98 protein-coding genes, 2 tRNA genes, 2 other RNA genes and 12 pseudogenes (1 of these 114 cut by a window edge) are annotated in these 115,343 nt (G+C 34.8%); 62 read left to right on the forward strand and 52 right to left on the reverse strand.

Annotation, left to right across the window (positions count from 1 at the left end; translation table 11 throughout):
• Positions 1–66: the beginning of a lipoyl(octanoyl) transferase LipB gene (lipB, locus tag OPR39_RS05065; RefSeq protein ID WP_141456645.1), read on the reverse strand. Its footprint begins 552 nt before the window's first position; the window shows 66 of its 618 coding nt (coding positions 1–66); it begins with the start codon at positions 64–66; the stop codon falls past the left edge of the window.
• Positions 67–317: 251 nt separating this feature from the next.
• Between lipB and OPR39_RS05070 the strand changes: the two genes are divergently transcribed.
• The 3 genes from OPR39_RS05070 (at position 318) to OPR39_RS05080 (ending at position 2,218) form a co-directional block, all read left to right on the forward strand.
• On the forward strand, positions 318–551 hold the full coding sequence (locus OPR39_RS05070; protein ID WP_012673333.1) for a DUF6290 family protein: 234 nt from the start codon (positions 318–320) through the stop codon (positions 549–551).
• Between the two features lie 163 nt (positions 552–714).
• Positions 715–789 (forward strand): hypothetical protein, encoded by a 75-nt coding sequence (locus OPR39_RS07130; protein WP_320109782.1) that lies wholly within the window; start codon positions 715–717, stop codon positions 787–789.
• A gap of 235 nt (positions 790–1,024) precedes the next feature.
• Positions 1,025–2,218 (forward strand): phage portal protein, encoded by a 1,194-nt coding sequence (locus OPR39_RS05080; protein WP_265039294.1) that lies wholly within the window; start codon positions 1,025–1,027, stop codon positions 2,216–2,218.
• Between the two features lie 54 nt (positions 2,219–2,272).
• On the opposite strand, the gene OPR39_RS05085 is transcribed toward OPR39_RS05080, so the two are convergent.
• Both OPR39_RS05085 and murJ read right to left on the reverse strand, forming a co-directional pair.
• Positions 2,273–4,816, reverse strand: a complete 2,544-nt coding sequence (locus OPR39_RS05085) for an AsmA-like C-terminal region-containing protein (RefSeq protein ID WP_265039296.1) — start codon at positions 4,814–4,816, stop codon at positions 2,273–2,275.
• A 3-nt stretch (positions 4,817–4,819) separates the two neighbouring features.
• Positions 4,820–6,307: a murein biosynthesis integral membrane protein MurJ gene (gene murJ / locus OPR39_RS05090; protein ID WP_265039299.1), complete on the reverse strand. Its 1,488-nt coding sequence runs from the start codon at positions 6,305–6,307 to the stop codon at positions 4,820–4,822.
• A 150-nt stretch (positions 6,308–6,457) separates the two neighbouring features.
• Here murJ and OPR39_RS05095 point away from each other — a divergent pair.
• The 7 genes and pseudogenes from OPR39_RS05095 to OPR39_RS07475 all read left to right on the forward strand — a co-directional run bounded on the left by OPR39_RS05095 (position 6,458) and on the right by OPR39_RS07475 (position 13,983).
• Positions 6,458–6,533, forward strand: a tRNA-His gene (locus OPR39_RS05095).
• Positions 6,534–6,720: 187 nt separating this feature from the next.
• Positions 6,721–8,643: a tRNA uridine-5-carboxymethylaminomethyl(34) synthesis enzyme MnmG gene (gene mnmG, locus OPR39_RS05100; RefSeq protein ID WP_141456648.1), complete on the forward strand. Its 1,923-nt coding sequence runs from the start codon at positions 6,721–6,723 to the stop codon at positions 8,641–8,643.
• Between the two features lie 8 nt (positions 8,644–8,651).
• The gene (locus OPR39_RS05105) at positions 8,652–10,319 is read left to right on the forward strand and encodes an aminopeptidase P family protein (RefSeq protein ID WP_015589327.1); all 1,668 of its coding nucleotides are present in this window, start codon (positions 8,652–8,654) and stop codon (positions 10,317–10,319) included.
• A 121-nt stretch (positions 10,320–10,440) separates the two neighbouring features.
• The gene (locus OPR39_RS05110) at positions 10,441–10,806 is read left to right on the forward strand and encodes a hypothetical protein (protein ID WP_064125381.1); all 366 of its coding nucleotides are present in this window, start codon (positions 10,441–10,443) and stop codon (positions 10,804–10,806) included.
• Positions 10,807–11,203: 397 nt separating this feature from the next.
• Positions 11,204–11,848 carry an alpha/beta hydrolase gene (locus OPR39_RS05115; protein WP_015589325.1) on the forward strand — a complete coding sequence of 215 codons (645 nt, stop codon included), beginning with the start codon at positions 11,204–11,206 and terminating at the stop codon, positions 11,846–11,848.
• Between the two features lie 5 nt (positions 11,849–11,853).
• Positions 11,854–12,660 carry an SDR family oxidoreductase gene (locus OPR39_RS05120; protein WP_015589324.1) on the forward strand — a complete coding sequence of 269 codons (807 nt, stop codon included), beginning with the start codon at positions 11,854–11,856 and terminating at the stop codon, positions 12,658–12,660.
• 230 nt (positions 12,661–12,890) lie between these two features.
• Positions 12,891–13,983, forward strand: a pseudogene (locus tag OPR39_RS07475) (IS3 family transposase).
• A gap of 39 nt (positions 13,984–14,022) precedes the next feature.
• Here the strand turns inward: OPR39_RS07475 and OPR39_RS05140 are convergent.
• The 6 genes and pseudogenes from OPR39_RS05140 to OPR39_RS05165 form a co-directional block, all read right to left on the reverse strand.
• Positions 14,023–14,428: pseudogene (locus OPR39_RS05140) on the reverse strand (IS630 transposase-related protein); the annotation flags it as partial.
• Between the two features lie 185 nt (positions 14,429–14,613).
• The gene (locus tag OPR39_RS05145; protein ID WP_174516921.1) at positions 14,614–14,865 is read right to left on the reverse strand and encodes a hypothetical protein; all 252 of its coding nucleotides are present in this window, start codon (positions 14,863–14,865) and stop codon (positions 14,614–14,616) included.
• 93 nt (positions 14,866–14,958) lie between these two features.
• Entirely contained in the window at positions 14,959–17,346 is a 2,388-nt protein-coding gene (gene gyrB, locus OPR39_RS05150) for a DNA topoisomerase (ATP-hydrolyzing) subunit B (protein WP_141456810.1), read from the reverse strand.
• A gap of 216 nt (positions 17,347–17,562) precedes the next feature.
• Positions 17,563–18,171 (reverse strand): SCO family protein, encoded by a 609-nt coding sequence (locus tag OPR39_RS05155; protein WP_015588836.1) that lies wholly within the window; start codon positions 18,169–18,171, stop codon positions 17,563–17,565.
• Between the two features lie 44 nt (positions 18,172–18,215).
• On the reverse strand, positions 18,216–18,911 hold the full coding sequence (gene dnaQ, locus OPR39_RS05160; protein ID WP_015588837.1) for a DNA polymerase III subunit epsilon: 696 nt from the start codon (positions 18,909–18,911) through the stop codon (positions 18,216–18,218).
• A gap of 18 nt (positions 18,912–18,929) precedes the next feature.
• Positions 18,930–19,580: a Tim44/TimA family putative adaptor protein gene (locus OPR39_RS05165; protein WP_015588838.1), complete on the reverse strand. Its 651-nt coding sequence runs from the start codon at positions 19,578–19,580 to the stop codon at positions 18,930–18,932.
• 164 nt (positions 19,581–19,744) lie between these two features.
• Between OPR39_RS05165 and secB the strand changes: the two genes are divergently transcribed.
• The 3 genes from secB to putA all read left to right on the forward strand — a co-directional run bounded on the left by secB (position 19,745) and on the right by putA (position 26,123).
• A complete protein-coding gene (gene secB / locus OPR39_RS05170; protein WP_006279761.1) occupies positions 19,745–20,248 on the forward strand; it encodes a protein-export chaperone SecB in 504 nt (167 codons plus the stop codon).
• Between the two features lie 14 nt (positions 20,249–20,262).
• Positions 20,263–22,848, forward strand: a complete 2,586-nt coding sequence (gene acnA, locus OPR39_RS05175) for an aconitate hydratase AcnA (protein WP_141456811.1) — start codon at positions 20,263–20,265, stop codon at positions 22,846–22,848.
• A gap of 134 nt (positions 22,849–22,982) precedes the next feature.
• Entirely contained in the window at positions 22,983–26,123 is a 3,141-nt protein-coding gene (gene putA, locus OPR39_RS05180; protein ID WP_015588840.1) for a bifunctional proline dehydrogenase/L-glutamate gamma-semialdehyde dehydrogenase PutA, read from the forward strand.
• 141 nt (positions 26,124–26,264) lie between these two features.
• On the opposite strand, the pseudogene OPR39_RS05185 reads toward putA, so the two are convergent.
• Both OPR39_RS05185 and OPR39_RS05190 read right to left on the reverse strand, forming a co-directional pair.
• A pseudogene (locus tag OPR39_RS05185) lies at positions 26,265–27,408 on the reverse strand (transposase).
• A gap of 296 nt (positions 27,409–27,704) precedes the next feature.
• Positions 27,705–28,097, reverse strand: a complete 393-nt coding sequence (locus OPR39_RS05190; RefSeq protein ID WP_010963040.1) for a TraR/DksA family transcriptional regulator — start codon at positions 28,095–28,097, stop codon at positions 27,705–27,707.
• Positions 28,098–28,203: 106 nt separating this feature from the next.
• Here OPR39_RS05190 and OPR39_RS05195 point away from each other — a divergent pair, with 106 nt between their 5' ends.
• Positions 28,204–28,851, forward strand: coding sequence for a heme exporter protein CcmB (locus OPR39_RS05195; RefSeq protein WP_015589376.1), 648 nt, complete (start codon positions 28,204–28,206; stop codon positions 28,849–28,851).
• Positions 28,852–29,262: 411 nt separating this feature from the next.
• On the opposite strand, the gene trmB is transcribed toward OPR39_RS05195, so the two are convergent.
• Complete coding sequence (gene trmB, locus OPR39_RS05200; RefSeq protein WP_012673367.1) at positions 29,263–29,928, reverse strand: tRNA (guanosine(46)-N7)-methyltransferase TrmB; 666 nt, start codon at positions 29,926–29,928, stop codon at positions 29,263–29,265.
• A 139-nt stretch (positions 29,929–30,067) separates the two neighbouring features.
• Between trmB and OPR39_RS05205 the strand changes: the two genes are divergently transcribed.
• The 3 genes from OPR39_RS05205 (at position 30,068) to OPR39_RS05215 (ending at position 32,427) form a co-directional block, all read left to right on the forward strand.
• Positions 30,068–31,720 carry a 30S ribosomal protein S1 gene (locus OPR39_RS05205; protein WP_015589375.1) on the forward strand — a complete coding sequence of 551 codons (1,653 nt, stop codon included), beginning with the start codon at positions 30,068–30,070 and terminating at the stop codon, positions 31,718–31,720.
• 29 nt (positions 31,721–31,749) lie between these two features.
• Positions 31,750–32,028, forward strand: a complete 279-nt coding sequence (locus OPR39_RS05210) for an HU family DNA-binding protein (RefSeq protein WP_010963035.1) — start codon at positions 31,750–31,752, stop codon at positions 32,026–32,028.
• A 72-nt stretch (positions 32,029–32,100) separates the two neighbouring features.
• Complete coding sequence (locus tag OPR39_RS05215) at positions 32,101–32,427, forward strand: cell division protein ZapA (RefSeq protein ID WP_010082086.1); 327 nt, start codon at positions 32,101–32,103, stop codon at positions 32,425–32,427.
• Here the strand turns inward: OPR39_RS05215 and OPR39_RS05220 are convergent.
• Positions 32,402–32,680, reverse strand: a complete 279-nt coding sequence (locus OPR39_RS05220) for an FAD assembly factor SdhE (RefSeq protein ID WP_006279484.1) — start codon at positions 32,678–32,680, stop codon at positions 32,402–32,404. The two genes, OPR39_RS05215 and OPR39_RS05220, sit on opposite strands and share 26 nt — an antisense overlap.
• Before the next feature lie 99 nt (positions 32,681–32,779).
• Between OPR39_RS05220 and rseP the strand changes: the two genes are divergently transcribed.
• The 9 genes from rseP to surE all read left to right on the forward strand — a co-directional run bounded on the left by rseP (position 32,780) and on the right by surE (position 45,282).
• Positions 32,780–33,898 carry an RIP metalloprotease RseP gene (gene rseP, locus OPR39_RS05225; protein ID WP_012673365.1) on the forward strand — a complete coding sequence of 373 codons (1,119 nt, stop codon included), beginning with the start codon at positions 32,780–32,782 and terminating at the stop codon, positions 33,896–33,898.
• Between the two features lie 8 nt (positions 33,899–33,906).
• Positions 33,907–36,243 (forward strand): outer membrane protein assembly factor BamA, encoded by a 2,337-nt coding sequence (gene bamA / locus OPR39_RS05230; RefSeq protein WP_265039304.1) that lies wholly within the window; start codon positions 33,907–33,909, stop codon positions 36,241–36,243.
• Positions 36,244–36,795, forward strand: coding sequence for an OmpH family outer membrane protein (locus OPR39_RS05235; protein ID WP_265039306.1), 552 nt, complete (start codon positions 36,244–36,246; stop codon positions 36,793–36,795).
• A gap of 4 nt (positions 36,796–36,799) precedes the next feature.
• On the forward strand, positions 36,800–37,231 hold the full coding sequence (gene fabZ, locus OPR39_RS05240; protein WP_006279640.1) for a 3-hydroxyacyl-ACP dehydratase FabZ: 432 nt from the start codon (positions 36,800–36,802) through the stop codon (positions 37,229–37,231).
• Positions 37,232–37,276: 45 nt separating this feature from the next.
• Positions 37,277–40,159, forward strand: coding sequence for an FAD-dependent oxidoreductase (locus OPR39_RS05245; RefSeq protein ID WP_141457273.1), 2,883 nt, complete (start codon positions 37,277–37,279; stop codon positions 40,157–40,159).
• A 303-nt stretch (positions 40,160–40,462) separates the two neighbouring features.
• The gene (locus OPR39_RS05250) at positions 40,463–42,022 is read left to right on the forward strand and encodes a proton-conducting transporter transmembrane domain-containing protein (RefSeq protein ID WP_015589371.1); all 1,560 of its coding nucleotides are present in this window, start codon (positions 40,463–40,465) and stop codon (positions 42,020–42,022) included.
• Positions 42,007–43,350: a signal recognition particle protein gene (gene ffh, locus OPR39_RS05255; protein WP_141457276.1), complete on the forward strand. Its 1,344-nt coding sequence runs from the start codon at positions 42,007–42,009 to the stop codon at positions 43,348–43,350. Before OPR39_RS05250 ends, ffh begins: the two co-directional genes overlap by 16 nt.
• 487 nt (positions 43,351–43,837) lie before the next feature.
• The gene (locus tag OPR39_RS05260; protein WP_209452544.1) at positions 43,838–44,083 is read left to right on the forward strand and encodes a hypothetical protein; all 246 of its coding nucleotides are present in this window, start codon (positions 43,838–43,840) and stop codon (positions 44,081–44,083) included.
• A gap of 446 nt (positions 44,084–44,529) precedes the next feature.
• Positions 44,530–45,282 carry a 5'/3'-nucleotidase SurE gene (surE, locus tag OPR39_RS05265; protein ID WP_015589369.1) on the forward strand — a complete coding sequence of 251 codons (753 nt, stop codon included), beginning with the start codon at positions 44,530–44,532 and terminating at the stop codon, positions 45,280–45,282.
• Positions 45,283–45,306: 24 nt separating this feature from the next.
• Here the strand turns inward: surE and hisS are convergent, their stop codons facing one another.
• Together hisS and OPR39_RS05275 are read right to left on the reverse strand one after the other, a co-directional pair.
• Positions 45,307–46,530 carry a histidine--tRNA ligase gene (gene hisS, locus OPR39_RS05270; RefSeq protein ID WP_265039309.1) on the reverse strand — a complete coding sequence of 408 codons (1,224 nt, stop codon included), beginning with the start codon at positions 46,528–46,530 and terminating at the stop codon, positions 45,307–45,309.
• Positions 46,527–47,099 carry a NifU family protein gene (locus OPR39_RS05275; protein WP_015589367.1) on the reverse strand — a complete coding sequence of 191 codons (573 nt, stop codon included), beginning with the start codon at positions 47,097–47,099 and terminating at the stop codon, positions 46,527–46,529. Before OPR39_RS05275 ends, hisS begins: the two co-directional genes overlap by 4 nt.
• A gap of 160 nt (positions 47,100–47,259) precedes the next feature.
• Between OPR39_RS05275 and OPR39_RS05280 the strand changes: the two genes are divergently transcribed.
• A complete protein-coding gene (locus OPR39_RS05280; RefSeq protein ID WP_227738613.1) occupies positions 47,260–47,520 on the forward strand; it encodes a J domain-containing protein in 261 nt (86 codons plus the stop codon).
• A gap of 19 nt (positions 47,521–47,539) precedes the next feature.
• Here the strand turns inward: OPR39_RS05280 and OPR39_RS05285 are convergent, their stop codons facing one another.
• Entirely contained in the window at positions 47,540–49,069 is a 1,530-nt protein-coding gene (locus OPR39_RS05285) for an N-acetylmuramoyl-L-alanine amidase (RefSeq protein WP_223823148.1), read from the reverse strand.
• A 342-nt stretch (positions 49,070–49,411) separates the two neighbouring features.
• On the opposite strand from OPR39_RS05285, the gene OPR39_RS05290 reads away from it, so the two are divergent.
• Together OPR39_RS05290 and OPR39_RS05295 are read left to right on the forward strand one after the other, a co-directional pair.
• Entirely contained in the window at positions 49,412–50,641 is a 1,230-nt protein-coding gene (locus OPR39_RS05290) for a cytochrome b (RefSeq protein ID WP_265039312.1), read from the forward strand.
• A gap of 347 nt (positions 50,642–50,988) precedes the next feature.
• Positions 50,989–51,747 carry a cytochrome c1 gene (locus OPR39_RS05295; RefSeq protein ID WP_010963022.1) on the forward strand — a complete coding sequence of 253 codons (759 nt, stop codon included), beginning with the start codon at positions 50,989–50,991 and terminating at the stop codon, positions 51,745–51,747.
• A 138-nt stretch (positions 51,748–51,885) separates the two neighbouring features.
• Here the strand turns inward: OPR39_RS05295 and OPR39_RS07480 are convergent.
• Positions 51,886–51,984, reverse strand: a pseudogene (locus OPR39_RS07480) (IS5 family transposase); the annotation flags it as partial.
• Between the two features lie 47 nt (positions 51,985–52,031).
• Here OPR39_RS07480 and OPR39_RS05305 point away from each other — a divergent pair.
• Positions 52,032–52,154 (forward strand): annotated as a pseudogene (locus OPR39_RS05305) (IS630 transposase-related protein); the annotation flags it as partial.
• A 71-nt stretch (positions 52,155–52,225) separates the two neighbouring features.
• Positions 52,226–52,963 carry a tRNA pseudouridine(38-40) synthase TruA gene (truA, locus tag OPR39_RS05310; RefSeq protein ID WP_265039314.1) on the forward strand — a complete coding sequence of 246 codons (738 nt, stop codon included), beginning with the start codon at positions 52,226–52,228 and terminating at the stop codon, positions 52,961–52,963.
• Positions 52,964–53,051: 88 nt separating this feature from the next.
• Here truA and dnaN read toward each other — a convergent pair whose 3' ends face one another.
• From dnaN to ffs, 8 genes and pseudogenes are all read right to left on the reverse strand, one after another.
• Complete coding sequence (gene dnaN / locus OPR39_RS05315; RefSeq protein ID WP_041573541.1) at positions 53,052–54,209, reverse strand: DNA polymerase III subunit beta; 1,158 nt, start codon at positions 54,207–54,209, stop codon at positions 53,052–53,054.
• 115 nt (positions 54,210–54,324) lie between these two features.
• Positions 54,325–54,821: pseudogene (locus OPR39_RS07135) on the reverse strand (invasion associated locus B family protein).
• Entirely contained in the window at positions 54,814–55,707 is an 894-nt protein-coding gene (locus OPR39_RS05325; RefSeq protein ID WP_015589362.1) for an RNA polymerase factor sigma-32, read from the reverse strand. Before OPR39_RS05325 ends, OPR39_RS07135 begins: the two are co-directional and overlap by 8 nt.
• A 318-nt stretch (positions 55,708–56,025) precedes the next feature.
• Positions 56,026–56,727, reverse strand: a complete 702-nt coding sequence (locus OPR39_RS05330; RefSeq protein WP_141457284.1) for a P44/Msp2 family outer membrane protein — start codon at positions 56,725–56,727, stop codon at positions 56,026–56,028.
• Between the two features lie 380 nt (positions 56,728–57,107).
• Positions 57,108–58,048 (reverse strand): annotated as a pseudogene (locus tag OPR39_RS07485) (IS5 family transposase).
• A 350-nt stretch (positions 58,049–58,398) separates the two neighbouring features.
• On the reverse strand, positions 58,399–58,713 hold the full coding sequence (locus OPR39_RS05350; RefSeq protein WP_041573540.1) for a YbaB/EbfC family nucleoid-associated protein: 315 nt from the start codon (positions 58,711–58,713) through the stop codon (positions 58,399–58,401).
• Between the two features lie 21 nt (positions 58,714–58,734).
• Positions 58,735–60,336: a DNA polymerase III subunit gamma/tau gene (dnaX, locus tag OPR39_RS05355; protein ID WP_141457288.1), complete on the reverse strand. Its 1,602-nt coding sequence runs from the start codon at positions 60,334–60,336 to the stop codon at positions 58,735–58,737.
• A 15-nt stretch (positions 60,337–60,351) separates the two neighbouring features.
• Positions 60,352–60,451: signal recognition particle sRNA small type (ffs, locus tag OPR39_RS05360), an RNA gene on the reverse strand.
• 218 nt (positions 60,452–60,669) lie between these two features.
• On the opposite strand from ffs, the gene OPR39_RS05365 reads away from it, so the two are divergent.
• Positions 60,670–61,323: a glutathione S-transferase family protein gene (locus tag OPR39_RS05365; protein ID WP_141457290.1), complete on the forward strand. Its 654-nt coding sequence runs from the start codon at positions 60,670–60,672 to the stop codon at positions 61,321–61,323.
• 1 nt (position 61,324) lies between these two features.
• On the opposite strand, the gene OPR39_RS05370 is transcribed toward OPR39_RS05365, so the two are convergent.
• Positions 61,325–61,972, reverse strand: coding sequence for an O-methyltransferase (locus OPR39_RS05370; RefSeq protein ID WP_015589357.1), 648 nt, complete (start codon positions 61,970–61,972; stop codon positions 61,325–61,327).
• Positions 61,973–62,223: 251 nt separating this feature from the next.
• Here OPR39_RS05370 and OPR39_RS05375 point away from each other — a divergent pair, with 251 nt between their 5' ends.
• On the forward strand, positions 62,224–62,502 hold the full coding sequence (locus OPR39_RS05375) for a DUF2671 domain-containing protein (RefSeq protein ID WP_007551133.1): 279 nt from the start codon (positions 62,224–62,226) through the stop codon (positions 62,500–62,502).
• A 29-nt stretch (positions 62,503–62,531) separates the two neighbouring features.
• Here the strand turns inward: OPR39_RS05375 and OPR39_RS05380 are convergent, their stop codons facing one another.
• The 3 genes from OPR39_RS05380 to ssrS all read right to left on the reverse strand — a co-directional run bounded on the left by OPR39_RS05380 (position 62,532) and on the right by ssrS (position 63,914).
• Entirely contained in the window at positions 62,532–63,218 is a 687-nt protein-coding gene (locus OPR39_RS05380) for a DsbA family protein (RefSeq protein ID WP_015589356.1), read from the reverse strand.
• Between the two features lie 53 nt (positions 63,219–63,271).
• Positions 63,272–63,733 (reverse strand): type II toxin-antitoxin system RatA family toxin, encoded by a 462-nt coding sequence (locus OPR39_RS05385; RefSeq protein ID WP_041573611.1) that lies wholly within the window; start codon positions 63,731–63,733, stop codon positions 63,272–63,274.
• A gap of 19 nt (positions 63,734–63,752) precedes the next feature.
• Positions 63,753–63,914, reverse strand: a non-coding RNA gene (gene ssrS, locus OPR39_RS05390) — 6S RNA.
• A 101-nt stretch (positions 63,915–64,015) separates the two neighbouring features.
• On the opposite strand from ssrS, the gene OPR39_RS05395 reads away from it, so the two are divergent.
• On the forward strand, positions 64,016–64,606 hold the full coding sequence (locus OPR39_RS05395) for an MlaC/ttg2D family ABC transporter substrate-binding protein (protein ID WP_015589354.1): 591 nt from the start codon (positions 64,016–64,018) through the stop codon (positions 64,604–64,606).
• Positions 64,603–65,892 carry a bifunctional folylpolyglutamate synthase/dihydrofolate synthase gene (locus OPR39_RS05400; RefSeq protein WP_265039317.1) on the forward strand — a complete coding sequence of 430 codons (1,290 nt, stop codon included), beginning with the start codon at positions 64,603–64,605 and terminating at the stop codon, positions 65,890–65,892. Before OPR39_RS05395 ends, OPR39_RS05400 begins: the two co-directional genes overlap by 4 nt.
• Here OPR39_RS05400 and OPR39_RS05405 read toward each other — a convergent pair.
• Both OPR39_RS05405 and OPR39_RS07290 read right to left on the reverse strand, forming a co-directional pair.
• Positions 65,860–66,354, reverse strand: coding sequence for a hypothetical protein (locus tag OPR39_RS05405; RefSeq protein ID WP_231115854.1), 495 nt, complete (start codon positions 66,352–66,354; stop codon positions 65,860–65,862). The two genes, OPR39_RS05400 and OPR39_RS05405, sit on opposite strands and share 33 nt — an antisense overlap.
• Positions 66,355–66,692: 338 nt before the next feature.
• A pseudogene (locus OPR39_RS07290) lies at positions 66,693–66,821 on the reverse strand (DnaJ domain-containing protein); the annotation flags it as partial.
• Between the two features lie 624 nt (positions 66,822–67,445).
• On the opposite strand from OPR39_RS07290, the gene recA reads away from it, so the two are divergent.
• The 7 genes from recA to plsY all read left to right on the forward strand — a co-directional run bounded on the left by recA (position 67,446) and on the right by plsY (position 73,875).
• Positions 67,446–68,513, forward strand: coding sequence for a recombinase RecA (recA, locus tag OPR39_RS05415; protein ID WP_010963008.1), 1,068 nt, complete (start codon positions 67,446–67,448; stop codon positions 68,511–68,513).
• A 187-nt stretch (positions 68,514–68,700) separates the two neighbouring features.
• On the forward strand, positions 68,701–69,393 hold the full coding sequence (locus OPR39_RS05420) for a phosphatidylserine decarboxylase (protein ID WP_007548750.1): 693 nt from the start codon (positions 68,701–68,703) through the stop codon (positions 69,391–69,393).
• Entirely contained in the window at positions 69,390–70,160 is a 771-nt protein-coding gene (locus OPR39_RS05425) for a CDP-alcohol phosphatidyltransferase family protein (protein ID WP_015589351.1), read from the forward strand. Before OPR39_RS05420 ends, OPR39_RS05425 begins: the two co-directional genes overlap by 4 nt.
• Positions 70,161–70,182: 22 nt before the next feature.
• The gene (locus OPR39_RS05430) at positions 70,183–71,538 is read left to right on the forward strand and encodes an alanine/glycine:cation symporter family protein (RefSeq protein ID WP_265039322.1); all 1,356 of its coding nucleotides are present in this window, start codon (positions 70,183–70,185) and stop codon (positions 71,536–71,538) included.
• Positions 71,528–72,994 (forward strand): alanine/glycine:cation symporter family protein, encoded by a 1,467-nt coding sequence (locus OPR39_RS05435; protein ID WP_015589349.1) that lies wholly within the window; start codon positions 71,528–71,530, stop codon positions 72,992–72,994. Before OPR39_RS05430 ends, OPR39_RS05435 begins: the two co-directional genes overlap by 11 nt.
• A gap of 28 nt (positions 72,995–73,022) precedes the next feature.
• Entirely contained in the window at positions 73,023–73,229 is a 207-nt protein-coding gene (locus tag OPR39_RS05440) for a hypothetical protein (protein WP_081600804.1), read from the forward strand.
• A 73-nt stretch (positions 73,230–73,302) separates the two neighbouring features.
• Positions 73,303–73,875, forward strand: a complete 573-nt coding sequence (gene plsY / locus OPR39_RS05445) for a glycerol-3-phosphate 1-O-acyltransferase PlsY (RefSeq protein ID WP_015589348.1) — start codon at positions 73,303–73,305, stop codon at positions 73,873–73,875.
• Here plsY and OPR39_RS05450 read toward each other — a convergent pair.
• From OPR39_RS05450 to OPR39_RS05460, 3 genes are all read right to left on the reverse strand, one after another.
• The gene (locus OPR39_RS05450) at positions 73,870–75,666 is read right to left on the reverse strand and encodes a hypothetical protein (RefSeq protein ID WP_015589347.1); all 1,797 of its coding nucleotides are present in this window, start codon (positions 75,664–75,666) and stop codon (positions 73,870–73,872) included. The two genes, plsY and OPR39_RS05450, sit on opposite strands and share 6 nt — an antisense overlap.
• Positions 75,667–75,718: 52 nt before the next feature.
• Positions 75,719–76,615, reverse strand: coding sequence for a cation diffusion facilitator family transporter (locus OPR39_RS05455; RefSeq protein ID WP_015589346.1), 897 nt, complete (start codon positions 76,613–76,615; stop codon positions 75,719–75,721).
• A 26-nt stretch (positions 76,616–76,641) separates the two neighbouring features.
• Positions 76,642–76,714 (reverse strand) — tRNA-Val (locus tag OPR39_RS05460).
• Between the two features lie 251 nt (positions 76,715–76,965).
• On the opposite strand from OPR39_RS05460, the pseudogene OPR39_RS05465 reads away from it, so the two are divergent.
• From OPR39_RS05465 to OPR39_RS05480, 3 genes and pseudogenes are all read left to right on the forward strand, one after another.
• Positions 76,966–80,342, forward strand: a pseudogene (locus OPR39_RS05465) (peptidase M2).
• A 17-nt stretch (positions 80,343–80,359) separates the two neighbouring features.
• Positions 80,360–80,515 carry a hypothetical protein gene (locus OPR39_RS05475; protein WP_153296799.1) on the forward strand — a complete coding sequence of 52 codons (156 nt, stop codon included), beginning with the start codon at positions 80,360–80,362 and terminating at the stop codon, positions 80,513–80,515.
• Between the two features lie 514 nt (positions 80,516–81,029).
• Complete coding sequence (locus OPR39_RS05480) at positions 81,030–82,199, forward strand: collagen-like protein (RefSeq protein ID WP_265039328.1); 1,170 nt, start codon at positions 81,030–81,032, stop codon at positions 82,197–82,199.
• Positions 82,200–82,942: 743 nt separating this feature from the next.
• Here the strand turns inward: OPR39_RS05480 and glyA are convergent.
• The 4 genes and pseudogenes from glyA to OPR39_RS05500 all read right to left on the reverse strand — a co-directional run bounded on the left by glyA (position 82,943) and on the right by OPR39_RS05500 (position 87,109).
• Complete coding sequence (glyA, locus tag OPR39_RS05485; protein WP_015589344.1) at positions 82,943–84,220, reverse strand: serine hydroxymethyltransferase; 1,278 nt, start codon at positions 84,218–84,220, stop codon at positions 82,943–82,945.
• Positions 84,221–84,260: 40 nt separating this feature from the next.
• The gene (locus tag OPR39_RS05490) at positions 84,261–85,475 is read right to left on the reverse strand and encodes an MFS transporter (RefSeq protein ID WP_265039330.1); all 1,215 of its coding nucleotides are present in this window, start codon (positions 85,473–85,475) and stop codon (positions 84,261–84,263) included.
• A 75-nt stretch (positions 85,476–85,550) separates the two neighbouring features.
• Positions 85,551–86,764 (reverse strand): annotated as a pseudogene (locus tag OPR39_RS05495) (MFS transporter).
• A 183-nt stretch (positions 86,765–86,947) separates the two neighbouring features.
• Positions 86,948–87,109 (reverse strand): hypothetical protein, encoded by a 162-nt coding sequence (locus OPR39_RS05500; protein WP_006280042.1) that lies wholly within the window; start codon positions 87,107–87,109, stop codon positions 86,948–86,950.
• 142 nt (positions 87,110–87,251) lie between these two features.
• Here OPR39_RS05500 and OPR39_RS05505 point away from each other — a divergent pair, with 142 nt between their 5' ends.
• Complete coding sequence (locus tag OPR39_RS05505) at positions 87,252–87,740, forward strand: hypothetical protein (protein ID WP_015589341.1); 489 nt, start codon at positions 87,252–87,254, stop codon at positions 87,738–87,740.
• Positions 87,741–87,793: 53 nt separating this feature from the next.
• On the opposite strand, the gene OPR39_RS05510 is transcribed toward OPR39_RS05505, so the two are convergent.
• Positions 87,794–88,987, reverse strand: coding sequence for a pyridoxal phosphate-dependent aminotransferase (locus OPR39_RS05510; protein WP_015589340.1), 1,194 nt, complete (start codon positions 88,985–88,987; stop codon positions 87,794–87,796).
• A gap of 69 nt (positions 88,988–89,056) precedes the next feature.
• Positions 89,057–90,073 (reverse strand): uroporphyrinogen decarboxylase, encoded by a 1,017-nt coding sequence (gene hemE, locus OPR39_RS05515; RefSeq protein WP_265039444.1) that lies wholly within the window; start codon positions 90,071–90,073, stop codon positions 89,057–89,059.
• Between the two features lie 402 nt (positions 90,074–90,475).
• Here hemE and OPR39_RS05520 point away from each other — a divergent pair, with 402 nt between their 5' ends.
• Positions 90,476–91,294: a transporter associated domain-containing protein gene (locus OPR39_RS05520; RefSeq protein WP_007549273.1), complete on the forward strand. Its 819-nt coding sequence runs from the start codon at positions 90,476–90,478 to the stop codon at positions 91,292–91,294.
• A gap of 66 nt (positions 91,295–91,360) precedes the next feature.
• Here OPR39_RS05520 and OPR39_RS05525 read toward each other — a convergent pair whose 3' ends face one another.
• On the reverse strand, positions 91,361–91,735 hold the full coding sequence (locus OPR39_RS05525) for a histidine phosphotransferase family protein (RefSeq protein ID WP_158246746.1): 375 nt from the start codon (positions 91,733–91,735) through the stop codon (positions 91,361–91,363).
• A complete protein-coding gene (locus OPR39_RS05530; RefSeq protein ID WP_006280049.1) occupies positions 91,720–92,013 on the reverse strand; it encodes a hypothetical protein in 294 nt (97 codons plus the stop codon). The genes OPR39_RS05525 and OPR39_RS05530 overlap by 16 nt, the downstream gene beginning before the upstream one ends.
• Before the next feature lie 133 nt (positions 92,014–92,146).
• On the opposite strand from OPR39_RS05530, the gene purM reads away from it, so the two are divergent.
• The gene (gene purM / locus OPR39_RS05535) at positions 92,147–93,184 is read left to right on the forward strand and encodes a phosphoribosylformylglycinamidine cyclo-ligase (RefSeq protein WP_015589338.1); all 1,038 of its coding nucleotides are present in this window, start codon (positions 92,147–92,149) and stop codon (positions 93,182–93,184) included.
• On the opposite strand, the gene purC is transcribed toward purM, so the two are convergent.
• Positions 93,181–93,903, reverse strand: coding sequence for a phosphoribosylaminoimidazolesuccinocarboxamide synthase (gene purC / locus OPR39_RS05540; RefSeq protein WP_015589337.1), 723 nt, complete (start codon positions 93,901–93,903; stop codon positions 93,181–93,183). The genes purM and purC overlap by 4 nt on opposite strands.
• Positions 93,904–93,977: 74 nt before the next feature.
• Between purC and trmD the strand changes: the two genes are divergently transcribed.
• The 5 genes from trmD (at position 93,978) to terL (ending at position 99,485) form a co-directional block, all read left to right on the forward strand.
• Positions 93,978–94,688 (forward strand): tRNA (guanosine(37)-N1)-methyltransferase TrmD, encoded by a 711-nt coding sequence (gene trmD, locus OPR39_RS05545; RefSeq protein ID WP_265039331.1) that lies wholly within the window; start codon positions 93,978–93,980, stop codon positions 94,686–94,688.
• Positions 94,672–95,049, forward strand: a complete 378-nt coding sequence (gene rplS, locus OPR39_RS05550; RefSeq protein WP_006279489.1) for a 50S ribosomal protein L19 — start codon at positions 94,672–94,674, stop codon at positions 95,047–95,049. Before trmD ends, rplS begins: the two co-directional genes overlap by 17 nt.
• Positions 95,050–95,132: 83 nt before the next feature.
• Entirely contained in the window at positions 95,133–96,383 is a 1,251-nt protein-coding gene (gene pstA / locus OPR39_RS05555; protein ID WP_015589336.1) for a phosphate ABC transporter permease PstA, read from the forward strand.
• A 6-nt stretch (positions 96,384–96,389) separates the two neighbouring features.
• A complete protein-coding gene (locus OPR39_RS05560) occupies positions 96,390–97,187 on the forward strand; it encodes a phosphoribosylformylglycinamidine synthase subunit PurQ (protein ID WP_141456644.1) in 798 nt (265 codons plus the stop codon).
• Positions 97,188–98,033: 846 nt separating this feature from the next.
• Entirely contained in the window at positions 98,034–99,485 is a 1,452-nt protein-coding gene (gene terL, locus OPR39_RS05565; RefSeq protein ID WP_265038812.1) for a phage terminase large subunit, read from the forward strand.
• Between the two features lie 377 nt (positions 99,486–99,862).
• On the opposite strand, the gene OPR39_RS05570 is transcribed toward terL, so the two are convergent.
• The gene (locus OPR39_RS05570; protein ID WP_015589166.1) at positions 99,863–100,912 is read right to left on the reverse strand and encodes a class I SAM-dependent methyltransferase; all 1,050 of its coding nucleotides are present in this window, start codon (positions 100,910–100,912) and stop codon (positions 99,863–99,865) included.
• A gap of 101 nt (positions 100,913–101,013) precedes the next feature.
• Between OPR39_RS05570 and OPR39_RS05575 the strand changes: the two genes are divergently transcribed.
• Together OPR39_RS05575 and OPR39_RS05580 are read left to right on the forward strand one after the other, a co-directional pair.
• A complete protein-coding gene (locus tag OPR39_RS05575; RefSeq protein WP_041573529.1) occupies positions 101,014–101,385 on the forward strand; it encodes a hypothetical protein in 372 nt (123 codons plus the stop codon).
• Positions 101,386–101,670 carry a DUF2610 domain-containing protein gene (locus OPR39_RS05580; RefSeq protein ID WP_010962783.1) on the forward strand — a complete coding sequence of 95 codons (285 nt, stop codon included), beginning with the start codon at positions 101,386–101,388 and terminating at the stop codon, positions 101,668–101,670. It abuts the gene before it with no gap.
• Between the two features lie 6 nt (positions 101,671–101,676).
• Here OPR39_RS05580 and dapD read toward each other — a convergent pair whose 3' ends face one another.
• Positions 101,677–102,507, reverse strand: a complete 831-nt coding sequence (gene dapD, locus OPR39_RS05585; RefSeq protein ID WP_015589164.1) for a 2,3,4,5-tetrahydropyridine-2,6-dicarboxylate N-succinyltransferase — start codon at positions 102,505–102,507, stop codon at positions 101,677–101,679.
• Positions 102,508–102,580: 73 nt separating this feature from the next.
• On the opposite strand from dapD, the gene OPR39_RS05590 reads away from it, so the two are divergent.
• Both OPR39_RS05590 and rpe read left to right on the forward strand, forming a co-directional pair.
• Positions 102,581–103,009: a zinc-ribbon domain-containing protein gene (locus OPR39_RS05590; RefSeq protein WP_010962781.1), complete on the forward strand. Its 429-nt coding sequence runs from the start codon at positions 102,581–102,583 to the stop codon at positions 103,007–103,009.
• Positions 103,010–103,111: 102 nt separating this feature from the next.
• Positions 103,112–103,792 carry a ribulose-phosphate 3-epimerase gene (rpe, locus tag OPR39_RS05595; protein WP_015589163.1) on the forward strand — a complete coding sequence of 227 codons (681 nt, stop codon included), beginning with the start codon at positions 103,112–103,114 and terminating at the stop codon, positions 103,790–103,792.
• A gap of 143 nt (positions 103,793–103,935) precedes the next feature.
• On the opposite strand, the pseudogene tnpC reads toward rpe, so the two are convergent.
• The 3 genes and pseudogenes from tnpC to OPR39_RS05610 form a co-directional block, all read right to left on the reverse strand.
• A pseudogene (tnpC, locus tag OPR39_RS05600) lies at positions 103,936–105,290 on the reverse strand (IS66 family transposase).
• A 112-nt stretch (positions 105,291–105,402) separates the two neighbouring features.
• Complete coding sequence (ribD, locus tag OPR39_RS05605; RefSeq protein ID WP_265039332.1) at positions 105,403–106,485, reverse strand: bifunctional diaminohydroxyphosphoribosylaminopyrimidine deaminase/5-amino-6-(5-phosphoribosylamino)uracil reductase RibD; 1,083 nt, start codon at positions 106,483–106,485, stop codon at positions 105,403–105,405.
• The gene (locus tag OPR39_RS05610; RefSeq protein ID WP_065106726.1) at positions 106,485–107,684 is read right to left on the reverse strand and encodes a deoxyguanosinetriphosphate triphosphohydrolase; all 1,200 of its coding nucleotides are present in this window, start codon (positions 107,682–107,684) and stop codon (positions 106,485–106,487) included. The genes ribD and OPR39_RS05610 overlap by 1 nt, the downstream gene beginning before the upstream one ends.
• A gap of 47 nt (positions 107,685–107,731) precedes the next feature.
• Here OPR39_RS05610 and OPR39_RS05615 point away from each other — a divergent pair, with 47 nt between their 5' ends.
• Both OPR39_RS05615 and OPR39_RS05620 read left to right on the forward strand, forming a co-directional pair.
• Positions 107,732–108,160: a HesB/IscA family protein gene (locus OPR39_RS05615; RefSeq protein ID WP_015589160.1), complete on the forward strand. Its 429-nt coding sequence runs from the start codon at positions 107,732–107,734 to the stop codon at positions 108,158–108,160.
• Between the two features lie 39 nt (positions 108,161–108,199).
• A complete protein-coding gene (locus OPR39_RS05620; protein ID WP_015589159.1) occupies positions 108,200–108,874 on the forward strand; it encodes an ABC transporter ATP-binding protein in 675 nt (224 codons plus the stop codon).
• A 238-nt stretch (positions 108,875–109,112) separates the two neighbouring features.
• Here OPR39_RS05620 and OPR39_RS05625 read toward each other — a convergent pair whose 3' ends face one another.
• Complete coding sequence (locus OPR39_RS05625) at positions 109,113–109,811, reverse strand: alpha/beta hydrolase (protein ID WP_151808056.1); 699 nt, start codon at positions 109,809–109,811, stop codon at positions 109,113–109,115.
• Between the two features lie 155 nt (positions 109,812–109,966).
• Here OPR39_RS05625 and OPR39_RS05630 point away from each other — a divergent pair, with 155 nt between their 5' ends.
• A complete protein-coding gene (locus tag OPR39_RS05630) occupies positions 109,967–111,103 on the forward strand; it encodes a cysteine desulfurase family protein (RefSeq protein WP_151808057.1) in 1,137 nt (378 codons plus the stop codon).
• Positions 111,104–112,016: 913 nt separating this feature from the next.
• Positions 112,017–112,754 (forward strand): WD_0702 family putative metalloprotease, encoded by a 738-nt coding sequence (locus tag OPR39_RS05635; RefSeq protein ID WP_010081987.1) that lies wholly within the window; start codon positions 112,017–112,019, stop codon positions 112,752–112,754.
• A 39-nt stretch (positions 112,755–112,793) separates the two neighbouring features.
• On the opposite strand, the pseudogene OPR39_RS05640 reads toward OPR39_RS05635, so the two are convergent.
• A pseudogene (locus OPR39_RS05640) lies at positions 112,794–112,895 on the reverse strand (WPE palindromic element domain-containing protein); the annotation flags it as partial.
• A 298-nt stretch (positions 112,896–113,193) separates the two neighbouring features.
• On the opposite strand from OPR39_RS05640, the gene tsaD reads away from it, so the two are divergent.
• Positions 113,194–114,201, forward strand: coding sequence for a tRNA (adenosine(37)-N6)-threonylcarbamoyltransferase complex transferase subunit TsaD (gene tsaD / locus OPR39_RS05645; protein WP_015589155.1), 1,008 nt, complete (start codon positions 113,194–113,196; stop codon positions 114,199–114,201).
• A gap of 352 nt (positions 114,202–114,553) precedes the next feature.
• On the opposite strand, the gene OPR39_RS05650 is transcribed toward tsaD, so the two are convergent.
• Both OPR39_RS05650 and OPR39_RS05655 read right to left on the reverse strand, forming a co-directional pair.
• The gene (locus OPR39_RS05650; RefSeq protein ID WP_051062213.1) at positions 114,554–115,069 is read right to left on the reverse strand and encodes an IS110 family transposase; all 516 of its coding nucleotides are present in this window, start codon (positions 115,067–115,069) and stop codon (positions 114,554–114,556) included.
• Positions 115,059–115,322, reverse strand: coding sequence for an IS110 family transposase (locus tag OPR39_RS05655; RefSeq protein ID WP_144054592.1), 264 nt, complete (start codon positions 115,320–115,322; stop codon positions 115,059–115,061). Before OPR39_RS05655 ends, OPR39_RS05650 begins: the two co-directional genes overlap by 11 nt.
• Positions 115,323–115,343 lie beyond the last annotated feature (21 nt).

The following is a 115,343-nucleotide window of genomic DNA, read 5'->3' on the forward strand; positions in this document are numbered from 1 at the left end:
CTCTTCCATGGATTTTACAGCACAGTTATAATCAATAAGCTGATTAGATATTAGCCATTCTGTCATATTCTATTTCTTTTTTTTTAGTATAGCAGTTCGTTTTTTCCTGTTATTCCAGTGTGTGACACTGGGCGCAGCCTTTCTTATTCCTAATATACTTAATACTAACTTCTGTGCTATTTCTCCTTAACAAACATAGTACATGACAAATGTTTAATTATTTGTCAACACAGGTCCTCTTTACGTATAGGCAACTTTTTTTATTGAAAAATTCAGAAAAATGTTGTATAATTATTAGTAGATTTTAGGTAAAATATATGGCAAACTCAAAATTTAGCATAACTTTCAACAACGAAATTTCAGAGTGTCTTGCTGGACTGGCTAAAATAAGAAATAAGTCCATTAAAGAACTAGCAGAGAAGCTAATACAAGAAGCAATTGAAAATGAGGAAGATAAAATACTAATTGAGCGTGCTGCTAGACGTAATGTTTCAGGTGTGAAGAAAATTAGAAGTGAGGATGTAGACTGGAATACAATATTATCTTCATAGAAAGCGTTCTTGAGAAAGACCTTCCAGCTCTTCCAAAAACAATAAGATTAAGGATCATAAATGCGATAAATAAGCGCCTTACAGTTGATCCATTAACCTTGGTGAGCCATTATATTACAGATTTAAAGGACAAAGAAGATTAAGGGTAGGTGATTATCGCGTTATCTATTCCGTAAATATTATAAAATATGAAGTGGTTATCACAGAGATAGGACACAGAAAAGATATTTATAAGTAAGTACATCATATAAATATTAAATATATTTTTACTCCTTCCTGATTCATTTTCTACCTTAGGTGGCTTCGCTCAGCTCAAAAAAAAAGCTCATTCTTTTTGCTACCCCTTATTGTGCCTGCCATTTAACTACTGTGTAGAGATTGCTCTCAAACATAATGTTCGTACGTTAGTATATCCTTCCTGTGACACCAATTGATATAATTCTACCACAAATTCAATTTTTTAGGAGGCACATATGAATTTCAACATCTTTCAAAGAAAAAAAAGCGCAGTATTTACTAAATATTCTGCTTTGCAACTAATGATGGAGCCAAGTTGGAGTAAGCGTGATTATGTAAGTTTTGCTGAGGAAGGTTACATAAAAAATGTTATTGCCTTTCGAGCAATCAATATGATTGCAAGTGCTGCATCTTCGGTACCTCTTACTCTCTGCCAGCTTACTGAACAGGGAAAATCGCAACTAAAAGCCCATCCATTACTGAAATTACTTTATTCTCCTAATCCAATGACATCAAAATCGGAATTTATTGAGGGGATTGTAACTTATCGGTTAGTTAACGGCAATTCTTATATATTGATGGTTGAGTCGCAGAACAATAGAAAACTACCAACAGAGCTTTATCTTCTGCGCCCCGATAGGGTTGAAATTGTTCCAGGGAGAAATAACGTTCCTTATAACTATCGTTATGCCATAAATAACAACAGTTATGACTTTAAAGTTGATAAACTAACCGGACGTTCAGCAGTGTTGCACCTAAAGACCTTTAACCCTTTGAATGATTGGTATGGGTTATCACCAATTGAGGCGGCTGCATATAGTATAGATCAGCATAATCAGGCTGGTGCTTGGAATCAAGCGATGTTGCAAAACGGAGCAAGACCAAGTGGTGCAATAGTTGTAAAATCAGCAAAAGATGGAAGTGGTGGAAGTTTAAGTCAAGAGCAGTACCAACGCTTAAAAGCACAGATAAATGATCATTATTCAGGTCCTGTCAATGCTGGGAGGCCGATATTGCTTGAAGGAGGCTTGGAGTGGAAAGAAATGAGCTTATCACCAAGGGATATGGATTTTATTGAGTCCAAACACAGTTCAGCTCGTGATATTGCCCTGGCTTTTGGCGTTCCGCCGCAGTTGCTTGGCATACCAGGTGATAACACTTATAGCAATTTAGTCGAAGCACGCTTGTCCCTTTGGGAACAGACGGTTTTACCAACGCTAGAAAATATTATCTGTCACCTGAATTCTTGGCTAACACCAAAATTTGGTGAAGATCTGTGCTTGTCGTACGACAAAGATGCAATAGAGATTCTCATGGAAAAGAGACAAAAGTTGTGGAAATACGTAGAAAACGCAAGCTTCATGACGCTCAACGAAAAGAGAGAAGCATTTGGCTTGCCACCACTGCCAGGTGGTGATGAGTTAGGTTAAGTTTGTACCCGTTCAGATGAGTTCATTGTCTCCTAAACCGTACGCCTAAGTAAATCAACTATTTTTCTTGCCAACCAGAGCGGTGAAGATTTGGTCTACATCAAAACTCATCTTAGGACGCCAAATAGGGCCATCCAAATGCATATCGATATAGATTGGATTACTATAATTTGGTGGTATGAAAAAGAACCTGAATATAGAAGCTAAAGCGAAGTTAGATAAGGTTAAATTAGAAGAGATTGACCCTGATGCTTGATCAATCCCGAATTGTAAACTAGTTGAACATATACCACTCTTAATACTTGCTTTTCCGCTAATATTTTCAAAAGATGTTTTACCGTTATATATATCAACATAAGCAAGTGTGGAAATTTCAGATTTATTCTTACTGCTTAACAAATTAGTGATAAATGAATTGAAATCTACATTAGTAACTTCTATTCCTTGCGCTTGTAAGTTTACATCTCCTGATAAGTTACTAGCCCAATCATGAAAACTTTTTCCTTGAGTTTTGATTTCACCATTTAAGCTTACCTGACCATTTACATTGTCAATTCCTATAACCTTACCAATCTTTTTAGTGTCCAAATTTACAATAGAAAACCTTGTATTTATTGAGTCTGATCTTAAATAACCCTGAAAAAACACTTGCCCGTGTTCTAATACGTAACTTGCCTGCCTGATAGTGATAGTGTTGTTTCTCATTACCGCATCCAAATTAAAATCTTTTAAAACATTCTGCTCGGTTTTAAATTCTGCAGTATTGATTTGCACATTTGCATCAAAGCCTTCTTTATCATACAAAAAATCAAGCTGCTTTGTTGACCATTGAATTTGATCTATCTCATTTCTTGAATTTCTTTTCGTCTCTACTAAATTCGGTAATTTAAAGATATTTCCATTAAATTTACTGCCCGTAAGGTTAACATCTAATAAAGGTTTGGCGTATTTTTGATCTGCTAATATTTTTGCATTACCGGTAATATCGAAATCTTCTCCAGATAGTTTTATTTTATCTGCAACTAGCTTACCTTTTTCCATTTTCAGCAAAAAATCCAAATTTTTAATTTTCGTATCATTCAATGTAAGGTTATTAACACGGGCCTTTATATTTGCATCATACTGAAAATTTTTCAGCCATTGCATTTTAGGTAAACTGCTAAATAATGAATGATCATATTTATCTGCATCAAGATTATGCATGCTAAATTCACCATTGACCACATTGTGTTTTTTTGTATGGCTTACTCTAATTGACCCTTGCAAGGATTCCTTATTATTTAGCAGTCTAATGTCTGAGATAGATAATATTCTTGGTGCAAGGTGCAGTTTAGAACTTAGTGTAAATTGATTTTTCTGGTTTTCTTTCATCTTTATAGAAGGGAAAAAACATGAAATGAATGACTCAAAATCATTTCCTTCGACTAATAAATCACCGTTGAATTCAGATAGGACATTATTGTTTGAGATCTCTCCTGATAAGTAAGATATATTATTGATTCCAGGAAATTTAAGAAGCGTATTAACTTTTACTTTGCCATCAGTGGATTTTAGTACAGCACGGAAATTGTCCAATATTTTGTTTTGATATTGAATGTTAGAAGCTTCCATATTAAAATTTAAGCTCAAGTTCTTTGGCACAACTGCTCTAAAACATTCCAGAAGATCCTTCATATTCATTGTTCTTTGTGAATCATTTTGTATGGAATCTAAATCAACTTTACTGAAGCTAATATTGAAATTAGTGTGATTGCCTTTTCTATCATTTTGTATTGTACCTCTGGCTTGCATGCTTTTGGAATCAATTTTTAAGTCAGTTGCCGTAAACTCACTTTCATTAAGACTTATATTGGATGATATCTTGATATTTTCGCTAGGAATAACACAAGAGAGAAAGCTAAGATTAATGATTTTTGCTAAATCACTCACAGAACCGGAACTGTTATTAATTGTTAATGTTAAATTACCCTGGAGTTCTTCTTGATTTCTATTACCTGTAAATAGCAAATTTACAAAATTTGATTCAACACTAATGTGTACATTCCTTTTTGTGATATTAACCTTTCCTGAAAAATCGTAATTATTATCACCTACCTTTACTTTACCAAAAAACTGCTTATTTTTTTTTACAGCAACTTCCTTTATGTTAACAATATCAGCGAAATCATTCTTGAAACTTACTTGGCTGTCTTTTATTACTATATCGACTGTGTTACCACTGGCGTTTGTATTTATAATATTAAGTAAATTTTCTTTGTTGCTTTTCATGCCAAACAATGTGATTGACTTTGGTTGCAACGAAAATAAAAACAACGATAGGAACGATGGCCTTATTTCAATTTTTCTTACACTAATTAAATCTGACAACTTTTGCTCTTTATTTTCGTTGTATTGTACGTATACATTATAAATAGTGAGCTTTGGGGTAATCAACGAAACTTTAATTTTTCCCCCAATATGCACTTTAGCATCATACGTCTTCTCTAACTCTTTTATGATATATTTCCTGTAGCCACTCCAATCCTTAAAAGTTGCAGCAACATGCATGAGAATTAATAGCAGTGAGATTGATAATATAGCATATAAAGAAAGTCTCATAATTTACACATGCTTAAAGTTTCCCTTAAATATTAAATAGAGAATACCAAAATAAACAATAACACTCAAAGCTATTAAAGTCGTTAAATAAACAATACGAGCCAACATTTTATCAAAAAATAATCCTGCCAACAAAGAATTAAAAATATAAAGGGCTATTGACATGACTGCCGTTGCTACAAAAATTTTCATGACATTTAACAATAACGCTTGGCTAACCTTATACATTTTATTTATTGTTAAATAACTAATTAATAGAATAGAGTTTATCCAAGTGGAAACGGAAGTAGCAATAGCAATCCCCGTATGCTGATACTCGTTCATTAACAAAAGGTTTAGCACTACATTAATTCCAAGACACATTAGCGAAAATATGGTTGGTATTTTCAGATTGCCTTTAGCAAAAAATGTAGGTAGCAATACTTTATTTATAATAAATGCAGGTAAAGAAAGAGAAAATGCTATTAAAGTGGGAACAGTTTGCTGCACTGCATAATGATCAAACCGGCCGTAAGAAAAAAGCGTAAGTAAAATTATGTCGGGAATAATGATAAAGGCAGCAGTTGTTGGCATAATTAACATTAATCCTATGTTGAGAGCCTTGTTCTGTATTTTGACTATATTTTCAGTATTATCCACCTGTTTTGAAATTAAAGGAAGAAGCACTGTACCAATTGCAGTACCGATTATTCCCTGCGGTAGTTGATTTAGTCTATCGGCATAATATATATAGGACACCGCATTTGGTATAAAACTCGCCATGATTGTATCAATCCATAAGCTTATTTGAGTTACACAATTGTTGATAATTGCAGGTACCACACGCTTAAAAAACAACCTTACTTCATTGCTTAATTCAAGGCTAAAAGAAAAAGCTGCCTTTAACTTGTATGCACTAAATAGCATCAGCAACAATTGAAAAACTCCTCCTATCAGCACAGCTATAGAAAGGTTGTGCGCTGGAGTTTTTACGTAAGGCACAGATAAACTGATGATTAAACAGAGATTCAAAACAATTGGTGCAATAGCTGTTGAAGCAAAATGCTGCTTTACTTGCAGCATTCCACCAATAAGTGATGCAATTGAAACAAAGATTATGTAGGGCATCATAATTCTTGATAAAGTAACAGTAAGGGTAAACTTACTTTGGTCAAATCCAGGAGCAAAAATTTGAATCATATAAGGGGAGAAAGTTTGCATAATAAGGCAAAAAATTACTAAGATAATAAACGTAATGGATATTACACTACTTGCAAAATTAAATGCCTTTTTATTATCATATGATTCTGTCGAATATAACGGTATGAATGAGGTAGTGAACGCTCCTTCTGCAAAAAATGCTCGAAATAGATTGGCAAAGCGAAACGAAGAAAAAAATATGTCTGCAAGAGAGTTCGCACCAATAACCGTAGCAATTAATACATCCCTTATTAACCCTGAGATCCTTGAAATAGCCGTAAAAAAACTAAATGTGAAAATACTTTTAAACATACCACTACTTCATTAGTGTCAATACGATTAACTATAATGGTAAAAGTATCAATGAAAATATTTATTGGCTAAACTTAAAACCCTCTGCAAAAAGAGAGTTAAATAATCAATTGACTATTTGCGCTCTTATGTTAGAAATTTTATATCTTGGCGGGCGTAGCTCAGTTGGTAGAGCGTCAGTTTGTGGTACTGAATGTCGCCAGTTCGATCCTGGTCGCTCGCCCCACTAAAACCCGATAATTTGAAAAACCGTCATCCCGCTGCTTGTTAGCGGGATCTAGAGATACCGTGACGGTATGACGTGAGTTAGCTATACATTGGCCACTGATGATTGAAATAGTTAATTACTGTAAAATTTGACATTAACCGCTAATAGTTAGAATATTAGTAGAGTAAGAATTACTCAAGAAGGCATGCATAAATATGATGTAGTAGTAGTAGGTGGTGGTCATGCAGGGTGCGAAGCTGCTGCTGCTGCAGCTCGCCTTGGTGCAAACACGCTGCTTATAACTCATAAAATTTCAACTATAGGGGAAATGTCCTGCAATCCAGCAATCGGAGGAGTTGCAAAGGGTGTTGTAGTCAGGGAAGTTGACGCTCTTGATGGAATAATGGGAAGAGCAATCGATCAAGCAAGTATACACTCAGTCATTTTAAATAGCAGCAGAGGTGCAGCAGTATGGGGCCCGCGTGTACAGGCAGACCGAAAATTATACAAGCAAGCAATACAGGAAATTATTCTAAATTATAATAATTTGACGGTAAAAGAAGAGTCGGTTGACGATTTTCTTATAGAGAGTAATAACAATGGAGAATTGTGCATTAAAGCTGTAATAACAAGCTCAGGGGAGCATATACTGACAAGCAAAGTCGTTTTAACTACAGGAACTTTCCTGCAAGGTGTGATTCATATAGGAGAGCAAGCAACTCCTTCAGGGAGAATGGGAGATAAGTCTGCCGTAGAACTTGCAAATACGTTGAAGAAATATAATTTCAAATTAGGTAGACTGCGTACCGGAACTCCACCAAGGCTCGATCGTGGCACTATAAACTGGTCAATATTGCAAGAACAAGTGGGTGATAACCCACCTGTGCCGTTTTCTTACTTAACAGAAAAAATTAACCAACCTCAGGTATCATGCTTTATTACCCATACTAATGAAAACACGCATAAAATAATCAGAGAAAATCTCCACAGGTCAGCTTCTTCATATTTAGATGACGTTGTTGCACCAAGATACTGCCCATCAATTGAAGTTAAAGTTAAAAAATTTGCAGAAAAAAGTAGTCATCAAATATTTCTAGAGCCAGAAGGCCTGAATGATGATACTATATACCCGAACGGAATTTCAAATTCATTGCCTATTGAAGTGCAGTGTGAAATGATAAAGAGTATCAAGGGACTTGAAAATGCAGAAATACTAAGACCTGGATATGCAGTTGAGTATGACTATATTGATCCACGAGAACTAAGCCATACTCTTGAAACTAAGAAAATTAAAGGCCTATATTTTGCTGGCCAAATTAATGGCACTACTGGATATGAAGAAGCAGCAGGGCAAGGAATTATTGCCGGAATTAATGCAGCACTCTCTGCATCTGAAAAAAAAGAAAGCTTTGTTCTTCATCGCACAGACTCATATATCGGCGTAATGATAGATGATCTAGTCACCAAAGGGGTGATCGAACCTTATAGATTATTTACCTCACGTGCAGAATATAGGCTAGCTATCAGGTCAGACAATGCAGATAGAAGATTAACACAAAAAGGTTATGATATTTCCCTTGTTTCGCATGAGAGATACTCTGTTTTACAGAATAAACTTGAATCCATTAAGCAGCTTGAAGAGAAGTTAGGGAGTCTGACGATTACTCCTGAGCAGCTTAGGTCTTATGGTATCAAAATATCTTATGATGGGATAAGAAAAACGGCACTAGATTTACTTAGCTATCCAAACATCGACTGGAATAAATTACAAGAAATATGGCCGGAGTTAAGCAGCATCACGCGCTGGGATGGCACCGCAATGGGTAGCATAACTAAGAATGAAATATGCGAAGCGGTTGAAATTGAAGCAAAATACAAACCTTATCTAATAAGACAAGAAGCGGATATGAAGTTTTTACGAGAGGAAATTAACACTCAAATTCCAATTGATTTTAACTATTCACAAGTTAAAGGCCTGTCAAGTGAAGTAATAGAAAAGTTGCAGACGATAAAACCAGCGACGATTGGCATTGCAAAGCAAATACAAGGCATCACTCCTGCAGCGATAGTGAGCATATTAGTGTATTTGAGAAACAGGAAAACGAAAGTGGCTGCTAATTTTGTGTGAGGTGTTCTATGTCAAAAATCGAAGAATTTCGTTCTTTTATGCGTGCAATAAATGCTGAGGCGTTTATGTTGCACACCAAAGATGAATATTTAAATGAGTATTCAGAGGAGCTAACAAAGCTGTGTGGCTTCACAGGAACAAATGGGCTGCTCATTGTTACAAAAAACAACAAGTGCCCATTTTTTACGGATGGACGCTATATCACACAAGCTCACAATCAGCTCGATCAGGGCAATTTTCAAGTATATAATATACAAGAAGAGGATCCACGCGAATGGATAAAAGCAAACTTAACATCGACTGCCTCACTAGGTTATTATTTGCAATATTTTACCATAGAAGATATAAGAAAGTATGAGAATATCTGTAAATTAATACCCTGTTTAGCTGGAAAAAAAAGTGACTATCGAAAACAAGCAGTGGTTTTACATTCTATTGAACATGCTGGTGAAAGTAGTAAGGACAAATGTGAAAAAGTTGCCAAAAGCATAGATAAAGAAGCTGAAGCAGTGCTTTTAACTGATCCAAATTCAATTTCATGGTTATTAAATTTAAGAAATGAAAATGCTAAATACACTCCATGTATATTGGGCCGTGCTATATTGTATAAAAGCGGTAATGTTAATTTGTTTATTCAAGATAAAGAACATTCAACTATAGAAGCAAATTTAGGCAATCATATAAATATTTTTGATATTAGTGAGCTAGAAAATTCGCTGCACAAGCTAAATTCAATAGTCATGGATCCAAGCACAACTCCAATGAGTATCATGGCTGTAATAAAAGATAAACAGGTAGCTGAGAGAGAAGATCCTTGTCTAATTTATAAAGCAGCAAAAAACCAAACTGAAATAGCTGGGGCTATAAATGCGCATATCAGAGATGGAGTGGCAGTTACAAATTTTCTATCTTGGCTTGAAAATAATGTTGGTACAGAACTTGAAGCTGAAGAAAAGATTTTAGAATACAGAAAAGAGCAGAATTTGTTTAAACAATTGAGCTTTCCAACAATTTCCGCATTTAATGAAAATGGTGCAATAATTCACTATCGTGCAAGCAGTAAGACGAATAAGGTAATTCAGAAAAATGGACTATATTTGATTGACTCTGGTGGCCAATACCTTAGTGGCACAACTGATGTGACAAGAACTGTAGTAGTTGGTAATCCGACCAATGAGCAAATAATCCACTATACAATAGTGTTGAAAGCTCACATTGCTATAGCAAGTGTCATCTTTCCCCCCGGCACTACTGGTGGAGAATTGGATATATTGGCACGTACGCATTTATGGAAATTTGGAATGGACTATATGCATGGTACAGGGCATGGAGTAGGAAGTTACCTATCAGTACACGAAGGACCACAAGCAATATCAAAAAGTAATAAAGTGAAACTCACGCCAGGGATGATACTTTCCAACGAACCTGGCTATTACATTCCGGGAGAGTATGGAATAAGAATTGAAAATCTGATATATGTTGACAGGCAAGAGAATGGCTTCTTAAACTTTAAACAACTGACCTCTATTCCATATGATAGAAGACTAATAAATGTGCAAATGCTTACTAAGGATGAAATTGAATGGATAAATGGCTACCATCAATTTGTCTATAAAAACTTAGAAAATAGCGTAAAAGATAAGGAATGGTTAAAGAAGGTATGTGACCCTTTATAAGCAAAGGAGCATTTTTTATTATTTAAAAAGTATTAATGCAATTGTGACAGGTATTTTGTATTGTTTTTAATTTTAAAATAATATATAATAAAGAACACGTATTTTTAGGTAGGTTATAATTATGATAGACAAAGGGCAAGAAGATGAATTTATGAAGCAGTATATGGATACTTGCAAAGAGCAAATAGAAAAATTAGCCAAGGATCCTGAATTGCTTAATCAGACTTTAAAACCATTTATGCAAATGTCTCAGCAGCTTATGGCTGGCGGTATGTTAGAAGGGGCTATGCCTGGCATGATACCTGATTTGGGCAGTATGGATGTTAACAAGATGATTGCTCAGATGAAGGAAATGATTGACTACATAAGAGGTAACTATAAGGAACTAATGAAAGAGCATAGCTCGCAGATTCAAGAGCTTGATGAATCCAGTAAAAAGCTAAGAGGCTTAGTTAAAAAATTGATAGAAAAGATCGAAAGTAAATAAATAACATCTGGATTTCTGTCATTCTATATACAACTTTCTAGTTGGACGGTAAGTCGAGGTCAATTATTGATGCCATGCAAGTAGTGTAGCTACTTGCATAGCATTTATACCAGTTTTCGTAAATAAATAAGGTACGTTGCTTAAGGCTGCAGTTATAGTGAGGTATTTTTTCTAGTTTGTTTTCTTATTTCTGAGGTTTATAGCTAAGGTTTTCCCTACGTCATACCGCGATTCATTCGCGGTATCTCAGCCGCTAACGAGTAGCGGAATGACGGTTTTTCAAATCGTCGATGAACCTAAGTTACTTTATCTGTAGTATCGGGAACGTAATTGCACATTGGTTTTACAAATTTGAAAATTAGTGTTAAATAAAAATATAAACGCAAAAGGAAAAGAAATGATTGAACTTAAAGGCCCAGAAATTTGTGCAGGCGGAAATAAGAAAAATTTGATTATTTTTTTACATGGTTGGGGCTCAAGTGGCGATAATTTCATTCACCTTGCTAAAGTTATGAGCAAGTTTTTACTGGGTTCATATTTTGCAGTACCCAATGCTCCGTTTGAAAGAGAAATAGGTGATGGTTATCAGTGGTTCAGCTTGGAAGATCGTAGTGAGGAAGCGCTATATAATGGAGTAAAAAATGCTACATCAATTGTAAATCATTTCATTGATACAAAATTAAAGGAGCTTAATTTAAAAGATACGCAACTTTCTTTAGTTGGATTTTCTCAAGGAGCAATGCTTGCAATACATACAGCTCTCACCCGCTCTCAATCCTGTGCATCAGTTGTTGCATACTCTGGTAGATTTCTTTCACCTTCAAAAACTGCACCAGAGATCAAGTCAAAACCTAACATATGTGTTATCCATGGTGATGCTGACGACGTGGTACCTTTTTCGTCCCTCGACTTAGCGGTTAAAGCTCTGAAAGAAAATGGAGTAAATGTTGAAGGACACCCAATTCATGCATTAGGGCATATTATTAATGAAGAGGGAATAAAATTAGGAGTAGAATTTATCAAGAAGAATTTTAAAAATTAATTTTCATGCACTTGTTTTGCTTTGGTTATGGATATGTAGCTAAATTTTTATCGAAAAAACTACTGAACTTAGGTTGGAAAGTTAGTGGCACATCAAGAAGTAAAAATATACAAGATGTAATCCTCTTTAATTATGAGAAAGTTAGTCAAGATCTGCTTAAAAGCGCAACGCACGTTTTAATTTCTATTCCTCCAGATGGCGATGATGTTGTGGAGAGATACGGTGATTGCCTGCAAAATGTAAAATGGCTTGGTTATTTGTCTGCAACTAGCGTCTATGGTGATCACTCTGGTAATTGGGTGAATGAGGAATCTGAAACAAAACCTATAGAAATCAGAGGAGAAAAGCGCCTTAAATCTGAAAGGAAGTGGCTGAATAGCAGATTGCCTGTACATATTTTTCGTTTAGCTGGAATATACGGCCCTAGTAGGAACGTGTTAATTGACTTGCAGCTTGGCAAAGCAAGAAATGTGAAAAAAGAAGGGCATTTTTTTTCTCGTATTCACGTTGAAGATATATCAAATATTTTATTTTCTTCCATGCAAAACATAAAACCTGGTGAAATATACAATTGTGCAGACGATTTACCCACTACACAATCTGAAGTGGTAATATATGCAACCAAACTTCTCAATGTTAGCCCTCCAGAACCAATTGAGTTACCAGATTATGCACAGAGTTTTTATTTAGGATCAAAGAGAGTAAGTAATGTTAAAATTAAAAAAGATCTTAATGTCTCTCTAATTTATCCTAACTACAAGGTGGGATTAGAGAGTTTGCACGTAAACAAAACTGAAATCACATCAGAATGATAGATAGGCTTATTGTCACTGCCATTAAGTTAAGGAAAGAATGGTTAAAAACTGAACTAAAAAGTCAGAAATAATTAAGGATTTATGACAAATGCTGAAACAGAATAGAGTAAACTTTAAAGCAGATAAACTCTGAAGTGTAAATTACTTAACAAATAGTGACCTTACCCAGAAAAAGTAGAGAGAAAGTTAAGACGTTTTTGGAGTAAAATAAAACGTTTTTTCAAAATATGACAAATAGAAGAGAATATACAGCAGAATTCAAATTGGAAGCTGTTAAGCTGACAAATGAACAAAGAAAGGCAGGTCAAACAATTACAAAAATAGCAAGAGATTTAGGAATAAAGGGTGGTTTATTAGGAAAATGGATAAAGAAACACAACGAAAAAAAGTCGGCAGCAGATGCATTTCCAGGTAGAGGTAACATGGCTCCTTACGACAAAGAGAGGTTTGATTTACAAAGCAAAAGTAACAAGAGAAAGAGACATTTTAAAAAAAGCCCTGGCCAGTCAAAAAGAGTAAAATATTTTTTTATATAGTAACTGCTATAAAGTACAGGAATTATGTAGGATTTTCTGCTAGTGGCTACTATAAGTGGACTACAAGGAAAATAAGCAGTAGAGAATCAGCAAATAAAGAGTTATTAGCAGATATTCAAAAAATATATCAAGCTTCTAAATGTAGATATGGAGCTCCTAAAATTCATGCTGAATTAAAGGCTTTGGGTAAAAGTTGCAACTTAAAAACAGTGCAAAGTATTATGCAGAAAAATGGTATTCAGGCTATATTGAGAAGAAAATTTAAAATTAAGAAACAACAAACGGACAGTAGCTCCCAATATATTAGACCAAAACTTTATTGTCGATCAACCAAATAAAGTATGGGATTACTTATATAAAAACCAAAGAAGGATGGCTATATTTGGCAACAATAATCGATCTATATTCACGCATGGTAGTTAATGAGCAGTTCAATAAATAAACAATTGGTTATGGACTCTTTATTAATGGACGTTAACAAGCGTAAACCTGTTAAAAATCTACTGCTGCACAGTGACCAAGGTTCACAATATACTGCGCAAGGGTATCAATATCTCTTAGCTGTAAAGAATATAGATGAGTAATAAAGGCTGTTGTTACGACAATTCTGTTGCAGAAAGCTTCTTTAGCTCATTGAAAAGAGAAATACTTATTGATACTTCACAACACTCTGCTCAACAAACTAGAACTGCAATATTTGAATACATAGAAATTTTTTATAACAAACAACGTCACTATTAACTATTGCATTCCAGAACAATTTGATGCATCATTCTTTTTGTAAAAAACATTCCACACTTTCTCTCCACTTTTTCTGGGTAAGGTCAATATATACAAGATTATCACGATGTTTTGTCGCTATAACCCTTGCAAATTGAGCTCGCTTTTCTTCATTTCTTTCTTTATATCCGTAGGTCTTTTTTTCTTGTAAATCCAATATTTTTAAGTGCGCGGTGAATCATTTGTCGACTCCAGAGTTTAGCCATCTCTGACTGAGTCTTGCCACCATGGTTTTTGCAAATTCGGTGAAGACATTCCAGTCGGTAATTTTATGCTACGCTTCCAGGCTTTTTTGACTGAAAATCTCCCGTTTCCTCACGCCTTTTCTGCCACTCATATAAAGTCGTTTTTCCAATTTTAAATCTCTTGGCAACAGTTGCTCTACTTTCTCCTTCATCCAATGCTTCCATTGCTTTTTTCCTTAAGTCGTAACTATACGCTGCTGGCATACAAACCCCTCTACCATAAATCCATTCTTACCTTATTTGGATTATTATGAGAAGAGCTATAACTCTATGGGAGGGAAGCAAAATCTGGGATTCGGCCTTAATGGCATTAGCGTCGCATCAGCTTCACCCTCCCTGTGAGGTATTTTAGCTCTAATGCCTCACATCATAAAGATACAAGTGTCAAGCTACTTGGATGACAGGGGAGGGAGGCACTGGGATGACAGGAGAAGGTAGTGGGAGACACCCTGACAACCGTCATCCCGCTGCTTGTTAGCGGGATCTAGAGATACCGCGAATGAATCGCGGCATGACGTAGGACTGCTTTCATTCCAGTGCTTGACACTGGAATCCAGCCTTTCTGCAATCTCATCGAAAACGTTGTAACCACTTTCTATGCTAGTTTGCTTGTGAGCAACCTGGATTCCAGTGTCAAGCACTGGAATGACACCGTTATAAAGGAACCAGTGTCAGCTACTTGAATGACACAGTCTTTGCTTAAACCCGTAACGTTCGTACATTTTGCTAAAAGTTCAAATATCAACATCATGCACGTTGAGTGCATTGCTATTAATAAAATCACGGCGTGGTTCAACTATATCACCCATTAGTATTGAAAATATGGAATCAGCTTCTTCACAATCTTTTATTTCAACCTTCAGTAAAGTTCTAGCCTCAGGATTTAACGTAGTATCCCATAGCTGATCAGCATTCATTTCACCAAGACCTTTAAATCTCTGCAGAGTTAAACCCTTTTTACCATAGTCCATTATTATTTTTGCAAGCGTACTTGGAGAAGTGATTCTTATTTCAGTTTCTTGTGACTTTAAAAATGAATCACCATTAAATAAATTACTTATACCATCAAGCAAACTTAATATGCTTTGCATATCTTTGCCTTCAAGCATACTAAGTGCAAATATATATTTGTCTGCCAATCCTTGAAACAATTTAGAGATGTGAATTTCTTTTTCTTCATCTTTTATTTCTACTTCCCAAGTGTATTCGCTGTACATTAATTTTAAATACTTTAATATCTCATCAGCCGATGATAGAGCATTCTTTTTGCTTAAAATTAGCAATGACTCTAGGAGATTTTGTGGTATTTCTCTATCATAATTTTTGCTAATATTAGAAATGCTAACGCATTTATTCAAAATAAGGCGCAAGTCGTTAAATTCTGTAGCTGTACCACTTAGTGTTAATCTTTTAACTGCTGAGTTTATTATATACTCTTCAAAAGTTTCGTCATCTTTAATATAAGTGTCTTTGGCATTCTTTGTAACTTTATAGAGGGGTGGCTGTGCTATGTATAAGTAACCTTTTTCAATAACTTCACGCATATGTCTAAAAAAGAAAGTTAGAATCAAAGTTCTTATATGTGAACCATCAACATCTGCATCTGTCATGATGATAATTTTATGATATCTAGCTTTTTCAATATCGAAGTGTTCACTCCCTATTCCAGCACCAATTGCAGTGATTAAAGAGCCTATTTCTGCAGATGAAAAAATACGATCTAAACTTACACGTTCTACGTTTAGAATTTTTCCTCTTAAGGCAAGCACTGCTTGTGTTTTACGATTACGCCCCTGCTTTGCAGTACCACCTGCTGAATTACCCTCTACTATAAATAATTCCGATAACTCAGGAGCTTTTTCCTGACAATCAGCAAGCTTTCCTGGCAGAGTTGCAATATCAATATTGTTTTTGCTTTTAACTAGCTCGCGCGCTTTTCTTGCAGCTTCTCTTCCTTTTGCTGACCTGATTGCTCTTTCTACTATGCTTGCTGCCAATTTGGGATCAGTTTCAAGGATTGTGCTCAATTTATCAGAAACTATACTTTCTACAACTGCACGTGCTTCAGAACTAACTAGTTTATCTTTTGTTTGTGAAGAAAACTTAGGATCAGGCATCTTAAGAGATAAAACACAAGTTAAACCTTCTCTAACGTCCTCTCCAGTTAAATTTACTTTTGCTTTCTTTAAAAACCCTTCATTAGTTGCATAGGTATTGATACATCTAGTTAGTGCAGATCTAAATCCTGCCAAATGCGTACCACCATCTCGTTGCCGTATATTATTAGTGAAACACAACATATTCTCATAGTAGGAATCATTCCATTCCATCGATATTTCCAAGCTGATGCCAAGATCGTCTGCATCTCCTTTCATACTGGCAATTTTAGTTACATGTGTCTTATTCTTATCTAAATACTGCACAAAATTTGCTGTACCAAAATTGTCTTTAGATTGATTGCTCTGATTGAAATGAGATTCTGTATATGGTTCATTGCGCAGATCACGTAAAGTAATGTCGATATTTGAATTTAAAAATGCTAATTCTCTTATACGACTTTCAAGCGTTGAGTAACTGAAATTAATGCCATTAAAAGTCTCTGTTGATGGCATGAACGTGACTTTAGTTCCTCTTTTGTTTGTATTTTCGTTGACTACCTTTAAAGGTTCAATAGACTCACCATCTTCAAAACGCATAAAGTGTTCTTTCTTATTGCGCCAAATAGTTAATTCCAACCAGCTTGATAATGCATTCACAACTGAGATTCCAACACCATGTAATCCCCCAGAAACTTTATAGGTATTACTGTCAAATTTACCACCAGCATGGAGTTGAGTCATTATTACCTCTGCTGCTGATATTCCTTCTTCTTCATGAATGTCAGTTGGAATGCCACGACCATTGTCGGTTACTGATACTGAACCATCTTTATTTATGCTAACTTCAATTTTATCACAATATCCAGCTAAAGATTCATCTATTGCGTTGTCAACAACCTCATATACCATGTGATGCAAGCCAGATCCATCGTCAGTGTCACCAATGTACATACCTGGACGTTTCCTTACAGCATCAAGACCCCTTAAGATTTTTATTGCATCGGCATTATAACTATTTTCCATGGTATTGCTTCATTTATGAATGTTAATTAATATTACATTCATATATGCTGATTAGCAACATTTTTAAACTGATAACCCATATTAAAAGCACAATTTTACGAATGTTTATTTTTGAAAACAGCAAATAGTGTCATTCCAATGTGTCTTCCCGATGGAGATTAAATTATAACGCTCATGCAGTTGCGTGTTCGACTAATTAACAGAAAAATCTATAATTCAGTTTACGTATTTTCTGATCTCAGCCAAAATCTTATCAGATTGACTTTCGTCTGAATTTAAATCAGCTGCAAAGTGTGTAACATATTTTCCTCCAGGGCCAATAAGGTACATTATTGAAGAATGGTTGATTTCTTCTTCTCCACCAACTTTGCTAGCATATACTTTATACTTTGCAATTACTTCGTCTATTTTTTCTCTTTCACCAGTTAACATTTGTATTCTGTGGTCAAATTGCTGCTGAAATTCTTTAAGTCTTTCCGTGCTATCGCGCTCAGGATCAACTGTGATAAAAAATGTTTGTAGCTTGTTGTTAGTTTTCTCATCTAACCTTGCAAGTGTTTCTGAAATTATCCCAAGGTTCATAGGGCAAATTCTTTTGCATGAGGAAAACCCAAAGAAAATCATCATGTATTTATCTTTAAAATCACTACTGCGCAGGATCTGTCCGTCCTGATTAATTAAAGAAAAATCTCCGCCTATCTTAACTTCTGCGTTGTGAATCGCTGCTGGGGCAAATATGCCTTTTTTAGTGAAATAACAATAACCTAAAAAAACAACTGCTAATGCTGCTAGCACATTAGATAACAATCTTATAAACCTTACCATTAGGGTGCTCTCAGTAAAATTAAATTGTATCTTTATTAGTTGACCTATTCAATATATTTATTCCAAAGTGTATTGTTAATTTTGTCTAACAGTTTCTTATGTTCATCAATTTCTTCACTATTTGGTGAATGTTCTCTGGGAGTTAGATTACGCACTTTATGCTGAACGAATGTAGAGTTACTGTCCTGATTGCATTGATTATCAAACAGAAAGGTTTGTAACCCTCCTGTAAGTTCAACATATACCTTTGCAAGCAATTGAGCATCAACTAGTGCTCCGTGCAATTCTCTATTCTCTAGCGATATATCAAAACGCTTACATAATGCATTCAAAGAAGCAGGTGATCCTGCGAATTTTTTCCTCGCAAGAGGTAATGTATCTAGCACTCTATCTGAGGAAATTAACCCAGCATTCAGCTTGCTTAGCTCCATGTTAAGGAACTTAACATCGAATTCAGCGTTGTGAATTACCAAAATATCATTAGATATAAAGTCAAGAAATTCAAGTGCAACATTTGAAAATAATGGTTTATCTTCTAAAAATTCTTCACTAATACCGTGAATCTTAAACGAGTGATAAGGTATATCTCTTTCTGGGTTAAGGTACCGATGGAATACTTTACCTGTTGGAATGCGGTTAATTAATTCCACACACCCTATTTCAATAATTCGATGACCAGATTCAGTGTCAAGACCTGTCGTTTCAGTGTCAAGTACTATTTCGCGTAGCTTGCTTTCCATTTCAAAAAAAAACTCATCTTACTTGTCATTTGTCTTATCGTTACTTGTCTTTTTATAGTGAATAGAAACAAGCAACCAGCTTGGGTCTGATGAATTAACATTTTTTTTGAATTGCCATACATCCTCAACTTTATTAATGGTGGATGTACTACCTGATATGATATCCCCTTTATTATTCTTAACGAAGTTAATTTGCTCTGAAAGGAAATATACTGCAATAAACACTGCGTTTTTTACTAGCTTTATTTCTAAAATCTTTTGTGAAACAATAGAAACAATTATAGACTCGTGCACCTCTTTACGATGTTTAATCTTCTCTGCAAAATTATCATATAAGTCTTTATCGAGAAGTGGTTTTAACTGAGACAAATTTCCTTGATTGAAACATTTTATTATTAATTCAAAAGCTATGCTTGAACCTTCTATAAAGTGGGAAATAGAAAAATCTTTGTTTTTTTTTAATATTTGTTTATAAGTAAATTTTATTGAATTTTCATCATTGCTATCAATGTAACCCTCAATGTTTTCTACTACATCTTCTCTACTTCGGCTTACATCCAATACATTAGTTAGCTTTTTTAGGTTGAGGTTGGCTGACCTTCCTAAAGAATTATACAAACGTGAAAAAATGAACGCCGCTAATAAAGCATATATTACAAGCTCTATCATAGTAACTCAACTCCTTGGCATATAAAGTATCCGAACATTATTAATTATTAATGAAAATATGTTTTTCATATCAACTTATAATCAGGTTTGCTATTCGTTTGTAAATGAATATATTATATAAGAAAGTATTAAATATCTCAACTTAATTAAAGGAGACGTAAGAAATGCCACAACAAAAAATGAGAATTCACGGTCAATATGTTAAAGATCTATCATTTGAGAATCCGAATTCGCCATTCCTTTCTTCTAGTAAAGCTCCAGATATTAATGTAATGGTTAATATCAATTCAGCAAAATTAGAAGGGACGAAAAACAAAGAAGAAGTGAATGAAGAAAAATCTTTTCATGAAATTACTTTGCATATAGAAGTCAAAGCAACGGTAAAAGATGAAGGCATAAAAGATGGTGTAGCTTTCATTTGTGAGACGAAATATTGTGGCATTTTTTCAATAGAAAATTTAAAAGAGTTGAGTGAGGAAGAGGTAAGACAAGCTTTGTTTATTGGCGGACCTACTTTTCTTTTCCCTTTTGCAAGAGAAATAATTGCAAGAGTTACAAGTAGTGGTGGATTTCCCCCACTGATGCTAGATCCTATAGATTTTGAAACTATGTATGAGCAGCAAGGTCAACAACAAAAAAGTAACGGTAGTAATTCCAATTTTAACTAATATAGTGTGATAGGATGAACAATTCTTTAAACGCAAAAACGACTTTAAACATTGACGGGAAGTCATATAACTATTTTAGCCTAAGTAGTGCTAGTGAATTTTTAGGGACAGATGTAACTAAATTGCCCTGCTCACTTAAGGTGCTGCTTGAAAATTTATTGCGTAATGAAGATGGAGTAAACGTAAAGCTGGATGACATAAGAGTACTAGCAGACTGCGTTAATAAACACACTAATCACGAAATTAGCTATAAACCAGCAAGGGTGTTGATGCAAGATTTTACAGGGGTTCCTGCTGTTGTTGATTTAGCTTCAATGCGGAGTTATGTCAAGAAAAATGGAGGAAGCCCGAGCAACATAAATCCTTCTGTACCGGTTGATCTTGTGATTGACCATTCTGTTCAAGTAGATAGTTATGGAAGTGTTTCCGCATTCAGTAAGAATGTTGAGTTAGAAGTAAAAAGAAATTTGGAGAGATATCAATTTTTAAAGTGGGGAGAATCGTCCTTCACAAATTTTAGAGTAGTGCCGCCTGGCACAGGGATTTGCCACCAAGTGAATCTTGAATATTTAGCGCAAGTTGTGTGTAATAATGATGGAGTCATATATCCTGATACTTTAGTTGGTACTGACAGCCATACTACAATGATTAACGGGTTATCAGTCCTTGGTTGGGGTGTTGGAGGCATAGAAGCTGAGTCTGTGATGCTTGGTCAACCAATTAGTATGGTGATTCCAGAAGTAGTTGGATTTAAATTAATTGGCAGATTGTCGGAAGGAGTAACTGCGACCGATTTAGTGCTGACGGTTACCAATATCCTAAGAACAAAAGGCGTTGTTGGTAAGTTTGTAGAATTTTATGGTGATGGTTTAGATTATTTATCTTTGGCAGATAGAGCCACTATAGCAAACATGGCCCCGGAGTATGGCGCAACTTGTGGATTTTTTCCAATTGATCAAAAAACGCTAGATTATTTAAGCTTAACCGGAAGGCCAGAAAAGCTGATTAAGCTAGTTGAGGCTTATGCGAAAGAGCAAGGACTGTGGCGTAGCAATAATGAGTTAGCATTTTTTGACACACTAGAACTTGATTTATCAAGCGTGAAGCCAGTAATGGCTGGTCCCAAAAGACCACAAGATAAAGTTTTTCTTTCACAAGTGGCAGAGTCTTTTTCTAAATCATTTTCAGTTAATGAGTCAAAGGAAAACGATAAACTCCAAGATGGAAGTGTAGTTATTGCAGCAATAACAAGCTGCACTAATACCTCAAATCCAAGTGTGATGATTGCTGCAGGTCTTGTAGCTCGTAATGCAATTAAACTTGGATTAAAATCAAAGCCTTGGGTTAAAACTTCTCTTGCTCCAGGGTCACAAGTTGTAACAGAATATTTAGAAAAGTCTGGATTGCAGGTAGATCTAAATGCTCTGGGCTTTAATTTAGTTGGATATGGTTGCACAACTTGCATTGGGAATTCTGGTCCACTTAATAAAGATATAGAAGATGGCATTAAAAACAAAAACTTAACCGTTGCTGCAGTTTTATCTGGTAATCGTAACTTTGAAGGAAGAATTCATCCGTTAGTCAAAGCTAATTACTTGGCATCTCCGCCACTTGTTGTTGCATATGCACTTGCTGGTACTGTGCAAATTGATCTGACAAAAGATTCAATATGCAAAGATAAGAATGGAAATGATGTCTATCTCAAAGATATATGGCCAACAAACAATGAAATCGAAGATTGTGTTAAAAGTGTGGTAACACGTGAGATGTTCATACAAAAGTATAAGGATGTTTTTTCTGGTGATGAACATTGGCGAAAGATAAAGTGTGAAAAAAGTGAAATCTATAATTGGGATGCAAATAGCACTTACATACAAAATCCGCCCTATTTTGATAATTTATCACCTAAAAATAATAAAATCGATATAAAAGGTGCACAAATATTGGCAATGTTTGGCGATAGCGTAACCACTGACCACATTTCCCCTGCTGGAAATATTGCCTCAAGTAGTCCTGCAGGTATATATTTAAAAAATCTTGGAATTGAGCCACAGGACTTTAATTCGTATGGGTCTCGTCGTGGTAACCACAATGTAATGATGCGTGGGACTTTTGCTAACATTAGAATAAAAAATGAAATGGTAAGCATCGAAGGCGGCTATACAAAATATATTCCTTCTCAAGAAACTATGTCGATTTTTGATGCAGCAATGCGCTACAAGGAAGCTCTCATCATTGTGGCAGGAAAGGAGTATGGCACAGGTTCAAGTAGGGATTGGGCAGCAAAGGGTACTTTATTGTTGGGGGTTAAAGTTGTCATTGCAGAAAGCTTTGAGCGTATACATAGGTCCAACTTGGTCGGCATGGGTGTTCTTCCACTTATATTCCAAAATGGAATAACCAGAAAGATATTTGATGGTAGCGAGGTAATAAGCATAAAAGGTGAAATAGTGCCAGGTGGAAATCTAGAATGCATCATCAAAAGAAAGGATAATTCAAAGCAATCAATTCAACTCAAATGCTGTGTACAAACCGCAACTGAGACTAAATACTTGATGTGTGGTGGAGTGTTGAGCTACATACTTGCACAATCTTTTTGATTTAGTGAAGTTATTGCATGGACTTCTTTTAGCCAGCCCTGATCCCTTTGTAAATAGCAATTTGCTCTGCGCAAAGTTATGATATAATTTCACCATACATATGGTGTCGGAGTATTTTTTGGAGATAATTATATATGATAAGCTCTATACAAGAACCTAACGAATTGAGAAAACGTTTACAAGGATTTTATCGTACTGATGAAAAGAGTTATATACGTTATCTTGTAGAAAAAGCAGAGCTTTCGGCTGATTCAAAAAATAGAATTTATAATATTGCAAAACAAGTTATTGAAAAAATCAAACACAATAAATTAAGTATTGTAGATTCCTTTATGCAGCAATACTCGCTTTCCAATGATGAAGGAATAGCATTGATGTGCCTTGCTGAATCGCTACTTAGAATACCAGATGATTATACAATAGACGAGCTAATCAAAGATAAAATTGCCAATCAAGAATGGAGTAAATATTTAGGATATTCTTCTTCATTGTTCGTCAATGCTTCCACGTGGAGTTTAATGATAGGTAGCAGTATATTGAGAGACAATGAAGGCGATTCGAAGTTCTATTACGCAATTTCTAAGTTACTTAAGAATTTAGGAGAACCGATCATTCGCAAAGCAGTAAAACAAGCAATGTCTATGCTTGGTAATCATTTTGTTGTTGGAGAAACCATAGAAGAAGCTTTAAGGTACGCAAAACTAGATGACAATAGTAAGTTTTTATACTCTTTTGATATGCTTGGTGAAGCTGCTCACACAGCTGAGGATGCAGAAGAGTATTTTAATTCATATATGCATTCAATAAAAGCTATAGGTGAATCCACTGAAATAAATGATTGTTTTAAATCCCATGGAATTTCAATCAAACTTTCTGCTTTACACCCATGTTATGAATTCAGCCAATTTGACCGAATTGCTGGTGAGATATTCACTAAGGTTTTAGAGCTCTGCCGCGAGGCAAAAAAATACAACATTTCATTATGCATAGATGCAGAAGAATCAGAAAGGCTTGAAATTTCCTTAATCTTGTTTGAACAATTACGGCTTGATGAATCACTTTCTGAGTGGGAAGGGCTTGGCTTGGCTGTGCAAGCATATCAAAAGAGCGCTTTATCTGTTCTTGACTTTGTTGAAGATGTTGCTATCCGATCAAAGCACAAAATTATGTTGAGGCTTGTAAAAGGTGCATATTGGGATTCAGAAATCAAGCGTACGCAAGAATTGGGATTAAATGATTACTCAGTATTTACAAGAAAAAGCTATACTGACGTATCTTACCTCGTGTGCGCACAGAAACTTTTGAGTAAACCAAACAGCTTTTACCCATGCTTTGGAACTCATAACGTCTATACTTTTGCTTCTATCATGGAACTTGCTGATAAAAACCACCCTGGATTTGAATTTCAACGCTTACATGGAATGGCAAAAGACTTATATGATTATGCAATGTCAGAGCTTGCAACAAATGTTAGCTGTCGTGTCTACGCACCCGTTGGGGAACATAGTGACTTGTTGCCTTATCTTATAAGACGTCTTCTTGAAAATGGAGCTAATAGTTCGTTTGTTAATCAAATAAGTGATCCTAACGTTAAAATCGATGAGTTAATTTCAGATCCACTGGAAAAAGCTATAAATTTTAATTATGAGCCTCATCCAGGCATTCCATTACCACAAGATATTTTGGGACCAGAAAGAAAAAATTCTTTGGGAATGGATATTAGTGATTCTGTGATAGTCTCACAATTTGCAGATGATATAAAGGGTTTTAGTGAAAAAAAGTGGCAAGTTGGACCAATAATTGATGGAAAAGCACTATTTGATAGTGCTGAATTTATCGAAGTAGTGAATCCTGCACATTTAGAAAATGTAATTGGAGAAGTGTCAAATACAACAAGTGTTCAAGCTTTAAACGCTCTTGAAATAGCACATAATGCTTTTACTGAATGGCAGAATGTTTCAGCAGTAGAGCGCGCTAAATGCCTTGAAAAAGCTGCAGATTTGCTTGAAGAAAGGATGAAAGAGTTGATTTACATTCTGATCGTAGAAGCAGGAAAAATTTTATCTGATGCAATAGCGGAAGTAAGAGAGGCAGTGGATTTCTTACGTTACTACGCAACGATAGCAAAAAATGAACTGAGCGACTGGAGAAAATTGCCAGGGCCAACAGGTGAAGATAACTTCATCTTTTTTGAAGGCAGAGGAGTTTTCTTATGCATATCACCGTGGAATTTTCCGCTCGCTATCTTCATTGGGCAGGTTTCAGCTGCACTTGCAGCAGGTAATGCAGTGCTGGCAAAACCGGCAGAGCAAACGCCGATTATTGCCTATGAAGCTGTTAAGATACTACATGAAGCTGGGATATCAAAAAATGTGTTGCACCTCATTCCTGGGGATGGTGGATATTTAGGCAAAATATTAGTTCCAGACAATAGAATTTCCGGTGTAGCTTTTACTGGTTCAACACAAACCGCTCAAATAATTAATAGAATGCTTGCAAATAGGGATGGTCCTATTGTGCCATTTATTGCTGAAACTGGTGGATTAAATGCTATGATTGTTGATAGCTCTGCTCTCTTAGAGCAAGTGACTACGGATGTTTTGCTTTCTGCGTTTCGCAGCGCTGGCCAACGCTGTTCTGCGCTTAGAGTGCTGTTTATTCAAGAGGACATAGCAGAGAAGCAGATAAAAATGATATGCGGTGCAGCGCAAGAACTCAAGATTGGTGACCCAATACAACTTAGTACTGATATTGGTCCAATAATTGATAAAGCATCTATCGATATGCTCACTCAACATACGCAAAAAATGTCAGAGGATAAAGATTCAAATCTGTTATTTAAAGTACCCATGGATACAAATTCTCATAATGGTTATTTCTTTCCTCCATATATTTATGAGATACAAAAAATTTCGCAATTAAAGCAAGAAGTATTTGGTCCTATTTTACATATCATACGTTTTAACAAGTCACAATTAAATGAAGTTATAAGTGATATAAATAGTACTGGATATGGGCTTACGTTTTCTTTGCAGAGTCGTATACAAAGTCAAATTGACACTATAAGTAAAAAAATATCAGTTGGAAATGTCTACATCAACCGTAACCAGATAGGTGCAGCAGTTGGGATACAACCATTTGGTGGTAGAGGACTATCTGGCACTGGGCCAAAAGCTGGTGGTCCTCATTATTTACAGCGTTTTTCTACAGAAAAAGTTGTAAGTGTTAACACTACAGCATTTGGTGGTAACACTACACTTATGTGTTTGGATTAATTTGCGGGCCCTAATTTTTCTTACCCCTAAACTAGACGTTCGTGCAGTTATGTACACAGCGCTAAAATCCGAAAAGGACCAGCTCATGCACTGAAATAAATCGTATCCGTTCAGCCAATGGCGTCAACTTAAGAACTTTCATTAGCAAACTCTCCTAAAGACATGATGGCGTTTAGGCTTATCTACTTTATTGCGGCTGTCCCGGTCGGATTTTAACTTTAGCGCGTATACTTAAAAAGGGCTTGAAAGTTTTTTGGCGCAATAAGTACCTGATAGAGTTTCTGCCTCATTACACCAAATAAAACTGAAAAATTTAAACGATACTCAGTAATTTGATCTGGGTTCCAAGGCCCTTGTGCATCACACATATGAAGCGATAATATATTGCACATGACCAAGTTTGCCCAAAATTCTTGTAATACAGCCTCTCCAGAAAAATTCTCTAACTCTGCTCCTACTTTGAGTCGTTTATAGCACTCCTCTATGTGCCACCTTAACACATAAGCTTTGCTCCAAAGTCTCGGTCAAAAACTCTGTTTCTCAGTTGGCTAATGTCAGCACTATAACTCTTACTTTCTGTCCTTTCATTTTATTTTTTAGCTTTTCATTTTCTAATATAAAATCAAAATCTAATTCGCCAGCGTTCCCATAGCTTACTATAATTTCTTTTTTGCAAGCGAAAAATAAAATCTACTTCCAAATCATAATGCTGCTGAATGAATTTTACTGAAGACGATCATAGATAAATAATAATTTCTCTTGATTTAATAAACGCATTTGAGTGATAACTTCGGGTAATTGCTCTGCCGCCAACGTTTGTTCACCTATATTCCAAGCTGCAAGACGAGCACTACAAATTAGCGAAGTACACAAATCAACAAACAAATTGCCAATGGTGCCTGTTGTTCCATTTGGTTCAAACTCGGATACAATTTCCCCAGAGCTGGGTAATCTCATACCAGAACCATCTGCTGCAATAAGTCTATAGCCTCTCCAACTCAGGTTCATCCTGATAGGCTGTTTGGATGCTTAAATTCTTGAAAGCCTGTATGGCAAATCTTATACCTTGCTTTAGAAAAAGCTTGCTTTGAGGGTACATGTCAATGGCTCCATAAGTTCACATTCTATTCCCAAACTTTTTTTAACTAACTTTAAAATCATAGAAAATACTGTCGAAAAAGGAAGTTTTCTTGTTCGTGTAAAACTCAACACAATGGATTTTCTGAAAAGTTTTCGAGTATATTATATTTTTAATTTGTAGAATAAGGTTTTTTCCTTTTTGCATATTTCACCTAAAAAGGACACATTTTAGACTTCTTTGTTGAAATAAAACAGAAACAAAAGTGCTGTCCCTTGCACTCTTTGGATAATTTAATGATAAAAAATTTAGAGAGAAATTTTATACACTATCGCTGATATTTTTCCTTAAGTTGACGCCATTGTGTGAACGGATACAACTTAATTTTTAATCTGCAGGAGTCAAGTTGAGAATGTCCAATTTTCCACTTTCTTTATAGCATAACATACTTCAGCGCCTCTTGCTCCTCTTGAAGTCCAATGGGCTCACCACTTATGTGTAAATTAATCGTTAATGTTGTACACGTTCTTTTCTTTTTCTACTCTCTCTTGCTCTTCAATACAATATATAGCAAGCGGATTAGCTTTAAGTCTTTCGACTCCTATTTCTTCTCCTGTTCCATCGCAGTAACCATAAGTGCCTAATTTTATTTTTTCTAACGCCTCCTTAATTTTTTCTTTTCTATCTTTTCGACGCTTGATTAATTCCTCGTTTCCACTATCTTCATCAGAATAGTATGTATCAATACTATTATCTTCTAGTTCTTGTTTCTCTAACTCAGCGAGTATTGATTGTAACTTTAAGCTGAAGTATTCCAGTTGTTTTACGCTCATATATTCTTCATCTTCTGAAGGAGTGTAATCTTCTGGTGACTTTATTTTTGGTAACTTTTCCATAATTGCATTATCAAAAAAATAATAAAACCTATATAATTTATGAACAAAAAATTATACTACCTCAAAGTAAACACTATAATTTATAATAAACATTTAAAAGCCTAGTATGATCGACTCAGTAAAAAAATTAGTAATAGATGATAAGAACTTTACCTATATAGTATGTATTTTTATCATAATGTTAAGTTTATCTTCATTTACACTTAAAAACAACAATAAACAAGAAGTTATGTTAACATTAACATGGATATGTGCTACATTTGTTTTGCAGATTTCTACAAATAATTTGTTTACATCTGATTATCATGATGGAATATTAGAGCAAATCTTTGTACAGCCACTCTCTTCTAGGCTTATAGTTGCTTATAAAATTTTCGCTCACTGGTTATTATTTGGGTTACCGATTTCAGTAATTTCTTCCATATTCAGCTTTGCAATTCTAGGCAATAGTATTGAACACTCAATAGCAGTTGGAGTGTCTTTATTATTTAATACGCTGATAATCACTAATATTTCAGCTACTGGAAATGCATTGATGATTGGTCAAAACAACTTAGCATCAGGAGTATCGCAAATTCTTGTTTTGCCAATGATAATGCCAACCTTTGTGTATTTTAAAATGCTAACTCAATTTGAAAATTTATCCTTGAATATTTATACACTACTAATCACCATCTTAGTTTTTGTTATTTTGATTGTTAACAGCACTGTAACTACTCACATGGCACTAAAATTTGCTGTGGAACAGGATTGAAAAATCTTACTGTTATTCAGTAGACTTCTTGCATAACCTAGAAAAAAGGCAAATAGTTATTATAGATTTAGGTTTATCGACAATTTGAAAAACCTTCATTTCAGCATCCTTCCCTGTCATCCAAGTAGCCCTTCGTTGTCATCCCAGTGTCAAAAACTGGGATAACAGCTAACCTGACAACCGTCATCCCGCTACTTGTTAGCGGCTAAGAGATACCGTGACGGTATGACGGTTCGCGGTGGCATGACGAGAAAGGGGCTACTTGGATGATACCTTTTTTCTACTTAGTTTGGGTTATGCAAGAAGTCTATTCCTTCATAAGGAGAAGTAGTTAAAGGAATTTACTCTATTTCTCCCTCTTTTTTTATTATTTTTAATCTATAGTTAACGTAAAAGAGATATGCAAAAACTCTATTGATCCATAGTCTGCAAATTATTAATAACACTTACTTTAAAGAACCTCACTTTACGCTGATCTTTGAGCGCTCTTCTGTGGTATTTTGTAAGAGTATAACTTGTGAAATCGTCTTCCCTATAGATTAAAGAGTTACACTGCTTTATATGTGATGCTATCCACTCTGCATAGTCCTGATGATCGGTTGCAATGAATATTTCCCCTGTTATAAGTATTTTTTTTGCTAATAAATTTAAAAATTCCGTATTAATTAATCGTCTTTTATTGTGACTTCTTTTTGGCCATGGATCTGGAAAGAGAATAAAGAATCTTTCAACACTGTTATCAGGAAAATTTGCAATCAATTCTCTTGCATCTTCTGTCCACATTAAAATATTTTTTATGTTCTGTATTTCTATGTTTGTCAGCAAGCGAGAAACCCCCTTTAAGTAGGGCTCACATCCTATAAATAATAGATCAGGTTCATTGAGCACCTGGTAAAGCATATTTTCACCGTTGCCAAAGCCTATTTCTACCCATATTCTTTTTTGTGAATTTACAATTTTCTCTATAGATTCCTTGCTGTTTTGAATAGAATATTTTTCCAATATTTCATCAACATCAGGTTTTAGCCTGGACCTTCTGGAGAACGATCTAATCCACTTGCTATTCTTAAATAGCATATTCTTGATACATATATAATTTTCTCACTATATTTTATATAGCTTAAACAATTCTCGAAATGAGTTAATGAAAAATTACTTGTCAATAATTGTTAATATTATATAATATATGAGTTCTAATAAAGTTTAAGTTAAAGGTATGAATAATAATAATCCAGTCGTAAATCTACCGGTTACTATCAGAAAGCTATCATCAAACAAATTTATAGAAGAGATATGTCAAGGCCAATTTGAGGATCAAGATAATACCTTGTTTGAAGATTCTTTTGTTAACAAAATTAAAGAAGGAGATGTGGTAGAAGGTGTAATTACAAGAATAAACCCTAACGACGTTGTGGTTGATATTGGTTTAAAATCTGACGGGAGAATTCTGATCAAGGAACTCGGTTGTAATGATGAGGTCATTATTGGCTCGAAAATCAGAGTTTATGTGGAAAGAATTGAAGATTATCATGGTAATGTTGTTCTTAGTCGTGAAAAAGCAATTAGGGACGAAAAATGGAATAAGTTGGAAGAAGATACAGTTACAAGGGCTGAAGTAAGCGGAGTTATTAAACGCTCAATTAAATGTGGCTTTATTGTTGATCTTGGTGACGGAATAAGCGCTTTTTTACCGCTGAGTCATGTGGATTTGAAGCAAGTAAAAGATGCGAAGCACCTTATTGAAACTGAACAAAAGTTCATCGTGCTTAAAATGGATAAGAAGCAGGGCAATATTGTAGTATCAAGAAAGCTGGTGTTAGAAAAATTGCACGCTGGTGAAAAAATTAAATTTTTAGAATCTTTAAATGAAGGCGATATAATAGAAGGGAAAATAAAAAGTATCACTCATTACGGTGTATTTGTCGGTATTCATGAATCAGATGTAGTGGGAGTTATAGATGGATTGTTACATATTACAGATATCTCTTGGAGTAGGGTAAGTCATCCGTCTGCAGTTTTTACTTGTGGTCAGACTATAAAAGTTAAAATTATAAAAATAGATAAGGAAAATGCTAAAATTTCCTTGGGTGTGAAGCAGCTAGAAGATAGCCCTTGGCAAGATGCAGAGTCAAAATATCCAGTTGATAGTGTGAATAAGGGTTATGTAACAAGCATAGAAGATTATGGATTATTTGTTGAGCTTAGACCTGGAATTGAAGGTTTAGTGCACTCGTCAGAAATAACTTGGGTTAAGAGTAATTTACCAGTTAGTAGTCTCGTAACAAGGGGACAAGAAGTATATGTAAAAATTCTCAGTATTGACATTGCTAAGAGTAGGATGAGTTTAAGCATGAAAAGGTGTGTAGACAACCCTTGGCAAGTATTTATCAATAAATATCCTCCTGGTTCTATTGTTTCTGGTGAAGTGAAGAATAATACCGGCTCATATGTATCTGTTGCTTTCGGTGATTCTGAAATAGATGAGAACGTAGAAGGGACAATATATGTGAAAGATTTTAGTTGGTCTAAAAATGGTTCAGATGAGATAAAGAAGTATAATGTAGGTGATAAAATAGAAGCAAAAGTAATAAGGGCTAACGTGAATCGGGCAAGAACTTATCTTGGAATAAAACAAATAGAGTATGATCCTCTTGAAGAACTGATAAAGAAAGTTAAGGTAGGTGATAAAATACAGGTTATTGTAGGTAAGAGAGAAGATAATGGACTAGTCGTTGAAGTTGAGAACGATGTAACCCTTCTAATAGATCAAGAGCATTTACCAGAGAATAAAAAATTCTCTATATCAGAAAAAATAGAAGTTGAAGTATTGGGTGTTGAAGAATATAACATAGCATTATCTGCTAAGTGATAAGGTTTACTTATTTTGGCTTCATATAAATGGCAACAAAGTCTGATATAATAGCGAGGGTAGCAAAAAGACATCCTTTTTTAGATAAGATTGTTATAGCAGCTATAGTTGATAGATTTTTTGGGATACTTTCAAGCACATTGAAACATCATAATAGAGTTGAAATTAGGGGGTTTGGTTCTTTTTCAGTTAGAAGTTATAACTTGAAAGAAACAAGCCATTTAATGTTACAGAAGTTTACAAAGAATCAATACTTTAAAACATATTTTCGTAGCAGTAAAAAATTATCTGATTTGATAAATGAATAAAAATTTATACCATAAATAAGATGAAAGTAGAGGTTTGAGTTTATACTGTACGATAGAAATTTTTAGCACCATATGCAAGTAGTAGAAATAGTTATACGTAATAACACATATAAAATATCTTGCGAAAGTGGGAAGGGGAATCATTTATTACGCCTTGCTAATAGTTTTGACAAGTTAGTTAGTTCTGTATCTCAAAAAACTGGAGGTAAGGGTTCGGATGCATTAAATTTCTTACTTGCAGCACTAATTCTTGAGGATAAAATTTTAGAATTAACAAAGCGATTAGATGAAGTAAATCAAGAGCGCGAAAAGTATAGAAACGAGAAAAGAATAGAATATACTGAGGTACTAGATAAGGTAAATAAGATTATCACTAATCTTGAGTGCATAAAGGATTAGCTTCAATAAAGCAAGCAATTAAATTGACTATCTGACTATTCAAGCCAGGAGGGAGGTTTGTCTTACGAGTTATGTAACAATATAATTCGTAATCATCAAGATCAACTATTTTTTCGTATTCGATTAGTTCGCTTAAGGAAAATTTATCAAGATATTTCAATGCGAAATGCCCTAAAAGTATATCGGTTTCTTTGCAACCCCTATGCCAGCTTCTATATATTAATTTTCTTCTGAGTAGTGAGGTATCTGTCATTACAATTAAACTTTTTTTAATTTAAAAGTTAAACTAAATACTTGTCAAGCGAGGCGCATTTTAATATACTTAACATTTTGTTAAGATCTAAATATACAGGTGGAATTAATTTCTAATCTTATCCATCAATTTAGCGATGGAATATATTATTTTTTATCATTTTCTTTAATAATTTCTGTCATAGTATTCGTGCATGAATATGGGCATTATGTTGTTGCCAAAGCATGCAAAGTTAAAGTTGAATCTTTTTCCATAGGTTTTGGTCCTGAAATTTTTGGTTTTAACGATAAGTCTGGAACTAGATGGAAATTAAGCGCTGTTCCATTGGGTGGTTATGTTAAAATGCTAGGAGATACTAATGCAGCGAGTGTCCCAGCTGATCAACAAGAATTAACGGAAGAAGAAAAATTGTATTCATTTCATACAAAACCGCGTCATAAAAAAGCAGCAGTAGTTTTTGCAGGGCCTTTTGCAAACATGGTATTTGCTGTTATAGCTTTTACAATATTCTTTAGCATAGCAGGTTATTATCGCACTCCACCGGTGATTGAAAATGTAATCGAAGGTAGTGCAGCTAAGCAAGCTGGTTTGTTGCCAGGTGACACTATTACACAAATCAATGAGCATAAAATAAAATACTTTGAAGATATTTCACGTGTGATAATGTCGAATCCTAAAACAAGAATGGAGATTGAGTATAGCAGAAATAATGAGAAGCACAGGACCAGTTTAACTCCATTAATAATCAAGGACAAAGACGTTTTTGGCAACACAATAGAAAGAGAAACTATAGGGATTATTTCAGTCAATACATTAAAGCAGTCGTCTTTTCTTGGGGCTGTGAGCTTATCAGTAAGTGAAACTTACCACACTATGTGCTTAACGATCAAAGCTCTCTTTCACATTATTGTTGGTAAAAGGAGTATCAATGAAATAGGTGGACCAATAAAAATCGCAAAATATTCAGGACAATCAGCTAAAAAGGGATTTATTATGGTTCTATATTTTATGGCAATCATTTCAGCTAATTTAGCTGCAATTAACTTGCTGCCAATACCACTGCTAGATGGTGGGCATTTATTTCATTATATCATAGAAGCGGTTATACGTAGGGATTTAAGCTTGAAATGTCAAAAATATGCAGCTATTTTTGGTGCTTTAGTGTTGTTTTTGCTTATGGCAACTGGAATGTCAAATGATATTAGGGATCTTTTTTGAAATAAAATATGAAAAAGCTATTTTATATACTGGTAGTGGTTTTTATTTCTTTTCCTGCCCTGCTTGTTGCTTTAGGAACTGCGGAAAAAGTGCAGGTGAAAGATGTCAAATGTATTGGTAATGAGAGGGTAAGCAACCAGACAATAGGGTTCTATATAAAACTAAAATCTGGTGATTATATAAACGACGATGATATAGACTCAATTATAAAAGATCTATATAAAACAAAGTTATTTGCTAGTGTTAATGCTTACATAGATGATAAAAAAAATTTGGTAATAAAAATTCAAGAAAATCCACTAATTAACAAGATAATATTAAAGGGTAATAAGTTATTTAATAGCAAAGAGTTACTAAATAATGTGATTCAGTCAAAATCGCTAACTATTTTCACTGAAACAAAATTGCAAAACGATTTAATGAATTTAATCACTACTTATAGAAATAACGGTAAGGTTGGCGTTAAAATTGAATATGAGTTGGAGAAGCTCGATAGTAATAGGGTCAATCTAATTTTCAAAATAAAAGAAGGCAAAACCTCTAAAATTAAGGATATAAGATTTATAGGCAATAAAAACTTTTCTGAAAATGAGCTAGAGCAAGTTATTAAAAGACATAGTAATGACATATTTAGTAAGTTATTTAGAGCCATTTTTAAAGGCGAAAATCATTATTCACCGCAATATCTATTGATTAACACAGAATTGCTCGATCGTTTTTATTCGTCTAAGGGATATATTCAAAATAATATTCAACCAATTGTTGAGGTTGATAATAACAATCAAACAGAGTTAACTTTTTTGATTGACGAAGGACAGCAGTATTTGTTTGGAAATAATGAGGTTAATATTGAAACTGAAATTCAGGATTTGAGCCTAAAAGAAGAAATATTGGATTTTATAACAGAGGAAAACGATAAGATATTTAATAGAGTTAAAATTAATAATACAGTAGAAAAAATAAACAAATATTTAAATGAAAAAGGATATATATTTGCAAAAGTTAATCCAGAGTATGCACAACGTGACAACGTTGTAGATGTAACCTACAGAGTGCTGCCGGGTAAAAAGATTTATATAAATCAAATTACAATTGATGGTAACGATCGCACTTTAGATAAAGTGATCAGAAGTAAGCTAAGTGTAGCAGAAGGTGATGCGTACAATATATCTGAGATTCAAAAGTCACGTAAAAAACTAATGAGTAGTGATTTTTTTGAAACAGTGAAAGTAAATAGTTACGCAGTTAATGACAATACAGTAAATCTTGACTTAAATGTTAAAGAAAAAAACACTACTTCGTTGTATTTGGGAGGCGGTGTGTCTCTTCCTGGTGGAGCATTGATTAAAATTGACCTCAAAGACCGTAATTTATTTGGTACTGGAAAAGAGCTCTCTTTTGCTCTTGAAAAAAGTCAATACGTATTTTCTACTGATTTAGAGTTTGTTGAAAATAATTTTAATGATTCTGATACGTCACTAGGTGTAGACGTATTTTACGAAAAACAAGATAAGCCAAACACTACTTTTGATAGTTGCGATATGGGATTTTTTACAAAGTTATCATATAAAGTCACAGAGAACTTAACTAATTCCCTTCGCTATTCTTATAAGTATAATCATATACACATGGATAATAAGGGTGGACAAGACACCGATATCTCTGAAATAATACTGGACCGAAAAGGTGAACATCAGATTTCATCAGTGGGATACACGTTGGCACATAATAAACTGGATAACCTCTATACTCCAAAAGAAGGGTATTTACTGCGCTTAAGTCAGGATATTTCAGGATTGGGAGGAAACGTGAATTTCCTAAAATCTGAATTCTTATCTTTTTATACGCACCCTATATTAAGCAAAATTGACGATGATATAACTCTACGCTTTAAGATGGCGGCAGGTCATATTTTTTCTTATACTGATGAAAATCTAAACATTGGCCAGCACTTTTTTAAAGGGGGTAATGAGATTAGAGGGTTTGACCTTTCCGGTATTGGACCAAGAGCAGAAGACAAAAATAAAAGCTCATTAGGAGGCAAAACTTATTTTAATCTAACACAGCAAGTGGATTTTCCTCTACCAAAACTATATGACTATGCTGGTATCAAAGGCTCACTATTTGTTGACTATGCGACACTTTTTGGCTTAGATGATAAAAATAAGAAGTATGAAGGGAAATACTATGATAGCAAGCTTGTGAGAGTGTCACCAGGTTTTGGCTTTTCAATGCTTTCTCGTTTTGGTAGACTTAGATTGGATTTCGGGTTTCCTTTAGTAAAGGAATCTTATGATATAATACCATCACCAAATGTTAAATTTTCTATTGAAGCGGGGATTTGAATGAAATATATACAGTTATTTATATCAGTTATTGCCTTAATTATTTCCTTATTTGTGGGGTATAAGTTTGTAGGATATCAACCTCAGAACACAAAGGCTGCCATTATTGATAGTGATAAAGTTATCAATGAATCTCTTGCTCTGCAAAACATACAACAACAAATAAAGGAGCAGAATTCTAGATTACAACAAGAATTTGAAAGTGAGTTAGAAAAACTTAAGCCATCAAAAGAAGAATTTGAACTTTTGTCAGAAGAAGCAAAAAAAGAAAAGACAGAACAGTTTAATAAGCACACTGTAAATACTAGAGATAATTACGCTAAAAAAATGTTACATTTAGAAGAAAGCTATAGAGACGCAGTAGAGAATGTTTTTAACAAGATAAAAGAAGTCGCTAAAAAAACGGCAGAAAAAAACAACATAGATTTGGTACTATTTATTTCAAAAAAGAACCAAGTTTTATACTCCATGGATGAAGTTGATTTATCAGATGTGGTATTAAACAATATAAACAAGAAAATACCTGAATTTGCTTTGAAAGGCATTGAGTAGGCTTATGCAATTTAATATCAGTGATATTATAAAAATATTACCACATTCTTATCCGTTTCTCTTAGTAGATAGAGTTATAGAGTGTGATCCTGGTAAAAGTATAAAAGCAATCAAAAATGTGACTTTCAATGAGCCATTTTTTATTGGCCACTTCCCTGGTCATCCGATAATGCCAGGAGTCTTGATAATTGAATCTCTAGCTCAGGCATCTGCTATATGTGTTCTAGGTAAAGAAACAATAGAAAATAAAGTTGTTTACTTGAGATCCATTGAAAATGCAAAATTCAGAAAGCCAGTTACTCCAGGGGACACATTGATTCTTCAAGCTAACATTCAAAGTGTGTGTTTAGGTGTACACAAATTTAGGTGTATTGCATCTGTTAGCGAAGAAAAAGTTGCAGAAGCAACAATCTCAGCAGTATTGCAAAATAAATAAAATCTTCATCTGTAAGAAACAGCATGTACACTGTATAGTATAGCAATGAAGCTGAATTTCAAAATCTCATTTTCGAATCTATATACTCGCAATGGATTAATAAAATTAGATGAGACATTTTTGAATTATATCAAATCATGTGATGAGAGCTTGTTTTGTTCATTAATTGAAGCAAGAGAAAAAGCAGCTTCTTCTTCGATGTCATCCCAGTGTCACCTCCCATCATCCCAGTGTCACCCCCCGTCATCCCAGTGCTTGACACTGGGATCTAGAAAACAAGAAGGACGGTCGGCTACTTGGATGACAGATAGTCAGTTAATAGTAGACCTCTCATATTTACTTGATGAATTTATTGCAAAACTTTTCAATGTTGAAAAAGAAATAGAGGAGCTAAAGAAAAAGCACAACGACTTTGCTGTAATATATAAATGCAAAAGGTTATTTGTCCAACGCTATGCATTGAAGAAATACACTAATGTGGCGAATATAGATATTACTAACAAACTAAGTCATTTTCTCACTTTGCCAACAACAGAAAAAAATTTTGCTGAGCAGGTGATGCATTGGTTTGAAGATAAAGAAAATCACAAAGAAGAAATAGAACTTGCAGCACAATATGCAGTGTGGAGAGTAAAAAATAAACAGAGTATATTATTCAGTATTCATAAAAAAATCGACCACGAAAACCTCATACCATTTTCTAAAAAAGAAGTGGACAAAGTTGAAGTGCTGTATTCAAATGAAGTAAAAAGACGATACGGTTTTGATCTAACAAGCAAAAAGGTGAGTTTGAATAAAGCACTAGATAATGCTCACTACTGCATATTTTGTCATAAGCAAAGTAAGGACAGCTGCTCAAAGGGGCTAATTAATAACGACAATACTTTTAAACAATCTCCACTAAAAGTTGAACTGCACGGCTGCCCACTAGAGCAGAAAATATCAGAAATGAATCTGGTGAAAAGCGAAGGGTACAGCATAGCAAGTCTTGCAATTGTGATGATAGATAACCCATTATGCGCAGCCACTGGGCACAGAATATGCAATGACTGCATGAATTCGTGCATATATCAAAAACAAGAACCCGTAAATGTGCCAGCAATTGAAACAAGGATTCTGGATGATGTGCTCAGTTTACCGTACGGATTTGAAATATATTCTCTGCTCAGCCGTTGGAATCCTTTAAATTTTCAGCGTTCATTGCCAAGAGGAAACACTGGAAAAAACGTTCTAGTTGTAGGCCTTGGTCCTGCTGGTTTTAATTTAGCTCATCATTTGTTGAATGATGGGCATAACGTTATTGCCATTGATGGACTAAAAATTGAGCCTTTGATCGATAATTTCCAGCTAATTAAAGATTTCAAACACGAAAAATTGAGTGAACGCATGGCAGGAGGGTTTGGTGGGGTGGCAGAATATGGTATTACTTCTCGGTGGGATAAGAATTACTTAAAGATTATTAGATTACTGCTGGAAAGACGTGAGAATTTCGTACTTTATGGAGGCATTCGTTTTGGTGGCACGATTAATGCTGATGACGCGTTCAACTTGGGTTTTGATCACATCGCCCTAGCACTTGGCTCTGGTAAGCCACGAATGATCAAAATAAAAAACATACTAGCTCGTGGAGTACGCATGGCATCTGATTTTCTGATGTCGTTACAACTGACTGGCGCTCTTAAATTCGATTCTATAGCAAATCTGCAAGTTCGTATGCCGATAGTTGTCATAGGTGCGGGGCTTACTGCGATTGACACTGCCACTGAAGCTTTAGCGTATTATCCAATTCAAGTAGAAAAATTTCTTCTTCGTTATGAGATATTAGTTGATAAGTATGGAAAGGACTGTGTTGAAAAAGATTGGACAGAAGAAGAGCGCGAAATTGCGAATGAGTTTATATCGCACGCACAATTGATCCGAGAAAAGCAAAAGTTAGCAAAAAAAGAGAATAGAGAAATAAAAATATTAGAGTTAATGCAGAGCCTCGGGGGAGTGAAAGTTATATATAGAAAAGAGCTAAAAGATTCACCAAGTTATCGATTAAATAGCGAAGAGGTGCAAAACGCATTATCAGAAGGGATTTACTTTATTGAAAACTTAGAGCCAGTTGAAGTTGTGACGGATAAATATAACCATGCTGAATTAATAAAACTGATAGACACAAAATCCGGCGAAATCAAACGTATAAAAGCACGTTCTATTTTTATAGCAGCAGGTACTGAGCCAAATACAGTTATTGCAACAGAAGATAAAAAGCATTTTAAATTAAGTAATGGGTATTTTACTCAATTGAATTCATTGGGAAAAGAAATAGATCCAATATTTTCTCCAAAAATGCAAAATAAAGATAGAATATTAGTGTATAAGCAAGGCAATAAAACAATCAGCTTTTTTGGTGATCTTCATCCTTCGTATAGCGGCAGCGTTGTGAAAGCTATGGCAAGTGCTAAGAACGGCTACCCTATTATTTCCCAGCTTTTGAATAGAGTTAATAGCTTCGTTTCTGTCATTCCAGTGTGTGATGTTGTGGGCCAGAAAAAAAATGCGTGGCCAAGTGTTGAAGACCTGGCTAATAAAGAATTATTTAATAGAATCAAAGAGCAATTCACTGCAAAGGTTATAAAAGTTCAATATTTAACAGACAAAGTTGTGGAAATAGTGATCAAAGCACCACTTGCGGCAAAGAATTTTAAGCCTGGGCAATTCTTTAGATTGCAAAATTTTGAAACCAATGGCAGAAAAGCCAATAATACAAACCTTGCTATGGAAGGTATAGCCGTAACCGGCACTGAAGTAGACAAAAAAAAAGGAATTATTTCCACTATTGTGCTGGAAATCGGCGGCTCCACTAATTTATGCAGACACTTAAGAGAAGGCGAGCAAATAATTCTTATGGGCCCAACTGGCAGACCTACTGAGGTTTACTAAGTCTCAATATTAAAGTGATGTCAAATTTTATTTCAAAAAGTAAATAATTTACTAACGCTCGTGCACAAATTAAAAATAAATTATGCACGAGTGTAGCGTTATGAATTAGGAGTGCTATATTAAAGCTTACCTCACTATTAAAGCTATCGGTCAGATTAGATTAAAAACCTAATCTGACCGGTTTCTCTATAACCCTCTAAACTCTGATATAATTATATGATAATTAGTTTAATTAGTGGTTAATATGCAAATTGATTTTATTCATATATTGAGATAGCATAAACCATATTGGTTTTAATTATTGTGCAACTTTATAAATCGTCACTGTTACTTCTACTGACTGTATTAATAGTTATAGTCCTAAAATTACCTGAAAATTTGAGCATTGCAGTAAATTGGTCTCTCCCAATTCTAGATTTTGATTTATCTTTTCGTACCATACTAATATCTTTTTTATCAGTTGCATTTTTAGCTGTTCTACCAGCACAAAATTTGACTTTTTCAGAGATGCTATCTTTTGCTGCTTACACTATTAGTTCACTTTATGCAGTTTTATCTGAACATATGATATTGGTTATAATATTCTGTGAATTAATGACCATCAGTGCATTTTTTATTATCGCAGCTAGCTGTAGAGATAGTGGACCTGCAATAAGGTACGCTTGTGTACACTTTTTCGTTGGAGTTATATTAATAGCAGGATTGGCACTTCAAAGCACTAACCTGATAATTTTGGGTTTATTGATAAACTGCGCTTGTTTTCCTTTTTCATTTTGGGTTGTTGATGCATATCCTGCTGCATCGCTACATGGCACCACATATCTCTCTTTATTTACCACTAAAGTCTCTTTTTTAGTGATGCTTTTACACACTTATAACCTATGGCAAGATTGTACTGAAATATTAGCGCTTGTAGGCACCATCACTGCAATTTACAGCATTATATTTGCTTCTCTCGAGCAAAATATTCGTAGATTTTTATGCTATAACGTTGTAGGACAAATGGGCTTGCTGATTATTGCAGGAGGTTTACTCAGCCCTTCGGAAAAGGCAATACCAATTTTGATACTGCATATAATCTTCTCTCTTGTTTATCAATCATTATTGTTTGTAGTCAGCAATTCGATTATTTCACGAACAAAAACAATTAGTTTTAATGGAGTAGGCAAACTGATGTCAGTGGAAGGCATGTGTGCTATAATCGCAATACTTACAATGGCTGCATTTCCTGGAACCGCTGGATTTATTAGCAAATCATACATTACAGCCGAGATTGAAGCAAGTGGTGCTAATTTAGAAGTGTATAAAAACTTATACAAGATTCTAAATTTACTGCTTTATTTAAGCGTGGGGCTCAAGTTTCTTTACTACATATTTATTGCAAAAAGTAAGTCAAAACCTTTAGCAGAGAGGGGAGGCAAAATGACTATGATTATTTTAGCATTTATATGCGTAATTGCTGGCAACCCTTACTTACCTATTTACAATAAACCTTCGATTTTCGATTTTGTGTACAACACAAAAAATATTTTGTCGCAATTTAATTTGTTATTATGTACCACTTTATTGTTCATTCTTTTACGCAAGTTATTTTACCCGAGAATAAATTTTAAAATGGATGTTGATTGGATTTTTAGAGCTTTCATACCCTATATTATCTTGCTGTTCAATCAATTGGTCTTTAAAGTGAGAGAAATGTCTGCCAACGTACTGCAAAACTTGACTAATTCACTTACTAGTTTATACTTTGATAATATTACTAAACTTAAGGAAGTGCTGGGTTATAACTCAGTGAGTTTTGTTTCAGCTTCTTCTCTCTTTTTAATGAGTATTCTACTAATGCTATTATGTTTAAGTCGTTAACCGAAAGTTTAAATTCTGTATTTAGTAAACTAAGAGGAAAGTCGATCATTTCTGAAGATGATTTTAATCTTGCCATGCGTGAAATACGCATAGCCTTAATTGAAGCTGACGTTTCACTTGAAGTTGCAAAAAAATTCATCAATGACATTAAAGATAAAGTGATTGGGGAAAAAGTCATAAAAAGTGTTTCTCCAGCACAAATGATAATTAAAATTGTGCAGGATAATTTAGTTGCAGTTCTCGGATCAGAGAAAAGTGACTTAAATCTAGCAGTTAAACCCCCTGCTGTGATTATGATGGTGGGCTTACAAGGTGCAGGTAAAACAACCACCTCAGGAAAGCTTGCTTTAAAGCTAAAAAAGCAAAAGAAAAAAGTGATGCTTGCCTCTTTAGACATTTATAGGCCGGCTGCCCAAAAACAACTTGAAGTGCTAGGTAAACAAATAGATGTGCAAACTTTACCTGTAGTAATAGACGAGAAGCCCATTACAATTACAAAAAGGGCACTAGCAACAGCAAAGAACGATAATTGTGATGTATTAATACTAGATACCGCAGGCAGGCTTCATATTGACAATAATATGATGAATGAGTTGAAAGCCGTAAAGGAAATAGCTTCACCTGCAGAAGTTATTTTAGTAGCCGACGCAATGATAGGCCAGGATGCGGTCAACATTGCCAAATCATTCAATGAGGTAATAGGTGTAACCGGCATTATTCTTACCCGTGTTGATGGTGATGCACGTGGTGGTGCTGCTCTTTCTATGAAAATGATCGCCGATTGTCCAATTAAATTTATTGCTTGTGGTGAAAAATTAAGTGACCTCGATGATTTTTATCCAGATAGAATTGCAAAAAGAATACTTAGCATGGGTGATGTTGTCTCATTGGTTGAAAAAGCTGCTGAGATTGTTGGTCAGGAAGAAATTGATAAGTTACAAAAAAAAGTGAAAAAAGGTAAATTCGACCTAAACGACCTAGTGGGAATGTTAAAAACTCTGAGTAAAATGGATGGCATTAGCAACATAATGAAATTCATTCCTAGTTCATTTACAAAAAAGCTAAGTAGCAGTGTGCCAGATGACAATAAAGTGAAAAAATATATAGCCATCATAAACTCAATGACTGAAAAAGAAAGGCAAAATCCAGATATTTTAAATGGCAAAAGAAGACTTAGAATTTCTAAGGGGTCCGGAACAACTGTAACTGACATTAATCTTCTAATTAAGCAGTATAATCAAATGAGCTCTATGGTAAATAAGTTCAGTAAAGTTGACCATAGTAAACTCAAAGAATCTGATTTGATGGATATGCTAAGCAGAAAGTAAGTCAGCAGGTAGTGGAATGAGACAAATCATCAGTAAACCTTTAGCTATATCAAAAGCGGCTTAGGTCTCGCAAAAAAATTTACAGCTTCTTGCTAGCCAAGAAATTTATTATTAATTTTAAGAAATACTATAGCTGACCCAAGCAACACGTCATACCGCGATTCATTTCATAACTGTACGAACATTGTAGTGTGGGCCACCAGTGGGGTGTCATCCGAGTAGCTTGACTACTTGGATCCAGAAAAAAGAATGGTGTCATGAAAGTAGCCTCCTTCTCCTGTCATCCCAGCGCCCAGAGGTGTCATCCTTTTTTTTTGGATTCCAGACTGGAATGACAGCAGTCCTACGTCATGCCACCGCGAACCGTCATACCGCGATTCATTCGCGGTATCTCTAGATCCCGCTAACAAGTAGCGGGATGACGAGGTCAGGGTGTCATGAAAGTAGCTGACACTGGTTTCCATCCAAGACAGCAGTAGCCCCTTCGGTGTCATTCCAGTGCCCAGACACTGGGATCCAGGAAAGTTTGCTTGTGGGCAAGCAAACTAGCACAGAAAGTGGTTACAACATTTTCGATGAGATTGCAGAAAGGCTGGATTCCAGTGCCAAGCACTGGAATGACAGCAGTCCTACGTCATACCGCGATTCATTCGCGGTATCTCTAGATCCCGCTAACAAGCAGCGGGATGACGGTTGTCGTTTAGCTACAAACATTAAGAAATTTACCAAATGAAAAAAAAGGCAAAAGAAACCCCGTAGTGCGAGTTTTGACTCTCTAATACTTTAAATTGGCGCTATAATAATGTGCTGACGCTTAGTTTAAGCGCGATTTGGCTGAATGTAGAAAAATTTTAAAAGACATGCAGCCGCTATAATGTTATGTAATCCGCCAAAAGATACCCTGAGTTTTTTACTGAATTTTGTCATTGAGCCTGCAGGTCAAAAACAAGTTTTGAGTCATAAATACCCTTAACACTATAATAAGGGGGCTGGCGGAGTTTGTCAAGCAAGTTTTTTCGTTTCTATTGTAATGACAGTTATGGCCTGTGCAAGAAATCTATTGATTTACAGCAGGTTCTTTGTTACAGTTCGTAGTTATGCAAAGAAACTTAAAGCCTCATGAGTTTATTTACAGCCAGTGGTTTACATAATTTGGAGCTGTATAGCTGAGTATTGTATATGATAATATTAATAACAAACGATGATGGTTTTGGAAGTGAAGGAATAAAATTACTCAAAGAGATTGCACGGAATTTTGCGTCAGAAATATGGATAGTGGCACCAGATACTGATAGAAGCGGGGCTGCAAGATCTCTTGATTATCCAGTGAAACAATCTATTGGAATAAACCAACATAGTGAAAGGGAATTTAGTGTGTCTGGTACTCCTGCAGATTGTGTCATTATTGCGCTAAATAAAGTTATGAATAAAAAACCAGACTTAATATTGTCCGGAGTAAATATTGGATCAAATGTTGGGGACGATATTTGTTATTCAGGAACAATTGGTGCTGTAATGGAAGGTGCTGCAAGGTCTATACCTTCTATTGCACTGAGCCAAGTTTATCATGATAAAATAGACTGGCACAATACAAAGGTTTTTGCACCAAAGGTTATTGCCAAGCTAGTTAAGGTTGGTTGGCCTAAAAACATAGTGATGAGTGTAAATTTTCCTGCTACGGAAAAAGTAAAAGGAGTAGAATTTGCTGAACAAGGTGAATATAACATTGATGGGGATTTAATTTTTACTGAAAATTCGAATGGCTCTTTTAGCTTAAATTGGTCTCGAGAGCACTCAGGCAGTGGTAGTATAAATAAAATAAAAGAAGGATTTATTACTATCACACCAGTAAAATTAGATTTTACAGATTATGATACATTGAATGCTATGAAAAATTCTTGTGCAGACGAATTTTCTTCTATAGCTGACTGAGAAAAACATTTGCATTGCTCCTAATTAGATGTTTTCTATTGTGTTATCGCGAGCAATTATTTTTTCTTCACCTGTATCCATATTTTTTACTTTAACAGTATTGTTGTTTAACTCATCATTCCCAAAGATCAATACAATTTTAGCATTTGCTTGACTTGCTTTCTTCATGCGATTTTTAACTGTTCCACTGTGTTCGTAACTTACATATAAACTATTTCTGCGCAATTCATTTGCAAGTGTTAAAGCATGTTTTTCAGCCTCTCTACCGATTGGAATTAGGTAAATAGGTCGCTCTTCTTTCGGAGAATAATTGATTAACTCCATTATGCGCTCAATACCCCCTGCAAATCCTATTGCTGGAGTGTGTTTTCCACCTACTGAAGATACTAAATTATCGTATCTTCCACCGGCAAAAACTGCCCCTTGTGCACCTAAATCCTCTGTAACAAACTCAAACACTGTGTGGCAATAATAATCCAAACCTCGAACTAGTTTATTGTTTACGGTATAAGGTATATCAAGAATTGTTAATCCATTTAGTATTTGTTCAAAGAAATCTGAGGACTCTTTCGTATAATAATTGCTGATTTTAGGCGCATCAGAGATTATTAATCTATCTTTCTCATCCTTAGAATCTAGTATTCTGAGTGGATTTTTGATCAACCTATTTTTGCTATCTTCTGATAGATCATTTTGATACTTTGTAAAGTATAAGATCAAAGCTTCTCTATACTTAGTTATTGTCTCACCATCACCTAAAGAGTTGATTTCCAGCTTTACATTTTTATTGATGCCAAATTCAGTTAGTAAGTGCTGAGCGAGTGATATCAATTCAACATCGGCTTTTGGATCTTCTATGCCAAAAACCTCAAAATTTATCTGATGAAATTGCCTTTGTCTTCCCTTTTGCGGTCTTTCATAGCGAAATGCAGGCCCTGTTGAAAATAATTTTATCGGCGTTTGCAGTTTTTTTTCAATTAATAGCCTGACAATCGCTGCAGTGAACTCAGGACGTAAAGTTATGCTCTTTCCCCCTTTATCATTGAAGCTATACACCTCTTTAGTGATGATATCTGAGCTATCACCTAAAGTTTTTGTAAAAACCTCCGTGTACTCAAATATTGGAGTTTGGGCGGGCAAAAAGCCGTATAGACTTGAGATTCTATTTGCTGTTTGCTGAATGTATTTAAACTTATACCACTCATCAAATAGAAGGTCTTTCGTTCCTCTAACTGTTTGATTAGTCATAGTGTGGTCTCTATACCTGCAACCTCTGGTATGTGGTAGCTCAGCATATTCTGCACTCCTTGCTTTAAAGTAATTGCAGCACTTGGGCATCCAGAGCAAGCTCCTTGTAATTCAACATAAACTATTCCATCTTTATAGCCACGAAATTTGATATCGCCACCATCTTGAGCAACTGCAGGTTTGATATAACTTTCCATCAATTCTTTTATTCTATTTACAATTTCTATATCACTTTCATCAAAAAATTCCTCATTTGGTATGTTATTATCATTCACTCCTTCTTTATTTAGCGCTTTTCCACCTGAAGTAAAGTGATCCATGATTGTAGTTAAAATTTCTACTTTTAATGTATCCCAATTAATTTCACCCAATTTTGTTACTGAAATAAAATCATGACCAAAAAACACTCTTACCACATGTTCTATTTGAAAAAGATTTGCTGCTAGTTTAGAATTTTTTATCTCATTTGCATTTGAAAAATCAGCCGTTTCTCCTTCGTTTAGAATTGCAAATCCAGGGAGAAATTTCAGTGTGTTTGGATTAGGTGTTTCTTCAATCTGAATGAACATGTTATTTACCATGACGATTATAATTGTTACTATTTAATCATAAAATGATAAAAAAATATACATGTCATTCATCTTTTTCCTTTTTTTGATATTCATAGTAGTTACATTTGTCTTGCCTAGCGTTGTTATATTTTTTCTTTTCCTGACAAAAAAAAATAATATGAGTTTCATGATGAACTCTATATTGAGTAAGTTTTTGAACGAATTTAGTAGCAGTAGAAGTTATACTGAAAATTACACTGGTGATAACATGTCCAAGGATGAAGCATTAAAGATACTGGGGCTGAATCCTGAGGCAAGTCAAAATGAAATCAATAAAGCATATCAAAATTTAATGAAATTAGTTCACCCAGATAAGGGAGGCTCGGAATATTTTGCGCAAAAGCTAAATGCGGCACGTGATAAATTGTTAAAAAAGTGATCTTAAAAAAAGTTTTCGTTTAACGAATTTCTTCCTTTGCTTTTTCTAAATACTCCAATATTGCTTCATGTAGTGCAGTCCATGTTATCTGTTCTTCCAGGGAAGGTATAAATTCTTGTCTCCAAGCATTCTTAAACTCCTGAAACCACTGTTTTTCAAAACCCTGAAATTCTAAAGAAATATCTACTTTAAAGCTATCAATTAAACTGGAAACTTCTGCAGCTTTAGAGCTATCTAGTGATTTTAAAGATAACACTCCACTCTTTAAAATCTCTAACTCTTCCAATACATTAAGCTTAAATGGTTTATAGAGTGAAGACCATATGCGATATCTTAAATAAGAATCATAGTATAACTTAATTTTGTACATTAAAGTGGTAGATGCATCAGGAGAAATGTTATTCTCATATTGTGCAAGAGAAGATAATAAATTCTCATAATCTACTTTGCTTAAACATGGTTGTAGAGTCGATTTAATTTTTTCACTAAAGGTTAGATAACTAGAAGAAATGCCATGACTATATTCACTAAAGAATTCAGGAAATATATCTGCTTGTTCTAGTTTAAGAGGTAGATCTTTTCTAATTTCTCTTGGTAAATTATGTATTGAAAACTGATAAATAACCCATACAAAATTCTCATCAAACTCATCTGAGTAATCAGCATTATTATCAGGAAAAATTACATTACCTTTCTTATCATTCCAAGGTTCTATCTTATAGAAAAATCTGTTCAGCCTTTGTTTTAATTTCAAAATACCTTCATTTCTATCACCTGCTTTATACAATGTTTTGCCCATTTTGTGTTTAGCATCTTTAGGGTTTATTCTGTCACTTATGTGCAATCCAATTTCATTTTTCTCTAATAACTCCCAATCAAACAATTTGTGTGGATCTGGTTTACGCATTGTATAGCCAAGCTCTGGATCATACACTATAGTTCCTATTTCAGAATGACTAAATATCATATCCCTTTTAATTTTAAAACGCTCCATAAGGTATAAAATCAGCTCTTTAACAGATCTCATTTGCTCTTCCGGAAAAGGCTCAAGTCCTGTGTTTACAATTTCAATACCTACAGAATAGTTGTTAAGCTTCCGTAACTCTTCAAGCTTACTATCTACCTTAACTCTTGCATAACTAATACCAGCATGCCATGCTTCTTTCTCTAATGGAACCATTAAGGTGATGCTGCCATCCCTATCGACAATAAAATGAACTGACAATCCTCTAGCATTCAGCGTATCTTTTGTACCTTTTAGTGTTGATGTTTCAGTATGGTGAACTATAACCATTAACACTTTTTTACCTGCCCTATCACCATAATTTAAAGCTGAAGCTGGATCTAAAAATAACAAATCCTGATCTTTCAATAATGGTAATTTTTCTTGTAAATCTTGAAAATCATTCTCGATATTGCTTGAACTGGATACTTGCCCAGATATGAGAAATGCTGAGACAGTAATCAGTAAAACTAATAAATATTTGTTGACTTTAGATAGTTGGATTTTCATACCATCTTCATAAACACTTTGTAGATAATTTTTCATTATATAGTTAGAATAGGGTTGTTGAATAAATTTACAAGACAAAATCATACTAGTCTGGTAGTAGTAACATGTTCAGAGATGGAGCATTTAAAGTGCTAGGAATAGATTCTGGAGCGAACCAAAATGAAATCAATAAAGCAATCAAAATTTAATGAAATTAGTTCACCCAGATAAAGGAGGCTCGGAATATTTTGCACAAAAATTAAACGCAGCACGTGACAGGTTGCTGAAGAGGTAATTAATATTGCTTTAAAGTTTTTATTTGTGCGTAAAGGATAAGTTGCTACAATAAAAAAATAAGATAAAAGTAGCAATGGACATGTGTTCAGAAAGGTTTAAGTTATGCAGGAAGATAACAAAAAAGAAACAATAAAAGAAGAAAAAGGCATATTAGGATGGATAGAATATAGATTGCCTATATTTTCTTTTCTAAGACACACTGCTTCTTACCAAGTGCCAAAAAACTTAAATTATGCTTGGAACTTTGGCTCTTTGGCTGGTATAGCGCTGATTTTACAAATAATAACAGGTATATTTCTTGCTATGCACTACACTCCGCATGTTGATTATGCGTTTAATAGTGTAGAGCGCATAATGCGGGATGTGAATTACGGGTGGTTAATACGCTACACTCACGCTGTTGGAGCATCGCTCTTCTTTATGGTAGTCTATGTTCATATAATGCGTGGATTATATTACGGATCTTATAAAAGACCGAGAGAGATGGTGTGGTTTATTGGAATATTTATATTTTTTGCAATGATGGCAACTGCCTTTATGGGATATGTATTGCCTTGGGGACAAATGAGTTTCTGGGGTGCAACAGTTATAACCAACTTATTTTCTGCTATACCTTTAATTGGCAATAAAATAGTTATATGGTTATGGGGTGGTTTTTCAGTGGATAACCCAACACTTAACCGTTTTTTCGCTCTGCATTATCTTCTGCCTTTTGTTATTATTGCTTTAGCTATGCTTCATGTGATAGCTCTGCATAGGTTTGGCTCTGGTAACCCAAGTGGAGTGGAGGTAAAATCAGATAAGGATACCATCCCTCTCCATCCTTATTATATAGTCAAGGATTGCATAACTTTTGGTCTGTTTTTTGTAGTTTTGTTCGCATTTGTTTTCTATGCTCCCAATTATCTTGGGCATCCAGACAATTATATAGAAGCTGATTCTATGGTCACTCCGGTACATATAGTGCCAGAGTGGTATTTTTTACCTTTTTATGCAATGCTACGTTCAATTCCAGATAAACTTACTGGTGTGCTTACCATGTTTGCGTCTATTTTAGTGTGGTTTTTGTTACCTTGGCTTGATAAATCAAAAGTTAAAAGTGGTGCTTATCGCCCGGTGTTTAAGAAATTTTTTTGGGTTTTTGCAATAAATTTTGTACTTCTTGCCTGGCTTGGAGGACAAGAGGTAAAAGAGCCTTACATCACTATGAGTAGGCTATCTACTCTTTATTACTTTGCATACTTTGTGATAGTTTTACCACTGCTTAGTAAGTATGAAAAGCCAAAAGAACCACCAAAAACCTTAAGTGATTCTGTGCCGGAGATGAGGTGATGTCAATTCAAAGCAGATCTCTTACAAAATTCTCTGTCATCCCAGAGCTCTCTTTTGTCATCCCAGTACTTGACACTGGGATCCAGAAAAAAAATAAATGGATTCCAGCATCATGTACACAATTGTATGAACGTTGTATACAACACACAGTGTCATTCCACTATCTTCCGTTGTCATCCCAGTGCTTGACACTGGGATCCAGGTATAAAAATACTTACAAATCATGCAATGGACAACAGATTCTAGGAGTGCATGATAACCATAATGTCAGTGATGAAATAAGCTGGATTCCAGTGTCAGCTACTTGCATGACATCAATTCGAAATTTACTAAAACAGTGGTTATGCATGGGATCTAATGTATTTGCAATCTTCTGCATGTTATTTCTATCTAGTCTTATATCTGCAGAAGAATTTAAATCATCACCAAATAAGAAAATAGACTGGAAATTTGATGGAATTGTCGGATCTTTCGATAGAGAGTCAATTCAGCGTGGCTATAAAGTGTATAAAGAAGTCTGTGCTGCTTGTCATTCAATGAATAGGGTAGCATTTCGTAATTTGCAAGATGTCGGTTTTTCTGAAGAAGATGTAAAACAAATAGCAGCTTCTTATCAAGTTAAAGATGGTCCGAATGATTTGGGTGAAATGTTTGACAGACCTGGAGTACCTTCGGATTATTTTATTGCGCCTTTTGATACAAAAGAAGCAGCTGCAGCAAGCAACAATGGTGCAGTCCCACCAGACTTATCATTAATTATTAAAGCAAGGCATGATGGTGCAAATTATGTCTATTCATTGTTAACAGGCTATCAAAACGGCGAACACGATGAAAATGATTTATATTTTAATTCGTATTTTCCAACAGGCAGATTAGCTATGGCGCCACCACTTTCTGAAGGAATGGTGGAATATGATGGTGCAAGGCAAGCCACAGTTGAAAATATGGCGTATGATGTGATAAATTTTTTACAATGGGCAGCAGAGCCAGAATTAGAGCGCCGGCATAAACTTGGATTAAAAGTAGTGGCGTATTTTATAATTTTAACAGTGTTTTTTGTATTAACTAACAACAAAGTTTGGAGCAAGCTCTATAAAAAGAAGTGATAGTCAATTTTGCCTCAAGCACAATGGTTGTCATCCAAGTAGCTAACACTGGTTCCTTTATGACGGTGTCATCCGAGTAGCTGACACTGGGATGGCTTTGTCGCATCGTACCTTATACGGTAATAATTTACGATAAATTCATGTAGCCATTTCGAATTTAGCCATACCAATGTCAGTAAATTTATTAAGCAAATAGCACTTAATGAGCAGTTCTTTTTCACGATTTATAGCTCTTTTCATAGAAGTCCGGATGTGATAAGGATAGATAATGATAAGGAGGTTGAATGCCAGCAGCATATAGTTATGATTTAAGAAAAAAAGCAATGGAGGCGCTAGACGAAGGAGAAAGCAGAGAAGCAGTGGCAGCAAGATTTAAGATTGGACGAACTACTTTATGGGAGTGGCAGCACTGTAGGCTTGACCATAAATTATGTTAAGATAGAAAATGACTATTTTAGATAGAGCTTGATGTAATGCAGTGCGATACAAAATAACGGTAGAATATAATGGTAGTAGTTTCTCTGGTTGGCAAAAACAGCAACACTCTGCTAACTCAATCCAGGAGAAGATAGAAAATGCTATATTTAATTTTAGTGGTGAGAAAATTGCCTTGTACTGTGGTGGAAGGACCGATGCTGGGGTTCATGCTTTAGGACAAGTTGCTCATTTTGATATGGAAAAGGAATGTGAGCTTTATAGAATAAGAAACGCAATAAATTATCATTTAAAATCAATTCCTATAGTTGTGCTTAATGCAGAAGTTGTAGATGATGCGTTTCACGCACGGTTTTCAGCAAAAAAAAGATATTACGAATACAGAATAGTTAATCGCTATGCTCCTGCCGCTCTGGAGACGGGTTATGTATGGCAAGTGTTTAACCCACTTGATGTAAATATTATGCGTGAAGCTGCTAAACATCTACTTGGAAAACATGACCTTTCAAGTTTTCGTTCAAAAGATTGTCACGCCGCAAATCCGATAAGAACAATTGATGATATCGATATAGTACAAAACGGGAATCATATACACATCAAAATATCTGCTATTTCCTTTTTACATAACCAAGTGAGGATTATTGCGGGTACTTTAGTTGAATTTGGAAAAAATAGAACCAATCCGCAAGAAATGCTACATATATTAAGCCAATGCAAAAGAAGTGCTGCTGAGGTTACCGCGCCGCCTTTTGGCTTGTATTTGGTAAAGATAGATTACTAATTTAATAAAAAGTAACGTTCTTAGTGAAATAAGTGTCATACCGCCGCAGTATCTCCAGATCTCGCTAACAAGCAGCGAGATGACGAGTTTAAGTTCTCATTGGCATCACTACATATAATACATTTGAATCATCTTCATCAGTGATAATTGTAGCACTATTACCATCGGCTAAGCTAAACTTACATTTATTTTTTATGCAAGATAGAACATCAAGCAAATAACGCGAGTTGAACCCTATTTCTATAGGGGCTTCATTGTAGTCCACTTCTATGGATTCAGTTGCATCACTGCACTCTTGGGAGTTTGAATGCAGAGTTAGCAGCTTTTCTTGTAGTGAGAATTTAATGGATTTTACTTTATCAGATACAACAACGGAAACTCGATCTATAACATCTGAAAGTTTTTTACTTTCAATAATCATATGCTTATCTTGAGATGCTGGAATAACTGCTTTATAATTTGGAAAAGTTCCATCTATTAATTTTGATATTAGAATATATTCACCGCATGTAAACTTGATTTTTCTGTCTGAGAGTTTTACTTTAATTTCATTACAATCGTCCAATATTTTTAACAACTCCATAACAGTTTTACGTGGAATGATCACACCGAATTCGCCATTAATATTTCCAGGCTTTGGCCTCTTTATACACGATAAACGATGGCCATCAGTTGCAACACAGTACAGAAACTGCTCATCTGTATGTAGATATATTCCATTTAAATTATACCTTGTATCATCTAGTGATACAGCAAATTTTGTTTTGGTTAATAAGTCTATCAGGTCCGTATTGAGTAGAGTAAAATCATATTTATAATTGTCTTCTTCAAGAGCAGGAAAACTGCTTGAAACTACATTCGGTAAAGAAAAGTTTGCATTTCCGCAAGACATCAATAATTTTCCTTGGTTGTTTACTTCAAAATTGACATCCAAATCAGCGGGTAACTTCTTCACTATGTCATGTAAAGTATGCGCTGAAATTTTTACTTCTCCTTCTGTTAATACGGTTGCAGCAAGTGAGGCAAACATTGAAATGTCAAGATCAGTTGCCATTAATTTTATGCTGCCATGTTGTGCTTTGATATTTATACATGCCAAAACATCTATTGCATTACGCCTTTCGACCACTCCACTTACTCTGGATAATGTATTTAAAAGACTTGTTCGGCTCACGCTAAAACGCATCTGCTCGCACACAGAATTTTGCTTTTTGATTTCTGTGTCTACACCTGCAACCTCTGACATTACTAACTCTCAAAAATATATTTTAAATGATATCCGCATTCCATATAAAGTAAAGTGCTATTCATTGAAAGAGTAGTCTATTTTATACTATAGCTGGGTATTCTGTTACAATAATTTACTTTGTATGGCATGAATCATGCATTTTTTGATACGCTTTTTGAAACCCAAGTAGGGAATAAGTATCATCAATGGTCACTGTTTTTGTTTTCCCATTCACTACCATTGATAATCCCTGCTTCATTTTTAGAATGAGATCTTGATCTATTTTTGTATGCTCTGCCCACGCAAAACTTCCCTGTATTATAGGCAGTGTATATTTAATTTTTTTGTCGATATTGAGAGCTACAGGCTCCTTATCATACTGAAAACCAGAGGTAACGCTTACCTCATCTGCTTTTTTATCAACATAACTAACCATTACATATGGCTTTCGGTTGGTTGTATAATGTTCGCTTTTTTTTTAGGATAGGATACAATATAACATACCTTCTCTCCATCTTCCAATGCAGTATACACGAGCCAATCTTTATATTTTTCCTTCAATTGCACATCACTAACTGATGCAAAAGCGCCTATTGAAAAAAATATTAGAAATATAAAAAAACTACGCATGCAAACCAAATTTCAAACTTTCTGATTGTATATATTGTTTTACCTTAGCCATCGCCTGCTCAGCCAACTGCCTTATTCTTTCTCTTGAAACACAATATTTTTTACTAAGTTCATCCAGAGTTTGAGTGTTTTCAGACAAATATCTACTGATAAAAATGTCTCTCGCCCTTTCGTTGAGACTTGCTAGTGCATTGTTTAAAATTGTTTCTTTTAATTCTTTCTCTTCATGATTTTGGTAAGTTACTTCTTGACTGACCAAGTTACATGGGATCATATCTTGTAGCTCCCTTTTAGAGTCATCACCTATTTTTATGCAATCGTTTAGCGACTGATCCTTACAAGCCAAACGGTAATTCATCTGTATAATGTCTCCTTCGGATACAGAAAGCTCATTAGATATTGCTTTTATTTCTTCATTATTTAAAGTTTCTCTGTTTGTATACTGTAAAATTCTTTTTTTTATTTTACGTAAACTAAAAAATAATCTTCTTTGTGCTTGCGTTGTGCCTATTTTCACAAATGACCAAGATTTCAATATAAAGTCTTTTATTGAAGCTTCAATCCACCACACTGCATAAGTTGAAAAACGAAACCCTAAATCAGGATTAAACTTTTTTACTGCATGCATTAAACCCATATTCCCTTCCATGACCAGGTCCATCAACAATAGTCCATAATTTTTGAATTTCATTGCAATTTTCACTACCAAATTCAAATGGCTGGTAATCAATTTATGAGCAGAAGAAATATCCTTGTATTGGTTCCAATTTTTTGCTAGTTGTACTTCTTCCTCTTGAGACAGCATGGGAAATTTTCGCACCCTAGCAATATATTGCATGAGATTGGTTCTGCTATCGACACATAAGCTTGCCATTGGGGTCAACATAACAACTTAAATTAAAACTTCATGCATATAATATATTGATTTTCCAGCAAAAATTCAAGCTTTGATTTGAAAAAAGTACAAATTTTCCATCTAATTTCTTGGAGACAGTAGGCCGCAGTGTTAGCTAATTGGATAACATTATGTAACTTTAGATGATATTCTACCAGTACAATGGTAAACGTTATAGCCTAAACACATAGCAAATAGTGTTATTCCAGTGCCTTGACACTGGAATCCACATTTCTTTTTTCTAGATCCCAGTGTCATGCTACTTGGATGACAAGAAAAAACCCACTGGGATAACAAAACTGAGATAGACTAGAAATTAAACGCTACTCCAGCTTCTGCACCAACAGTGCTGTAAAGAACTTTGAGTTCCCCCTTGTCTTTGCTTGCTGCAGCAGTATCTTTATCAAAATGAGCACCAAAAGAACCGAAATAACGAGCTCCAGCGTAGAGTTTGATTTCTGGAGTTATGTCATAGCTGACACCAGCTCTTGCTTGACCAGCAAAAGCAAATTTACCATTTTGACTACTCACAGCGGTTGCCAAAGGTGTGCTAATATACGCTGCACCAACACCAACACCAACATATGGAGTGATAGGCATATCTTCAATTGCTATATCGTAATAAACGTTAACTAATCCTGAAAATGCTGTTAAACTGTCTGCAATTGCTGGAGTAGGAGCTACATCAAGTGTATCCTTGCTTAGCTGCGAATAAAGCCCTTCAACATCAACTCTGATGTCGTCCATTTTGTAACCAAATGCACCACCACCAGCCATAAAAGAAGCTTTATAAAGGTCAGTAGTTGTATCAGTATCCGCAGTCTTCTTTTTAGCACCTGTAGCACCATCAACTTTTGTGAAAAGAGGTAAAATTTCACCGTTGTATTGCAAACGAACGTAGTAGCTAGTTTCTTCATCACTTATTGGACCAACAGGATCTGAAAAAGCAGAGTTTGATAAACTTAGCAACGTTGCTAAAGCGGCTGCTGAAAAAAACTTTTTATAATGCATAATTGTCCTCGTAAAAAAAATTAAAATTCCACTTTAGCAGTCTAAGTAACAACTAAAGTTAAGTCAAGTGCTAACTTAATAACACAAAATATTCTACATTTTAACTAATTTTTAGGAGAAGACAAAGATTTTATTAATGAATAAATACGACTTTTGATTTTTTGGTATAGCTAACACAGGTAAGATTTACTATCGAAAGACCTCGTCATCTCGCTGCTTGTTAGCGGATGAGAAATCCACAACTGTACGAACATTGCAATTTGGGCCTACCAGGAGGGCAATGCCTCTTATCCAAGTACCCTCTTCTTGTCATCCAAGTAGCATGACACTGGGATGGCTTTGTTGCATCACACTTTATGAGATGGTGATTTATGGTAAATTCATGTAACTATCTCAAATTTAGCCATACCAATATCAGTGAATTTATTAAGCAAATAGCATTTGATTGGCAGTTCTTTTTCTCGATTTATCTCAGATTTATTCCTAAAACTAAATCCGAATATTTGCTTTAATCTTGAGAAAAACCCTTCAATATAAGATCTTTTCCCATAATTTACTTCTTTTTTCCATTCTTTCATGCCATCTTCACCGTATAATTTTATTAACCTAATAGCAGCATTCCTGTCAGACATATAATCTATTTCTGGATGTTCTGCCGCATTGTTTATTGGTGGAATTTTTGTCTTTATATCATATTCGTTACACAACTTATAAAACTTGTGCCTATCACATGCTCTATCTGCATATAGTGCTTTTATGGCATGCTGAAAATCGACTTCTTTTAGCAAATCACAAGCTCCATAGTGATCAGCCGTTACTGTATTTTACAGCTATGGCTTTTTTGCTGTTTGTATTCAACATTACATGCAATTTTCTTGTCTGTTCATAGCTGCGATACTTTCTATCTTCGCTATTTTCTTTGCTATGACCAGGAGTGTTGTTGTATATACTAATTCCTGTACTGTCTATAGCAATTTCGATGTCTTCCATATTATTTTCTGCAATCATTTATCTTAATATTAAGTTTCTTAAACCTTCTTGATGCTTGTGAATAGCTGATAACTGCCAAATCTCTTCCTATTTGTTGCAAATACCCTTTTATAAACCCGACTGTTTGTCTTAAACCAATTCTAAAGAAACTGACGATTATATGCACCAAAATCACAACTTTATCACTATAAATATAGTTGCCGCCCTGCATTTTTGGACAATTCTCGTACCAATTTTCTATGGCGTCATTGATATAACAAAAAATGCTTCCTCTTTCTTGGAGAAATTTGTTATATTCATGGCAGTTACTGACTCTCATTTTTTGTGGCATATTTTTTCTTCAACAGTTAAATGGCTATTTATAATGAATTTTGTCAGTAACTGCCAGTTCTTTTCACTTGAGCGATGCAACAAAGCCCACTGGGATCAGGAATTTTATTAAGTTGGTAAGCATAAAAGTAGCCGTTTTATGTTAAAACACAACGTTCTTGATGAGATTACGGCAAGGCTGGATTCCAGACTGGAATGACATCGTTTACTATGTGCCATATTGCAATGTTCGTACAGTTGTGGAATGAATTGCGGTATGACATAGGGCTGTGCTAGCTATAGGCGCATTATATAAAGAAGTCTAGTATTAGAAAAAAAATACTTACACTAAAAGAAACTTCAGTAGTAAATTCAAAAAGGAAGTTTAAATCCAGGTGGTAAACCCATCATACCTGCGAGATCAGAAGTTGCATTTGCCATATCTTCTTCTGCTTTTTTAACGGCATCATTAAACGCTGCTGTTACTAAATCCTCTACTATATCTTTTTCCTCATTTCTCATAAGTTCTAAGTCTATGTTCACCTTTTTAGCTTTATAGCTACCTATTTTTATGACTTCCACTAATACAGAAACTTTGCCACCACCAGAAATACCTTGAAACTCTTTTCCAATATATTTTTCTTGAGCTTCTGCAAGCTTTTTTTGCATCTCTTGCGCTTGTTTCATTATTTGACTAAAATCCACAACTTACTCCTTATTTTCTATATTAACTACTTTTGCACCTTTAAACATGTCAAGTATATCCTTGACTGCAGGTGCATAATTTAAATTACTCACTTCCCTGTTTATATAACCCGTATCAACTGTAATAACCCACTCCTGCTGAGTTGCCTGGTTTAAGTAATTTTTTAAATCATTGCAAAAATTACTGTCCAACTTAGATACAGCTTTTAATTTTAAATACCCAGGTTTACAATCTATTAATTGTAGATTATTACACAGTTGTTTGTAAAGATAAATTTGGTTACTCCGCCTTAATAGTTGCAAAATCTTATCAAAATCGTAATTTTGTTGTTTATTTTCCACATGGATCCCAGTGTCACGCACTGGGATGACAGAGTGGGGTTGTTGTTTACTTTCCACATATTTTTTTGGATCTGAGTAGTCAGCTACTTGGATGACAGAGGGGGAAGGTGCAACAGGTCTGCCCTGTCTATTTCCTTGCTCTACATTTTGTGAAAGAACTTTTTTGATCACCTGTTCTGGAGAAGGTAGATCAGAGAGATAGCAAAGACTAATTAGCATCATTTCAGCAGCAACATCGTTGCATGTTGAAGTTTTTATATCTTGAATACCTTTAAGCAACACCTTCCACAATCTTGAAAAAAATATTAAAGATCTCTTTATACTTAAATCTTTTATCCTATTCTTTTCATACTCTGTAACTGCACTATCAATCTCTTTCGTAATTAAAAAACGGCATACTAACTGAATTGTTTGCAATAGACCTTCAAAAATACTAAGTGGGTTTGCTGTTTTTATCGCCTTGTCAAACACTGATAGAGCTTTCTGTAAATCACCTTCTAATATTGCCCCTAATAGATCAAATATAATATCTTTATCCACTAGGCCAAGTATGTCTGTCACATTTTTAGTGGATATTGCACCATCTTTGCTATATAGCACTGCTTGATTCATCAAAAACAAGGCGTTACGCATTGAATTTCCAGAGTGTCGTGCAATTAATTCTAATGCTCCCTTTTCAATAGAATAACTCTCTTTTTGTGCAACATCATTTAAACGTTCCACTATTTTAGCTACAGGAATGTTGTGTAAATCAAATCTTTGACAACGTGCAATAATAGTTATCGGTATCTTTTTTATTTCCGTAGTTGCTAAAATGAATTTTACACTAGATGGTGGCTCTTCTAGGGTTTTAAGTAATGCGTTAAATGCACTGCTGGATAACATATGTACTTCATCTATAATGTAGACTTTGAATTTAGAGCTTATAGGTGAATAGCAAATATCTCCCAGGATTACTTTAATATCGTCAATGCTAGTGTGACTTGCTGCATCGATTTCAATCACATCTGGATGGCTTGAATTTTTTATTGCTAGACAATTTTCACATGATCCGCAAGGTTCAAAAATTGGCCCCAGGGAACAATTCAAACATAAAGCTATTATCCTTGCAGTGGTGGTTTTACCAACTCCACTACTACCAGAGAGCAGTATAGATTGTGGGATTTTGTTTAAAATAAAAGCATTTTCTAATACACGCACTAATATATCTTGACCTACTAGATCTTTAAAGCTACTAGGACGATGTTTTAATGCTATATTCACAGCTTCGGATAAAACAAATAATGAAGTAGGTATGCAACCCAAAAAGGTTCTGATATGGCTGCTTCATTTCTGATCTGACCAAATTACAGAGTTTTTGCCTGCATACCTTATAAAATATTATACTTTTTTTTTTATTTAGCAAGGTATATCCTATATTAGTCTTATAATTTATATGTTAGACCTCTTGCAACATTACTTTGGAGTAAACAACTGTTACCTAAAATACTCTTCTCTTGTCATCCCAACTTGGATCCAGAGAAAAAAGATGTGGATTTCAGTGTCACACACTGGAATAACAACCTATAGGTACTGGGATAACAAAAGAGGAATATTATGATTTTATATCATTTTCCTCTTTGTCCATTTTCACGAAAAGTTAGAGCCCTTCTCAAAGAAAAAAAGTTGGGCTGTGATCTAGTGTATGAAAATCCGTGGGAAAAACGGAATGAATTTATGGAGATCAATCCAACCGGGCAAGTACCAGTATTAATAGATAATAACTTTGTAATAGCGGATAGTAATGCCATTTGTGAATATATAGAAGAAACTTACAATAGCGACGTCAAATTATTTGGTTCATCCACTATTATTAAGTCTAAAATACGCGCTCTAATCAATTGGTTCGATAACAAATTTTACAATGAAGTTACTAAGTATATTATGAATGAAAAAGTAATTACTAACCGCAGCCCTGATTCTAGGTTTATCTATGCAGCTCAGCATAATCTGCTTTGCCATATAGAATATGTTGAACACTTAATTAACAAGAACATTTGGCTTGCAACCGATAAGTTCACTTTGGCTGATATTACTTTAGCATCGCATATTTCTGTAATAGACTATGTAAGTAGTTTTCCATGGGAAAAAAGTAAAATTTTAAAAGAATGGTACTCCATTGTTAAATCAAAGCCTTGTTTTCGTGAGATATTATTAGAGAGGATTTCTGGTTTAATCCCTCCTAAACATTATGCTGACCTTGATTTTTAACTTATGTTAGCTTTAAAGCTACAGTCATTCCTTCATCAGTTGGAATCAATATAGAGAAATATTTTTTTTCATCTGATAATCTATTATTAAACTCCCTCATAGCATGCCATGATTTTTCTGATACTTCTTTTGGAGGCGATTCTAAAAATACTGTGTTAAACAATAGAGTGTTATCTGCAACGATTAGCCCATCTTGTTTAATGTATGACTCTGCCCAATCTAAATATTTAGGATAACCACCTTTATCAGCATCGATAAATATCATGTCAAATGGTGCTTTTGCTGATAATTCATTAAGTTTTTCCAATGCATTGCCTTCTATTAGAGTAATTTTATCACTCAGATTAAAAGCACTAAAATTTTTTTTTGCTATTCTTGAGTATTGAGGGTTATTTTCTATTGTATATATGTGACCATCTTCCAGTAGAGCTTTTGCCATGCAAATCGACGAATAACCGTATAACGTGCCAATCTCAACAATACTTTTGATTTTATGGATTTTTATAAATAAACTTAATAGCTTTCCTTCTTCATGGCCGATCTGAATATGTTGCTTTTTTTCAAGAATACAATATTCTTCTATTGTTTTAAATTCTTTTGCAAATAGATTTCTTATGTATGACAATTTTATACTAAAATTATTACGCATAGATTATAAATTAGGGAAGCTTAATTCATACACAATTTATAAATATAATAATATAGTTTGAAATAATAAAAACATTTATTTTAAGTTATTATTTCATAGTATAAAATTTTAAGTGACAAGAATTATTATATATTGTACTATAGTTAACTAGTATAATAAGCAGTCGATTATTGTGCTGGAATTAAAGAGATTGTTTATGCGCATTTCTCTTTATTAAAATATAATTTTTATAATCAATTAGAGGGGGTTATATGTCTTATACTATTGCTAGCGAAGTTGAAACGTTAAACAAAAAATCTAACAAGAATGAAGGGGTTATGTTACTAAATAATCCAGCTTATCGTGAAAAGTATAAAGAACGTTTTGATGAAGCTCAGAGAAAAGTTATGGATATGGTTCAGTTTTATGATGGAACAATAGTATTAATAGAGAATAAAATTGCTATGTATTACTACGCTTGGCACAGTAAAAAAAGAGAATTTGAGCGTAAAAAACAACAAACAGTCGTAAAAAACAATGACTCAGCATAGAGTCTTTTATATGGTAAGCTACAGTGGTATTACTTCACTATAGCTTTTCCATATAATTTATCTATTACATCAGTGAGGTATTTCAGCTCTTTATACCCTTCATGTTTAACTTTATTATGCTCTATATATGACTTACCATCGTTAAGCTTGATGAAAAATATTGGGGTAGCTGTGATACCAAGTTTATTAATTGCCAGTGATTTATCATTTATGATTTTATCCATAATTTTCTTATCATTAATGCATTGGTTAAATGCATCTTGCTTTAAGTTGCTTAGTGCAGCAATTCTTTGTAGTAAAGTCAAATCACTTAAATTGTAGTAATTCCACGAATCTATTGAGTTAAAAACAGCTTTGTTAAAATTAAAGTAGTCTTCTTGTTTTTCGTAGCAATGACTTAGCATTGCAGCCTTTAGCCCTCTGTAATCCAAAGGAAAATGACGAAATATATATAACATCTTACCTGTGTCTATATATTTCTCTTTTATTTTAGGAAAAACATTCTTATGAAAAAGAGAGCAGTGATAGCAAGTTAATGAAGCATATTCTATCATTAGAATTGGTGCTTTTGGATCTCCTAATAATTTATCATCGGGTAATAGTGATAGTAACTCCTTTGATGTTATTTCATTAGTTTCTTTTTGAATATGTTGGTTAACAACTGCATAAGAATTAACACTTATAAAAATTGATAAAAGCAATAGTCTAAAAATCATTACGATATAAATACTTAACTTACTAAAAAAATTATATATTTATATAAATAGTGTCAAGGTAACTTTTGTTTAGCAAGGCTTTCAGCCCTGTCTTTAAATGCAGCAATTATTTTACTTTGTGTATATTTATATACTGAGTTTAATAGGGTTGAAAATGAGTTGGACTTAAACTTAAACTCTATATAAAACTTTACCATAGTTTTATTTTCATCTATGGGAATGAATTGCCATTTATTGCATAGATGTTTAAATATTCCATTTGATGATACAGCTTTTATCCAACCTTCGTTTGTTCTACTTGGAGAAAGAAAGGTTACCTCTGATGTATATCTTCCTTTAATTCCATGAAAAGCTGCTAGAAGGTCCACAACCATTTGATTGTCAATTTTTTCTTTTATATAAACGGCTTTGCACCAAGGAACAAAATCAGGATACCTTTCAACATCAATTACAATTTGGAATACTTCATTAGGCGAACATAGGAAGGTACCTTGTTCTCTGTATTGATGAAGCATAAATTTAGTACCAATCAAAAAAGGATCCGTATCTACCGTCAGCCTTAGTAGATTCCTGAGACCTGAAGTTAAGGTGGGCATCGCATATTAGTTTCAACGAAACCAGCAGAGGCAATTCCCTTCTCTAGAAATTATCGCTCGGGAAATTTAACTTAACTCATAACGCATAGCACAGACCCCTACTTGAATTATAGATGATTTACACAGGGCATGTCTATAGGTATATTAAAGTCAGTAATTGTTATTTAATCTTTATTAAACTTTGCATTTTAAGTATATCTTATGAATATTACTAAAGTTTTAATCATTATTGTTTTTATTGTAATTTCTTCAAGTGCTTACACTAATTGTACAGATCACAAAATTTTTGTGCATACTATGAAACAACAAGTAGACAGCATATCTACAAAAGGAAATAGAAAAAACCTAGAGCATGTACACGAAAAGCTTCAGGAGGTCATTCAGAATAATGTTAACCTCAAAGAAATATCTCGATTTGTCATGGGAAAATATTGGGTTTTGACTACCCGGAAGGAAAGGGAAGATTTCTTAAGAGAGTATGAAGTGTATCTTACACGTTTGTGCGTTAAAATTTTATCTAAATACATGAGTAATAGTGAAATGATCATAATGAGTACAAAAGCAGTTGACGATGAAACTTGCTTAATTGGCACAAGGTTCTCTTACGGTGATGAAGAATTTACAAATATTGATTTTAAAGTTACTAAAAATCACAGTTCTTTCTTGATAAGTGATGTTGTAATGAGTGGAATAAGTATTGCTATTAATCAACGTTCTCAATTTAGTGAGAAGATTGACACGCATGGCATAGCAAGTGTGATAGGTGAATTAAAATGTAACAATAATCTATGATATATATGCCTCATTGGCCTAAGCCACTTGGTAGCAGGCCGAATGATTTTTCTCTTGATCGCATAAAAAGCTTTCTTAGTAAACTAGATAATCCCGAGAAAAAAGTGCCTCCCGTAATTCATATAGCTGGAACTAATGGGAAAGGCTCAACACTAGCATTTATAAGATATATAATGCAAGCAGCAGGGTATAAGGTACACGCATACACTTCTCCACATTTGGTGAATTTTAATGAAAGAATAGTTATTGCAGGCAGTTATATCGACGATAATGAATTATATAGCTTGTTAGAAGAATGCCGTGCCGTAATTGCAGAACAACCTATCACTCTGTTTGAAGCTGCAACTATTGCAGCTTTTTTAGCTTTTTCTCGTCACAAAGCCGATATAACTTTAATTGAAGTGGGTATGGGTGGAAGACTTGATACAACAAATGTTATAGATAGTCCGATTTTAACAATAATTACTTCCATTGCACTTGATCATACGGAATATCTTGGCCCTACTATAGAAATTATAGCAGGTGAAAAGGCTGGAATAATGAAACCTAATGTTCCTTGCGTGATAGCACCACAAGAAAAATCTATAATGAACACGCTAGAATACCACGCAATAAATAAGAAATCTCCCTTATATAGAGGAGGTTTTGAATGGAATTGCAAAAAAAAGAACAACAAAATGGTTTTCCAATCAGCTATTCAATCAATAGAATTTCCTTTGCCGTCTTTAAAGGGTGATCACCAAATAATCAATGCAGGCAATGCTATTGCAGCATGTAGCATTTTGAGTGGAAAATATGGATTTGATATTGGAGAAGAGGATATCACTTCAGGTTTACAGTGCACTTATTGGCCTGCACAACTGGAGCGTATAAAAGAGGGCAATTTAATTTCTTTACTACCAAAAGATTGGCAATTATTTTTAGATGGTGCGCACAATAATGATGGTGCTAGAGTACTATTTCAGTGGGTAAAAGATAATTTTGCTGAAGGTATCTATATAATTTTTGGTGTTACTCGTAACAGAAATGTGGAAGAGTTCTTAGAGCACTTAAAGCCATATATCAAGCTACTATGTGCGGTTTGTGTTAAGTCTGAGCCCAAAGCAACAAATACAAACTTGATTAGGGAAAAAGCCAATAACATAGGAATAAAAGCAATTGAGTGTGAGTCAATTGGCGATGCAATATCAAATCACATATTAAAAGCCTCTATCCAAAACGTCAAAACCATACTAATCTGTGGCTCATTGTTCCTAGCTAGAGACTTCGCTATGGAGAATAGCTAACTTTGATGATATTAACTGACCGATGGGGAAATAACTTTGATTGCTCATAGTACTGCTTGGCTTTTCGTTATCGACTTCTATAAACTGATCATCACCTTTAAATTGCTCCTCAATTGAATTTATAGCTGTCTTTTTGAGAATATAATTACTTGCAGCATTTAAAATAGGTGAAGTAACAATTAAAAGCGTAAATGGTAATGAAAGTAATAAGCCGGATAACATCATAGAGTTAGTTATACCAAAGCCGTTGGCAACTAAATCTAATCCCACACCGAAAAACATTAAAGATGTACAGATTGTGTTGCTCAAAATAACTGAATTTTTTAGCCACTTTAATTTAGTCCTATCACTCTTTGAAAAATTTTCGCATTCTTGGTCAAAGTTAAACAATAATAAAATATTAGTCTGATGATTAAACTCTTTCCCATTTCTAGTATAAATGCTCTTAACAGCTAGACTCAAAATAGATCCTGCTAACAAGGGAGCAAGAAAACCTACTGCTATTGGTACATTAGAAGAAATACCATTAATTATTAAAATGCAATTGATGTGAAGGATACTAAAAGAACTCCTAAGAGATTTGAATAAGAAGAATATTTTACATAAGCAGTTACATTATTGTTAATTGACTGCTGCTTATTATAGAGTTTATTTCTGCACTTATCATCTAAGTATTTTTGCAATTCTTCATAACTGCGACTCCACAACTTACCGCGTAATTCTTTTATTAAATTATTTCTTTTATTGAGACCTTTCTCCAATGGCTCTATTATAAATTCTTCAAAAAATGGCTTATTTAATGCAATAACCTTAAATTTCTCCTCCGCTTCTTTATTGTTTGGGTTTTTATCTGAGTGATATTTTAACGATAATTTACGGTATTGTTGACTAAGCTTTTTCTTAATATTCTTAATGTCAGAATTTACCACATCCTCCTTTTGAATATTAAATGTTAAAAACAACTGCTTTAAAGCGTGGTACTCATTTTCATTCAAAACATTTCTAGCCACATTACACCTACAAATTAACTAACTATTAATGTTCTATAATATACATATTTCCAAACTATGTCAATTATTTCATAAATATCTTTGGTAAAAATTATTTCTGTTATGACTAGCATGATAAGTGTATGAAGCGACTAAAATTGTCATTACAGCGCTTAGTGTACGACAGTGCTCCAACATTTAGGGTTGCAGTTTTCATGGCAGATCTGAGTAGCTGACCCATCTAAGAGGTGTCATTCAAGTAGCTGACACTGGAATGGCTTTGTTGCATCGCACCTTATACGGTAGTAATTTACAATAAATTCATGTAGCCATTTCGAATTTAGTCATTTCAGTGTTGGCTACTTGGATGACACCACCTGCTATGCTGCAAATTGCAACGTTCGTACACTAAAGTATAGTGTGTTACTAACGAAGGCAAACAAATATCTGCTTTATGAAAACGTTAATATTTTTCATTGAAATAATACATAAATACTAGAAAAACCTTGGCAGGTTATTCGCGTTTGATTATCATAGAGAATTATATAAATTAATAAATGATCTATGGCAAGTAACCCAGAAGAAAGAAATAGTGATAAACAAAAAGCGCTAGATAACGCAATAAGCCAGATTGAAAAAGCATTCGGTAAAGGTGCAATAATGAAGTTGAAGCAAAACCCTGTAGAAAAAATAGACACAATATCCACAGGATCAATTGCGCTTGATTCGGCTCTAGGTGTTGGAGGTCTGCCAAAAGGGCGTATAATTGAAATATTTGGCCCCGAGAGTTCTGGTAAAACCACTCTTGCCTTGCACGTGATTGCTGAAGCACAAAAAAAAGGAGGATCATGCGCATTTATCGATGCAGAACATGCATTGGATGTCTTATATGCTCGTAAACTTGGGGTAAGCACTGATGATTTAGTGATTTCACAACCAGACACTGGAGAGCAGGCGTTGCATATTGTTGAGTATTTAGTGTGTTCTGGTGCGGTTGATGTGATAGTTATTGACTCTGTCGCAGCATTAACTCCAAGAGCTGAAATTGAAGGTGATATGGGTGATCAACATATGGGGCTGCAAGCAAGGCTTCTAAGTCATGGGCTACGGAAACTAACCTCTGCCGTTTCAAAAGCGAACTGTATATTGATATTTATTAATCAAATTCGTATGAAAATAGGAGTAGTGTATGGAAATCCTGAAACTACCACGGGTGGAAATGCATTAAAATTCTATACTTCTGTAAGGCTTGATATAAGAAAAGTTGGTGTAATAAAAGACAAAGAAAATATTACAGGTAATGAAACAAGAGTTAAAGTTGTAAAAAATAAAGTTGCTCCTCCATTTAGAGAAGCGAAATTTGATATAATGTACAATGAAGGTATATCAAAACTCGGAGAAATAATAGATATGGGAGCAAAGCTTGGTGTGCTTGAAAAAGCAGGCGCTTACTATTCATATAACAACACACGTCTTGGGCAAGGAAGAGAGAATGTAAAAACTTACCTAAAAACAAACAAAGAAGTCGCAAATGAAATAGAAACGAAAATCAGAGATTTACTCAGAAATCATGATAATTCTATCATAATAGACGAGGATAGTGAGCAACTTTTAGAAGAATCAGTTTTCTGATCTAAACTTAGGCATTAGATTTTGTGTTGGACGGGTTGTTACAGTATGACGGTAATTCTATGTGCTAATATAACAATCTGTAATGTTACCTTGTATCAAAAAGACTTTGCTGAAGCAGTTAAAAAAAGCTTTTCATGAGAAATTATAAATGATAAATTGTTAACAATAGGTTATTGTTAATAAGATTATGTGTTTTGGTTTACCTAATATAAACAGGGAAGGTTATTCATTTATAGTAGTTTCCTTTATAGTAACGTGTATAGCATTCTCTATATCTTGGGGGTTTGGCGTTACGTGCTTGTTTCCGACATTATTGTGTACTTATTTCTTTCGTGATCCAGCAAGAGCTGTGCCAAACAATAAGAATCTTATATTAAGTCCTGCTGATGGTGTGATTTCAAAAATTGAAGAAGTTAATTATCCTTTATCAGCAGAAAACGGAGAGGAGAAGAAGTTTACGCTTGTTAGCATATTTTTAAGTGTTTTGAACGTCCATGTGAACCGTATACCAATATCTGGTACGATAAAGGAAATGAGTTATAAAAAAGGCAAGTTTGTATCCGCAATGAGCAATAGGTCTAGTAATGAAAATGAAAAGCAGGTTATTGTAATTGAATACGAAAAGGGGAAAGAAATTATTGTGGAGCAAATAGCTGGATTAATTGCACGTCGTATCGTTTGTAATTTAGGAATATCCCAGAACGTAAAAGCAGGTGAAAGGTTTGGAATTATAAGGTTTGGCAGTAGAGTGAATATCTATGTTCCTGCTGATACAGAAGTCAGAGTTTCAGAAGGGCAAACTGTTATTGGTGGTGAAACAATTATAGCAAACTTAAATAAGGAAAACGTTCAAGAGAAGCTTACTTTTGACGTTATATGAATAACGATGGAAGTAACAGTAGATTCTTACCTATTACTAAATTATTCCCAAACTTTATAACTTTATTGGGTTTATGTTCTGGTCTCACTTCACTTAAATTTACATTTAATGAACAATGGGAATTCTCAGTAATTTTTATCATCATTGCAGCAATAATAGATGGAATGGATGGCAGAATAGCTAGAATTCTAAAATCAACTAGCGATTTTGGAGCCCAGCTTGATTCTTTTGCAGATTTTCTAAATTTTGGTGCAGCGCCTGCATTTCTTTTGTATTTTTGGAAGCTAAACGAAATCAAAGTCATAGGTTGGATTTTAGTAATGATATACGTAATCTGCATATCAATAAGACTTGCAAGATTTAATGTTTCGCTACACTCAGAACAACCATACTGGGAAAAATTTTTCTTTTCTGGTGTTCCAGCTCCAGTGTGTGCTTTACTTTCTTTGTTACCAATAATTATTACCTTTCAATCTCATGAGAGTGAATACTTACTTCTCATAGAGCGATTTTTTAACACAAGAAACGTAGCTTGTTACTTTCTGGCCATTTCATTTTTTTCGATAAGTCACATTCCAACTTTCTCTGCAAAATATATTTATATTCCCAAAAGCCTATCCTATATATTTGTGTCATTTTTTGGAGTACTTATTGTATTTTTCATCAGTAAGCCCTGGATGACTCTACCAATTTTAGGTATAGTGTATACACTTACTATTCCAATAAGCATCGGGTTTTACATATATTTTACATATAAAACTCGTTAGCTAACAAAAAATAGAAAACTGCATGATTTTGAAGATAAGTGAACTATTAAATTCATTTCTGTATATAAAGATATTCAACATTCCATTTATAATTATTTGGGTAATTGCAACTGGAATCTTTTGTACTGCCCAGTTCAAATTCATTAACTTTAGGTTACTTAAATATGGAATACAGACGCTATTCAATCTAAAGTGTAATAACAGCAACAATGGCATAATCACTCATATTCAAGCGTTTGCAACAGTAATTTCAGGAACAGTTGGTCTTGGAACAATATCAGGAGTTGCAATAGCTATCACAATAGGGGGCCCAAGTGCAGTTTTTTGGATGGTAATTACCGGAATACTTGGTATGTCGATAAAGTTTGCCGAGGTGGTGCTTGCATTTACTTATCGCTCTGAAAATACAACTGGCGGGGCTTTTTATTACATGAAGTACGGGCTTGCAAAAATTGGATTTGCAAAAACTGGTAGATTTCTTGCCTTCACTTATGCGATTATGCTACTTATTGCAATGATTTTGGGCGGTATACCATTTCAAGCAAATCAAATAGCAGCACTATCAAATAACCTCCTAGAATACAACGCATCCATTATTATATCCCTGCTTGTCTTTATTGTAATATTGGGAGGAATAAAGCGCATTGCTTTCGTTTCAACGAGCTTAGCACCAATTATGATAGTGCTATATGTGGGTATGTGTATATATTTAATTTATGTAAACGGAAGTAATTTGCTGAATGCTCTATCCATAATATTCCAAGATATCTTCAATAAATCAGCTATAGGAAGCGGAGTATTGAGCGGATTAATAGCCGGAGTGAGAAGATCAGTGTTTGCTAACGAAGCAGGTACCGGAACAGCAGCTATAGCACATTCAGCTGTAAAAGAAGAAGATCCAATTAAAGTTGGGTGCGTTGCAATGATTGCACCACTTATAGACACAATATTAATCTCATTTTTGACTGGTATTGTGATAATTATCACTGGTATGCATAGCACTGATAACGTGGGTGATATTACACTAATTAGTTCGATATTTTCAACAGCTTTGCCCTTGTTCAGCAAGTTAGTTTTTCCGCTAATGATGTTTTCCTTTGCATTTTCCACAATAATAGCTTATTGTTACTACTGTGAAGTTGCTTTGCTGTATTTATTTGGTAGTAAAAAAATACTGATACCGTTCCAAATTCTTATAGTGGTTTCAGTGTATATCAGTTGTATGTCAAAGAATATAGAATTTATATCTTATCTAGGTGACAGTTTGTTTATGTGCCTTATGATTCCAAATGCTGTTGCAATATATCTACTGAGAAGGGAAGTCTTGAGTACAATAGATTCCTATTACAATTCTAAAGGTATTAAACATGACTTATAGATTACTTTGTATGGTGTTATTTTGTCTATTGTTTAATGATGCGCATGCTGCTTCAGGTTTTTACGAAAGTTATGACGCTGTGTTGAATGGAATAAATAACTTCATGAATGAAGTGCTGTTTTTCAAGATCCTTTACGTGCCATTTATAATCCTTCTACTAGTTTTTGGTTATGTGTTTCTAACATTACGTTTTGGATTTCTCAACATAAGAATGTTTAAGCATGCATTTGCTATTTTATGTGGAAAATATGACACGAATCACCATGATGGTCATATTACGCATTTTCAGGCATTTATGACTGCACTTTCAAGCACAGTAGGCCTTGGAACTGTTGCTGGAGTCGCAATTGCAGTTTCAATGGGAGGGCCAGGAGCGGTGCCTTGGATGATGATTACAGGTTTTTTTGGTATGTCAGCAAAATTTGCTGAGGTAACGTTGGCGTTTAGACATAGAACAGAAGATCAGGACCAATTGTTTAGTGGTCCCTTTCAGTATATAAGGAATGGTCTGGAGGAATTTGGATTTAAAAAACTTGGTATTGTGCTGGCTGCCATGTATGCAGTATTCTTTGTATTATCAGGTCTTGGTGGAAGTGTAGCGTTTCAAACCAACCAAATGGTTTCCATATTATCTGGCTATTCAAGTTGGGTAGATGGTCACTCTTGGTTTCTTTCTTCCATAATCTCTGCGCTGCTTGCTCTAGTGATTATTGGTGGAATTAAAAGGATAGCTAGAGTATCTTCTGCACTAGTGCCTATTATGTCACTTATATATATCTTTAGTTGTATTATTATTATTGCATTTAATATTCATAACCTTGGTTATACGTTGAAAATATTATTTTCCACTATGATAGATTTCAATGCTGTTGGCGGAGGGATGGTAGGAGCATTTGTTGCTGGAATTCAAAGGGCAATCTTTGCCAGCGAAGCGGGTGTTGGTTCTGCTTCAATTACTCATGCAACAACTAAAGATGAAGAACCAGTAAGAACAGGGCTTGTTGCAATGATAGAGCCGTGTTTTGATACAATGCTCATTTGCTGTTTAACTGGAATAACGATAGTAATAACAGGTGCATACCAAACAGGTGTTGGTGAGGGAATATTAATTACTCAAAAGGCATTTGAGACAGTTTCTCCATGGTTTCCTATCCTTCTAACAGTAGCTGCTCCTTTGTTTGCATTTTCTTCGGTAATTTCATTTGTATATTGTTGTGAAATGGGGTGGCTATATTTATTCGGTGCAAAAAGTATAGTGATATACCGCATAGCGGTAATAATTGTGGCGTTTTTCTCTGGCCTTTCTAAAGATATAATGGCTATTGCCAATATCGGTGGAACTTTGTTCTCTTGTTTAGCTTTGATCAACATGACAGCGCTTATACTGTTTAGCAATCAGATTAACGATGAAGTTCAGTGCTACCTAAAAAGGCTGAGGAATAATAAAATTAATTAAATTTTGGCATATGAAGGTACAACAACAGATGTCATTTCAGTACCATCTTCTTGTTACCTCAGAACTCTCTCTTGTCATCCCAGTGCGTGACACTGGGATCCAGTCTATTTCATCATGGACATTATTTTTAAGATATGCTCCTAGAATCCGTTGTCAACTGCATAATTTGCAAATACTTTTATATCTGGATTCCAGTGTCAAGCACTGGAATGACACCCTTCTGGTACTCAGATGATACGAAAAGAAACGCTGGAACGACGTCGTTCAAGGCAACAAATTGCCTTCAAATTACAACAACTGTGGATATGATGGAGAGGTACGTAATCCTTATACTATCCTACATACTCGGTTCAATACCGTTTAGCTTAATCATTACAAGAATAAAAGGGATAAACTTAAGAGAAATAGGTTCAGGTAATATTGGTGCTACAAACGTTGCAAGAACAGGAAATAAATTTCTTGCTGCTTTGGCATTACTTCTGGATTCCTTTAAGGGATTTATTGCCGTTTATATAGCACAACAATTTTTTGATGATAATCTTTGTATATACATATCTGCAATTTTAGCAGTTTTAGGACACATGTTTCCTGTATGGCTAAAATTCAGTGGAGGAAAGGGCGTTGCAACCACTCTAGGGATACTGATAGCATTTAACATTGATATTACTTTAGTATTCGTAATAATTTGGATAATAGTCTTTCTTGCCTTTAGATACTCTTCCCTTGCTTCACTCAGTGCTACTTCAACGGCTGTAGCATGGTCCTTTTTTTTTCAGAGGAATTTGTTCTTAACATTACTAATTATAGGAGCACTAGTTTTCTTAAAGCACCACAGAAATATTGTGAATCTTCTGCAAGGTAAGGAAAATAAATTTTTATAAGCATGCTGACTCTGCTGCTATATTACTAACAGATACTTCATGCGAGAAACGACTTGAGACTACTTCCTCTACTTCTTTTATCATTTCTTCCATGCTTTTTCCACTTTTCTTACATGCATCATCAAGTGCTAATTTTAGCTTACGTATATCATTCTCTTCTAGCATCTTATTCATTTCTTTTTTCGTTATCTCTAATTTTTTTAGTAAGATGTTCTCCATTATCTCTCTTTCATCACCTTTATACTGGCTACTTAGTCTGCTATACGCAATGCAACACTTCTTTTCTCGTGGCAAGGCTGACAGATTTTGCAATGTAGCATCTACTTGAACTTCTATAGGGTTAACTTTCCTAGCCTTTTCAACAGCTTCTGACCTAAATTTCTCGACTTCTCCTATTATTATTTTGCTAGCTATTCTTTTAGCTTCATCCACAGATGAATCCTTGAGAGAAAAATCTGTCTTGAGTAAATTTTGGTTTAAAAGCTCTAGAAAAACTTTTTCTTTTATATCAGCACAACATCTTGTGTTTGTTTCTTGTGCAATATAAAAAGATAAGCGCTCATCCAAGAATTCTACTAACTTTATAGAACTAATATCTTTCATTAACATCAGCACAATTTGTTCACTATATTGAGAAGTGAAACTCAATAATTTTCTCATTAAAGGAATACTTACTTCTGAAATAAAATTATCAACTATCTTCTGACTTTCATCGTTAGGGTCATTCTGAGCTTTGTACCAAGCCTTAAGAATTTCTTTACTGTTTTTTTTGTTTTTTAACCTGTCTAACATGAACTTACGTGCTTCATTTTTTGCCTCTGAAATTGATATTTGCTGCGGAGCAGTAAATCTAATTTCTGGATCAGGATGAATACCCTCTAGTGTGCTTAACATTCTGTAGACAATACCGGTAAAACAGGTGTTAGGGATTCGCTCTTTTCTAGAGAAAGTTTGGCTATCAAGCAAATTTGTAATTAACGCGTCTTTTTTATTTTTTACAGCTTCTCTGTCTCCATCATTGCAGGCTTTCAGAACTAAAAGTAAAATCTGTCCACCTGTAAAGCCGGAGCTATGCTTTTGATCATCTTTGCAAAAGTCATTTAAAAATGTAATTACTCTTCCTTTATCCTCATCACTAAATTGACGATAATTAAGTTCATTTAAATCATTTATATATTCAATAAATTGCTTAAATTCTCTATCATTAATAACGTCTTCGGATACTTTTTCACCATACTTATCTTTTAATTTATCAATATTTTTAATGATATCATCATTTAATTGATGGGGCAGTAAATGTTCAAGCTTAACATCAAAACTATTAACCATACCACGTAAATTCTCTTTTATACCCTCCAAAAAGAAATTTATAGAAGCTTTAAGCAGCGTAAATGGGTTAAAATCTTTTGGTCTCAGTTCACTCTGCAATAAAACCAATAGCATTGTAAGTGGTATAGTTCCCAGTAACGAAATAAGCAAAAAAGTGGTAGTGAAAGTTAGATATGTTATAAAAGCAGAAAACAAGAGGAAGGCTGCTACCTTGATTGTATTGTTCTTAAAAAATATTTCCCAATATTCCCTTTTGCTCATCTTTTGCTGTTTTGCCGTTTTTATTTCTTTGTAGATATAAAGAGTTTTAATTTCAGACCTGAAGAATATAGTACCAAGAGAAAAAAGAACATTAACGGGATTAGTGATAATGCTTAAAGAAACAAAAGTTGCAAAATAACTAACAAACTTTAGCCTGCTAGATTCCTTTGAAGGAAATTGTATTTGAGAAATACCTATCATAGCTTACCTTCAACATCATTACACTTTAGTAATAGCATAATAATTTAAAACGTCAATGTTTAAGTATCTTATTATCCGCACATTCATCATACTCGATTTCAACTGTAGAGTGTGCTATTTCGAACTTATCTAGCAATATTTTTTTTATTTCATATAAAACATTGGTGTGCTGCACATTTTGCTTTATTTTAGCATGCATGGTAATTATAAAATAATTATCAGACAGCGACCATGTATGTATGTGGTGCACATCTATCACTTCAGGTAATTCTGATGTGATCTTACTTTTTATCTCTTCAGCAGATATACCCTCAGGTGTACCTTCAAGGAGTATATGGCAAGAATTCTTTAGAATTTTGTAGCCACTATTTAGAATTATCACACTAACAAATACTGATAAGATTGGATCTACTATTTGCCATCCAGTAAGCATGATAATTATGGATGCAAGTATAGCAGCTACAGAACCTAAGATATCTCCTATAACGTGTAGTACAGCACTTTTTATGTTTATATTGCTCTCGCATTTACTATGTAATATAAAAAAGACTATGATATTAGAGATCAGGCCAAGTGTAGCAATTATTAACATTACTTTCCACTCAACATTGACTGGAAAAATAAACCTTTTTATTGACTCAATTATAATGATTACTGCAATGAGGAATAGAGTTAAACCATTAACAAATGCTGCAATTATCTGCAACCGATGATACCCGTATGATCTCTGCAAATCGGATTTCTTAGCTGAAAACCTATGTGCTAACCAGCTTAAAACCAAGGCAAAGAGGTCAGTGAGCATATGCCCTGCATCTGATAATAGAGCAAGCGAATGTGAAATTATTCCACCTACTATTTCCATAAACATTGTTATCGCAACTATTATTATGGAATAGATTAAGCGCTTGGACTGCGCTGCTGAGTGTTTACCGTTATGCACTGCTGTCATATAAAATCTTTTCATGAACAAAAACGTGGGTAACACTGGGTTCGAACCAGCGACCGCTTGCACGTCAAGCAAGTGCTCTACCAACTGAGCTAATTACCCATCGTGGTTTTAGTATAGTGCTTTGGTGGAATGAAAGTCAATAAACCACTTTGCTTTTGTCCTTGTCCAATGTGATTCCGAAATATAGCTGTATAGAATTTCAGCCATATTCTAAATTTTACATATTAAGTTAACTATCTATACTTTATTTATTAAGATATAAATTATATTAATACAGGAATTTACGTTTTTTTTAGGGAAATTACTTTATGCTTGATATTTGAAGAGTTAATAAATTATAGGTTAGAATCATGGCAATCAATCAACAAGTAAATAAAAATATAACTAAAGAAGAATACTTCAACAATAACGGCAAAGGGTTTAATTCGCCACATGTTATAGAAGTTGAAGATTTAAATATTAAAGTAGAGGTTTATTCTCACAATTTAAGAGCAAGTAAAGTTGCTAACATTGAAAGTGAGATAAGAGAAACAGCTACTAGTTTTAAAGATACATTCAAGTTAGAACGCGGCAGTTCAGAACAAACATTTAAAATTTACATGTTTGATGACAAGGATGATTACACTCACCTTGGTGGAAGCGAGCGTTTCGGTTCTTACCTTGGAGACGAAGGTGGTAAATGTTACTACAAAGGGAAAGCTGATGTTTTTGCTGAAATGTACGTCTACCAGCAAGGTGGCGTTCATAATCTTCAGCATGAATTTGCACATGGTTTAACTTACTTGGCTACAGGAGGCAAATCTTTACCTACAGTATTAATGGAAGGAATTGCAGATTACTTTGAGCATCATTCAGATCATAAATTCAATTCTCAAGGATCAAGTATTGACAAGACCGAAGCTGCAAATTTGGATTTAGATAAAATTTTAAGTTTAGAATACTCAAAGGACAGCGAAGCAAATAGCCTAGTTTATAAAACAGGTCATGCGTTGATAATGTACTTACAGGAAAAAGATCCTAGTTTATTAAGAGACTACCTAGATGCTTTACGTCAAGGTAACTCAGATGAGTCAAAAAGTTTCTTGAAAGACATAAAAGGACACGATACTGACTTCAAAAGTTGGCTTGCTGAGAATGATACAGAAACTGCAATGGAACATCTCAACGCTTTGCAAGTTACAAAAGGAGATTTCATAGCAACTGGTCAAGAAATAGTGGGTGGAGAAATTAAAAACGTATCCTACTATAAAGCAAATATAGAAAAAATGGATGGAGAAAACGTTGGAAGTTTTTCTCCTGTAGAACACGTTGCATTTTATGATGTTGCTCGTGCTATAAATAGGGCAACAAATGATACACTTGATATATCAAAGGAATATCATTTCCTCAAGGTAGTAAAAACTTCCGATGGACAAGATAAACTAACTTACTCTGACCAACAAGGTAATGAGTACCGAAACAGTCTAGAGTATAAAAATCAGGCTTTTAGAATGCTATCAAAGTATGATGAAAATTTAAAGAAAGCTTATGATGATGCATTAAAAAATCTGGATGAGCAGAGGCAAATGGAATATCCCAAGATAAATAAAGAATATAGCGAAGGGAAGATTTCTTACGAAGAGTATTCAGACAAATATTATTCAATTCCCTCCAAATATGAGGAATTAAAAAGTACCTTACTTGATGAAACCATAAACACTGGCTTAGAACAAGTAAAAGCGACTAAGAACATCGATGTAGAAAAGATGTTAGAAGAGATGATCAATATCGATTCAAACTTGATAAGAGGTACAAATCATATTGATCTACAAGAAGGTAAGATTTTTTCTATGCAAGCTCATGGTCAAGGAGATATGGGTGCACTGTCTATATATGACGGAAATACAAAGCTTGGAGAATTATTGAGCGAATCAGGATTTTTTAAGCAAGTTGAAGGCCAAACTAAAGAAACTTTCGTTTTTGAGGATATATTACACAACTTAAATGTTTCATACGAAGGCGGTGCTTACATGGCAGTTACAAAAGAAAATGGTCATTATAAAGCTTCCCTAATAGATGGCAGAACAGTTGAACGCGATGAATACTTTGATGAAGCGCATTTACATGAAAATGAATTGTTGCATCCTAGCACTGGACACATCCAAAAAGATTTAGATTCTCTGCTTCTTAGAGGTACCAAAATTTTGAATCATCAGGATTCAGAACATGCACAATATTCTGATGAGCAAAAGGCAAATGGAGTAATCGTGGAAAAAGGAAAATTACTGGATAATAAGGGAACAGATAGGACAGACGATGATGTATATGAAGCTGTCGTAAAGCAAGGAGACGAGCGCTTACATGAATTTAAAAATATGGGCTTTTATATTACCGAGAAAGGTGATCTATTTATTCATGACCATGGAGCAAATGTAAGGTTTCAACTACCACAAAGTATTACTCATCTAAAATTAGTGGAAAAAGACGGAGCATATAAGCTTGTTCCGGTGACAAAAGATGGTAATGAACATCCAATAGGTATGCCAAATATATCAGATGAATATAGATACATAGATCCAATATTTGCACATGAATATGAAAAGAGAGATTATTCCCATAAACATGTAAATGTGGGCCTTATAAACTTAGAGAAATATGGCTCTGGCAAACTTTTTGCTATAAAGTACGACCCAAATGATTACCACATACAAAGAAACTCTAGCGGTGAAATAGTTAGAATAAAAGATCAAACATATTTCACTAAAGTAAAATTGTTTGATGGCGACGAAGAAATTGGAATGTTATCTAATAACTTCCATAACTTCAAAGGTAAAATATTCTTTTCTGCTGACTACAACTACAGTTATAACGATTTCCTAGCATCTGTTTCTCCTCAAGTTGAAATTGAGGATATGGGAAATGGAAGTAAAAAAATAACTTTCGATCAAGGTAGTGGTGATATCGGTGATACTAATAGAGGCTACACGGACTATCAGAGAATATATACAAAAACCGAAAGTCCAAAAGGGCAAGTAAGTGAAACTAAGACAGAAGTTCATAGTACTACTAATGTTGTTGCACAAGCTGCTGAAGAGAAAACTGCATCAAACGACAATAGTGAAATGCAGTCTGACCAGCCACAAATTCCAACAAGGGCAAAAAGGTCAGCTTCAGTGGAGGAGAAAGAGCAAGAACAGGTAGTATTAAAGACACAATTCTCAAAATAGAAAAGAGCTACGAGCAGGACTCAGAAGGGAAGCATAAGGCAAATGTAACGATAGATTATAATGATGTAAAAGCCTTATATGATAGAGCGGAAGGAGCAGAAAAGCAATCTGTGTTAGATTTTTGGAACAAACTGCACACATCAGAATACAAGGTTGGTGCTTTGCCGGAAAACAAATACTATTTTGAAAAAGGCAAATTCGTAATCCACGATAGTGATACGAAAAAGCTTATAGTGTTACCTGAAGATAAGGTGTCCATCAAGATAATGAAGGATGGTGATAGTTATAGTTTAGCTATATCAAGTGGTAATGGCAAAGTAATAAGCAGCATTAGTAAAATAGATAATCCAAATTACGAATTGCTGTCAGATTCAAGTCATTTCAATTCAGAGGAGCAAGATAATATTGTATTATCAGATCAACATCACGAATATAATCTTTATCTAGAGAATGGTTTTGTGAAAATGTTCGATTGCGCAAGCGATCACATTTATCACGACCACAACTCGGCCTATATCTAATACATACAAGGAGGGCAGTGCCCTCTTCTTGTCATTCCAGTGTCAAGCACTGCCGTCTTGGATGGAAACCAGCGTCACGCCCTGGAATGACAGGGTTTGTCATCCGAGTAGCCCCTTCGGTGTCATCCCAGTGCCCAGACACTGGGATGGCTTTGTTGCATCGCTACTTATGAAAGGCTAACTATAGTTAGGATTATAAGCAACTTATTGAAAATCTTGTTTTTTTTGCAATCAATCTGATCAAATTTAAGAATAGTAATTTGTTATTTATATTAATAAATTTAATTCTATTGAAAATAGCTAAAGCATTGAAATTCTTGAATTTTAGCCGGATTGGTAAATGGTAGTGAAATTTCTTTTACTCAAATTTAGGTATTCACTGACCGTTCTTGTTATAAATACCAGAATAATAAGCTACTGATATTCTCCACCTTTTTTATCTTTAATCCATTATAGCTAGCGATGCAACAAAGCCCACTGGGATCCAGAAAACTTAACTTTAAATAAGTGGCTGCATAATAAAGGCTGGATTCCAGACTGGAATGACATCATCTGCTACACACTTGAATGACAAGAGAAGAATTCTGAAACAACAAGTTTCAAGGAAATCTTATGTAAAATCTAACATTAACGAAAATTATACTATTTTCATGCATGCTATGGTTTTTGTAATTAATGGAGGGTGATATGGCGTTGAGTGAAAAATTGAGTACAATAGATACAATAGAAAACCTTGCAACTAACAAAAATTTTTTAGGAAAATTGATAGTGGAACTCAATAAAGGTGCTAATGATAAAGGTATATATACTAAAAAAGGTGTGGATGATGAGTTGAGAAAGAAAGCTAATACTGCAGATGTTTACACTAAAAGAAATGTAAATGATGAGTTGGCAAAAAAAGCTGACAAGAATTACGTCGATGCTGAGCTAGGAGAGAAAGCTGGTGCAGCTGATCTAGCCAACAAAGCTAATACTGCAGATGTTTACACTAAAACTGATGCAGATACTGCTTTTGTCAAAGCTACAGAGCTTAAAACAAAAGCTGCAGCAAAAGATGTCGTGGATGCTATAATTGCTTCTACTGATTTTACCGATAAAGTATACACTAAAAATGATGCAGATACTGCGTTTGTTAAAACTGCAGATCTTGCAACAAAAGTTGCAAAAAAAGCTGTTGTGGATGCTTTAATACCAGAATTAGCAAAAGGTGCTGATGATAAAGGTATCTATACCAAAAAAGGTGTTGGTGATGCATTTGTTAAAACTTTAGGACTTACAGATACGCTAAAAACAGAAGTAGTAAAACAGCCTGTTGTGGATGCTATAACTGCTTCTCCTGATTTTACAAATAAGGTATATATTAAAGCTGCTCCAGCCGATGAAGTTTACACTAAAACTGCTGCAGAGACTGCTTTTGTTAAAGCTACAGAGCTTAAAACAAAAGCTGCAGCGAAAGATGTCGTGAATGCTATATTTGATGCAAAAGACGGCGACAAATCAATTTTAGTGGATAAATTAGGAGGATTTCTTGATGCTACTGACACAGCGTATGGTGACAAAAATGACCAAACAGCAAAGGTGTTCTTAGGAGGTAAAGGGCTAAAAGGAGAGACAGGAGCCACTGGTCCTAAAGGAGCAGATGGTAAAGATGGAGCTCAAGGCCCACAAGGGGAGACAGGAGCAGATGGTAAAAGTCCAACAGCTGCTGAAATAGCTGCTGAGAAAGCCTTACAAGAGCATGTAACAAAGATAAGCATACAAAGTCCAGAATTTAAAAGAGCTGTGCAAGAGGAAATGTCACAACCGTATTTTGAGCCTCCAACAAGTGATGATGCTGCACTTAATTGGACTTGGTAATACAGCTTAGATCCAAGTAGTCACGCTACTTGGATGACGTCATATGGTCCTCTGATGACGGAAAAAGGACTCGGATAACACCCTACAATGTCATTCCAGCGCGTGACGCTGGAATCCAGCCTTTTCATAATCATTAAAATGTTGTATTTTAACATAAAACGGCTACTTTTATGCTTACCAACTTAATAAAATTCCTGGATCCCAGTGTCTGGGCACTGGGATGACACCCTACTAGCAGAAGTTACTCTCAAATGTTTGTTCATGTTAGCTACAAACATTAAGAAATTTACCAAACGAAAAAAGGCAAAAGAAGCCCTAGTCATTGTCTATTTTCAGTATTGGCGTTTTTTAAGTCTTAAACACTGCAATTTAGCTGCTTTTAAATGCAACTCATCTTAGTTTAAATGTTTAAGAAATTTACTAAGCAGAAAAAAAGGCAAAAGAAATCCCGTATTAGCTAGTTGTCACTCTCTAATCCTGCAAATTGGCGTGCTATACTGTCTTAAACGCTTTATAAGCGCGTTTCAGCTTATATAGGTAAAAACCCAGAAATGTTGTGAAGAGGTAGGGTGCGCATAGTGCAAAAAATTAAAAATAAGACGCCAATTACGTAATACTGTTGTCGTTTAATCTGCACAGATTGAAGATAAATGAATACCTTCAGTTTCATGATAAGAGGGCTGGCGAAGGGTGTCAAGTAAGTTTTTTCGTTTCTACCAGCTACTTGGATGACACCACATAAATTAATAAATAGGAAAATTACTACAAATCCTTTCAACTTTAGCTTTTACTGCTTTTTCGACACTTGAGCTATTTCCGCTGATTAATCCTTGAATTACTTCATTTATTAGACCAGCTATCTCTTTAAAATTTTCTGCCTCAAGTCCGCGTGTTGTCTCAGCAGCGGTGCCAAAACGGAGCCCTGAAGTGATGGTCGGCTTTGCTGTATCAAATGGTACAGAGTTTTTATTACAGGTAATACCGGCTCTCTCAAGGCTATCTACAACGTCTTTTCCAGTTAATTTCTGCGATCTTAAGTCAACTAGCACTATATGAGAGTCAGTGCCACCGGTTATAATGTCAAGTCCATGCTTTTGCAATTCTTGAGCCAGCACTTTCGCATTTTCCACGACTTTCTTGCTATAAGTCTTAAACTCTGGTGCTAATGCTTCTTTAAATGCAACAGCTTTTGCAGCTATCACATGCATAAGTGGCCCGCCCTGCAATCCTGGAAAAACTGCAGATTGAATTTTTTTGTGTAATGCTTCATCATTGGTCATCACTATTCCACCACGAGGACCACGCAAAGTTTTGTGAGTTGTGGAAGTCATAACATGTGCATATTCAGCAGGGGATGGATATTCGCCCGCTGCAATAAGCCCTGCATAGTGAGCAATGTCTGCAAGCAAATAAGCACCAACTTTATCTGCAATTTCGCGAAAGCGTTTGAAGTCCATTTTTCTCGGATAAGCAGAAGCACCAGCTATGATCAATTTCGGTTTATGCTCCAGCGCCAGCTTTTCTATCTCATCCATATCCAGCAAGTAAGTGTCTTTATTCACTGTATATTGAACTGACTTAAACCATTTACCAGAAAGGCTTGGTGCCGCACCATGAGTTAGATGCCCACCGCAATTCAGTGACAATCCAAGTATCGTATCACCTGGAGCAAGTAGTGAAGCAAACACTGCTTGATTCGCCTGAGAACCAGAGTGAGGTTGAACGTTTGCAAATTTTACACCAAACAACTTACAAAGTCTCTCTATAGCCAGACTTTCAATTTTGTCCACATGCTCACAACCACAGTAATATCTTTTACCTGGATAACCTTCTGCGTATTTATTAGTCAGAAAAGAGCCTTGTGCCTCCATTACCGCTTTGCTTGCAAAATTTTCTGATGCAATTAATTGCAATTGTGATTTTTGGCGTTGTAATTCTTTTTCTATAGACTGATAAACCTCGTTATCAAAAGACTTTAAACTATTTTTAGAGCCACAGATTTTTTTTAAAACACTCATCATAGATCAAACCTCGCTTTAATTTTAAGATGCACAAGCAATTTTAAGACTGCTTATCCTGCTTTTTTAACCATAAGAGCCCAAAAACAGCCACCAGCAAACATACAGGAATAACTGATGTTGCTTTTATCAGCAATTCAGCACCATACACAGGATTTCCTTGTATTATTGTTCTATCCCAACACAAATCTACTATTTTTGCGATCCCAGTGTGAAAAAAATAGCCAAAAACCATGACTATCATATTTGACACAGCTGTAGTTAATCCTATTAAGTTATTATTTACATAACTTAATGCTTTGTACAGTGTTACTATTTGATATCCAGAAGCGAAACCTATAACAAGAAGTGCAGGCAATACAATATACAATCCGCCAGCCTGTGTAAAAAGTAAAAGGAAACTAGCAATCATTGCAAAGGAACAGACAATAATAACTTCATAATGCTTATTTTTATATTTTTCCAATAAATAAGCCAAAGAGAATGATCCTATTAACATTCCTATCAATATTACGGAAGAGAGAGAAGATGCCAAGTCTTCATTCATTTTATATACTTCAAAAAAGAATGCTTTCACCCAACCATCGGCAAAACCTTGCATTGGACCGACCATGAGTCCACCAAAAAAGCTAATTAGAATAATATGCTTGTTGAAAAGTATGTTTTTTAAGTCTCTAATGCTAACTTTTTCCTGTTGAGCATTGCTTTCAGGCGTTACTAAGAACAGCAACAGAGCAAGTAAACACCCAAATGCTGAGAATGTATAGATAACATAATTCCAGCCAAATTTATCGAGTAAGAAGTCTAAAGGTAACCCGCCACATATCCCTCCCAAAATTCCTATAATTATAGATAAGCTGGCCATTCTTGCTGATTTTTCTTGCGCAAAATACATGCTTGCAACTTTAAAAAGCCCAATTGCTGAAGCGGATGACCCAATTCCAACGACTATTCTGCCAAGTATTGAATAATACCACTCATCAAAGCATATAAGTGGTAATGTTCCGGTAAATGTTAAGATAATACAAATAGGCAAAACAAATTTTGGCCCGAATTTGTCAAGAGCAAGACCAATAGGTATGTGAGCCAGCGTATAGCCTACATAGTATAACCCACCAAACTGGCCAACATCTGTAATACTTATGTTAAATTTTGTTATCAATTCAGGCGCAATTATGTTTGGAATTACGCGTAATATATATTGGTATGCATAAAACAGTGACGCCAACAGCCAGACTAAAAAATTCCTCTGCAACATGAATCTCAGCTAAAATTTAGGATTATAGATACTTTAGTTATAAAAAACAATACTATATTAATCATCTAAATCTGCTTAGCTCTTTTTACAGCTTATAACTTTAAGTAGCCAAAAGCCTATCATACCTATTAGTAAACATATAGGTATTATTAACATAGATTTAACCATTACATCGGCTCCATAAAGCGGTTTTTCATCAACGATCTTACCATCCCAATAAAAATTCATTATATTTGCAATAACGGTATGAAAAAAATAGCCAAAACTCATAACTATAGCATTACTTACAGATCCTGCACTTGCTACCGCATCATCCTTCACAAGATTTACAACTTTGGCAGTCAAAACAATTTGGTACGCAGAAGCAAAACCAACTATAAATAGTAATATGGATGCTAAAAGTGAATTAATGTTACATATAAAAAGTAATAAAAACACAATTATCATAGCCATAGCACAAGAAATTATTATCTCATAGTGTTTGGTTGGTTTTTTTCTAGTAAGTAAGAAAGTGATAAATATCCAAAACCAAAGCCTATCAGTATCCATTTTGAAATATTGTATGCAACCTGTCTATCTATAGCATACATCTCATGCAAGAATGTTGCAGACCATACATCTGTAAACCCTTCCAATGGTCCAACCATAAAGCCACCAAATAAACTTATTAATAGAACATTTTTATTGAATATAACTTCACTTAAACTTTTAATATTTAATCTTTCTTCTGAAGTATCAATTTTGGGTATAAACATAAAGGAAACAAGAGCAAGCAACAATCCCAGTGTTATAAATGTAACAAACACATAGTCCCACCCAAACTTATTAAATAAGATATGTAACGGTTTAGTGGCAAATACACCACCTGAGATGCCAATAATAGCTGATATACTAAACATCATGGCAAATTTTTCTCTACGGTAATAAATACTTATTATTTTAAAGAGTCCAAGTACTGAAGCAGAGGATCCAATACCAGTAATTATTCTTCCAATAATAGAATAACTCCAATCATTAGAACTGACTAAAGGTAAAGCACCTAAAGATGTTAATGCAATACAAATCGGTATAACAATTTTAGAACCAAATCTATCTAAAAGAATACCTACAGGAATATGTGCTAACACATAACCTACATAATACAGTCCACAAAATTGTCCTATTTCTGTTGTTCCTATATTAAACCTTACTACCAATTCAGGAATTATAATATTTGGAATTACGCGTAATATATATTGGTATGCATAAAACAGTGACGCCAACAACCAGATTAAAAATTCCTCTGCAATACTTTACCCCAAAGCTAGTATTATAGATACTCTGTTTATAGAAAACAATATTTTTATGAATACTTATTTTAATTTACCGGAATTTTATACAGTTGAACTCATAGCCAACATAAGTAGTTTATGCATTAACTAAATTTTCCAGGTTCAAGTTTGGATGATGGAAAAAGTTCACTTTTTCTATTTTTAAAAGAGACCTTTTATTTTACTTATAATTTTTTCTACCATATCTACAACTGGCTCATGAATAAGGTATATAAAAAAAATTACACCACAAATGATAAGTATATTTATGATTTTACCCTTATTCATCTTTATCTTGAGCTTCACTTTTGTTACAAGATCCATTTTATTTATGTTTTTATTTCATGCTGACAATTATATCTTAAATACCATAATTTTCAGTAAAATTTGACTTCAGAAGTATTCTATTAATTCAATATTAACCTTTTTATGTGTAAAATAGTTAATATAATATTAAAGCAGGCTGATGAATATAAGCACGATAGATAATACGCTGCAAAATTACATAACAAAATACATTGAACAAACATTCGCTACACACGTGCTAGGCAATAGATACGACAAATTGTATAGGAAACTTCTAAGTGGTATAGAAGAGATAATAAAGCTTGCTGTAAATGAAGCAAAACACTACGATGAAAATTTAGAAGATCTATATAACGATTCAAGATTTAATAAGAAATTTATTCAAGCTGTTGCTAAACATCAGGTGTTGGAATTTTTAAATACTTATCCGAAAAGAAAAGAAATTGTTGCAGAATTTTACAATGAACATCACATTAACGAAAGTGATTTAAAGACTCTGGAAAAGGGGAAAGATTTAGTAAATAAAATAAATAACATTAACTTACTGCAACAAAATGAAAAAAATGAGGAATTTAATATTAGAAAGACACTTGCTCAATCAATAAAAATGCCTTCCATAGAAAAACACAAATTAGAGCATTCAAGATAACCTTAGTGAATATTTTTGACGCGGTGAAATGGGTAATTAATGGATAGTCTATTTCATTTTAACTCCTGGCACGCTTTAGTAATACTATCACATCCAATTTCTAATTGTTCCTGAGAGGTTGCATAAGAAATTCTGATAAAATTTTCTAGACCAAATGCAATTCCTGGAACCACAGCAACCAAATGATCTCCCAGTAAGTATTCAGTAAAATCTAAATCATTATTTATTATCTTACCACTTTTTGTGCTTTTACTGAGCAATCCTTCACATGAGACAAATAAATAAAACGCACCTTGTGGAACAGACGCTGATAATCCCGGGACAGAATTTAGCTCTTTCACCATAAAATCTCTACGACTCTTAAAAATCCTTGTTCTTTCTTTCAAAAAACTATGATCACCGTTTAATGCTGCTGCTGCTGCTGCTTGTGCTATCGAATTTGGATTAGAAGTGCTTTGAGACTGCAGCGTAGAGATAGCTTTTACCACATCACTTCTACCTGCAATATACCCTATTCTCCAGCCTGTCATTGCATAGGCTTTTGATACTCCATTGACTACAAAAACTCTATCATAAAGCTTCGGCTCAACCTGAGCGATAGTAAAAAACTTTTCGTCGTATATTATATGCTCATAAATATCATCTGTAACGACATTCATATGTGGATATTCAAGCAATATTTGTGCTATGTCTTTCAATTCATCACATGTGTACACAGCTCCTGCAGGGTTGTTCGGTGAGTTAAGAATTAACCATTTAGTTTTTTTAGTTATCCTGCTTTTCAATAATTCCGCTGTCAGTTTAAAATTTTGTTTGCATTCTACTACAACTGGCAAGCCGCCAAAAAGACTTACCATATCAACATATGAAACCCAATAAGGAGCTGGAATAATAACTTCATCTCCAGAGTTAATTGTTGCCATGAACAAATTGAATAACACCTGCTTAGCACCTGTACCAACACAGATTTGGTTAAGCGTGTACTCGAGGTTATTATCCTTTCTTAACTTATTAATTATTGCTTCTTTCAGCTCACGCGTTCCATCAACAGCAGTATATTTAGTCTTACCTTCACTTATTGCTTGAATAGCTGCTTTTTTTATATGATCTGGAGTATCAAAATCCGGTTCTCCTGCAGCTAAAACACAGATCTTTTTTCCTTCATTTTTCAACTTATTTGCCTTATCAGTTACAGCAATCGTAGGTGATGGTTTTATTAGGAACATTCTTTTTGCAAGGTCTGACATATTTTACTGAAGCTAAATTTAAATGATAAACCCCGTACAACAAAAAAGCTAGGAATTTTGTGTATTGTATTAGTAGCTTTTTACCAGGTTTACCAACGCAGCAATATTTTCAACTGGAGTATCAGGGAGTACTCCATGTCCGAGATTAAATATGAAGGGTAAATCTCTAAAGCAATCTATTATACGTTTTGCTTCTTTGATTGCTTCCGTTTTATTATAGGCTAAAAGATTAGGATCAAGGTTTCCTTGTAGAGGGATGTTTAGATTCGCTTTCGCCCATTTTATTGGAACATTATAATCTATACTTACTGCAGATACACCTGTTTGTTCGCAGTAATCTTTATAAAGATTTCCAGCAGACCTTGGAAAACCTATTATTGGAAAATCAGAAAATCTATCCTTTATTGCCAAGATAATTCTCTTTGTTGGTTCGATAACATATTCTTTAAACAATGGTTCCGATAACGCACCAGCATTACTGTCAAATAGCTGAATAACATCTGCTCCAAATTCTATCTGTTTAATTAGATAAATAATCGTTACTTCCGTTATTCGTTCAATTATTTCCTTCAAACACGAAGGATAAAAATTTAATACTTTGGAAAAAGTTTTGCTGCTCCCACCTTCTATGATGTATGAGGCTACTGTCCATGGTCCACCAGCAAATCCTATGAGAGATTTTTCCTTTGGTAATTGGCTTCTGACTTTTTTTATAGCGTTTAGAATTGGTAAGGTTTTAGTTTCAATTTCTTGTGGACCCTTCAATTCCTTAGGACTTTCCACGGGTTTTATTATTGGACCTACACCGCGTACGAAATTCACGTCACAACCCAAAACATCAGCTATTATTAAAATGTCTGAAAAAATTATCGCCGCATCCATGTCAAATCTTGTCACCGGCTGTAACGTCAATTCTGTCACTAAATCTGTGTTGTAGCATATCTCCATAAAATTATTCATATTTTCTACTGCTTTGCAGTACTCAGGAAGAGACCTGCCAGCCTGACGCATTAGCCAGATAGGCACTCTTCCACCCGGCTCATTTCTCTTAATAATTTTCGCTATTGTTGTTTTGCCGCTTTCCAATCTATTCTGTTTATTCTTTTGTATATTAAAGTATAGCAATAATAATAGTTCTATCAATAACTTGTTACTAACTTAAAATTCAGTAAAAATTGGCGTTGTTCAACTTGTGGATAAATATGTGAGTAACTTTCGTATATTATTGATTTTCTGTTATGATTTATGTGTATAAGTAAGGTGTTTAGAGTGTTAGTAATTTTCTTTTATGGAAAATACTTTACCATCATGCATTGTTACACAACTATGTATATGTTGTTGAAAAAGTTGTTGATCAATTGTTGGTATTTTATATCAACAAATAATTCACAAATTAATTTGACATTATTCACATGCTTATTAAACATTTAATAACAGTTTTCTTGATAAATCTAATCTGAAAACGTTTTTGCCATTACAGGGAATAAATTGAGTAAAAAAAGAACCTTAGTAGAAAAAATAGCATATAGAATTTTTCTCTTCCTTTTCAAAAAAGCTTCTGTGTTGAAAAAGTGTGCGACTGAGGCATTAATGAAAGATCTGCCAGACCTTAATATATTTAATGGTCTATTAAAATTCCGCGATTGTGGTATAATGGATATAATGACTCCACGTACAGAGATATGCGCAGTAGACATTGAGTCAAGCGAGCGTGAAATAATAAAGAAGATAAAAAACACTTGCCACACTAAAATACCAATTTATAAAAATAACTTTGATAACGTAATAGGCTTTTTTTATGTAAAAGATGTTATTTTTAATAGGGATAAAAATTTTAATCTGAAACATATTATACAAAGCGTAATATTTGTTCCACCCTCGATGAAGACAACTAATCTTTTTGTTAGGATGAACTCTTCTAAATCATGCTTAGCTATCGTATTGGATGAATATGGTGGAACTGATGGTTTAATTTCAATGACTGATCTTATAGAGGAACTAATACCAAACATTGATAGTGAAAACGAAATAAATTCAGAATATACCATTACTGAATTGTCTCAAAATAAGTTTGAAGTATCAGCAAGGGCTCTTATAAAAGATATAGAAGAGGATCTAAAAATAGAATTACGTGACCCTGAAGAAGACTATGTTACACTTGGTGGTTTGATTCTTTCGATTGCTGGTAAAGTGCCTTCTGTAGATGAAGTCATTAAATATAAAAATGGTATGAAGTTTATCATCAAAGATGCAAATGAGCGCTACATTAATAAAATAGTACTAGACTTAAGTGATTACAAAAATTAGATTTGGTACCCCTTGTCGGGGAATGCCTTGACACGAAGAAAAAGTTGTAATAACCAAATATGCAACTCAAGTTATAGTTAAACCTATTTCCAGCAAATTATTTTCGCAAGTATAATGCATTTCAGTGTTATAGTACTCTAATAATAAAGAGGTCATATAGATATTAATATCTTTTGTATTTAAATTAGTGTCATTTTTTTTGATTAATTTGTCTACTAATGATTTGCTTATTGGTTTGTGTTCATTTAGAATTTTTATAGTTAATAGCATTTTATCTTCTGTTTGACTCAGTAAAACAGATACTAGTTCAACTTCCGCCACTGCACTGGCTATAGTTAGCACCATATTAGAAATTATCTTATTTATCTTTTCAATTAAATCTTCCTTATTTTTTGCAGAGTATGCGTCTATTTTCCACGTAAGCTTTACTTTTTTTTTAATAAATAATTTTCGATATTAGATTTGGTCTTATCAAAGCTATAATTATCCATTGAAGAAGAATATGCCTGCTTCATAACTTTATGTTTATATATTAAATCATCGGAGCTTTCTTTAAGAAACAACAACGCTTCCTTCTGCGCATCAGCATCATTCTTATCTATTACTTCAAGCTCTTCTACGCCAAACGTTATTCCATTCATAGAGTTAGCAAAGTCATGAAGCAGCCGTCCTGATAGCAGTTCCGTTATTAACAGTATGTTTTTGGTATTTTCGTTCATTGGATAATTATAAATGATTTAAGTTACCCTATATTGGTAAGTATATAATAGTCAATTAAGAGAAAGTTTCGTTGCACTTTTTATATCAAGGCATTAATATAGTATTAACAATTTTAAAATTTATAAAAGGATTATGAATACTTATACCAGATCAGGAATAGATATTGAACTATATAATAAGTTAATAAAAGAAGTCAAGCCTATTGCTCAAGAAACTACTAGAGAAGAAGTAATCAGCGAAATAGGTTCATTTTCTGCGTTATTTGATTTTGCTGCACTAAGTAAGAAGTATGACCATCCAGTACTCGTTTCCTCAACTGATGGAGTAGGTACGAAACTGTTGATAGCTCAAGAAGTGAATAAACATGATACTATAGGTATAGATTTAGTTGCAATGTGTGTAAATGACTTACTTGCACAAGGAGCAACGCCTTTGTTTTTCCTTGATTACTTTGCAACAGGCGTTTTGACCAAAGATGTTTTATTATCTGTGGTTAAGGGCATTGCAGAGGGGTGCAAGCAAGCTAAAATAGCATTGGTTGGTGGGGAAACTGCAGAAATGCCTGGAATGTATGGTAATAATCACTATGACCTTGCAGGGTTTGTGGTTGGTGTAGTTGATCGAAAGCAAATTCTTCCAAACTGTAGTATGATGAAAGCAGGTGATTATATAGTTGGCTTAGAGTCAAGTGGAATTCACTCAAATGGGTTTTCTTTAGTGCGCCATGTTTTCAAAAGCTTAGGTATAAATTATAACGATACATCTCTATGGAATAATAAATCTTGGAGTGAAATACTACTTGAACCAACAAAAATATATGTTGATTCTTTGCTGCCTATCATGTCACAAGTAAAAGGTATTGCGCACATCACGGGTGGTGGTTTGGTAGACAATATTCCGCGAATTCTTCCAAAAAACTTATTTGCAAACATAGACATTAATTCCTGGAAATGGCCAGATATATTTTTATGGCTAACAAAGGAGGGTAAAATAGAGAAGAAAGAAATGCTAAAAACATTTAATTGTGGTATTGGTATGGTATTGATCGTAAGTTCTGAGAATATGCAAAACGTGAAAAATCATTTCCAAAAACATGGAGAAAAAATTGAAATTATTGGAAAACTTGATGAGGCATGTAACCCTCCACTTGATAGAGTAGTATTTAGTTAACCTAACTTTACTGACAGTCTTTTTGCAACTTCTAGGTATGCTTCCTTTAAATCTCCTAAATTCAAACGAAAGACGTCTTTATCTAGCTTTTTATAAGTATTTTTATCCCATAACCTGCAGTTATCAGGGCTGATTTCATCGGCTAAAATGATTTTAGTACTGTCATTTATCAATCTGCCAAATTCCAATTTAAGGTCAACTAGATCTATGCCTGCATTTGAGAATAAATCAGTTAGGATTTCATTGATCTTTAAAGTTGTAGTTTTTACTTCATCCATTTCTTTGCTAGATAGCCAATCAAAATACAGTATGTGATTTTCATTTACCATTGGGTCGGCTAGGTCATCATTTTTGTAAAAAAACTCGATTATAGGAGATGCAAGCCTCTCACCTTCTTTGATATTAAAACGTTTGCAAAAGCTGCCAGCTGCAACATTTCTAACTACCACCTCAAGAGGTATTATCTTGAGCTTTTTGACTAGCTGTTCTCTTTCATTCAGAGTTTTTATAAAATGCGTGCTAATTCCTGCTTCTTCGAGCTTTTCCATGATAAAAGCACTAACATGATTATTAATTATTCCTTTGCCCTCAATAATTTCATATTTTTCCTTATTGAATGCTGTGACATCATCTTTAAAGTGCTGTATGACAGTTGATGAATCTTCAGTTTCAATAATGGCTTTCGCTTTACCTTCGTATATCGTTTTATTCAGTGACATGTTTAATTTAACTATATATTATATCAATTTACTGTTCTTAGAGTATAGCCCCAAATAACTTAAAATAAACCTTAATGGCATTCAATGTTACAATATTAACCATATTTCCAGAAATGTTCCCGGGGTTTTTGAACTATTCTCTTGCCGGAAAAGCGTTAGAAAAAAAAATATGGAACCTTGAAGTAATAAATATTCGTTCTTTTGCGAAAGATAAACATTCAACTGTGGATGATGTTCCATATGGAGGTGGAGCAGGAATGGTTATGCGTTCTGATGTAGTTGGTGATGCAGTAGATAGTATGCTCTCTGTTCATAAAAACACTAAGTTTATTTACATGACTCCATCTGGAGCTAAGTTTAATCAGAATATTGCCAGAGAATTATTAGAGTTTCCTCATATAACAATATTGTGTGGTCGATTTGAAGGTATTGACCAAAGGATAATTGATGCGTATACTCCTTATGAGTTAAGTATTGGAGATTATATACTTTCAGGAGGTGAGCCAGCTGCAATGGTGGTTCTTGATGCATGCATTAGACTTCTTCCAGGTGTAGTAAATAATACCGATAGTATTACTGAAGAAAGTTTTAATTATGGTGGTGGTGTACTTGAATATCCTCAATATACTAGACCTGAGCAGTGGAAGGGATATAAAGTACCTGAGGTTTTGTTATCTGGCAATCACAAAAAAATAAGTGATTGGAGGCAGAAGCAGTCTCATGTTATAACAAAAAAGCGTAGGCCTGAATTATTGAGTGGAGAGATAAATGACAAATTTACTTAAAAAATTTAACGAACAGCAAATGCAAGTGTTAGCTAAAGAAATACCAGAATTTCGTCCTGGCGATGATTTGAAGGTCACTTTTAAAGTAGTTGACGGTACAAGTGAACGTATACAGATATTTGAAGGTGTATGTATATCAAAAAGGAACCGCGGGTTACATTCTTCTTTTGCAGTCAGAAAAGTTAGCCATGGAGAAAGTATAGTGTCTCAGTTTTTTGTTTATTCTCCTGCACTGGTTTCAGTGCAAGTGACAAGAAAAGGAAAGGTTCGTAGAGCAAAACTGTATTATCTGTGCAAACTATTTGGAAAAGCTGCAAGGATCAAAGAACGTACTACTTATGTTAAAAAGAAATCTAAGTAGATACAATAGGGAATGACATCAACGGTTATTAAACTGGACGTTTGTACAGCTGTGGGCTTGACGATGGGATCCAGGAAAAATAAATGAGTATAAAGAAAAAATTCCTTAAATTACTTCAGTCAAGGCGTGTACATGCTCGTATAAAAAGGAAAAATAAAAAGAACAGAGCGCTACGCTTTTGTTCTTTCACGGCACTAGTTATCTCACTTGGCTGTCCTGTGTGTATATTGTTGAGTATATTAGTTAACTCTTACAGTGCCTTAACAGTAACGAAAATTTTATTGCCAGTTGAAATAAATGCTGATCTTACTTTGGCGAGTAATCCTAGTGATTTGCGGTATAAGTCCATTGGCTTACTCAACGATTCTTTACGTAAGGTGTTTGGAGGAACTGATTTTAAAGACGGTGACGAAATTTTAAGTCGTAATTCTTACAAAGAACTAGAGAAATTTTTTCGTAAGAAAGTAAAAGATAGTGGTGAATATGAGATCTGGTTTACCGCGTCAAGTATAATTAATTCAATAAATAAAGATAAATATTTGAATGATCGTTATGCTAAATTACTTGATTGGCTAAAAGAAAAGAGGAGAGTGAAAAAATTTTTTAATAAGTCTTTATTCCTTAAATCTGACTCTCGTGAACCTGAGAATGCAGGGATTTTAGGAGCGTTTATCGGTTCATTAATGACAATTATAGTGTGCCTAGCATTAGCATTACCAATAGGAATTATGTCGGGCATCTGTCTTTACGAATTTATGCCTAAAAATAGGCTAATGACTAATATTGTAGAAATTAGCATAAATAATCTTGCTGCAGTGCCTTCAATAATATTTGGTGTAGTGGGCTTAACTCTCTATCTTGGCATATTTGGGCTACCACGCTCTTCACCACTTGTTGGTGGAATGACTCTTTCATTTATGATGTTACCTAATATTATAATTGCAACAAAAAATGCCTTTGCGAATGTTCCTATTACGATAAAAGATGCAGCGTTTGCGCTCGGTGCACCTCACATCAAGGTGATATTAGATCACTCTTTACCGATTGCGTTACCAAGAATAATACATGGTACTGTGCTTGCAATTGCAAGGATTTTAGGTGAATCTTCTCCTTTACTTATGATGGGTATGGTGGCATTTATTGCTGATACACCTACGTCCTTTTTCGATCCGGCAACTGTTCTACCTGTGCAAATATACATATGGTCAAGCAATCCTGAAATTGCATTTGTTGAACTTGCTGCTATCGCAATTATAGCTTTATTATTGGTGTTATTTGCGTTAAATTTAGTAGCAAATTTTGTAAAAAGGAAATTCGAATTTTTTAATTTTTAGCAATTCATGAAAATCACAGTCTTATCTGGTTATGGCTTAAATTGCGAAAAAGAAACTGCATTTGCATTTATGGAATGCAGCAGAAAACTTGGTATTGGTAATATTGAAGTAAAAATCGTTCACATTAACGATATCATAGATAATCCAGGTGAACTGAAATTAAGCAATATACTTGCAATTCCAGGGGGTTTTTCCTATGGTGATGACACTGGTGCTGGTAATGCATTTGCTTTACGCATTAAAAACAACTTGTTGGATGAGTTTCAAGAGTTTTTATCTCAGGACAAGCTGATTATAGGAATATGTAATGGTTGTCAGATATTAGTAAAATTAATTCCAGAGTTCTCTAATCTAGCTTTAATCCATAATGATATAGGCAATTATCAATGCCGTTGGATTAGAGTGAGAGTTAATTCAAAGAGTAATTCTGTTTGGCTACGGGGCCTGAGTGAACTATATCTCCCTATTGCTCATGGGGAAGGCAAATTTTTTATGGATCAAGATACTTTGAACCAATTGATTGAGAGCAATTCCGCCGCATTACGTTACATTGATGAAAATGGCAACTACGCTAACCTACAATTTCCTCACAATCCAAACGGATCTACATACGATCTGGCAGCTTTATCAGATAAAAGTGGGAGAGTATTGGCTTTAATGCCCCATCCAGAAAGGGGAATATTTTTTACTCAGCAAGATAATTGGCCTCTTGAAAAAGAAAAATGTAAACGTTTAGGAGTGGCTATGCCAAAATATGGTGATGGAATGCTTATATTTGAAAATGCACTGAAGTATTTTTGTTAAAATTTATTGATAGGGATTTATGGTCGAAATTATCCCCTGATATTGCAAAAAACTTCCTTGACACCCTTCGCCAGCCCCCTTATCATAACAGTGAAGCTATTGTATTTGCTTTCGCCAATCTGCAGATTAAAAGGTAAGGATTACTTAATGTATCGGCGTCTTATGTTCAATTTTTTGCAGTATATAGATACTGTATGTCTTTACAAAACTTCATCTACATCTAGATTTTTATCTAAATAAGCTGAACGCGCTTATAAAGCGTTACAAGACATCAAAAAATGCCAATACTCGACAGAGATAGTAAAAGACTAGCTAACTCGGGGATTCTTTGTCTTTTTTTCTGCTTAGTAAATTTCTTAAACATTTGCAGCGTAAGTTAGTTGCAATTAAAAGCGGCTGAATCTCGCTTGTCAAGCGTTTAAAACATAAAAAACGCCAATATTTTAAAGCAGATAATAACCCCAGGGCTTCTTTTGCCTTTTTTTTCATTTAGTAAATTTCTTAATATTTATGGCTAAACGACAACCGTCATCCCGCTACTTGTTAGCGGGATCTATGTTGAGAGATACCGCGGCGGTATGACGGTGTAGATAGTAATTCGTCATCCCGCTGCTTGTTAGCGGGATCTCTTGTTAGCGCCGCGGCGGTATGACGTAGGATTGTTGTCATTCCACTACTTGTTAGCGGCTGAGATACCGCGGCGGTATGACGGTTCGCGGCGGCATAGTAATTCGTCATCCCGCTGCTTGTTAGCGGGATCTAGAGATACCGCGACGTCTCACCTATAGCCTTCAGTGCTCCTTTTTTTGTCATCCCAGCGTCACGCGTTGGTTTCAACATTATATCATGAACTTTCTAAAATTCATTGAACTGTGCTTTCAAACGGTGGTGCCGGGGTGTGAGTATAATGATTATCAGTATATAAAAGTCATAGCAGACAGACTTGAAGCGGCAAATGTTGGCAAAATGAGGCGAATAATATTCAATATGCCTCCGCGTTCAATGAAGTCCCTGTGCGCTAGTGTTGCGTGGCCCGCATGGATACTGGGAAACCAACCAACTGCGAGAATAATAGTTGCAAGTTATTCTCAGCGGCTCAGCGAAAAGCACTCGCTCGATACAAGATGCATAATGCAGTCTAGTTGGTATAGAGCGCTATTTCCAGAGATAGAACTATCCAAAGACCAGAATACAAAATATAAATTTCAAACAGTGCAGAGAGGATACAGAATCGCAACATCAGTTGGTGGAACACTAACTGGTGAAGGTGGTGATTTTATCATTGTGGACGATCCGCTCAGTTCTGCTCAAGCTTTGAGTGAAACGCTTAGAAAGCGTGCCATAAACTGGTTTGATCAGACTTTAGTAACCAGGCTGAACGATAGAAAAAAAGGAGTCATCGTTCTTGTAATGCACAGGCTACACCAGGAGGACTTAACTGGACACCTTCTCTCCAAGCCAAAAAACATATGGCATCATATTTGTTTGCCAATGATTTCTGAAAATAAGCAGGTTATTTATTCAATCAAAAAGCCAATGCCTCCCGTTCCTGTCATCCGAGTAGCTCAGCACTGTGCGACCAGGCGATTATATAATAAACCAGCGTCACCTGTAAGGATATTATATTCAAGAGAAGAAAGTCAGTTGCTATATCCCCTAGATGGAGGAAAAGAAGAAATTGAGATGATAAAGGTTGAACTTGGGAGTTACGCTTTTGCTGCTCAATATCAACAAAACCCTCTGCCGCTTTCAAGTGGTATAATTAAACCAGAGTGGTTGAAACGCTATAAAAAATTTCCTGATAATCTCTCGCATATAACACAAAGTTGGGATACTGCGGTTTCAACAAGCAGCATGAGCAACTTTAGCGTCTGCACCACCTGGACAAAAGTGGGCAATAAATTCTATTTACTCGATGTATATCGCGCAAAGCTTGAGTATCCAAAGCTTAAAGAGCAAGTTCTGTCACTAGCTGCAAGATGGACACCGCACGCAATTTTAATCGAAGCAAAAACAAGTGGTCAGCAATTGGTGCAAGAGCTAAAGACAAACAGTGATTTACCAATTATCGAAATAGTACCACATGATGACAAACTCACTCGATTTTATCAAATTGTTCCGATTATAGAGTCTGGCAAGGTTTTTCTGCCGCACCAAGCAGTATGGCTGAACGATTTTGAGTATGAGATTTTAATGTTTCCTGAAACTCGACACGATGATCAAGTGGATAGTACCGTGCAATATTTGCAGTGGGTGAGAAACAGTACCTCCAGGGTTGCAGCTATACGAGCATTGTGATTTGAGTCTACCAGTACTGGGATGACAGCTAGGAGACAACCGTCATCCCGCTGCTTGTTAGCGGGATCTAGAGATACCGCGAATGAATCGCGGTATGACGGTTCGTGGTGGTATGACAGTTCGTGGCGGTATGACGGTTCGCGGCAGCATGACGATAAGCTCGTCATCCCGCTACGTGTTAGCGGGATCTATGCTAAAAGATACCACGGCGGTATGACGTAGAACTGCTGCTTGTTAGCGGCTGAGATACCGCGAATGAATCGCGGTATGACGGTTCGCGGCGGCATGACGGTAAGCTCGTCATCCCACTACTTGTTAGCGGGATCTATGCTGAGATATCGCGGCGGTATGACGTAGGGAAACCTTTCTTGGGTTAGCTATATCAATAGCATTGCTTTAAAAAGAGTGCCCATATTTTCAGTCAACCTTAGGAATTCACTAAAGATCCTATTCTTTTGTTCATCACTTGCGCTTTTCATTAAAGCCTGGGTTCTTTCTTTTATGCCAAAAAGATATAAAAATTCCCTTTGAGTTAAAATCTCACAATCTACATGCTTTAATGAATCTCTTAACGCTTGAAAGTTCACAAGTGCGGTAATATCACTATTACCAACATTCTCAAGAAAATTAGCATACTTATGTTGTTTTATCGATTGCAAAGTGCTCTTATATGCGGGGTATACATAACCGTAATCTACAATCAAAGCAGCTCCTTTATTATTATATATCTTCTTCTCAAGTTTTTTTAATATTTCAACCCCAACTGAACATATTTCCACCACTGCACCATTAAAGAATTTTCCATTTGTCATCTGAGTAGCTGACACTGGAATCCATGATTCTTTTTTTCTGGATTCCAGTGTCACGCACTGGCATGACACCAAGAGACTGCCATCATCTTGTTTTGTCACCATATTTTCATACCACTGCCCATCGCGGTAAACAAACTGATCTACCGGAAGAGCGTCAAAGAACTCATTTGCTAAAAAAATGGTTGGTTGTTCTGGTAGGTTGTCAATATTTTTGTGCCAATTAACATCTAAGCTTTTTAATTTTTCCTTTTGTATCTTCCGTAAAGTAGGGCTTATTTCAACTAAGTGGATCAACATTGAATTAAAAAAGCTGCTGTATTTTTTAGTGACTCTTATTATATCGTGAATGAGTGTTCCTTTGCCTGGCCCAAGTTCAACTAGAGAAAATTTTGATGGCTTTCCTAATTTTTCCCATGTATGCATTATCCAAACTGCAATTACTTCACCAAATAATTGGCTGATCTCAGGTGCGGTAGTAAAATCACCATCCTTACCAAGCGGTAATTTACTTGTATAATAGCCGTATTTTTCATGGTACAAAACGGCATTCATGAAATCACTGATGGATATTGATCCTTGACTTTTGTCAATTAATTCGTGTATATAAGTGAGCATGTTATTAATAAATGTTTAACTATAGCGTGCCATAATATAAAATAGTAGAGTATTTATATATATAGTATACACTTAAGTTTGTGAGTAATAGTGCTTCAGTTATGGACGACAAAAACACCGATTATGTTGTCCTTATAGCTCAAGATGATAGTATTGAATACAAATTTGAAGAAGCTGTCAATTTTATAGAAAACAAGGTTATAAATGCTGATGGGCTAACTTTAGCGGAAGTGTTTCAAGTGCTAGTTCAAATGCTAGATGGTGATCTAGCATTGGTAAAAAAAGTACTAGCATATGCTAATATTATGGCAAAGCATGGAATGAAGGTAGCAAAAGAGTCGCAATTAAGCAGAGCTGATGTTCGCCGAGCTTTGGAAGGTAGAGAAAGTGTTGTCAATAGACAAGATTTTATAAAGAAACCACCTCTTCCACCTGCTATAAAATCGACCAAAAAGAAAAGTAGAGGTCTTTAGATGGCTGAATCTATAAAAAAATTTACTGTACAATGTGACTTCAAAGGACAAAGTTCACCTTTTGCAATATACATAGGAAATCCAAAAAGTGATGCTCATCCAATTCATCATCAAGATTCCTGGCTTGTAAAAGAACGTGGAGGGAATATTCCTAATAAAGTAAAAGAAAGTCTACAAAAATTATATAAACTATCTCAAGAAAATGGAGTCTCTTTCTCAGAGTTATGCGCGTATGCCATTACTGTGGTTAGTAATAATGATAAAAAAAGTGACGACAAGGAGTAAGATAGTTTAATCCCTCAATATTTCATTTATAGAGATTTTCGATCTCGTCTTTTCATCCACTTTTTTTACTATGACTGCACAATAGGTTGAAATATTATTTTTAGATGGAATAGACCCTGGTACCACTACAGAATAAGGTGGCACTTCGCCGTAAAATACCTTGCTAGTTTCTCTATCAATAATCTTTGTTGATGCCCCAATAAACACACCTATGCCAAGGACTGATCCTTCTCTCACTACCACACCCTCGGCCACTTCGCTACGTGCTCCAATAAAGCAATTATCTTCTATAATGACAGGTGAAGCTTGAATAGGCTCAAGAACTCCACCTATTCCCACTCCACCGGAAATATGACAGTTTTTTCCTATTTGCGCACAGCTACCAATCGTTGACCAGGTATCTATCATTGTTCCTGAATCAACATATGCACCAACGTTGATAAAACTTGGCATTAGAACAACATTTGTACCTATATAAGCAGATCGGCGAACAAAACACCCAGGAACTGCTCTAATTTTTAACTGGCGAAATTTCTCCTCATTCCATTCACTAAATTTGTTACCGATCTTGTCAAACCAGCAATTAGTATTATCTATTATTTTATTTTCTTCGGTGAGAAAATGTAATAATATTGCCTGCTTTATCCACTTATGTACTACCCATTCTCCACTTGATAGCTTTTCTGCTACTCTAATTTTGCCACTATCAAGGAGCTCAATTACCTCTTTAATTGCTATTCTTGCTGTTTTCTTTAGATTACAGTCATTAAATTTTTCTCTATTTTTCCAAATATCTTCTATCTCACTCTGTGTTTTTTTTAGTTGCAAACCTTCCATTTGTTATATATATATTGATATTAAATTTGTAGCTCGTATCATTTGGGCTTGTTACTACTTATATGTAAGTGCTATGAAAATACAATGTAATAGTTGTACTAAAACTTACTTAGTATCTCCTAAGCAAATAGGTGCATCTGGAAGAAAGGTAAAATGTACGAACTGCAATCACATATGGCATGAATATCTAGAAGAAGTGTCAAACAAATCGCACTCTGCTAATATACAGGAAAAAAAAGTTAGTGGAAGGAATTTTTTACAAAATCTAGCATTTACCACTCTAGCTTTTGCAACAGCTACAGGGTTATGCGTCGTAATTGCTAATGGCATCTTTCCTAGAGAGATGAACAAAGCATACAAAACGATCAGTTTATACAAGGATTCAATAAGCTATAAATTAGGGTACAAAAAAGAACAAACAGAAAGTCCAAATGTAAAAAAACTTGCTGTAAATAAGTTTTATCAAGACTACCTTTTTTTATCTAATTTAAGATCTAGTTAAATAGGCATACCGATATCGGTATCCAGCTTCTCTAGCTACTTAGATGGTGTTTAGGGTGACAGAGTTTAAAAATAAGTTATTTTTTAGTAAAAAAGGCAGCTCATGAGTATTAAAATTGCACCTTCTATACTTTCAGCAGACTTTGCAAAATTAGGAGAAGAAGTAAGAAAAATTAGCGATTTAGGTGTAGATTACATACACATAGACGTTATGGATGGGAATTTCGTTCCAAATATTACAATTGGTCCTAGCGTTGTCTCTGCAATACGTAAATATAGCAATCTTCCTTTTGATGTGCATTTAATGGTCAAATCTCCTGGTAACCACATTGAAAGCTTTATAAATGCTGGTGCTGATATTATCACTGTACATGCAGAAGCAGAGATACACCTTGAGAGGTTGATAAGAAAGATAAAGTCATACAAAAATGTAAACGATGCAAAAAAACCGATTCAAGCTGGAGTCTCAATTGTTCCTTCAACTTCCCCAAGTGTGCTTGAATATATAATACATGAGCTAGATATTGTGCTGATTATGACAGTCAACCCTGGCTTTGGAGGGCAGGAATTTATTCATTCACAGTTGAACAAGATATCTACTATAAAAAAAATGATACAGGAGCGTAATCTTAAAACACAAATTTCAGTAGATGGTGGAATTAACTTTTCTAACGCAGCTGATATAATAAAAGCAGGTGCAGATATTTTAGTTGCGGGATCGGCGATATTCAAGGCTGAAGACATTAAGAAAGCCGTAAACGATCTTAAAAATCCATCGTTGTGACCCTATATAGCTAAAGTGGCTTAGGTTTACCTACAATTTGAAAAACAACAAATTCGTCATTCCGCTACTCGTTAGCGGAATCTATGCTGAGATACCGCGGCGGTATGACGTAGAAAAACCTTTCTTGGGTTGTATCCGTTCAGCTAAGCGGTGTGAGAGATGATAGATAAGAGGTTTTGGAAAGCCCATTTGTTTCCATGTCAAGTATAATGAAATTATCCGTTCAAGTTCCCCACTTCGATTGGGTAAAATATGAATTTTTGCGATAAACGACATAATGCCGTATTTGCCGTTCAGCATGGTTATTTGTCAGCGGAATGTTTTCTGGGTCATCTAAAAAATTCCACATTATTCTTTCAGATTTCAAAATATTTTTTGCAACTCGAGAAGCTCCAATTGCTTCAGGTAAACGGCTTCAAGTAATACCTTGTACGTTTTCGCAATTTTCTGGCACGTCTGGTAAATCTAAAAACATCTATCTCATTTTTTAGTAAAGCTTTTTTTAGTGCAAATAATTCAGTAGTGACATCTCTTACATAACAGCCAAGAATCTTAACTTCAATGTTCCAGCTATGAGCCAGCCTTTCAAAATCTCTTATTAAATAAGCCCAGCAGATTTGCCTTTTCTTATCATTAAAGTAGTTGTAGGCTGAATATCTATCAGTTACTATCAAACTATTGCGATTGCAAAATGTGCTGTCTTGCAAAACCTTCATTCCTCTTGATTCTGTCAATTTTACAAAACTTGCCGTATTGCTTGCAAACATCCAACACCAGCCAAGTTTACCTTTGTTATAATGGCTCGTTTCATCGATATGCAGAACTTCACTTTTACTTACTTCTTGCTCGATTTGCTCATATGCTTCTTGGCATTTTTCTGCAACTCTAGCCTCGCTATTTGACACGCTACCAACACTGATGTCCAGGTTGAAAATATTTTTTATAATATTTGCTACTTCTCTTTTCGAGTTCTTGTAAAATCCGCTCAGCGCCGCAATTGTTGACTTAACTTTTGGACCAAATGTATCCGCAGTAACACCTTCTGGTAACTTGCTACTTTTTCTTTTTCCACACTTGCAACAGCGGCCATTGGTATTCCACAACATAAGCTGGCAAATCAACTTTTTGATGAATGTATGGCTCTTTCGATATCGCAATTTCTCCTCCGCACTCGCAAGAACTCTATTTTCACCACTTCATCTGCTTCCATTTTAGGGCGATACTTTCCTTCATGCCCAATCTGTGCCCCTATTTTCCTGTCACTTTTTTTCTTTTTCTTCTTTAGCTTGTATAACTCTTTTGAGCTCGGTATCGATGAATTTTGTGAATTCAGACCTAGTCTTTCTTTCAATTCAGCATTTTCGATTCTTAGCGCCTTATTCTCAGATCTAAAATTTTCGTTTTCTATCTCTAACCTCTTTATCTCTGCTTTTAGTTGCTCTATCTCTATTTTAAAGCTTTCACAGAGCTTGAGAAGACTAGCTAGTAGATCAGACATATTTACCACACATACTACTTGTGATATTGTGTTTTTAGCACTCCTTGTCTACTTTTTATTTTACCGCTCCGCTGAACGGATACCTTTTTTTTACTGTTTGAGTATGTAAGGATTATGACGACCTATCCCAAACCTCAACTATATCCTCACTAAACTCTATTATCTTTGTTTTTTTAAACTGATAACGGTTGTTAATGAATTGAATCCCTAAATCTCCTACAAAAGGAGTGGCATCATTGCCTAAAATTTTACCACTGCGGCATATTATCAACCTGTCGATTAAATTACACTTTAATAGTTCTGTGATTAACACTCCTCCACCTTCAACTAATAATCTTGTTATACCAATTTCTGAAACAAGTTTTAATGCCATGTCCTTTAGGCAAACCTTACCTGCGTTGCTTGAATTAACTACTAAGTAGTTAATGTTTTTTATTTTTTTCTCTACTTCTTTATTTGTGATGACCCAAGTTATTACTTTGTCTGCAGTCTTTGCAATGTTATGCTCTTCCTTTAATCTCCCTTGGCTATCTATAATTAGCCTTATTGGCGATCTACTTCCAAGTCCTGGTAATCTGCAAGTTAAGAGTGGATCATCATTAATAAGAGTATTGCTGCCAATCATAATTGCATCATATTTTGCTCTAAGCTCATGCACCCAATTTCTCGTATTTTCACTTGTTATCCATTTGCTATCGCCTGTAAATGTTGCGATTTTTCCGTCAAGAGTTGTTGCGACTTTGCAAGCTATAAATGGTCTATGTAATTCTTTAGTGGTGAAAAAACCGACATTCAGTTCTTTTGCCTCTTTTTGCATAATACCTTGCTCAACTTCAATTCCTGCTTCTTTCAGAGCTTTCATGCCTCTGCCTGAAACTCTACTATCTGGGTCAATAGTTGCAATTACTACTCTTTTTATGCTAGCTTTTATGATTTTTGCAGTGCAAGGCCCCGTGACTCCGTGATGACAACATGGCTCAAGAGTGATATATATAGTTGCGCCATGAGTTGAATCTTTAGCGTTTTGCAAAGCGACTACCTCCGCATGCGGACGCCCACCAATCCCTGTGTATCCCTCACTAACAATTGTACCATCCTTTACAATAACACACCCGACAGCAGGATTTGGTGCAACATTTCCAAGATTTTTTTCTGCAAGCCTTAATGCAATTGACATGAAATGATCATCAGTCATTAGAAAGAAGTCATTTCGTATGAGGTATCAAAAATTCTTCTGTGCTCGTGTATAGCAAATCTATCTGTCATACCTGAGATATAGTCACATATTATTACTGAACGCTGAGATTCACAAGCGAGTTTGCTCCACTCTGTGGGAAGTAATCCTGGGTTTTCATAAAAACATTGAAAGAGTTCCTGTATTATGCGTTTTGCTTTGTTCATCGTTCTACTCAGTTTATAGCTTCTGTATATTTTCTCCATGTTGAATCTTTTCATTTCTTTTGTAGCATTCGCAACTTCTGGTGAAAATGTGACTAGCATTTTATTTAGACTTCTTACGTCTTCTACGCTTTTTATTTTGTGATCTTCAATATTTCTTTCAGTCTGAGAAACAACATCACTTATCATAGTTCCTATAGTTCCACTCAGTGATTCATGTATGAGTTTGCTCTGAGGCAATTCTGAATATCTGCTCCTTATGTCTTTAAACATTTTTTCAATTAAAGGAACATTCAGCAAATCTTCGATGGTTACTAAATTCGCCCTGAGTGCATCATCAAGATCGTGAACACTGTAAGCAATATCATCGGCAATTGAAGCAACTTGCGCTTCAATGCTTGAAAATTCTTCAAGTTTTAGATCATATTTTTTGTTGTATTCTAATAACAGCTGATTACTTGTAGAAGACTCCGCGTTTTGACCAAGCAAGGGACCGTTATGTTTTGCAACTCCTTCAATCACCTCCCAACTTAGATTCATACCATCAAAATCAGCATGTTTTTGTTCAAGATAAGTTAAAATCCTTATAGCTTGAACATTATGATCAAACTCATACTTCTCATTATCAAGATTCAAATCTTGAACTGATTTCTTTAGAGCATCTTCACCTGCATGACCAAATGGAGGATGACCAAGATCATGTGCGAGCGCTATGCATTCAGTGATATCCTCATTTAAGCCAAGTCTACGCGCAATGGACCTTGCAATTTGTGCAACTTCAAGGCTATGAGTAAGCCGAGTGCGATAGTAGTCGTGCTCATAATTGATAAAAACTTGTGTTTTGTACTCCAACTTTCTAAACGCATTAGAGTGAATGATACGGTCCCTATCACGCTGAAAGCAGCTGCGATTCTCATCTTCTGGCTCTTTGAAGTATCTCCCTTTTGTTTTGCTTGGAAAACATGCATAATTTAATAGAAAATTATTGTTTGACATGTAAAATTTCTACTATAATAAGTTATCAATAATAAACGGTGGTTACTATGTCAACAAATTACAACATCAACTTAACTGATAATGCACTAAAAAAAATCCACTCTCTTGCAGAGCAGGAAGGGGATAAGAGTTCCATTTTACGGGTTGCAGTTTCAGGTGGTGGATGTTCTGGCTTCAAATACAATTTTCTTATGGATCAAATGAATAAAAATCTATCTTTGGATGATGAAGACGAAGATGATGACTATGAAGAAAGTGAGGACTATAGAAGCCACTCCAGTTTTAGCAAAAAAGGTAAAGATATAGTAATTAATGATGAAAATGGAAACCCTGTATTAATGGTTGATAATTGTTCAGCAAAATTTTTAAATAACTCAGTTATAGATTATACTGAGGATCTCAGTGGTTCTGGTTTTCAAATAAAGAATGCCTTTGCTAAGTCTCAATGTGGTTGTGGTAACAGCTTTTCGGTTTAATTATTACTAAAACTTAGATGCCTTCTGGATCTTTTAAACATGGGTGGTAATGTAGCACTAGAACTAACTTCTGTAGATAAAAGCTTCAAGGACAATTCTGCTGTTGTAAAGGATATCAATTTAAGTGTTACAAGAGGGCAAGTAGTAGCGCTGATTGGCAATTCAGGTGCAGGGAAAACAACTATATTGCAAATCGCAGGCTTGTTGGACAAGCCAACTTCAGGTATAGTTACGATAGATGGAATAAATTGCACACAAGCCAGTAATAAGCATAAAACTCATGTAAGAAGAAATTTTCTTAGTTTTGTTTATCAATTTCACTATTTGTTACAAGAGTTATCGGTGTTGGAAAATATTATGCTTCCTCAACTCATTGCAGGAAAAAGCAAAGCTGAAGCAAAAAAAAATTCGCAAGCAATGTTGGAAAAATTTGGTCTGGAAAACAAAGCAAGTAGCATGGTATCTGAAGTTTCGGGTGGGGAAAGGCAGAGAGTTGCAATTGCAAGAAGCATTGTAAATTCTCCAAAGCTTTTACTTGCAGATGAGCCAACAGGAAATTTAGATCCAACAAATTCTTTTAAGGTGTTTTTACTGCTACATTCATACGTAAAGGAAAATAACAGCTCTATGCTTATAGTAACACACAATCATCTCCTTGCAGAAAAGGCAGACTGCATTTTCCAATTGAGAGATCGATCATTAGTGAAGTTGTGAATAGGAAAAATAGCACAATTTCTATGCCTTATACTTATCTAACCAATGATCATTAACAGAGTACAACTCGCATGAAATGCTTTCATTGCTTTTTATACACGGACTTTTTAACTTGCGCTGTTTACTTAGGGAACACCCCGATAACATAAACACAGCTAAAACAAAAAATAATAGCTTTTTAAACATAACAAAACCTTTTCATTTATATTACTACACTCATTTCTCTTGTTTGTAAAGATTAGGCATATTCTTTTACCCTTACCTCTTTTTTGACCTTTTGAAAAGAAATAGTTGCACTATTCAAGCGCAGTTTTATATAATTGTCCACGATTTGAGTCACTTCCTCTTCTTTATCCTTTAGAAAGTGATTAGTATCATCTATTATATGGTATTTCATGTGATCACTTCTTACTGAATTTATCAACCTTTTTGCTAATTCTGTTACATCGCTTTCTTCTGAGATTGTATCATTACTGCTTTGTATTATAAGCCCAGAAACTGGACAGGGAGAAAGAAAAGAAAAATCGTACTTAGTTACCGGAAGAGAAAGAGCAATAAAACCCACTATCTCAGGGCGGCGCATTGTTAGCTGCATAGCCACCCATGCTCCAAAAGAAAAACCAGCGATCCAAATTGGAACATTGCTAGGATTATGTTCCTGAAGCCAATCAATGGCTACCGCAGCGTCAGTTAATTCTCCTATACCCTTATCAAAAGTTCCGGTAGATTTTCCCACACCACGAAAGTTAATCTTCAATGCAGAAAAATTGTTATCGATAAAAGACGTATATGTACTATGTACAATTTTACTATCCATATTACCACCATATTGAGGATGATGATGTAAAACCAGCACAACCGGCGCGTTGGCATCTTTGCTTTGGTGGTATTCACCTTCTATCTTTCTTGTTGCATTATTCAAAAAAACTTCAACCATGGTAACCCCTAATAAGAACCCGCTTGACAGGTATTAATGACGTGAGTTATTAATTATGTATTAATTTCGCTGTTTTTGCAATAAATTTTTTATCGTGTTAAAGCTAACGTACATAGTTATGGCTATAGTTGATGGTAAACTTATTTAAGTGACAGATGAGTCCATTCTCTTTAGAAAATAGTGGTTGCGTATATGCTGATTACAATGCAACTGCTCCAATTAGTGAAAATGTAAAAAAAAGTATATTTGAGGTCTTGTTAAAACAAACGCTCAATCCATCATCACTACATAAAAGAGGACAAGAAGCGAGGAAGATTCTTCAGGATGCAAGAGATAACGTACGTGGTGCTATTGGCGTCTCAAGTGATAAAGAAATAGTTTTCACGTCTGGTGCAACCGAAGCGAATAACCTTGTTATGAGAGGAATAGCAGGCTACCTGCATGTAATTTCAGCTATAGAGCATCCTTCAATTCTTAATTCTGCATGTAATCCATACATAATACCCGTTAATCAGGAGGGCATTGTTGACTTTTTAGAGCTAGAAAAAATTCTAAGCGAACTTAAAGGAAACAAAGCAATAGTTTCAGTTATGATGGCAAATAACGAAACCGGAGTTATTCAACCTATTGAGGAAATAGCTGAAATAGCCCACAAATTTGGAGCAATTTGCCACACTGACACTGCTCAAAGTGTTGGGAAAATTAAAGTTAATATGGAAGATTTAGGAGTGGATTTACTCACTTTATCCGCCCATAAATTTGGCGGTGTAGCAGGCAGTGGAGTTTTAATATTCAATAAAGAACTTGCGATAGAACCTATTATAATAGGTGGTGGACAAGAGAAGGGATTTCGTGGTGGTACGGAAAATATTGTTGCGATTGCAGGCCTTTCTGCTGCACTGCAAAATATTCCAGATCTTCTATCAAAAATGGATGAAGTAAAGGAGCTACGCGATCAATTAGAGTGTGAATTATTAAATCTTGTCAGTGACATAAGAATCTTCGGTAAAAACTCTAAGAGGCTGCCAAACACAAGTTTTATTTATATGCCAGGAGTAAAGAGTGATGTGCAGCTCATGCATTTTGACTTGAATTATATTGCAGTTAGTAATGGCTCCGCATGTTCTTCTGGAAAAGTTGAGCCTTCCCATGTTTTGCTTGCAATGGGGGCAACAAAAGAGCAAACAGAGTGTTCAATTAGAATCAGTATAGGTCCAGAAACTAAACCACAAGACATAAAAAAAATAGTGGATTGTTGGTATAATATCTACAAGCAGAACTCCTTGGTATAGATAATACGTGATATCATGCAGGGAGCTATAAATTAGATGTAAAAAATTCCTTTACAAGTTTCGCCAGCCCCCTTATCATGGTACTGAAGCTATTTATTTATCTTCGCAATCTGTGCAGGTTAATGACAAAAAACTTAGGGTATTTGGCGTCTCATGTTTAATTTTTCGCACTACGTGCATCGCATGTCTTTAAAAATCTCTGGGTTTTTACCTATATAAGCCGAAACGCGCTTACAAAGCGTTTAAGACAGCAAAAAACGTCAAATTGACAAGGGAGAATTTGAATGCTAGCTACTACGGGGTTTCTTTGCCTTTTTTCCTGCTTAGTAAATTTCTTAAACACTTGCGGTGTAGGTTAGTTGCAAGTTAAAAGCAGCTAAATCGCTCTTAATCAAGCGTTTTAGAATAAAAAAAACGCCGATATTTTAGTACATAGTAAATAGCCAACCACCACGGGGCTTCTTTTGCCTTTTTTTTATTTAGTAAATTTCTTAAATATTTATGGCTAAAGCAATTTAAGAGACCGAAAATGGTGTCATTTCAGTGCCCCTGTAATGTCATCCCAGTGCCCTGACTACTTGGATCTAGCAAGCTTTGCTTGCAAATAAGTCTAATACGTGTCGCGTTTTATGCCAAAACACAATTGGAGTTACATGCAAAATAGATCCCAGACTGGGATGACAAAAAAAGAGCACTGGAATGACACCATTTGCTGTGCAATTTACCTTCAAAAATGAATGTTCGTACAGCTATGGATTCATTCACGGTATCTCACCATAGATCCCGCTGACAAGCAGCGGTATGACGGTTATCAGTAAACATGAATTACTTTAGCTATGCAATCAGGCTTCCTAAAAACACTTTGTAGCCAATCAATTCTTGAGTATAAAAAGAATTCCTTTAATAATAAGGTATGCTAATCAGGAATTTAATAAAACAAGCAACTCAAGTGGGAAGCAGTGAAAATGCAATACGGTATGTCGAATATCTCTATCAATTTGAGAAGTTTAGAAACACATTAAACCTCACTTTATCACTAATAAAGCAAAACAGGCTCTCATTTGAAATATACCAAGAGGGATTAGTGGATATGGAAGAGGGAGTGTGTAAGACAATCAGGTCTTCCAGTGTAAATAGATATGTTATTGTACTGAGGAAGTCAAACCCATACATTATAGTGCATGAACTTTCACACATGGTTGAAAATGAACTGAACTTAAGTTTGGAACAGGAATTTCTCCATAAAGTTTACCAGGATATTGAGCAGAACCTAAAGCAAGCAAATATTCTTGTGCAGAAAATTATCGGCCAAGTTATATTTAAGGAGATACAGGCTTATCAAACTGCAAAATCACGTGCATCTGAATTATTTGCACGCTATTTTGAGCTATTTGCTTGGGCGCAGGAGGTTTACCCTAAAGATAAAGAATACTTAATCCGCACTCAAGACTTAAACAAAGTGTTCCTTGCTACTGGCCAATGGAAAAAGAGCTACCTTGATTCACAAATGATGGAGAGAATAGATAAGGAAATCAAGGAATACAGCAATAAAACTGCCACTAAAGACGTAACCAAAGTGCAAAGCAGTTGGACTAATAAATTTTCTCCTGGGGGCAAAAAAATTAGCTCTATATTTGGAGATGATGATTAGCTTATAGTGCAGGTTTTCCTACGTCATGCCGCCGCGAACCGTCATACCGCGATTCATTCTTTTGGTGTACGAACATTGCAATTTGCAGGTAATTTGAGTAGTAGATGGTGTCATTCCAGTGCTTGACACTGGAATCCAGGAATTTGGATTGGGCACTAAGTTGGTGAGCATAAAAGTGGCTGATCTTATGTTAAAACACAACGTTCTTGATGAGATTACGGCAAGGCTGGATTCCAGTGTCAAGCACTGGAATGACACCATTTGCTGTGCAGTTTACCTTTAAGAATGAATGTTCGTACAGTTGTGCGCGGTATCTCATCAGCTAACACGTAGCGGAATGACGGTTGTCGGTAAATCTTTTAGCTATAGAAGTTAACTTTGCAGTTAACTTCTATAGCGTTTCAAAGTATAGTTTTGGTAATACAGTAACTAAATATACATGAAAACCATTTTAGCTGTTGAAACAAGCTGCGACGAAACTGCAGTAGCGATTGTAAATAGTGACAAGCAAGTCCTTGCTCACAAGATTCTTTCTCAAGTAGAACACAAAAAACGCGGTGGGGTGATCCCTGAAATAGCTTCACGTGCTCATATGAAGCATTTAAGTGGTCTAATAAAAAGCGCCGTGGAAAAATCTAACCTTAACTTTTGTGACCTCAATGCAATTGCAGCAACATCAGGACCAGGACTCATAGGTGGATTAATAGTTGGTACAATGATGGCTAAAGCAATTGCGCATGTAGCACAAAAACCGTTCATTGCAGTGAATCACTTAGAAGCGCATGCATTGGTTATTAGGTTACTGCATGAGGTAAAATTTCCATTTTTAGTCCTACTAATATCAGGTGGTCACTGTCAATTTTTAATTGCACAGGATGTAGGTAAATACATTAAACTTGGAGAAACGCTCGATGATTCACTAGGAGAAGCATTTGATAAAGTTGCTAAGATGCTGGGTTTAAGCTACCCAGGAGGCCCATTAATTGAAAAGTTGGCTAAAAAAGGCAATGGCACAAGATTCAAACTGCCAAGGGCAATGATAAAACGTTCTGGATGTAACTTTTCGTTTTCTGGGATTAAAACAGCAGTAAAAAACTTAGTACAAGAACTTAAAATGAGCGAGCAAGATGTGTGTGATGTATGTGCTTCGTTTCAAGAGTGTATTAGTGACATACTGCTGGACAGGGTTAGTAATGCGATTATTATGGCCGAATCTTTAAATATCAAAATCAATGACTTTGTGATTACCGGCGGAGTTGCAGCAAATAATTTCTTGAGAGAAAAATTAAAACAACACATAAACTTAAACATATTTTTTCCCCCTAACGACCTATGTACAGACAATGCAATTATGGTTGGATGGACAGGAATTGAAAGGTTACAGAAAAATTATATAGATCCACTTAATTTTGCACCAAGACCAAAGTGGGAATTGGAAAGTTATTAAAAGCTCTCAATTCTGAATTATAGCTAAAGTGACTTAGGTTCTCTAATTGCACATAAGTCAACAATAATTTTCACACAAATCAAAACAGCATATCTTCTCCATAATCCTTGGTAATTTTACATAAGTTAAAAGTAGCATATGGTTCTCTCCGCGGTCTGAGATGACAATAAATTTGTCAAGCCGCATTATACTTGTTAGGCGGAAGTGGACGGCAACATATTTACCACGAAGTCTAACTAAGTTCTTGCTTGTCCCTTCCATCGGCATTGCTATCTTTATTTTCAATAAAATTATTGTCCTATGCTCTTTTGATGTTTATTGATAATAAAATTCTGTTTTATCAACCAACATCCTATGCATAATTACAGCTAATTTTCTTGCTACTGCTACAATTGCTTTTTTCATTCCTTTTTTCTTCGCAACCCCAGTTTTTTAATTTAAATGTCCTCTTGGTAACTGTAAGCATTGTTTGTGCAGCTTCATATAACATACTTCTACATTCCGGTGGTCCCATCTTTGATATGCTGCCATGCCGATCAACTTCTCCAGAAGAATATTGCCTTGGTGTCAACCCTATATATGCTCCAACTGTATCAGATTTCTCAAACCTATGTGGGTTATCAATTGCAGCTTTATACGTCATTGCTACTATAATCCCCACTCCTGGAACGGTAGTTAACAATTTACAATCATCGTCTTTTTCACCTTGTTCTGAAAGCATTTTGTCAAGCTTTCTTAATGACTTTTCTATTGCTTCCAAACTACAAACTAACGCTTCAATTGAACTCCTACTGATTTCATCCAAATTATTTATTGCCTCTTGTATTCTTAAAGCGAAAGTTTCAAATTTTGATCCTTTACCGACCATGTATCTTCAACAACCCTCTTATTGTTCCAATAACCTGCTGTTTGCTACACATTAGCTGTCTTCTGCTTCCAAGCGCTATTTTAATTTGACAACTGATTTTACTAACACTTCTCATCATCTGCGCTATACCCCTCGCATCGTTTTTATCATTCTTATTGATTCTTGCAGACAACGCTGCTGCCATATGCCTTGCATCTACACAAATTGCTGGTAATCCAAAACTCCTTAACTCTTTGCACATTGATATTGACAACTATCCACTTTCTATTCCTAT

The sequence above is a fragment of the Wolbachia endosymbiont (group A) of Yponomeuta plumbellus genome (assembly GCF_947251575.1).
Lineage (GTDB): Bacteria > Pseudomonadota > Alphaproteobacteria > Rickettsiales > Anaplasmataceae > Wolbachia > Wolbachia pipientis.

Coding starts and splice junctions, on each gene's coding strand:
- OPR39_RS05070 (WP_012673333.1), top strand. CDS start 318: ATGGCAAACTCAAAATTTAGCATAACTTTCAACAACGAAATTTCAGAG.
- OPR39_RS05080 (WP_265039294.1), top strand. CDS start 1,025: ATGAATTTCAACATCTTTCAAAGAAAAAAAAGCGCAGTATTTACTAAA.
- OPR39_RS05085 (WP_265039296.1), bottom strand. CDS start 4,816: ATGAGACTTTCTTTATATGCTATATTATCAATCTCACTGCTATTAATT.
- murJ (WP_265039299.1), bottom strand. CDS start 6,307: ATGTTTAAAAGTATTTTCACATTTAGTTTTTTTACGGCTATTTCAAGG.
- mnmG (WP_141456648.1), top strand. CDS start 6,721: ATGCATAAATATGATGTAGTAGTAGTAGGTGGTGGTCATGCAGGGTGC.
- OPR39_RS05105 (WP_015589327.1), top strand. CDS start 8,652: ATGTCAAAAATCGAAGAATTTCGTTCTTTTATGCGTGCAATAAATGCT.
- OPR39_RS05110 (WP_064125381.1), top strand. CDS start 10,441: ATGATAGACAAAGGGCAAGAAGATGAATTTATGAAGCAGTATATGGAT.
- OPR39_RS05115 (WP_015589325.1), top strand. CDS start 11,204: ATGATTGAACTTAAAGGCCCAGAAATTTGTGCAGGCGGAAATAAGAAA.
- OPR39_RS05120 (WP_015589324.1), top strand. CDS start 11,854: ATGCACTTGTTTTGCTTTGGTTATGGATATGTAGCTAAATTTTTATCG.
- gyrB (WP_141456810.1), bottom strand. CDS start 17,346: ATGGAAAATAGTTATAATGCCGATGCAATAAAAATCTTAAGGGGTCTT.
- OPR39_RS05155 (WP_015588836.1), bottom strand. CDS start 18,171: ATGGTAAGGTTTATAAGATTGTTATCTAATGTGCTAGCAGCATTAGCA.
- dnaQ (WP_015588837.1), bottom strand. CDS start 18,911: ATGGAAAGCAAGCTACGCGAAATAGTACTTGACACTGAAACGACAGGT.
- OPR39_RS05165 (WP_015588838.1), bottom strand. CDS start 19,580: ATGATAGAGCTTGTAATATATGCTTTATTAGCGGCGTTCATTTTTTCA.
- secB (WP_006279761.1), top strand. CDS start 19,745: ATGCCACAACAAAAAATGAGAATTCACGGTCAATATGTTAAAGATCTA.
- acnA (WP_141456811.1), top strand. CDS start 20,263: ATGAACAATTCTTTAAACGCAAAAACGACTTTAAACATTGACGGGAAG.
- putA (WP_015588840.1), top strand. CDS start 22,983: ATGATAAGCTCTATACAAGAACCTAACGAATTGAGAAAACGTTTACAA.
- OPR39_RS05190 (WP_010963040.1), bottom strand. CDS start 28,097: ATGGAAAAGTTACCAAAAATAAAGTCACCAGAAGATTACACTCCTTCA.
- OPR39_RS05195 (WP_015589376.1), top strand. CDS start 28,204: ATGATCGACTCAGTAAAAAAATTAGTAATAGATGATAAGAACTTTACC.
- trmB (WP_012673367.1), bottom strand. CDS start 29,928: ATGCTATTTAAGAATAGCAAGTGGATTAGATCGTTCTCCAGAAGGTCC.
- OPR39_RS05205 (WP_015589375.1), top strand. CDS start 30,068: ATGAATAATAATAATCCAGTCGTAAATCTACCGGTTACTATCAGAAAG.
- OPR39_RS05210 (WP_010963035.1), top strand. CDS start 31,750: ATGGCAACAAAGTCTGATATAATAGCGAGGGTAGCAAAAAGACATCCT.
- OPR39_RS05215 (WP_010082086.1), top strand. CDS start 32,101: ATGCAAGTAGTAGAAATAGTTATACGTAATAACACATATAAAATATCT.
- OPR39_RS05220 (WP_006279484.1), bottom strand. CDS start 32,680: ATGACAGATACCTCACTACTCAGAAGAAAATTAATATATAGAAGCTGG.
- bamA (WP_265039304.1), top strand. CDS start 33,907: ATGAAAAAGCTATTTTATATACTGGTAGTGGTTTTTATTTCTTTTCCT.
- OPR39_RS05235 (WP_265039306.1), top strand. CDS start 36,244: ATGAAATATATACAGTTATTTATATCAGTTATTGCCTTAATTATTTCC.
- fabZ (WP_006279640.1), top strand. CDS start 36,800: ATGCAATTTAATATCAGTGATATTATAAAAATATTACCACATTCTTAT.
- OPR39_RS05245 (WP_141457273.1), top strand. CDS start 37,277: ATGAAGCTGAATTTCAAAATCTCATTTTCGAATCTATATACTCGCAAT.
- ffh (WP_141457276.1), top strand. CDS start 42,007: ATGTTTAAGTCGTTAACCGAAAGTTTAAATTCTGTATTTAGTAAACTA.
- surE (WP_015589369.1), top strand. CDS start 44,530: ATGATAATATTAATAACAAACGATGATGGTTTTGGAAGTGAAGGAATA.
- hisS (WP_265039309.1), bottom strand. CDS start 46,530: ATGACTAATCAAACAGTTAGAGGAACGAAAGACCTTCTATTTGATGAG.
- OPR39_RS05275 (WP_015589367.1), bottom strand. CDS start 47,099: ATGTTCATTCAGATTGAAGAAACACCTAATCCAAACACACTGAAATTT.
- OPR39_RS05280 (WP_227738613.1), top strand. CDS start 47,260: ATGAGTTTCATGATGAACTCTATATTGAGTAAGTTTTTGAACGAATTT.
- OPR39_RS05285 (WP_223823148.1), bottom strand. CDS start 49,069: ATGAAAAATTATCTACAAAGTGTTTATGAAGATGGTATGAAAATCCAA.
- OPR39_RS05290 (WP_265039312.1), top strand. CDS start 49,412: ATGCAGGAAGATAACAAAAAAGAAACAATAAAAGAAGAAAAAGGCATA.
- OPR39_RS05295 (WP_010963022.1), top strand. CDS start 50,989: ATGGGATCTAATGTATTTGCAATCTTCTGCATGTTATTTCTATCTAGT.
- dnaN (WP_041573541.1), bottom strand. CDS start 54,209: ATGTCAGAGGTTGCAGGTGTAGACACAGAAATCAAAAAGCAAAATTCT.
- OPR39_RS05325 (WP_015589362.1), bottom strand. CDS start 55,707: ATGTTGACCCCAATGGCAAGCTTATGTGTCGATAGCAGAACCAATCTC.
- OPR39_RS05330 (WP_141457284.1), bottom strand. CDS start 56,727: ATGCATTATAAAAAGTTTTTTTCAGCAGCCGCTTTAGCAACGTTGCTA.
- OPR39_RS05350 (WP_041573540.1), bottom strand. CDS start 58,713: ATGAAACAAGCGCAAGAGATGCAAAAAAAGCTTGCAGAAGCTCAAGAA.
- OPR39_RS05365 (WP_141457290.1), top strand. CDS start 60,670: ATGATTTTATATCATTTTCCTCTTTGTCCATTTTCACGAAAAGTTAGA.
- OPR39_RS05370 (WP_015589357.1), bottom strand. CDS start 61,972: ATGCGTAATAATTTTAGTATAAAATTGTCATACATAAGAAATCTATTT.
- OPR39_RS05375 (WP_007551133.1), top strand. CDS start 62,224: ATGTCTTATACTATTGCTAGCGAAGTTGAAACGTTAAACAAAAAATCT.
- OPR39_RS05380 (WP_015589356.1), bottom strand. CDS start 63,218: ATGATTTTTAGACTATTGCTTTTATCAATTTTTATAAGTGTTAATTCT.
- OPR39_RS05385 (WP_041573611.1), bottom strand. CDS start 63,733: ATGCTTCATCAATACAGAGAACAAGGTACCTTCCTATGTTCGCCTAAT.
- OPR39_RS05395 (WP_015589354.1), top strand. CDS start 64,016: ATGAATATTACTAAAGTTTTAATCATTATTGTTTTTATTGTAATTTCT.
- OPR39_RS05400 (WP_265039317.1), top strand. CDS start 64,603: ATGATATATATGCCTCATTGGCCTAAGCCACTTGGTAGCAGGCCGAAT.
- recA (WP_010963008.1), top strand. CDS start 67,446: ATGGCAAGTAACCCAGAAGAAAGAAATAGTGATAAACAAAAAGCGCTA.
- OPR39_RS05420 (WP_007548750.1), top strand. CDS start 68,701: ATGTGTTTTGGTTTACCTAATATAAACAGGGAAGGTTATTCATTTATA.
- OPR39_RS05425 (WP_015589351.1), top strand. CDS start 69,390: ATGAATAACGATGGAAGTAACAGTAGATTCTTACCTATTACTAAATTA.
- OPR39_RS05430 (WP_265039322.1), top strand. CDS start 70,183: ATGATTTTGAAGATAAGTGAACTATTAAATTCATTTCTGTATATAAAG.
- OPR39_RS05435 (WP_015589349.1), top strand. CDS start 71,528: ATGACTTATAGATTACTTTGTATGGTGTTATTTTGTCTATTGTTTAAT.
- OPR39_RS05440 (WP_081600804.1), top strand. CDS start 73,023: ATGTCATTTCAGTACCATCTTCTTGTTACCTCAGAACTCTCTCTTGTC.
- plsY (WP_015589348.1), top strand. CDS start 73,303: ATGGAGAGGTACGTAATCCTTATACTATCCTACATACTCGGTTCAATA.
- OPR39_RS05450 (WP_015589347.1), bottom strand. CDS start 75,666: ATGATAGGTATTTCTCAAATACAATTTCCTTCAAAGGAATCTAGCAGG.
- OPR39_RS05455 (WP_015589346.1), bottom strand. CDS start 76,615: ATGACAGCAGTGCATAACGGTAAACACTCAGCAGCGCAGTCCAAGCGC.
- OPR39_RS05480 (WP_265039328.1), top strand. CDS start 81,030: ATGGCGTTGAGTGAAAAATTGAGTACAATAGATACAATAGAAAACCTT.
- glyA (WP_015589344.1), bottom strand. CDS start 84,220: ATGATGAGTGTTTTAAAAAAAATCTGTGGCTCTAAAAATAGTTTAAAG.
- OPR39_RS05490 (WP_265039330.1), bottom strand. CDS start 85,475: ATGTTGCAGAGGAATTTTTTAGTCTGGCTGTTGGCGTCACTGTTTTAT.
- OPR39_RS05500 (WP_006280042.1), bottom strand. CDS start 87,109: ATGGATCTTGTAACAAAAGTGAAGCTCAAGATAAAGATGAATAAGGGT.
- OPR39_RS05505 (WP_015589341.1), top strand. CDS start 87,252: ATGAATATAAGCACGATAGATAATACGCTGCAAAATTACATAACAAAA.
- OPR39_RS05510 (WP_015589340.1), bottom strand. CDS start 88,987: ATGTCAGACCTTGCAAAAAGAATGTTCCTAATAAAACCATCACCTACG.
- OPR39_RS05530 (WP_006280049.1), bottom strand. CDS start 92,013: ATGAACGAAAATACCAAAAACATACTGTTAATAACGGAACTGCTATCA.
- purM (WP_015589338.1), top strand. CDS start 92,147: ATGAATACTTATACCAGATCAGGAATAGATATTGAACTATATAATAAG.
- purC (WP_015589337.1), bottom strand. CDS start 93,903: ATGTCACTGAATAAAACGATATACGAAGGTAAAGCGAAAGCCATTATT.
- trmD (WP_265039331.1), top strand. CDS start 93,978: ATGGCATTCAATGTTACAATATTAACCATATTTCCAGAAATGTTCCCG.
- rplS (WP_006279489.1), top strand. CDS start 94,672: ATGACAAATTTACTTAAAAAATTTAACGAACAGCAAATGCAAGTGTTA.
- pstA (WP_015589336.1), top strand. CDS start 95,133: ATGAGTATAAAGAAAAAATTCCTTAAATTACTTCAGTCAAGGCGTGTA.
- OPR39_RS05560 (WP_141456644.1), top strand. CDS start 96,390: ATGAAAATCACAGTCTTATCTGGTTATGGCTTAAATTGCGAAAAAGAA.
- terL (WP_265038812.1), top strand. CDS start 98,034: ATGAACTTTCTAAAATTCATTGAACTGTGCTTTCAAACGGTGGTGCCG.
- OPR39_RS05570 (WP_015589166.1), bottom strand. CDS start 100,912: ATGCTCACTTATATACACGAATTAATTGACAAAAGTCAAGGATCAATA.
- OPR39_RS05575 (WP_041573529.1), top strand. CDS start 101,014: ATGGACGACAAAAACACCGATTATGTTGTCCTTATAGCTCAAGATGAT.
- OPR39_RS05580 (WP_010962783.1), top strand. CDS start 101,386: ATGGCTGAATCTATAAAAAAATTTACTGTACAATGTGACTTCAAAGGA.
- dapD (WP_015589164.1), bottom strand. CDS start 102,507: ATGGAAGGTTTGCAACTAAAAAAAACACAGAGTGAGATAGAAGATATT.
- OPR39_RS05590 (WP_010962781.1), top strand. CDS start 102,581: ATGAAAATACAATGTAATAGTTGTACTAAAACTTACTTAGTATCTCCT.
- rpe (WP_015589163.1), top strand. CDS start 103,112: ATGAGTATTAAAATTGCACCTTCTATACTTTCAGCAGACTTTGCAAAA.
- ribD (WP_265039332.1), bottom strand. CDS start 106,485: ATGACTGATGATCATTTCATGTCAATTGCATTAAGGCTTGCAGAAAAA.
- OPR39_RS05610 (WP_065106726.1), bottom strand. CDS start 107,684: ATGTCAAACAATAATTTTCTATTAAATTATGCATGTTTTCCAAGCAAA.
- OPR39_RS05615 (WP_015589160.1), top strand. CDS start 107,732: ATGTCAACAAATTACAACATCAACTTAACTGATAATGCACTAAAAAAA.
- OPR39_RS05620 (WP_015589159.1), top strand. CDS start 108,200: ATGGGTGGTAATGTAGCACTAGAACTAACTTCTGTAGATAAAAGCTTC.
- OPR39_RS05625 (WP_151808056.1), bottom strand. CDS start 109,811: ATGGTTGAAGTTTTTTTGAATAATGCAACAAGAAAGATAGAAGGTGAA.
- OPR39_RS05630 (WP_151808057.1), top strand. CDS start 109,967: ATGAGTCCATTCTCTTTAGAAAATAGTGGTTGCGTATATGCTGATTAC.
- OPR39_RS05635 (WP_010081987.1), top strand. CDS start 112,017: ATGCTAATCAGGAATTTAATAAAACAAGCAACTCAAGTGGGAAGCAGT.
- tsaD (WP_015589155.1), top strand. CDS start 113,194: ATGAAAACCATTTTAGCTGTTGAAACAAGCTGCGACGAAACTGCAGTA.
- OPR39_RS05650 (WP_051062213.1), bottom strand. CDS start 115,069: ATGGTCGGTAAAGGATCAAAATTTGAAACTTTCGCTTTAAGAATACAA.